This is a genomic window from Rathayibacter sp. PhB127, from assembly GCF_003751665.1.
GTDB lineage: Bacteria > Actinomycetota > Actinomycetes > Actinomycetales > Microbacteriaceae > Rathayibacter > Rathayibacter festucae.
In genome coordinates this window covers 1,850,254-1,962,730 of record NZ_RKHW01000001.1, presented here as the reverse complement: position 1 = coordinate 1,962,730, position 112,477 = coordinate 1,850,254, and the positions used below count along the sequence as shown (strand labels likewise).

Below are 112,477 nucleotides of genomic sequence, written 5' to 3'. Positions count from 1 at the left end.
TCCCTTTAGACTGGTCCGCATGCCCAGCGTTGTCTCGTTCGTCGATGTGTCCTTCGTCCGGAACGGCAAGCGGATCCTCGACCACGTCGACTGGACCGTGTCCGAGGAGGAGCGCTGGGTGATCCTCGGCTCCAACGGAGCCGGGAAGACCTCGATCCTGCAGATCGCCGCGGCGCAGAACTATCCGTCGACCGGCTCCGCGCACCTGCTCGAGGAGACGCTCGGCCGCGTCGACGTCTTCGAGCTGCGCCCCCGGATCGGCTACGCGTCGACCGCGATGGCGCGCCGCCTGCCCGCGGGCGAGACGGTGCTCGACGTCGTGATGACCGCCGCGTACGCGGTCACGGGGCGCTGGAACGAGGGCTACGACGAGATCGACGAGCGCCGCGCGCGCCGCGTCCTCGTGGAGTGGAAGCTCGACCACCTCGCCGACCGCACCTTCGGCACGCTCTCGGACGGCGAGCAGAAGCGCGTCCAGATCGCCCGCGCGATCATGACCGACCCGGAGCTGCTGCTGCTCGACGAGCCGGCCGGCAGCCTCGACCTCGGCGCCCGCGAGGAGCTCGTGCAGCTGCTCGGCGGCTTCGCGCAGGACCCGGCCTCGCCCGCGATCGTGATGGTGACCCACCACGTCGAGGAGATCCCGGCCGGGTTCACGCACGCGCTGCTGCTGCGCGACGGCGCCGTCGTCGCCGCCGGCCCGCTGGCCGAGGCGCTCACCGAGGCGACCCTCGCGGACGCGTTCGGGCTCGACATCGCGCTGACGCACGAGAACGGGCGCTACTCGGCCCGCGCCCGCTGAGCGCGGGCTCGCGCGACCGCGTGCCGCACCTCCCCGTGGCGGCGGCCGTCTGCTATTCTCGGTAGCTGGTTCGGGCCCGTTCGCGGTGCGCCCGCCACTCATCCACCCGCACCCGTCGACGACAGGCGCGGTTCAGGACCACAAGCGACAGGACACGATCATGCAGACCGACATCCACCCCAAGTACGAGGCCATCGTGTTCCGCGACCTCGCCTCCGGTGAGACCTTCCTCACCCGCTCGACGGCGACCAGCAGCAAGACGATCGAGCTCGACGGCGTCACCTACCCCGTCATCGACGTCGAGATCTCGTCCGCCTCGCACCCGTTCTACACGGGCAAGCAGCGCATCATGGACTCGGCCGGCCGCGTCGAGAAGTTCAACTCGCGCTACAAGAACTTCGGCAAGTAGGCTCCGGCCTCCCGCCTCCGAAGGGCCCTCGACCTCGCGGTCGGGGGCCCTTCGTCGTCGGCAACAGCGCAGGGCGGGGAAGAGGCCGACGTCCTCGGGGTGGGCGGGTCTCGATACGCCCCTGCGGGGCTACTCGACCAGCATGTGCGGCGCGCTCGTCTCGCTTGCACGGCCCCGCCCTTCCATGCTGATCGAGTAGGCCGCGGAGCGGGCGTATCGAGATCCACCACTGCCCGCGCGCTGGTCGCCGGGTCTCGATACGCCGCTGCGCGGCTACTCGACCAGCATGGAGCGCGAATCTCACCCGCTTGCTGAACCGCCCGCGAATGGTCGCCGCGCGGATCAGTAGCGGTAGAAGCCCTCGCCGGTGGCGGTGCCGAGCCTGCCCTGGTCGAGGTACTCGGTCTTGAGGTGGGCGGCGAAGGCCTGGGAGGCCTCGTCGGGGGCGGCGACGGCGACGTGGTAGGCGGTGTTGAGGCCGATGACGTCGAAGATCTGGAAGGGGCCGAGCGGGGCTCCGGTGCCGATCCGCCAGGTCTTGTCGATGGTCTCGGGGTCGGCGTAGCCGCCCATCAGGAGGCCGCTCGCGGCGTTCAGCAGCGGCACCAGCAGCGAGTTGAGCAGGTAGCCGGCCTTCTCCTTCTGCAGGCGGATCGGCTCGAGACCGCTCTCGACCGCGAAGGCGACGACCGCGTCGACGACGGCCGGGTCGGTGTCGGCGGTGCCCATGATCTCGGCGGTGTTCTGCACCCAGACGTGATTGGCGTAGTGCAGGGCGAGGAAGCGGTCGGGGCGGCCGGTCGACTCCTTCAGGTCGCTGGGGAGCAGCGTCGAGGAGTTGGTCGCGAAGATCGTCCGCTCCGGGGCGAGGGCGCCGAGGCGGCCGTAGAGCTCCTGCTTGAGCGCGAGGTCCTCGGGGACGGCCTCGATCACGAGGTCGGCGTCGGCGACGGCCTCGGCGAGGTCGGAGGTGAGGCGCAGCGACTCGAGGGCCGCGGCGGCGCCGCCGGGGATCCCCCCGGAGACCTGGGCCGACTCGTAGACGCCGGCGAGCCCGCGGAAGCGCTCGCGCGCGGCGTCGAGCACCTCGTCGGTGACGTCGTAGCTGGTGACGGCGAAGCCGTGGAAGGCGGCCTGGAACGCGATCTGGGAGCCGAGGACTCCGCTGCCGAGGACGGTGACCGTGCGGATGGTGGGCATGACTGCTCCTTGCCGGGGACTCGGGTGGTCCCGCTGTCCTCCGATCCCAGCGCAGCGCGGGGCGGCGGTCGAGCGGTTGCGCGCGGGGGCCGCGGCATGTCCTCGTGACGGCGGCGCGGGTCCGGCCCCGTGACGCGGCGGGCCGGGAGGCGGTAGCGTCCGGGGATGGTGTCCTTCGCCGACAAGCCGATCCTGCCGCTCACGACGCCCGAGGAGTGGGACGCCTACCTCCGCGGTGAGCCGGACCCGGGCGGCGTGCGGTTGAAGCTGCGGAAGAAGGCGGCCGTCGACCCGGGCATCACCTACGCGGAGGCGCTCGACGTCGCACTCTGCCACGGCTGGATCGACGGGCAGGCGGGTGCCTTCGACGAGCAGTTCAAGCTGCAGGCGTTCACCCCGCGGCGCCGGGCGAGCCCGTGGTCGAAGGTGAACCGCGACCACGTGGCGCGGCTGCTCGAGGAGGGCCGGATGCTGCCGGCCGGACTCGCCGAGGTGGAGCGGGCGCGGGCGGACGGACGCTGGGACGCCGCCTACCGGCAGCGCGACGCGGAGGTGCCGGACGACTTCACGGCGGCACTGGCCGCGGATCCGGCGGCCGCCGCCTTCTTCGCGACGGTCGGCGGGCAGAAGCGCTTCGCATTCCTGTTCCGGCTGTCGCAGCTCAAGCGGCCGGAGACGCGGGAGCGGCGGATCGCGGAGTACGTGGCGCTGCTCGCGGAGGGCCGCACGCTCACCTGAGCCGAAGCGTCAGTGCCGAGAGGTCGGTACCGGACGCTCAGTGCCGGACCGGCCAGGCGCCGTCGGCGACGAAGCTCTCGTCGCGGACGCGGCGCATGTACTCCTGGAACGACTCGGCCTGGGTGCGGCACCAGTCGATCTGCAGGGCGTGCAGCGCCTCGGCACCGCCGCCGAGCTCCTCGGCGAAGGCGCGGCCGAGGGCCTGTGCGACGCGGCCCGCGGCGATCGCGTCGGCACCGGCGTCGTGCGCCTCGGTCAGCGGGACGCCGTAGTGCAGCGCGGCCTGGACGAGGGTGCGCTTGCCCTTGCGGTAGCGGTCGACGGCCTTGTCGATGACGAGCGGGTCGATCACGGGACTCGGGTCGATCAGCACCGGGACGCCCCAGCGGCGCGCCTCGAAGGCGAGCAGCGAGAGGTCGTAGGGGGCGTTGTAGATGACGACGGGGATGCCGCGGGCCAGGAGCGAGCGGAGCGCCTCCGACACCTCGGCGACGACCTCGCCGGCGGGGCGGCCGTGCTCGCGGGCGTGCTCGGTGCTGATGCCGTGCACCGCGCTCGCGCCGGCCGGGATCTCGACGCCGGGATCGGCGAGCCAGGTGGTGCCCTCGACCGGGCTGCCGTCGGCGTCGATCACGCCGACGTGCGCGGTGACGATGCGGCTGGTGCGGACGTCGATGCCGGTGGTCTCGAGGTCGAAGACGGCGAGACGGTCGTACCAGCGGGCGCCGTCGGAGCCTTCCGACCTCTTCGACGAACCTGCGGACCCGCCGGTGGACCCGGCTTCGTCGAGGAGGCTCTCGTCGAAGAGCGTCGGTGCCTGGTTCGTCTCGGTGGTGCTCACGCCGACAGCCTAGGCGGGGCCTCCGACATCGTCGGGAGGCCCCGCGGCGTGCTGCGCGGTCGAGCGGGCGAAGGCCGGATCAGCGGGTGAGTCCCTCGCGAGCCTGGCCCGCCTTCGCGACGTGCAGCCAGAAGAAGCCCTGGGTGCCGAGCGTCATCGTCAGCGCGCCGTCCTCGGAGAAGCCGGGGAAGCGGCCGCCGCCGAAGAGGTCGGTGAGCGTCGAGCCGGGGTTCTCGGGGTCGGTGATCGTCACCGAGACCGGGTTGTGGTTGAAGCTGAAGACGCAGAGCACCTCCTCCGGCTGGTCGCCCATCGCGGTGCCGGAGCCGGCGTAGTCGCGGACGAAGGCGAGCACCGACTCGTGGTCGGTCTCGAGGACGCGCATCGAGCCGAGGCCGAAGGCGGGGTGGCCGCGGCGCACGTGCAGGACGTTCCGCATCCAGTGCAGCAGCGAGCGCGACTGGGCGAGCTGCGCCTCCACGTTGACCTGGTTGTAGTGGTAGACGAGCGACTGCACGATCGGCTGGACGAGCTTGCCCGGGTCGGCGGCCGAGAAGCCGGCGTTGCGGTCCGGGGTCCACTGCATCGGCGTGCGCGAGGCGTCGCGGTCGTTCAGCCAGATGTTGTCGCCCATGCCGATCTCGTCCCCGTAGTAGAGGAACGGGCTGCCGGCGAGCGAGAAGAGCAGGGCGTTGATCAGCTCGAGCTCGGCGCGCGAGTTGTCGAGCAGCGGCGCCAGCCGGCGGCGGATGCCGATGTTGGAGCGCATCCGCGGGTCGTAGGCGTACCAGCCGTACATCGCCTGGCGGTACTCCTCGGAGACCATCTCGAGGGTGAGCTCGTCGTGGTTGCGCAGGAAGACGCCCCAGGCGGCGCCCGAGGGGATGTCGAAGGTCTCGGAGAGCACCTTCTTCAGCTCGTTCGCGGTCTGCGCGCGGAGGGAGTAGAAGATGCGCGGCATGACCGGGAAGTCGAAGGCCATGTGGCACTCCGGCTCCTCCTCCGTGCCGAAGAACGCGGCGACCTCGCGCGGCCACTGGTTCGCCTCGGCGATCAGGATGCGGCCGGGGTAGTCGCGGTCGACCATCGTGCGCAGGTTCTTGATGAAGTCGTGCGTGGGCGGCTCGCCCTCGCCGTTGCCCTCGTCGGACTCGTAGAGGTAGGGGATCGCGTCGAGCCGGATGCCGTCGACGCCCAGGTCGAGCCAGAACTTGACGACGTCGTGGATCGCCTCGTGCACAGCCGGGTTCTCGAAGTTGAGGTCGGGCTGGTGCGAGAAGAAGCGGTGGAAGTAGAACTGGCGGCGCTCGGCGTCGAAGGCCCAGTTGGAGTCCTCGGTGTCGACGAAGATGATCCGGATGTCCGGGTACTTGTCGTCCGTGTCGTTCCAGACGTAGAAGTCGCCGTAGGGGCCCTCGGGGTCGGAGCGCGACTGCTGGAACCACTCGTGCTGGTCGCTGGTGTGGTTGAGCGGGAAGTCCATCACGATGCGCATGTTGCGCTCGTGGGCCTTGCGGACCAGCTCGCGGAAGTCCTCCATGGTGCCGAACTCGGGGAGGATCGCCTTGAAGTCGGAGACGTCGTAGCCGCCGTCGCGCAGCGGCGACATGTAGAAGGGCGGCAGCCAGAGCGCGTCGATGCCGAGCCACTGCAGGTAGTCGAGCTTGGACGCCAGGCCGTTGATGTCGCCGGCGCCGTCTCCGTTCGAGTCGTAGTACGACCGGATCATGACCTCGTAGAACACGGCCCTGCGGTACCACTGCGGATCGAGGGCGAGCCCGGGGAGTTGGATCGGGGACGTGAAGCTCACGGTGCTCCTTCTGCTGCTGCCTGAGCGGATGACCGGCGCCGCGCCGGGATCGGAGCGGAGGACGGGGGACGGGCGGTGCGTCGCGTGCGAACGCGCCTTCATGCTTGCGGCTCGGATCGAGGGCCCGCAAGGCGTTGCGGCGGGAAGTTCGACGGGCTTTCCCTACGATGGGGACCGTCATGACCATAGCCTCCCCCTACGCCGCCGACCTCGGGCGACTCGCCATCAGCGAGAGCGCCGTCGACGTCGCCGGGGCCACCACCGCCTACTGGAGCTACGGCGACCCCGATGCCGGGACCGTGCTGGTCCTGGTGCACGGATTCCGCGGCGAGCACCACGGGCTGGAGCCGGTGATCGCGCGGCTGCTGGCCGGCGGCGCGGACGCCCGCGTGATCGCGCCCGACCTGCCCGGCTTCGGCGCGTCGCCGCCGATGACGGCACACGCGCACGACGTCGAGGGCTACGCCGCCTGGCTCGGCGAGTTCCTGGACGCGCTCGGGCTGCGCGGGCGGGCGGTCGTGCTCGGGCACTCCTTCGGCTCGATCGTCTCCGCGGCGGCCGTCGCGGGCGGGCTGGAGACGCCGCTGCTCGTGCTCGTCAATCCGATCGCCGCGCCCGCCCTCGCGGGGCCCCGCGGCGTGCTGACCCGGCTCGCGGTGCTCTACTACCGCCTCGGCGCGGTGCTGCCCCGCCCGCTCGGGCTGCGCCTGCTCGGCGACCCGCTGATCGTGCGGGTGATGAGCCTCGCGATGGTGAAGACCAAGGACGGGCCGCTGCGCCGCTTCGTGCACGACCAGCACGACCGCTACTTCAGCGCGTTCGCGTCGCGCGACACGGTGCTGGAGGCGTTCCGCGCCTCGGTCTCCCACGACGTCAGCGAGTACGCCGCGCGGATCGCGGTGCCGACGCAGCTGATCGCCGCGGCGCAGGACGACATCACCCCGCTGGCCGCGCAGTACCGACTGCTCGAGGCGCTGCCGCACGCCCGCCTGCACGTGATCGACGGGGTCGGGCACCTCATCCACTACGAGACGCCGGACGAGGCGGCCGCCGTCCTCCGCGCGGCCCTGGACGAGGGGATCGACCGATGAGGATCGTCGTCGACTGCCGGTACACCCGGCTCGAGCGCCACGACGGCATCAGCCGCTACACCGCGGAGATCGTGGCCGAGCTGGCGAAGCTGCACGACGTGACGATGCTGATCAGCGACCGCCGGCAGCGGGCGATGCTGCCGGATCTGCCGTGGGAGAAGGTCACCTCGCCGACCGGGCCGTTCGAGCCGTTCGTGGCGCTGCTGGTGAACCGGCTGCGGCCCGACGTCGTGTTCTCGCCGATGCAGACGATGGGCTCGCTCGGCCGGCGCTACCGGCTCGTGCTCACCGTGCACGACCTGATCTACTACCGCCATCGCACGCCGCCGCGCGACCTGCCGCTGCCGGTCCGCGGGCTCTGGCGGCTCTACCACCTTGCCTGGTGGCCCCAGCGGCGCCTGCTGCAGCGCGCCGACGCGATCGTGACGGTGTCCGAGACGACTCGCGGGCTGCTCCGCACGCACCGGCTGACGACCCGGCCGGTCGTCGTGGTGCCGAACGCGGCCACGGCGCCGGACGAGGCGAGCGCGGCCCTCGCGGCGGCGCTGCCCGACCGCTCCGACGCGCGCTCGCTCGTCTACATGGGCTCGTTCATGCCCTACAAGAACGTGGAGTCGCTGGCGCGGGCGATGCGGCTGCTGCCCGACTACGAGCTGCACCTGATGAGCCGGGCGAGCGACGAGACGGTGGAGACCCTCCGCTCGCTCGCGCCGACGGCGAAGCTGGTCTTCCACCAGGGAGCGGACGACGCCTCCTACCGCGAGGCGCTCGCGCGTGCCACGGCACTGGTGACCGCGAGCCGGGACGAGGGCTTCGGGATCCCGCTGGTCGAGGCGATGGCGCTCGGCACCCCGGTCGTCGTCAGCGACATCCCGATCTTCCGCGAGATCGGCGGCGACGCCGCGGTCTACGTGGATCCGTCGAGCGCGAAGGGCATCGCCGAGGGCGTGCGCTCGCTCGAGGACCCGGCGCGCTGGCGGGAGCTGTCGGCGAAGGCGCGGAAGCGGGCGGCCGCGTACTCGTGGCGCGACTCCGCGACGGTGCTGCTGGAGCTGCTGACGAGCGTCGGGCGCTGAGCGGCGCCGGGCCGGGCGTCAGGCGGAGGCGCTCGGACTGAGCACGTCGTCCAGGTCGGACTGCAGATCGGCGTCGACCACGACGACGTCGCCGGAGTCGTCGACCGCGACGATCTGCAGGGCGCCGTCGACGATCGCGAAGTCGTGCCGCGAGCCGTTGCCCACCGTGGTGCCCTGGGCGGGCAGCTCGTCCTCGCTGAGGGCGCGGAGCAGGCTGCCGATGACGGCGCCGTGCGTCGCGACGATCACGCGCTGCTCCGGGAAGCGCTCGGCGATCTCGAGCAGCGCGGCGGTGGCGCGCTCGACGACCTGGGCGCGGGTCTCGCAGCCGGGGATGCGGGCGCCCTCGATGCCGCCGGGGAAGAGCTCGCGGAGCTCGTCGCCGGTCATGCCCTCCGCCTCGCCGTAGGCGCGCTCGGCGACGCCCTCGACGACCTCGGGCTCGGGCAGGCCGAGACCGCGGGCGATGATCGCCCCGGTCTCGTGCGCGCGCTGGAGCGGGCTGGCAACGACGACGTCCCAGTCGCGGTCGCGCAGCAGCCGGGCGGCGGCCCGGGCCTGGGAGCGGCCGGTGTCGTTGAGCGGGATGTCGCTCGCGCCCTGGATGCGGCGGGCGGCGTTCCAGTCGGTCTGGCCGTGCCGGACGAGGGTGAGCTGGGTCACGAGGGCCTCTCGGGTGGTGGGGGAGCGGTGGGTCAGCGCGACGGGAGGCGCTCGGCGAGGGCGCGGAGGACCTCGCTCGTGCCGCCGTCGATCTTGATGCCGGCCCGCGAGTCGCCCTTGGTGATGCCGCGGTTGACGATCACGATCGGCATCTTCGCGCGCCGGGCGATCTCGAGGAAGCGGATGCCGGAGTTGACGACGAGGGACGAGCCGGCCACGAGCAGCGCGTCGGCGCCCGCGACGATGGCGCGCGCCTCCTCGAACCGCTCGGTCGGGATGAACTCGCCGAAGAAGACGATGTCGGGCTTGAGGATCCCGCCGCAGACCGTGCACTCGGGGACGGTCATCGCCGAGACGTCGTGCACCTCGGCGTCGCCGTCGGGGTTCAGCGAGGAGATGTCGGGGTCGTCGAGCCAGGGGTTGAGCGCCTCGATGCGCTCGGCGATCGCGTCGCGGGCGAAGTACTGGCCGCAGGTCATGCAGCGGACGCGGTCGGCGGAGCCGTGCAGGTCGACCACGCGCTGCGAGCCGGCGCGCACGTGCAGGCCGTCCACGTTCTGCGTCACGACACCGGTGAGCAGGCCGCGCTCCTCGAGCCGGGCGAGGGCGCGGTGGCCGTCGTTCGGCAGTGTGGCGGTGAAGCGGCGCCAGCCGAGCTGGCTGCCGGCCCAGTAGCGGCGGCGGTAGTCGGGGTCGGCGACGAACTGGGAGTAGGTCATCGGGCTGCGGACGGGGGCTCCCGCGCCGCGGTAGTCGGGGATGCCGGAGTCGGTGCTCACGCCCGCGCCGGTGACGGCGGCGATGCGGCGGCCGGCCAGGAGCTCGACGGTGCGGTCGAGGGCGGCGGAGCGCTGCTCGTCGGCCCGCTGCAGGTCGGCCTGCTGCTCGTCGGCCTGATCGGCACTGCTGCCGTCGGCGATCGGTGTCGGACCCGACTCCATCCACGCCTCCCTCGGACACCCGCGCACGCGGGCACTCCATCGGCCAGTTTAGACCGCGCCGTGCCCTAGGGTTCCGGGATGCCGATCGTGCACATCGAGGACCTCGACCACCCGCTGCTGGCCGACTACCACCGCCTGACCGACGTGGCGCTGCGCCGGGTGCTCGAGCCCGAGGGCGGGCTCTACATCGCGGAGTCGTCGAAGGTGATCGTCCGCGCGCTCGACGCCGGGCACGTGCCGAAGTCGGTGCTGGTGCAGGAGAAGCGGCTGCCGGACGCGGCGGAGGTGCTCGAGCGCTTCCCGGACGTGCCGGTGTTCGTCGGGCCGGACGCGATGATCGAGGAGCTGACCGGGTTCCACCTGCACCGCGGGGCGCTCGCGTCGATGCGGCGGCCGGAGCTGCCGTCGATGGCGTCGCTGCTCGAGGACGCGCGGCTCGTCGTCATCCTCGAGGACCTCGTCGACCACACGAACGTCGGCGCCGTCTTCCGCGCGGCGGCGGGCATGGGCGCGGACGCGGTTCTGGTGAGCCCGCGCTGCGCGGACCCGCTCTACCGGCGGAGCGTGCGGGTGAGCATGGGGACGGTGCTGCAGGTGCCGTGGACGCGGATCCCGGAGTGGGGGCCGGCGCGGACCGAGCTGCTCGCCGCGGGGTTCTCGGTCGCGGCCCTGGCGCTCGCGCCGGACGCGGTGCCGCTGGACGAGTACGCGGCGGTCCGGCCCGAGCGCGTGGCCATCGTGCTGGGTGCGGAGGGCGACGGGCTGAGCCGGGCGGCGCTCGACGCGGCCGACACCGTGGTGACCATCCCGATGCTGCACGGGGTGGATTCGCTGAACGTGGCCTCGGCGAGCGCCGTCGCGCTCTGGGCGCTGACGCGGGGGCGCTGAGCCGAGAGCGGGCGTCCCGCGCAGCCTCCGCGGTGTCCGGCGGGGGTCCGCCTACGATGACCGGGTGACTTCTCCCTCCGGCCCCGACCGCTCGCCGATCGACGTCGTGGGCAGCGTCACCCCGGAGACGGCAGCTGTCGCTCCCCGGCGTCGGCGCCCGCGACCGCTCGCGGTGATCGGCGTCGTCCTCGCGGCGGCGGTCGTCAGCGCGGGCGGGGCCTATGCGGCGAACGCGGCCGGTGCCGAGCTGCCCGTCGCGACGGCCGTCGTGCAGGAGACGCCGCCCACGGTGATCGACGCGCCCGCGGTCGCGTGGCCGTCCTACGGTGCCGGGGCGATCTCGGCGGTGGGCGTGCAGGGGCCGGCGGCCGGCGGGATGCTCTCCAGCTACGGCTCGACCGGGCAGCTGCCGATCGGCAGCATCGCGAAGGTGGTGACGGCGCTGGTCGTGCTGTCGGCGAAGCCGATCGCGGAGGGGACCGACGGCGGGACGATCGCGTTCACGAGCACGGACGTCGGCTACTACAACGACTCGGTCGCCGAGAACGGCTCGGTCGCTCCGGTGTCGGCGGGGCTGGAGCTCACGGAGCGCGAGGCGCTGACCGTGCTGATGCTGCCCTCCGCCAACAACTACGCGAAGTCGCTCGCCGTCTGGGCCTTCGGCTCGGAGGAGGGCTACCTCGCCGCCGCGCGCACCTGGCTGGACGAGCGCGGGCTCACCGGCACCGTGGTCGCGGACACCAGCGGGCTGTCGCCGGCGACCGTCAGCACGACCCTCGAGATGGTGGTGCTCGGCGAGCTGCTGATCGGCGATCCGGTGCTCGCGCCGATCGTCGCCTTGCCCTCCGCGGTGATCCCGGGGGTGGGGACGGTCGAGAACACGAACAAGCTCCTCGGGCAGGCCGGAGTGGACGGGATCAAGACCGGCACGACCGACGAGGCAGGGGCGTGCCTGCTGTTCTCGCTCGACGCGACGGTCGAGGGCCGTCCGGTCACGATGGTCGGCGTCGTGGTCGGTGCGCGGACGCATCCGCAGCTCGCGGCGGACGTCCTGACGCTGATCCCGACCGTCGAGGCGGGCTTCCGGACGGTGACGCTGACCGAGGAGGGGCAGGACTTCGGCAGCTACACCAGCGCCTGGGGCGAGTCGGCGGTGGCGGAGAGCAGCGAGGCGCAGTCGCTCCTGGTCTGGGGCGCGACCACGGTCACCACGAGCGTGTCGCTCGATCCGGTGAAGGTCGTCGCGGACGGGCAGGAGGTCGGCACCGTGAACGTGGACGTGAACGGGCAGGCGTACCCGGTGCCGCTCGTCGCGGACGGGACGATCGCGGACCCGGGCTTCGGCTGGCGCGTGACGAATCCGGGCGAGCTGTTCGAGTAGGCGGGTCTCGAGACGCCGCTTTCCTGCTGGTCGAGTAGCCCTCGGAGAGGGCGTATCGAGATCCGGCGCGGGTCAGTCGTCGTCGACGACGATGCGGACGCCGGCCGTCGCGATGTCGGCGGCGACCTCCTCCGGGGTCGCGTTGCCGGGGACGGGGGTGCCCGGGATCGACTCGGGCGGGCGCTGCAGGTAGGGGCCGGCGTCCGGCCGCTTGGCGGTGATGAAGTCGCCGGAGGACTGGTGACGCACCCGGCGCAGCACCCAGGGGACGAGGTACTCGCGGGCCCACTTCGCGTCCTCGCGGCGGGCGGCCCGCCAGGTCGGCGTCGGCGCCGGCTCCGGAGCGAACGGGCGGAGGGTGTTCTCGACGTTGAGGGCCTTCAGCACCATCCGCGCCACCTCGTGGTGGCCGTGCGGGTTGAGGTGCAGGCGGTCCGGCGCCCACATCCGCACGTCCTGGATCTCCTGCAGCGACCACTGGTCGGCGACGATGCAGTCGTAGCGCTCGGCCAGCGCACGCAGGTTCTCGTTGAAGATGGCCACCTTGCCGCGGATCCGCGCGAAGACGGGGGAGAAGCTGACGTCGACGCCCGTGAAGAGCACCACCGTCGCGCCGTCCGAGCGCAGCCGCGCCAGTCCCTCCTCGAAGCGGCGGGCGATGTCGTCCGGATCGGTGCCGGGGCGGATCACGTCGTTGCCGCCCGCGGAGATGGTGATCAGGTCCGGGCGCAGCGCGAGAGCCGGCTCGATCTGCTCGTCGACGATCTGCTGCAGCAGCCGCCCGCGCACGGCCAGGTTCGCGTAGGCGAAGTCGTCGTTCTGACTGCCGAGCACCTCCGCGACGCGGTCGGCCCAGCCGCGGTGACCGCCGGGGCTGGAGGGCTCGGGATCGCCGATCCCCTCGGTGAAGGAGTCGCCCAGGGCGACGTAGCGGGACCACGGATGACGCTGCTCGACCATCCCTCCATTCTGCGCTCCGAGCGGGCGGAGGGGGTCCGTCGCCCGGACGATCCCGACACGCCGGGCCCTGCCCCGTGGGTGCGCGGTCCGGCGCCCGGCGTCGGAGGTGTCGGCTAGCCTCGGTCCACGTGAACAGTCCCTCGAACTTCGGTCATCAGGTCGGCACCTCCGCCGCGGAGCACCTGTCCCCGTCGTTCCCCGGCAGGGCGCCGTGGGGCACCGCGAACAAGCTGCGGGCCTGGCAGGCGGAGGCCCTCGAGGCCTACTTCCAGCACGAGCCGCGCGACTTCCTCGCGGCCGCGACGCCCGGCGCCGGCAAGACGACGTTCGCCCTCCGCCTGGCCGCCGAGCTGCTGCACAACCGCACCGTCGACCGCATCACCGTCGTCGCCCCGACCGAGCACCTCAAGCGCCAGTGGGCCGAGGCGGCGCACCGCGTCGGCATCCGGCTCGACCCCACCTTCACCAACCGGATGGGCCGGCACGCCAAGCACTACCACGGCGTCGCCGTCACCTACGCGCAGGTCGCCGTGCGGCCCGAGCTGCACCGCGAGCTGACCCTCTCCGGCCGCTCGCTGGTCATCCTGGACGAGGTGCACCACGGCGGCGACGCGCTGAGCTGGGGCGACGCGATCCGCGAGGCCTTCGAGCCGGCCGCCCGCCGGCTCTCGCTCACCGGGACCCCGTTCCGCTCCGACACCGCGCCGATCCCGTTCGTCAGCTACCTGCCCGATCAGGAGGGCATCCGCACCTCGCTGACCGACTACGCCTACGGCTACGGCCGCGCCCTCGCCGACGGCGTCGTCCGGCCGGTGCTCTTCATGGTCTACGCCGGCCAGATGCGCTGGAAGTCGAAGGCCGGTGACGAGATGGAGGCGCGGCTCGGCGAGGGCAACACCAAGGACATCACGTCGCAGGCCTGGCGGACGGCGCTCGACCCCAAGGGCGAGTGGATCCCCTCCGTCCTGCGCGCGGCGAACACCCGGCTGACCGAGGTGCGCCGCGGGATCCCCGACGCCGGCGGCCTCGTCATCGCGACCGACCACTACGCGGCCCGCGCCTACGCGGCGATGCTCCGCGAGATCAGCGGGCAGCCCGTCACCGTCGTCCTCTCCGACGAGAAGGAGGCGAGCGACCGGATCGAGGAGTTCTCCAAGGGCGACAGCCGGTGGATGGTCGCCGTGCGGATGGTGTCGGAGGGCGTGGACGTGCCGCGCCTGGCCGTCGGCGTCTACGCCACCTCCGCCTCGACCCCGCTGTTCTTCGCACAGGCGATCGGGCGCTTCGTCCGTGCCCGGCGCCGCGGCGAGACCGCCTCGATCTTCCTGCCCAACGTGCCGGGGCTGCTCGCGCTCGCGGGCTCGATGGAGCAGCAGCGCGACCACGCCCTCGACCGCCGCGTCTCGGACGACGAGGAGTACCCCGAGGCCGACCTGATGGCCGACGCGGAGCGCGAGGCCAAGGCGTCCTCCGACCTGCTCGAGGAGGGCCGCTTCGAGTCGCTCGGCTCGGCGGCCACCTTCGACCGCGTGATGTACGAGGGCGCGGAGTTCGGCATGGAGGTGGAGGTCGAGAGCGAGGAGGAGCTCGACTTCATCGGCCTGCCCGGACTGCTCGAGCCCGAGCAGGTGCGCGAGCTGCTGCAGCACCGCCAGCAGCGGCAGGCCAAGCGCGCGGGCGGGCGCGCCGGCGCTCACGGTGCGCAGGCTCCGGTGGAGGCGAAGGAGAGCGAGATTCCCGCGCCGCTCTACCGCACGCTGAAGGAGCAGCGCAGCCTGCTGAACTCGCTCGTCGGGCTCTGGGCGCGCAACACGGGGGAGACCCACGGCCAGGTGCACACCGAGCTGCGCCGGCTCTGCGGCGGGCCCGCGGTCGCTCAGGCGAGCGTGACGCAGCTGCAGGCGCGGATCGATCTGCTGCGCAAGAGGATCGGCTCGCACTGAGCCGCGAGAACGGCGGATCTCTACTGGATGCGCGGCGACCGGTCCAGCCCTCGCCGCGGATCGGCGGGGTCCGTACTGTCTGAGCGTGGCCTCCCCGGAAGCGCGGGAGACACCTCTCGCTAAGCTGGGCAGTCGGTCCGTCGCGAAGGTGACGGACCATCACCCCCGACGTCGGGCATCCGCAGACCGCCCGTCGGCCTCCCCCGGATCGCCCGAGACCAGAACTCAGAGGAGTCTCGTGGAGACCTGGCCCGGAACCGCCTACCCCTTGGGCGCCACCTTCGATGGAAGCGGCACGAACTTCGCCCTCTTCAGCGAGGCCGCCGAGCGCGTCGAGCTGTGCCTCTTCGAGGAGGACGGCACCGAGACGCGCGTCGAGGTGCTCGAGTCGGACGCCTACGTCTGGCACTGCTACCTCCCGCAGGTCCAGCCCGGCCAGCGCTACGGCTACCGCGTCCACGGCGCGTACGACCCGGCCACCGGGCACCGCTGCAACCCGAACAAGCTGCTGCTCGACCCCTACGCGAAGGCCGTCTCGGGCGAGATCGACTGGGACCAGTCGCTCTTCTCGTACACCTTCGGCGACCCGGACTCGACCAACGACGAGGACTCGGCGCCGCACATGATGATGGGCGTGGTCATCAACCCGTTCTTCGACTGGGCCGGCGACCGCCGCCCGCGCACCTCGTACGACAGCACCGTGATCTACGAGGCGCACGTGAAGGGGCTCACCAAGAGCCACCCCGACGTGCCGGAGGAGCTGCGCGGCACCTACGCCGGCGTCGCCCACCCCGCCGTGATCGCGCACCTCAAGCACCTCGGCATCACCGCGCTCGAGCTGATGCCGGTGCATCAGTTCGTCAACGACTCGACGCTGATCGAGAAGGGCCTCTCGAACTACTGGGGCTACAACACGATCGGCTTCTTCGCGCCGCAGAACACCTACACCGCCACCGGCGACCTGGGCCAGCAGGTCCAGGAGTTCAAGAGCATGGTGAAGGCGCTGCACGCCGCCGGCATCGAGGTCATCCTCGACGTGGTCTACAACCACACCGCGGAGGGCAACCACCTCGGCCCGACGCTGTCGTTCCGCGGCATCGACAACGAGGCGTACTACCGCCTGGTCGACGACGACAAGCGCTACTACATGGACTACACCGGCACCGGGAACACCCTCAACGTGCGCCACCCGCACTCGCTGCAGCTGATCATGGACTCGCTGCGCTACTGGGTGACCGAGATGCGCGTCGACGGCTTCCGCTTCGACCTCGCCTCGGCACTGGCTCGCGAGTTCTACGACGTCGACCGGCTCTCCACCTTCTTCGAGCTCGTCCAGCAGGACCCGGTGGTCTCGCAGGTCAAGCTGATCGCCGAGCCGTGGGACGTCGGCCCCGGCGGCTACCAGGTCGGCAACTTCCCGCCGCAGTGGACGGAGTGGAACGGCAAGTACCGCGACACCGTCCGCGACTTCTGGCGCGGCGAGCCCTCGACCCTCGGCGAGTTCGCCTCGCGGCTCACCGGCTCGGCCGACCTCTACGCGCGCTCCGGCCGCTACCCGGTCGCGTCGATCAACTTCGTCACCGCGCACGACGGCTTCACCCTGCGCGACCTCGTCTCCTACAACGAGAAGCACAACGACGCCAACGGCGAGGACGGCAACGACGGCGAGTCGCACAACCGCTCCTGGAACCACGGCGCCGAGGGCCCGACCGACGACCCGAAGGTCCTCGGTCTGCGCGCGCGCCAGCAGCGCAACTTCCTCGCGACGATGCTGATCTCGCAGGGCGTGCCGATGATCCTGCACGGCGACGAGCTCGGCCGCACGCAGAACGGCAACAACAACACCTACGCCCAGGACAGCGAGCTGACCTGGATCGACTGGGAGAAGGCGGACCGGCCGCTGGTGGAGTTCACCGCGGCGCTGATCCGCCTGCGCGCCGAGCACCCGACCTTCCGCCGCGGCCGCTTCTTCGACGGTCGCCCCGTCCTGCGCGGCACCGGCGAGCCGCTGCCGGACATCGTCTGGTTCAAGGCCGACGGCACCGAGATGACGCCGTCGGACTGGGACTCGGGCCTGGACCGCTCGGTCGGCATCTACCTCAACGGCAACGGCATCCGCGAGCGCGACGAGCGCGGCCAGCCGGTCGTCGACGACAGCTTCCTGCTCTACTTCAACGCCGACGACGTGGACGTGGAGTTCACCATCCCGAGCGACGAGTACGCGGTGGAGTGGGCCGTCCTGGTCGACACCGCCGGAGCCGAGGCCGACTCGGTCCCGCGTCCCGCCGGCGCGCTCCTCACCGTGCAGGCGAAGTCGCTCGTGATCCTCCAGGAGCACAGCGCCCCCGAGCCCGAGGTCGACCACTCGGTCGCGGCCTCGCTGGCCTCGCTCGCCGCCACCTCGGCCATCCCGATCATCACCACCACGGGCCACACCAGCCCTCACGAGGAGTCGACCGACTCCGCGACCGCACCCTCGACAGGAGCCTGACGTTGCGACTGCCCGCCTCCACCTACCGACTCCAGATCCGCTCCGGCTTCGATCTCGACGAGGCCGCGACGGTGGCCGACTACGTGCGCTCCCTCGGCGCCGACTGGCTGTACTTCTCCCCGCTGCTGACCGCCGAGCCCGGCTCGGACCACGGCTACGACGTCGTCGACCACTCGCAGGTCGACCCGGCGCGCGGCGGCGGCGAGGGCCTCGCCCACGCCGCCGCGGCGGCCAAGAAGGAGGGCCTCGGCGTCCTCATCGACATCGTGCCGAACCACATGGGCGTCGCGACGCCGGTGGAGAACGCGTGGTGGTGGGATCTGCTGAAGCACGGCCGCGACTCCCGCTACGCCGAGGCCTTCGACATCGACTGGGCGGCGGGCGCCGGCAAGCTGCGTGTGCCGATCCTCGGTGACGGAGCCTCCGAAGGCGACAGCGACAGCGAGCTGGACGCGCTCGAAGTCGTCGGCGACGAGCTGCACTACTACGAGAACCGCCTGCCGATCGCGCCCGGCACCGCCGAGTCCGGCGACTCCGGCCGCACCGTGCACGCCCGGCAGAGCTACGAGCTGGTCAACTGGCGCCGCGCCGACGCCGAGCTGAACTACCGCCGCTTCTTCGCGGTCAACACCCTCGCCGCGATCACGGTCGAGCGGCCCGAGGTCTTCGAGGCCTCGCACCGCGAGATCGTCCGCTGGTTCACCGAGGGCCTGGCCGACGGCCTGCGCGTCGACCACCCGGACGGCCTGGCCGACCCGGGCGGCTACCTGGACGACCTCGCCCGCGCCATCGACGGCGCGCCGGTCTGGGTCGAGAAGATCCTCGAGGGCGACGAGCAGCTGCCCGCGCACTGGGCGACCGTGGGCACCACCGGCTACGACGCGCTCGCCGACATCGACCGCATCCTCGTCGACCCCGACGCCCGTCCGGTGCTCGAGGGCCTGGACGCGGAGCTGGGCGACGGCGGCGAGCCGGTGGACTGGGCCGACCTGATCCACGACACCAAGCGCGGCATAGCCGACGGCATCCTCCGCTCCGAGGTGCTGCGCCTGGCCCGGCTCATCCCGCAGGTCGACGGCGCGGACGACGCGATCGCCGAGCTGCTCGCGACCTTCCCGGTCTACCGCAGCTACCTGCCCTACGGCGGCGAGCACCTCGAGCACGCTCGACTCGATGCGCGGCACCGCCGCCCCGAGATCGCCGCGACGATCGACGAGGTCGCCGCGCTGCTCGAGGAGACCGGCACCCCCGTGTCGGTCCGCTTCCAGCAGACCTCCGGCATGGTGATGGCGAAGGGCGTCGAGGACACGGCGTTCTACCGCTACAGCCGCCTCACCTCGCTCAACGAGGTCGGCGCCGACCCGGACGAGTTCGCGATCGACCTGGAGGAGTTCCACCGCCGCCAGGGCGTCCGCCAGGCGTCCTTCCCGGCCTCGCTCACCACGCTGTCGACGCACGACACCAAGCGCGGCGAGGACACCCGCGCCCGCATCACCGCCCTCGCGGAGGACGCCGAGGCCTGGGCCGAGACGCTCCGCTCGCTGCACGAGCACGCCGGCTTCGGCGACGGACCGGTCGAGCACCTGCTCTGGGAGGCGATCGTCGGCACCTGGCCCGCGTCCCGCGAGCGCCTGCACGCCTACGCCGAGAAGGCGTCGCGCGAGGCCGGCAGCTCGACGAAGTGGACGGCTCCGGACGAGGCGTTCGAGAAGCGGATGCACGCGGCGGTCGACGCCGCCTTCGACGACGCGGCCGTGCGCCGCCTGATCGAGGACACCGTGGCGCGCGTCTCGGCCGACGGCTGGTCGAACAGCCTCTCGGCCAAGCTCGTCCAGCTGACGGCGCCGGGCATCCCGGACGTCTACCAGGGCAGCGAGCTGTGGGAGACGTCGCTCGTCGACCCCGACAACCGCCGCCCGGTCGACTTCGCCGAGCGCCGGGCGCTCCTCGAGCGGATCGACGGCGGCTGGCTGCCGGAGATCGACGCGGAGGGCGCGGCCAAGCTGCTCGTCACCTCGCGGGCCCTGCGCCTGCGCCGCGATCGGCCGGAGCTGTTCACGCGCTACGCCGCCGTCCCCGCCATCGGGCCGGCCGCCGAGCACGCGATCGCCTTCGACCGCGGCGGTGCGCTGACGGTCGCCACCCGCCTGCCCGCGCGGCTCGCGGCCGAGGGCGGCTGGGGCGAGACCCTGATCGTCCTGCCCGGGCACCCGGTCGTGGACGTCCTCACCGGGCGCACCTTCGCCGGCGGGCCGACCGCCGTCGCGGAGATCCTCGGCGGCGGCTACCCGGTCGCCCTGCTCGCGCCGGTCGCCTGACCCGGCGAGTCCCCTCCTGCCGACCCCGTTCCAACGACCCTGGAGAAACCCGTGATCAGCACGACGCCCTACCGCTACGCCCTGCCCGTCTCCGGACCCGAGCGCTTCGACGTGTGGGCGCCCGAGGCGTCCTCCGTCGAGCTCGCCCTGGGTGCGGGCGGGACGGTCGCGATGGCCCGCTTCGGCGACGAGGGCTGGTGGCGGGTCTCCGGGTCGGTCGCCGCGACCGGCGAGGTCGACTACGGCTACCTGGTCGACGGCAAGGGGCCGTTCCCGGACCCGCGCTCGCGCCGCCAGCCCCGCGGAGTCCACGAGCTCTCCCGCAGCTACGACCCGAGCGCGTTCGAGTGGGCCGACCAGGCCTGGACGGGCCGCCAGCTGGCGGGGGCCGTGATCTACGAGCTGCACATCGGCACCTTCACCCCCGAGGGCACGCTCGATTCGGCCGTCGGCCGGCTGGAGCACCTGCGCTCGATCGGCGTCGACTTCATCGAGATCCTCCCGGTCAACGCGGTGAACGGCACGCACAACTGGGGCTACGACGGTGTCCTCTGGTACGCCGTCTCGGAGGCCTACGGCGGACCGGAGGCGTACCAGCGCTTCGTCGACGCGGCGCACCGCGCGGGACTGGGCATCGTGCAGGACGTGGTCTACAACCACCTCGGCCCGAGCGGCAACTACCTGCCCGAGTTCGGCCCGTACCTGAAGAACGAGAAGGCCAACACCTGGGGAAGCTCGATCAACCTCGACGGGGAGGGCTCGGACGTCGTCCGCGGCTACATCCTCGACAACGCGCTGATGTGGCTGCGCGACTACCACGTCGACGCCCTGCGCCTCGACGCGGTGCACGCCCTCTCGGACGAGCGCGCCGTGCACGTGCTCGAGGAGATGGCCGCCGAGGTCGCCGTGCTCTCGGCCGACGTCGGGCGCCCGCTGACCCTGATCGCGGAGTCGGACCTCAACGACCCGAAGCTGATCACCCCGCGCGAGGCGGGCGGCTACGGGCTCGACGCGCAGTGGAGCGACGACTTCCACCACGCCGTGCACGTCGCCCTCACCGGCGAGACGACCGGCTACTACGAGGACTTCGCGCCGCTCGGCGCGCTCGGCAAGGTCCTCACCCGCGGCTTCTTCCACGACGGCACCCTCTCCACGTTCCGCGGCCGGCACCACGGACGCCCGATCGACACCGAGCGGATGCCGACCTGGCGCCTCGTGGTCTGCAGCCAGAACCACGACCAGATCGGCAACCGGGCGATCGGCGACAGGCTGACCGCGACCCTCGACGAGGGTCGGCTGGCGATCGCCGCCGCGCTGACGCTGCTCGGCCCGTTCACCCCGATGCTCTTCATGGGCGAGGAGTGGGCGGCGTCCACGCCGTGGCAGTTCTTCACCTCGCACCCGGAGAAGGATCTGGGCGAGGCGACAGCGAAGGGCCGCATCGCGGAGTTCGCGAAGATGGGCTGGGACCCGGAGGTCGTACCCGACCCGCAGGACCCCGAGACGTTCGAGCGCTCCAAGCTCGACTGGTCCGAGGCGGAGGAGGGGCGTGGTGCGCGCACCCTCGCCGTCTACCGCGAGCTGGCGGCGCTGCGCCGCCGCTTCCCCGAGCTGACCGACCCGCGCTTCGGCTCCGTGCGTGTCGAGCTCGACGAGGACGAGCGCTGGCTCACCCTGGGCCGTGGCCGGGTGACGATCGCGATCAACGTCGGCGAGTCGTCGGCGCGGGTCCCGCTGCCCGAGGTGGCGGAGTCGCTCCTCGCCGTGGGCGAGTACGCGGTCCAGCCCGGCGACACCGAGGTCGACCTCGGCGCGTCCTCGCTGCTGATCACGCTCGGCGACGCCGAGTAGGCGCCGGTCGCGCGCCGGTCCGAGTCGATTCGGGCCGACGCGCGTTTCGTTCTTCCCGTTCACCGGGCCGCCGTCGCCCGTGCCCGTGCCCGAGCCCGTGCTCGCCGCCGCCCGCCGGAGACCTGTCAGCGGGCCGGCACGGAGTGCTCGGCGTCGGCGATGATCCGCACGCCGTCGTCGTGCACGAGCAGCAGGGCACGCAGCGGCATGGCCCGCCGGTGGCAGGCGGCGCTCAGCTGGCGGGCGAGCACCCGGTCGGTCTCGCCGAGGAACGCCCGGCCCGGGCGCTCGAGTGCGAACGCGAGCGAGCCGACGTCGTGATGCGCGACCGCTTTCGCGAGGGTCGCGACGATGCGCTCGGTCTTCTCCTCGTCGGGGTGCACGGGGAGTCCGTCCACCGGGTAGAGGATGGGCAGCTGGTAGCCGGCCCGGTCGAGCAGGATCGGCCAGAGCGCACGACGGTAGGCGGGCCCGATGAGGGACGAGACGCGCTCGCGCAGGTCCCGGTCGTCGCGCAGCGGCACGTCGAGCGCCGAGGGGTGGAGGGCGTGGTCCGTGTTCGTCATGGTGTCGCTTTCTCGCGGGTGATGCGGGCGCGGAAGCGCTCGCGGTGCTGGGGCGGTCGTGGTCCGACGGGCGGTCATCGGAAGTTGCGGGCGGTGGTCCGGGCGGTGACCGACAGCGCCTCGAAGCGATCGGCGAGGAGGTTGGTCACCCCCTCGTCGGAGCGCTCGAGGATCCCGCGGATGAGGAGGGCGGGAGCCTCGCGCGCGGTGCGCCGGTAGCGGTTCCATACTCCGACGGAGCAGATGACGTTGAGGATCCCGTGCTCGTCCTCGAGGTTCATGAAGGTCACTCCGGCGGCTGTGGAGGGACGTTGGCGGTGGATCACGACCCCGCCGACCTCGATCCGGGTGCCCGAGGGCGTGCCGGGCAGGTCGGCCGTGGACCGCGCTCCCCGGCGGGTGAGGCTCTCCCTCAGATGCCGGAGCGGGTGGTCGTCGGGCGAGATGCCGGTGGCCCAGAAGTCGAAGACGACCCGCTCCTGCGCCGAGAGCATCGGCAGCAGCGGCGGCTGGACGGCGACGATCGAGTCGGGGAGGAACTCCTGGCGGTCGGCGGCGGCGGAGCCCGCCTCCCAGAGCGCCTGGCGGCGCTGGAGCCCGAGCGAGTCGAACGATCCCGCGGCGCCGAGCGCTTCGAGCTGGGTCGCATTCAGTCCCACGCGGCGCGACAGGTCGGCCATGCTCGCGTAGGGCCCGCCGCGCTCCCGCTCGGCGACGATGTGCTCGGCCAGCGCGGTGCCGATGCCCTTCACCCCGGCGAGGCCGAGGCGGATGACGAAGCCGGCGTCGCGGCGGTGGTCGTCGGTGTCGAAGTGCTGCGACCGGTCGAAGAGGCCCGTCGGCGCCTGCTCGGCGGAGAGGCAGGAGTCCTGCCCGTGCGCCGCGCCGCCCCGCCGCGGTGCCGGCGGCCCGTCGAGCGCCTCGAGTCCGGGGTGCGACAGCGAGCGGTTGACATCGGGGGACTCGACGCGGACGCCGTGCCGACGGGCGTCGGCGACCAGGGTGTGCGGGGCGTAGAAGCCCATCGGCTGAGCCCGGAGCAGGGCCGCGGTGAAGGCGGCCGGGTAGTGCAGGCGCAGCCAGGCACTGGCGTACACCAGCAGCGCGAAGCTGATCGCGTGGCTCTCGGCGAAGCCGAAGTTGGCGAAGGCCTGGATCCGTCGGTAGATGTCGTCGGCGACCTCGTCGGTGATCCCGTTGCGGGCCATGCCCTCGTAGAGCCGCTCCCGGAGCGACTCGATCTTCTCGGTGCCGCGCTTGGAGCCCATCGCGCGGCGCAGCAGGTCCGCGTCCTCCGCGCTGCAGTCGCCGACCGCCACCGCGACCTGCATCAGCTGCTCCTGGAACAGCGGCACGCCGAGCGTGCGCTTGAGCGGCGTGACCAGCAGGGGGTGCTGGTAGGTGATCGGCTCCTCGCCGAGCTTCCGCCGGATGTAGGGGTGCACCGCGCCGCCCTGGATCGGACCGGGGCGGATCAGCGCCACCTCGATCACGAGGTCGTAGAAGCGCCGCGGCTGGAGCCGGGGGAGGGTGCCCATCTGCGCGCGGCTCTCGACCTGGAACACCCCGATGGAGTCGGCCCGGCAGAGCTGGTCGTAGACGCCCTTCTCCTCGCGCGGGATCGTCGAGAGGTCCCACTTCTCGCCGACGTGCTCGGCCACGAGGTCGAAGGTGTACTGCAGGGCGGCGAGCATCCCCAGCCCGAGCAGGTCGAACTTGACCAGGCCCATCCAGGCGCAGTCGTCCTTGTCCCACTGCAGGACGGTGCGCTTCTCCATCCGGGCGGGCTCGATCGGGCAGACCTCGCCGACCGGCCGGTCGGTGAGCACCATGCCGCCGGAGTGGATGCCCAAGTGCCGGGGCGTGCCGAGCACCTTCTTGGTCAGGGCGACGACGTCGTCCGGGATGTCGTGCTCGGGGCTCTCGGTGATCGAGCCCCAGTGCTCGATCTGCTTCGACCAGCCGTCCTGCTGCCCGGCGCTGTAGCCCAGCGCCTTCGCCATGTCCCGGACGGCGAACTTGGGGCGGTAGGTGATGACGTTGGCCACCTGCGCCGCGTTCAGCCGCCCGTACTTCTCGTAGACGTGCTGGATGACCTCCTCGCGCCGCTCGGAGTCGAAGTCGACGTCGATGTCGGGCTCCTCGTCGCGGATGCTGGAGAGGAACCGCTCGAAGGGCAGCCCGTAGAAGATCGAGTCCACCGCAGTGATCCCGAGGACGTAGCAGACCGCCGAGTTGGCGGCCGAGCCGCGGCCCTGGCAGAGGATCCCGCGGCCCTTCGCGAAGTGCACGATGTCGTGGACGATGAGGAAGTAGCCAGGGAAGTCCTTGGCCTCGATCACCGCGAGCTCCTTCTCGAGGCGCTCGTGCACGTCGGAGTCGGCGCCCGGGTACTTCGTCGGCACCGCGAGCTGCACCAGGTGGCGCAGCCAGCTCATCGGGGTGTGCCCCTCGGGAACGTCCTGCCGGGGCAGCCGGGGGCGGACCCGGCCGAGCTCGAAGGCGATCTCGTCGGCGATCAGCACGGTGTTCTCGACGGAGCCGGGGTAGCGGGAGAAGCGCTCGGCCATCTCGGCACCCGAGCGCAGGTGGGCGCCGCCGGCGGCGGGCAGCCAGCCGTCCATCTCGTCGAGGCTCCGCCGGGCGCGGACCGCGGCCAGCGCCGTCTGCAGGGGCCGGTCCTCGGGCCGGGCGTAGTGCACGTTGCCGGTGGCGACGAGGCGCAGCTGCAGCCGCTCGGCGATGCCGGCGAGCTGGTCGTTGTGCAGGGAGGCGAGCGGGTCGCCGTGGTCGAAGAGCTCGACGAGGACGTTGCGGGCGCCGAAGAGGGCCACGAGCTCGCGCACCTCCTCCTCCGCCGCCGCCACGCCGCTCGCGACCAGGGCCTGCCGGACGGCGCCCTTCCGGCAGCCGGTCAGCACGATCCAGTGGCCGTCGGCGGCCCGGGCGAGCTCCTCGAGGTCGTAGCTGGGCTTGCCCTTCTCGGCGCCGGCGAGCTGGGCGGTGGTGATCGCGCGGGCGAGCCGGTGATAGCCCTCCTCCCGGCGGGCCAGGACGAGCAGGTGCGTGCCCTCGGGATCGGCGACGCCGTTCTGCGGGGCGCGGAGCCCGAGCGAGAGCTCGGCGCCGAAGGCGGTGCGGACGCCGTGGTCCTGCGCGGCCTCCGCCATCCGGACGATCCCGTAGAGCCCGTCGTGGTCGGTGAGGGCGAGGGTGTCGATGCCGAGCCGGACGGCCTCCTCGATCAGCTCCTCCGGCTTGCTGGCGCCGTCGAGGAAGCTGAAGTGCGAGTGCGCGTGCAGCTCGGCGTAGGGCACCTTCTCGTCCGGCGGACGGACGTCGGCGCCGGGCGTGTAGGCGGGGCGCTTGTGCGACCAGGCGGGGCTGTCGCCGCCGTCGCCGCGGACGGTCGTGCCGTCGCTCCGGGTCGTGCTGGAGAGGCGGCGCTCGAACTCCGACCAGGGGATCGGGGGGTTGTTCCAGCCCATCGGGGGCTCCTTCGGTCGTCGTGCTCGGGAGGATCGGATCGCGGCCGTCAGCGGCCGGGGGAGTCAGTCGTAGCGGGCCTCGGCCGCCCACTCCCCGTCGAGGCAGAGCAGCAGCCAGGCGACCCCGTCGGAGTCGACGATCTGGAAGCGGTCGTAGCGGACTGCTGTTCGCGCGTCCCACCACCGCTCGTCGATCGGCCAGGGACCGGCCCACCCCGTCACCGGCTGCAGGCGGGCCTGCGAGGAGCCGGGCGCGAAGTAAGCGGGGACGGAGGTGAGGGAGCCGCGGTCGTCGACCGAGACCGGCTCGCCGCGGGGCCCGCGGACCAGGACTGCCGCCGGCTCGGCGAAGACCGTGGGCGGCAGGGGCGGCGGCAGCGCCCCCGGCCAGGGCAGCCCGCGCGGCCGGGCGTCGCCCGGCTCCCTGTCCCCCCAGGGGATCAGGTGCTGGCGGTCGCGCAGCGACCGGCCCCCGCCCACCGACGCGGTGACGACGGCCTCGTGGCCGAGCATGCTCTGCACGCGGCTGAGACCGTGGTGCACCCGCTCCTCGGGAGCCGTGCCCCAGAGCCCTTGCTCGTGGTTCCCGATCGCGTCGACCGCCTCCGGCTCGACCGACAGCCGGGCGATCGGCGAGCCGAGCCCGGCGTCGATCGCGCCGTTGCCCTGCAGCTGCCAGCGCACGCGGTCGACGACGTCGCCGGGGGTGAACCAGCGCGGGTGCAGCCAGCTGCGGGAGGACACCTCGCCGCGGTCGCTGACGACCTCGATCCTGATCGCGGTCGCCACCAGCTGCGCCCGGGTGAGCCCGTCGACGAACTCCTCCGCCGGGACGCGGAAGGCGAAGGCCGCCTGGTCGATCCGGTCCAGCGGCGGCTCGAACTCGAGCACCCGGTCGAGCCGCTCGGGCGGGAGCCGCGGGACGACCGTCTCGGTCTCGGCGCCCGAGGCCAGCACGTGCGCGCGCGCCCCCTCGGGGCCGAAGCGCGCGGAGACGTCGTCCCGCGGCAGCTGCGCGAAGGCGCCGAGCGTCCGGACTCCCAGCCGGCGCAGCAGGGCGATGAGGTCCTCGCCCTTGCCGGTCGTGCGGGTGCGCGCGCCGACGGCCTCGGTCTCGAGGGCGTCGAGCGGCAGGGGCGCGAGGAACGCGGCGCTCTCTCCCGCCGGCACGATCGCGACCGCAGTGCCGGAGTGCTTGGCCGCGAGCTCGGACGCGAAGAGTCCGTCGGCGATGCCGGCCCGCGCGAGCGGCACGCCCAGCTCGGCGAGCCGCTGGAGCACGGCCTCGGCCGCCGACTGCTCGCTGCCGTAGTAGCGGCGCGGCCCGCGGGCGCGGATCGCGCAGAGACCGGGCCGGATCAGCTGCACGCCCGGGGTGATCTCCTCCAGCGCCTGGACGAGCGGCTCGAAGGCGCGGTGATCGAGCACCGGGTCGTAGGGGAGCACGGCGAGCCCGGTGCAGCGCGACTGGGCCTCGCGGATCCGCATGCCGCGGCGCACGCCCTCCGCTCGCGCACCGGGGGAGCAGGCGAAGACGAGGCTCTTCTCGGTGAGCGCGAGCGGGGTCTCCGCGTCGATCCCGGCGTCCGCCGCGGCGGCGAGCAGGGGCCAGTCGGGGCACCAGACCAGGATCGTGCGGCGAAGCTCGAGAGCGCCTGCGGAACGGGTCATCTCAGACCGCCCGCTCGTGCAGGGTGCGCTCCTGCAGATGCGAGGGCCCGCCCAGCACGCCGAAGGGGCGCCCGGTGCCGGGCATGCTCATCCGCACGGTGCGCACCCGCGTCCCGGCGCGGCCGACGACGTCGACGAGCGCCTCGCGGGTGCGCAGGTAGCCGTGGCCGGCGCCGAGCCCCTCCCAGCGGCTGCTGCGGATGCTGAGCCGCGCCTCGGCCTGGGGCCACTCGCCGAGGACGACGAGCGCCGCCCCGCGCTGCCGCAGCCGTGCGCCCAGCCGGGAGACGTCGGCCGAGGAGACGGAGGCGGGCGGGCGGGTCAGCACGACGGTGAGGACGTCGACCAGGGCCGCGGTGACGGTGAGCCAGTGCTCGGCGGGGGAGGGCACGAGCACGAGCCGCTCGAGGTCGATCCCCAGGCCGGCCGCCGCCTCGGCGCCGAACTCGGGGACGCCGACGACGCCGCACCAGGCACCCTCGGACGACGGCCCGGCCAGCAGACCCATGGCCAGGCTCATCGAGCCCTCGACCGAGTAGGCGGCGCCCTGCTTGAGCGAGCCGCCCGGCAGCACCGAGGCGAAGGCCGGCAGCGTCGCCAGGCTCTTCGACTCGAGCGTCGTCGCCTGCATGTCGCGGATCCGCGACTGCAGCTCCTTCACCGACGCGAGCTGCCGCAGCAGCGGTTCCGCGGTGTCGGCGACCCCCTGCGAGGGGTGCTGTGAAGGGGGGCTCATCAACCCATGTTCGAACATGTGTTCGAGTATGTCAATCGCCACCGACATCCGCCGCGCCGGGTGCCGGAGCACGTGGAGAAGGCCCCGGATCGCCCCCTGTGGAGGAGCCCGGGGCTCGCCGCGCTACCCCTCCGCGGACCCCGTCACGCGCAGTCCGTGACCGAACCGGAACAGCGGATCCGCGGTGTCGAACGGCACGTCCGGCCGGCGGGCCGCCGCGGCGGCCATCGAGCGCGGAAGGTCCATCGGTAGTGTTCCACGGGCCTCCGACACTCCGAAGACGACGTCGAGCACCGCGGCCCCCGACGCGCCGAAGTCACCGAGCAGCGCCGCCGCGGAGTCGATCATCGGAGTGAGGATCGCCGGCCGGTCCAGGAACACGTCGACGACCGTCGGCACCTGTGACGCCACAGCCAGGACGTGCTCCACGACGTCGTCCGGGAAGTCGAGCGAGCCGGCGTGGAAGACGTTCTCGAACGCGGTCGCGCGCTGCTCGAAGGGCGCCTGCAGCCGGATCACCGCGAGCTCCGCCTCCTCCGGAGACCCGACGACGGTGCCGTACCCCGCGGCGACGACCGGATCGATCCCCTCGACGTACAGCCGCAGCCCCTGCCGCGCCGGCAGGACGCCGTCCTGCGCGAGGACCGTGATCGCCGCGCGCTGGGCGGCCTCGCCCGCCGCGCGGAACTCCGCCGAGCCGACGACCACCTCGGCGGCAGCCGGATCCACCGCGCGCGAGTCGAACAGCCCGAGCACGAACTTCTCCCGCAGCAGCCGACGCACGGACACGTCGAGCCGCTCCTCGGCGACCGTCCCGTCCCGGACCAGGGCGACCAGCGTCTCCGGGATCGACTCGCCGCCGAACTGGTCGACACCGGCCTCGAGTGCCTTCGCCATCCGCTCCGGCACCGACAGGTGCTCGACGCCCCAGGCGCGCGCCACGTGGTGGTCGCCCATGATGTCGGAGTCCGAGAGCAGTCCCCAGTCCGTGCAGACGATGCCGTCGAAGCCGAACCGCTCGCGCAGCAGCCCCGTGATCACCGAGCGGTTGAAGCCGAAGCCCACCTCCTCGTGCTCGGTCCCGACCGGCATCCCGTAGTACGGCATGATCTGGCTCGTGCCCGCCTCGAAGGCCTTCACGAAGGGCTGCAGGTGGTACTCGGCGTTGCCGCCCGGGTAGACCTGCTCCCGCCCGTACGGGAAGTGCGGGTCCTCGCCGTCCTTCTGCGGTCCGCCGCCGGGGAAGTGCTTGGTCATCGTCGCGACCGACTGCGCCCCGAGCGACTCGCCCTGGAAGCCGCGGATGTACGCGGCGCCGAGCCGCCCGGTGAGCTCGGCGTCCTCGCCGAACGTGCCGACCTGCCGCGCCCAGCGCGACTCGGTCGCCAGGTCGATCTGCGGGTGCAGCGCGACCCGCAGGCCCACGGCGAGGTACTCCCGGCGGGCGATGTCGCCGAAGCGCTCGACCAGGTCCTCGTCGCCGATCGCGGCGAGGCCGAGGGGCTCCGGCCACTGCGAGAACGCCTCCGCCTGCGCCCCGGTGCCGGGGTTGTCGGTGAAGGAGTGGCGCGGATCGGTGGAGAGGGTCACGGGGATCCCGAGCCGGCTCGACGACGCCAGCTCCTGGACCCGGTTGTGCCACTCGGCGAGCTCGCGCGCCGTGGCGGTCCCGCCGCCGAGCAGGTTGAAGTGCGACATCCGCTTCTGGAGCACCATCGTCGCGGTCGAGGGCAGTCCGAACGCGCCGTCCTCGGCGAGCGCTCCGCCCTCGCCCATCACGACCATGGTCTGGAAGAAGAGCCCGGCCTTCTCCTCGAGCGTCATCTGGCCGAGCAGGATGTCGACCCGCTCGGCCACGGGGCGCAGCGGGTCGAGGTAGCGGCGATCGACCTGCTCGTCGAGCGGCTCACCGGCGGGGGATGACGTCGATGTCATGGGGGCGTCCTTCCGAAGGGGAGCCCTCGTCGGCTCCGCGAGAAGGATACGCCGAAAACCGACCAGCACTAGGGAAATGCGGCGGGCCCGTCGCGAGTGCGCCCCTACCATGGGAGCCATGTCCGACGCCCTGCCCGAAGCCGCAGCCGAGAACCCCTCCTCCCTCCCGGCACGGCGGCGGACCCTCGTGGTCAAGATGGGCTCGAGCTCGGTGACCAAGCAGTCCGGACCGGACCCCGTGCTCCTGGCCAGCGCCCTCGAGAGCGCGTTCGGTGCGCGCGCACTCGGCTGGGACGTCGTCCTCGTCTCCTCCGGCGCCGTCTCCTCCGGCCGCGCGCTCTTCGCCCGCTCGCAGGACGCGCCGATCAGCCCGCGCCTCGCCGCCGCCGTCGGCCAGACCGTCCTGATGGGCTTCTACCGCTCGGTGGCCGAGCTCTCCGGCTCGCTCGTCGCGCAGATCCTGATCGGCGAGTCCGACCTCGCGTCGCCGCGGCAGATGGCGCACGTCGCGGAGGCCATCCGGCACGCGCTCGACGCGGGTGTCGTGCCGATCGTCAACGGCAACGACACCATCGACTCCGCCGGCTCCGACAACGACGGCGTCGCCGGCGGCCTCGCGATGCTCCTCGGCGCGGATCTGCTGCTGCTGCTCACCGACGTCCCCGGTGTCTTCGCCGGCAGCATCGCCGAGGGCGTGCACCTCGAGGAGCTGGGCATCACGGAGCTGCGCGGCATTGGGGTGCAGAAGGGCGGGACGGGCCGCGGCGGCATCCGCTCGAAGCTCAAGGCTGCCGAGCTCGCCGCGCACAACGGCGTCTCGACGCGCATCGCCGGCGCCCGCACTCCCGAGGTCATCCTCGGCGCCATCGACGGCCCCGGCCCCGGCACCCTCGTCCGCGCCGTCCACGCGCACCCCGCGGTGGAGCAGCGCTGGATCTCGGGCGTCGCGACCTCGCGCGGCCGGGTCGAGATCAACCTCGAGGCCGAGCGCAGCATCGCCTCCGGCTCGAGCCTGTTCGCGTCCGGCATCAAGCGGGTCTCCGGCGACTTCGTCGGCGGCGACGTGATCGAGGTCCGCGCCCTCAGCGGTGAACTGCTGGCGCGCGGGGTGTCGCGGGTGTCCTCGCGCCTGCTCACACTGGTCCGGGCTCTGCGGGTGGACGAGATCGCCCGGGTGTTCGTCGCCGTCCTCGCGCACGCCGCCGACGCCGATCCCGCCGCGATCACCTCCGACGGCGACCGCCCGCAGCTGACCCGTGCCCTGGAGTACGCGCGCGCCCTCTCCTTCGAGCACGGCAGGGCGGTCGCGATGGAGATCGTCTCGCTCTTCCCCGCCGAGAGCATCGCCGCGCTGGTCGGCCAGGGTGCCGCCGTCGAGGAGCTCGTCGAGCGGTACACCCGCCTCGTCCGGACCCTCGCGATCGTCGGCAACGAGCAGCTGGCCGTCTTCAGCGACTGACGGCGCCCCAGGGGCCGAGGTGGCCCGAATGGACGAATCGCGCCACGGAAAACGAATCGTGCCAGATAGCGGCACGATTCGTGCCAGCACTGTGCGCATCACGTCATCGATCGTGGCGAGCGTCGCCTCCCGTGCTGATCTATCTCCCACACGAACGGCGCCCACTAGGCGCCCCCGACGGATCGGATCAGCATGAGTGCAGCAGCAATCGCCACCGCGACCCTCACGACCCCCACCACCCGCCACCCCTTCGACGGCCCCATCTCACGGGAGCACTACCAGTCGGACCGGCTGGCCCGTCGCCTCGAGCTGATCGAGAAGACGATCGCCGACTGCGAGCGGGCCCTGCGCGGCGGCACCGACCCGCGCACCGGCACCGTCGTCCCGCCCGCGCGCGGCGCCCACCGCGACCAGCTCCTCAGCAACCTCGCGATCGAGCTCTCGCTCGCCGACCGCCTCCGCGGCGCCCTGGGCCTGCACCGCTGACCTCCCGGTCCGCAGCTCCGATCCCCGGGTCCGCACCCCCGACGCAGCCCGATGGGGCACGATGAGGCCATGGTCACCATCACCGTCGCCGGGATCGCCCAGCACTTCCACCCCGCTGAGCGCGGCACCGTCCGCCTCGAGATCCGCCGCGAGTCGCGCTCGCGCTCCCAGGCGCTGAACGAGGTGACCGCCCTCCACGCTCGCGTGCGCGAGGAGGCCCGCGCCGAGCAGGCCTCCGGCGCGGCGACCTGGTGGTCGGCCGACCAGGTCTCGGTCTCGACCATCCAGCGGTACCTCAAGGACTCCGACGTCACCGAGCAGTTCCACGTCGCCGCCGCGAGTGTCCGGGTGAAGTACCGCGACTTCGACGCCCTCGGGCGCTGGGTCGCCTCCGTCTCGGAGGCGCCCGGCATCACCGTCGCCGGGGTCGACTGGGACGTCACCGCCGCCCGGCGCGCGAGCGCCGAGCGCGAGGTGCGGGTGGCCGCGGTCCGCGACGCCCGCGAGCGCGCCGCCGCCTACGCCTCCGCCCTCGGCCTGGGGGAGCCCCGGGTGCTCACCCTCTTCGAGCCCGGGCTGCGCCCGCACACCCGGATCGAGGGCGGCTCGGCCGTGATGAGCCGCGCGATGGCCTTCAAGGGCCAGGAGGAGCTCGCGCTCAAGCCCGAGGACATCGAGGTCTCGGCCTCGGTCTCCGCCGACTTCGAGGCGAGCTGAGCGGAGCGGTGGGCGCACGGCGCTCGCCGCCGGGAATAGCCGGGACGCGTCCGACGCTGGAGCAGGCATGGTCTCGCGCATCGGCTTCCTCTCCTTCGGCCACTACCAGTCCGTCGAGGGGTCGCTGACGCACACCGCGCGCGACGTCCTCCTGCAGACCATCGAGCTCGCGGAGGCGGCCGAGGAGATCGGCATCGACGGCGCGTACGTCCGCGTCCACCACTTCGCGCCGCAGCTGGCGTCGCCGTTCCCGCTCCTGGCCGCGATCGCCGCCCGCACCAGGCGGATCGAGATCGGCACCGGCGTCATCGACATGCGCTACGAGAACCCGCTCTACATGGCGGAGGAGGCGGCCGCGACCGACCTCATCTCCGGCGGCAGGCTCGAGCTCGGCGTGAGCCGAGGATCGCCGGAGACGGCTCTCCGCGGCTCCGAGGCGTTCGGCTACGTCCCCTCGCAGGGCACTTCCGACGCCGACCTCGCCCGCCGCAAGGTGCAGCTCTTCCGCGAGGCGCTCTCGGGCGCCGCCGTCGCCGAGACCGACCCCGCGCGCACCGGGATGTCGAGCCCGCTCGCGATCGAGCCGCGCTCGCCGGGTCTCGAGGACCGCATCTGGTGGGGTGCGGGCAGCTTCGCGACCGCCCGCTGGGCGGCCGAACAGGGCATGAACCTGCAGTCCTCCACGCTCCTGCTCGAGGAGGAGGGCATCCCCTTCGACGAGCTGCAGGCGCGGCAGATCCGCGAGTACCGCTCGGCGTGGGCGGAGGCCGGCTGGGAGCGCACCCCGCGCGTCTCCGTGTCGCGCAGCGTCCTGCCGATCACGACCGACCTCGACCGCCTCTACTTCGGCGGCCGCGGCGAGCGCGATCAGGTCGCCTCCCTCGAGGGCGTCCGCGCCCGCTTCGGCCGCAGCTATACCGGCGAGCCCGACCGACTCGCCGAGGAGCTCGCCGCCGACGTCGCCGTCCAGGAGGCGGACACCCTCCTGCTCACCGTCCCCAACCAGCTCGGCGTCGAGTACAACGCGCGCCTGCTGCAGACCGTCGCCGAGTCGATCGCCCCGGCCCTCGGCTGGTCACCCGCCGGAGTCCTCGCCGCCTGACCCGCCCCTGCTGGTCGACCAGCCCGGGAGGGGCGTATCGAGCGGCGAAGCCGCTTCGCGTCTCGGTGGTGAGGGAGAGGGACGCGGCTGCGCCGCGTCATGCTGGTCGATGAGCCCCGCCAGGGGCGTATCGAGACCCGCCGTCACCAGCAGGGCGGGTCTGCAGACTCAGGTGCAGACGGTGGTAGATCTCGATACGCCCGCTCCGCGGGCTACTCGATCAGCATGGAGGTCTTCGGGTCGTCAAGTGCCGCCGTCACGATGAGCCGTCGGTGTCCTTCGTGCGGCCCAGGGTGGGAAGCGTCAGAAGATCCGGCGCCGGTACCCCGCCGCGGAGGATGTCCTCGAGCAGCAGAAGTGCTCGATCCGTCAGTTCGTCGCCCGGGTAGAAGGCGCGGTGCAGCTCCTCCGCCTCCTGCCAGCACGTCCTCGGCAGGAGTCAGACGCGCATCGACGTCATCGGTGAGTCGCCGGTCACCGAACCAGAACGCGATCGCGGCACCGCCGACGATCCGGATCCCGGCAGGCCGCTGTGACCGAGCGAGGATCTCGACCACATCGGACAGCCCCTCGACGATGTCCTCGCGGCTCAACTGGTCCATCAGGCGCTCACCAGCGTCTCGGCCTCGATGAGGACGTTGCGCCGGGCGAACTCCTCCGGTACCCGCGAGGCGTCCACCCGGGTCCGGATTCCGCCGGTCGGCGGCTGCCACGGCGCCGCCAGGAAGCGCGACGGGTCGTCGATCCACTCGGCGTGAGGGAGTCCCGCTTCGTCGAGGCGGTACGCGGCGACGGCGGCCAGCGCTGCTCCCCAGCCGGGCTCGGCGAAGGGAGGGGGCTCGGCGAGGGTCAGACCGACTCGGAGCGCGCCGTGCACCTCGGCGAGGTTGTCGGCGAGCTGGATGAGCTGCCGGTACGCGGTCCTGATGTTGTCTGCGTCCAGCGCCTCCGAGATGATCGCGCCGATCGTCGCTGCGTCCTTGCGCACGGTCGGCACGAGAACGATCGAGTGCTGGGTGCGGGAGAGCAGCCGCTCCAGCAGGTCGACCGACGGCTGCCGCCGATCGTTCTCGATCCGGGACAGCGTGGCCTCGGCGACATCGGAGGATGCGGAGAGCTCCCGCTGAGACAGGCGCGCACCCCAGCGGGCGGAGCGCAGGAGCCGGGCTGCGGTCATCTCGACCTCCAAGTTGACGGATACGTCAATCTTAGCGGGTACAGGTCCACACTGGCTTCTCGCTTCCATGCTGGTCGAGTAACCCCGCAGGGGCGTATCGAGACCCGCGCTTTGCAGGACGGTGGATCTCGAGACGCCTGCTGCGCGAGCTACTCGATCAGCATGCTTCGCCTCAGCGCTAGTTCCGTTCCCGGCACGAATCGGCGATGTTCAGCTCGCGGAGAGCTCGATGCGGACGTCGTCGAGTCCGTCGGAGGAGACGAGCAGCGTGATCGGCCCCGGGCCGGTCGGACGGACGACGGCGAGCGCGCGGCCGTCGAACGTCGTCCGCGAGGTGGCGTCGAAGCGCTCGGTGGTCGCCGGCGCCCCGCTGCCGAAGCCCGCGAGTACGCCCGCGCCCTCGACGCCGACGGAGACGACGCGGTCGGCCCCGGTGAACAGCACTCCCGCCGCGTCGCGCAGCTCGATCGCCATATACGCGAGGTCCGTGTCGTCCGCGCGCAGCGACGTCCGGTCCGCCGTCGCGGTCAGCACCGCAGGTCCGGACGCCGACACGAGCGAGCTGCGCCCCGTCTCGCTCCCGGACCGGTACGCGACTGCCGTCAGCGTGCCCGGCCGGTACACCGTCTCGATCGAGGCGAGCATCGGCCGAACCGCCCCGACGGCCGAGCGCCCCACCTCGACGCCGTCGAGCAGCAGCGCCACCTCGTCCGCGTCCGCCGCCACCTCGACGGTGACGGGGGAGCCCTCGAAGCCGGGCCAGGTCCACGAGTCGACCGAGTCGCTCCACGCCCACGGCGACTGCATCGTCACCGTCTGCCCGTGCCGCTCCGGCCGGACGACCGCGATCGCCGGCACCGAGCGCAGCCCGAAGACGATCTCGCGGTAGTAGGAGGCGGGCCGCCGCCACCCGGTGATGTCCAGGTCGCCGCACCACGCCGTCAGATACGGGTACTCGCGCTCCAGTGCGCCGTTCGCGGCCGGGTCCTCCGCGTAGGAGGTGGCGCCGATGCCGACCTCGCCGAGGTAGTCCCAGCCGGTCCAGGTGAAGTCGCCGATCACGTTCGGGTTCGCCAGCACCTTCGGCCACAGCTCGCCGATCTGCGACGGGAACGTCTCCGACCCGACGATCACGCGCTGCGGGAACAGCTCCGCGTCGCTCGCGTAGCGCCCGTCGGCGTAGTTCAGCCCGAGCACGTCGACCGCCGCGCTCGACTCCGCCGTACGACGGGTGACGGCGTCGGAGGAGCCGATCGCCGCCATCATCCCGGCGCCGGCCTCGCCCATCAGCTCGTTCAGCCCCTGCTCCGAGGCCAGGATGCTGTCGAGCTCGTCGAGCACCGCCAGCGTCGGGTTGACGCCGTTCGTGACGGGCCGCGTGGGGTCGAGCGAGCGCACGTGCTCCGCGAGATCGCGGGCCAGCACCGCGCCGTGCGGGGTGCCGACCTCGACGATCTCGTTGCCGATCGAGTAGAGGATCACGCTGGGGTGGTTGTAGTCCTTCGCGACCAGCGACTCCAGGTCGGCCCGCCACCACTGCGCGAAGTCGAGCGAGTGGTCGTGGTGGGTCTTGCCGCGGACCCACATGTCGAAGGCCTCGTCCATCACGAGCATGCCGAGGCGGTCGCAGGCGTCGAGCATCGACGGCGAGGCGGGGTTGTGCGCCATGCGGATCGCATTGAAGCCGGCCTCCTTGAGCAGCTGGATCCGGCGCTCCTCCGCCCGGGCGATCGAGGCGGCGCCCAGCACGCCGTTGTCGCTGTGGATGCAGGCGCCGCGCAGCAGCACGGTCTCGCCGTTGATCCGCAGACCCTTCCGCGGGTCGACGGTGACGGTCCGGATGCCGTGCACGGTGACGACGTCGTCACCGACGCCGATGCTCGTGCGGGCGCTGTGCAGGGCGGGGGAGTCCACGCTCCAGAGGGCCGGCTCCTGCACGTAGAGGCGCTGGCGCACGAGGGCGGTGCGGCCGGGGGCGACGGTGACCGGTGTCGTCGCGCTCTCCACCACGTCGCCGGCCGGCCCGGTGAGCTCGGTCGACACCGAGAGCGACGACGTCGTGAGCCCGCGGTTGACGATGCTCGTCGCGACCTCGACGACGGCCTGGTCGTCCTCCACTCGCACGGTCGTGATCCGCACGCCGTCCGGCTCGATGTGCACGGGCTCGTCGACGTGCAGCAGCACCGGCCGGTGCAGCCCGGCGCCGGCGTACCAGCGCGAGTCCTGCCCCGAGCGGACCTCGATCCGCAGCGTGTTCGTCTCGCCGAAGCGGAGGAACGGGGTCAGCTCCACGAAGAAGCGCGCGAAGCCGTCGGCGCGGTTCCCCGCGAACTCGTCGTTGAGGAACACCATCGCGTGCCGGTAGGCGCCCTGCACCTCGAGCCGCACTACCTTGCCCGCCCACTCCGCCGGCACCTCGAACGTCGTGACGTAGCTGTAGGCACCGCCCGGGTAGTAGGCGGTCCCGCCCTGGGAGACGGCCTCCGGCGAGCGCTCGGCATCGCGGAGCGCGTCGTGCGGCAGCGTCACCGCGACGGAGTCGTCGACCCCGCCCTGCACGGCGGCGAACGGCCCGCGCGGCGCCCGGACGATCCAGCCGGCGGTGAAGGAGGTGGTCGTCATGGTGCGTCCGTTCGATCGAGGTCGTCCGGCACGACGCCGGGCGAGAGGTGAGACCCGTGCTTCCGATCTAGGAAACTGTTTCATTCGGTTTCTCACCCGGCGAGAGCCTAGGAGCGAGGCTGGCGAAGGTCAAGGAATCTGACCTTCAATGCATCTCTTCGCACTGGTGGTCGTCGGGATTGTGCGGTGCACTTCCCTTGCGTTATCGATAGACTTCGTCTCATGACCGAGCAGGAGTTGAAGTCCGTCGCCGAGGTCGCGCGAGAGCGCGGCGTCAGTGCGGCGCGCATCCGGCAGCTCATCGCCGAGGGGCGCATCCGGGCGGAGAAGGTCGGAGGCGTGCATGTCATCAGGGGTGATCAGAATGTCCCGGCCCCGCGTGTGTCCCGCCCACTCGGCGACCGGATGGCGTGGGGACTCGTCGCCACGCTCTCGGGTGCTGTGGACCCGGCTCTGACGAGGTCCGAGCGGAGTCGCATCACCCGGATGATCCAGCGACTCGAGAGCGCGGAGGATCCCGTGGCGGTGACGCGCTCGTGGACCGCGAAGCTTCTGCCGCCGGAGTCCCTGGAGCTTCCCACAGGTCTCGTCGAGCAGCTGCGGGGGGAGCGGGAGGTCCTTCCCGTAGGTGCATCGGATCCTCGAGCGGGCCTGCGTGACGCCAGCCGCCTCGAGATCCTCGTCTCCACCCGATTGAAGGCTCGGCTCCGAGGAGAGGACGCCGCAGCCGGCCCGTCAGCGACGTCCGTGATCCTGCATCACGTCCCCGATGAGCGGTGGCCGTCCGTCAGCGAGGAGCCGGTGCCGATCGGGCTGAGCATCGCCGCGCTCGCGCGAAGGACCGACCGGACGACGGCGCTCGCCGCGCGCCGCCTCCTGAGGCGTGCCCTCCCCTCCCACGAGGCGGTCATGGCCGAGGTCGAGGCGGATCGTCGCGACCGTGATCGGTCACTGCGTCGTGAGACCACTCGCTCCGTCCAGCTCCACCGCGCCGCGCTGGAGCTCCTCGACCGCTCTCCGGACTTCCGTCCTCGGGCGTAAGCGCGGCTCGAGCAACTGCGAGGCAAGGTCCGCGGGGATGCGCACCAGTGGCTGGACGAGTGGGCAGAGCTGCTCCGCAGTCCGCTCTCCACGCAGATCGAGGCCCTGCTCGTGGAGACGGAGCACGCCCACGACCTGCGCTCCGTGTCACCGCTCGCCGGACTGATCCCCGACGAGGAGCGATCGGCGCTGCTCGAGGCGAGCGCGTGAACCACGCCGATCGCTCTCGTTTCGAGCGTGGGCAGGGCCTTCTCGACCTCTGACCGCATCTCTCGCGCTTACGGCTGATCGAACCGCCGCCACCAACGAGAAGAACCCCCCGATCTCCGTGAGATCGAGAGGTTCTGCCGGTGTCCGAGGGGGGACTTGAACCCCCACGCCCTATACGGGCACTAGCACCTCAAGCTAGCGCGTCTGCCATTTCCGCCACCCGGACGAGTGTTGTTTCCGGCCTGCGTTTCCGCGGCCGAAGAAGACATTAGCACGGTTCGAACGCCTCGGATGACACCGGGGGAGAGGGGTGCCGCGAGCCCGCCCGCTAGCGTGGGGGCATGACGTCCTCCGACAGCGCCGCCGCCCCCTCCGAGTCGGATCTCGACGAGACCGCGATCATCGCGCGGGACCTCATCCGCTTCGACACCAGCAACTACGGCGACGGGAAGGCCGAGCCCGAGCGCGAGGCCGCCGAGTACGTGGCCGCCCGTCTGCGCGATCTCGGCCTCGAGCCCGAGCTGATCGACTCGGATCCCGGCCGCACCAGCGTCGTCGCCCGGGTCGCGGGCGAGGACCGCGAGCGCGGCGCCCTCGTCGTGCACGGGCACCTCGACGTCGTCCCGGCCATCGCGGACAACTGGAGTGTCGACCCCTTCGGCGGCGTCATCAAGGACGGCATGCTCTGGGGCCGCGGCGCGGTCGACATGAAGAACATGGACGCGATGATCCTCGCCTCCCTCGGCGACATCCTCGGCAGCGGCCGGAAGCCCTCCCGCGACCTCGTCATCGCCTTCTTCGCCGACGAGGAGGCGGGCGGCGTCCGCGGCTCCGGCCACCTCGTCAAGACCCGGCCCGAGCTGTTCGCCGGCGCGACCGAGGCGATCAGCGAGGTCGGCGGCTACTCGATCGAGCTCGGCGGCAAGCGCGCCTATCTCGTGCAGACCGGCGAGAAGGCGCTGCTCTGGCTGACGCTGCGCGCCCGCGGCACGGCCGGCCACGGCTCGCAGATCAACGGCGAGAACGCCGTGACCCGCCTCGCCCAGGCGATCGCCCGCATCGGCAGCGAGGAGTGGCCCACCCGCCTCACCGACACCACCCGCGAGCTGCTCGGCGAGGTCGCCCGCATCCTCGGCCACGACCCGCAGCGCAGCACCCCGGAGGAGCTCGCGCTCGCCACCGGCACCGCCTCGCGCTTCATCGCGGCGACGCTGCGCACCACGGCGAACCCGTCGATGCTCTCCGCCGGCTACAAGGCCAACGTCATCCCGGACACCGCGGAGGCGACCATCGACGTCCGCGTGCTCCCCGGCGAGGAGGACGCCGTCCTCGAGCGCCTGAAGGTCCTCGCGGGCGAGCACGTTGAGATCCTGGTCCAGCACCGCGACATCGGACTCGAGGTGCCCTTCGCCGGTCCGCTCGTGGAGAGCATGGCGGCCTCGCTCCGCCGCTTCGACCCCGAGGCGGAGGTGCTGCCGTACCTCCTGTCCGGGGGCACCGACAACAAGGCTCTCTCGACGATCGGGATCACCGGCTACGGCTTCGCGCCCCTGCAGCTGCCGGGCGCGCTCGACTTCCCGGCACTGTTCCACGGGGTCGATGAGCGGGTTCCGCTCGACGCACTAGTGTTTGGCAGGAAGGTCCTGACCGATCTCCTCCTGCGATCCTGATGGTCAGATCGACGACCACCACCGACCGCCTGCTGGCCGACGACGCCCCAGCCCTCCTCGAAAGTGACGCATGGGCCTGCTCGAAGCGCTGATCCTGGGACTCGTCCAGGGTCTGACCGAATTCCTCCCCATCTCCTCCAGCGCCCACCTCCGGATCGTGAGCGAGCTGCTCCCCGGACTGGACGGCAAGGACACCGGAGCGGCGTTCACCGCCATCACGCAGCTGGGCACCGAGACCGCGGTCATCATCTACTTCTGGCGCGACATCGTGAAGATCGTGTCGAGCTGGTGCCGCTCGCTGGTCGGCAAGGTGCCGCGCAGCGACGCGAACGCCCGGATGGGCTGGCTGATCATCATCGGCAGCCTCCCGATCATCGTGCTCGGCCTGCTCTTCCAGGACCAGATCGAGACCACCCTCCGCTCGCTCTGGGTCGTCGCCACCACGCTCATCGTCTTCGGCATCCTGCTCGGCGTCGCCGACGCCGTGGGCGCGAAGAAGCGCCGGCTGCGCGACCTGAACGGCCGCGACGGCCTCATCTTCGGTGGCGCGCAGGCGCTCGCCCTCGTCCCCGGCGTCTCGCGCTCCGGCGGCACGATCACGGCCGGCCTCTTCATGGGCTACGAGCGCAAGGCCGCCGCGCGCTACTCCTTCCTGCTCGCGATCCCCGCGGTGTTCGGCAGCGGGCTCTACCAGCTGTACAAGAGCATCAGCGACCCCGAGATCCTGCCCAACCAGATCCAGGTCGGCGGGCTCGAGACCCTCGTCGCGACGATCGTGGCCTTCGTCGTCGGCTTCGTCGTGATCGCCTTCTTCATGAGCTACATCTCGCGCCGCAGCTTCCTGCCGTTCGTGATCTACCGCATCGTCCTCGGCGTCGTCCTCATGGTCGCGCTGAGCACGGGCCTCCTCGCCGCGTAGATGCGCACCTGGAACGCGCCGGTCGTCCCGGCCCTGCCCAGTCGCGGACCCGTGCCGGCCGTGCACGACACCGCCACGGGCGAGCCCGTCGAGCTCGTCGCCGCGGACGGCACCGCGCGCCTCTACGTCTGCGGCATCACGCCGTACGACGCGACGCACCTCGGCCACGCCTCGACCTACCTCGCCTTCGACACGGTGCAGCGGCTCTGGCGAGACGCGGGGTACTCGGTGCTCTATGCGCAGAACGTGACCGACGTCGACGACCCGCTGCTCGAGCGGGCGACGCGGGACGGAGTCGACTGGCGCGACCTCGCCGAGGAGCAGGTCGAGCTGTTCCGCGGCGACATGACCGCGCTGCGGATCCTGCCGCCGGACCACTACGACGGGGTCACCGAGACGATCGCGCCGATCGCGGAGGCGGTCGCCCGCCTCGAGAGCGCCGGGATCGCCTACCGCGTCGCCACTCCCGAGGCCGCCGTCGACGGTGGCGAGGACCTCTACTACGACATCGCCGCCGGTGAGAGCGACGTCTGGCGCCTCGGCAGCGAGAGCAACCTGGACGCCGCGACGATGGCGGACCTCTTCGCGCAGCGCGGCGGGGACCCCGACCGCGCCGGCAAGCGCGACCCGCTCGACCCGCTGCTCTGGCGCGCCGAGCGCGCGGGCGAGCCCGCCTGGGACGCGGCCGTCGGCCGGGGCCGGCCGGGCTGGCACATCGAGTGCTCGGTGATCGCGCTCGACCGCCTCGGCCCGGAGTTCACCCTGCAGGGCGGCGGGAGCGACCTCGTCTTCCCGCACCACGAGTTCAGCGCCGCGCACGCCGCCTCGCTGTCCGGCCGACCGCTCGCCCGCGCCTACGCGCACGCCGGCATGGTCGCGTACCAGGGCGAGAAGATGAGCAAGTCGCTCGGCAACCTCGTCCTCGTGTCACGGCTGCGGGCGCAGGGGACGGATCCGCGCGCGATCCGCCTGGCGCTGCTGGCGCACCACTACCGCTCCGACTGGGAGTGGCTGCCCGAGGACCTGCCCGCCGCCGAGGAGCGCCTCGCGCGGTGGGAGGCGTCGCTCGCCGCGACCGGGCCGGCGTCGGCCGCGGACGTGCTCGAGCGCCTGCGGGCCGTGCTCGCGGTGGACCTCGACACCCCGGGCGCCCTCGCTGTGCTCGACGCGGCGACGGCCGGCGGCGTCGACGACCCCGACCTCCTGCGCGACGCGATCGACGCGCTGCTCGGCGTCCGCCTGGGCTGAGCCTTCGGCCCGCCGGATCTCGATACGCCCGCTGCGCGGGCTACTCGATCAGCATGAAGCGGATCCGTGCCACCCATGCTGGTCGAGTAGCCGCCGCAGGCGGCGTATCGAGACCCGGCCTGCAGGAGATGGTGGATCTACTTGGAAGAGACGCCCGCAGACATGCTGGTCGAGTAGCCCCGCCAGGGGCGTATCGAGACCCACCCACCGCAAGCACGTCGGTCTCTTCCCCGCCCTGCGATGGCGCCGAAGGCGCCCCCTCCGCTCGATACGCCCGCTCCGCGGGCTACTCGATCAGCATGAAGGGGACGCGCTGCGCGGGTCGTCCGATCAGCGCGCGGGCTACGGACGCCAGGGCTCCTCGCCGGAGCGGCCGTCGCCGCGGCGGCGGAGGTAGCGCTCGAACTCCTGGGCGATGGCCTCGCCGCTCGCCTCGGGGGAGTCGACGGTGTCGCGCGCCTGCTCGAGCTGGGCGATGTAGGCCGCCATCTCCTCGTCGTCGAGGGCGAGGGCGTCGATGCCGCGCTCCCACTCGCCGGCCTCCTCGACCAGATCGCCGCGGGGGATCGCCAGTCCGACGACCTCCTCGAGCTTCTCGAGGAGCGCGAGCATGGCCTTGGGCGACGGCGCGTTGTGCACGTAGTGCGGCACGGAGGCCCAGAGCGAGACGGCCGGGATGCCGACCTTCTGCGCGGCCTCGCCGATGACGCTGAGGATGCCGACCGGCCCCTCGTAGGTGGAGCGCTCGAGCTCGAACTGGGCGCGCATCTCCGCGTTCTCGCTCGAGGCGAAGAGCGAGATCGGCCGGGTGTGCGGCACGTCGGCGAGCATCGCGCCGAGGAAGACGACGGCCGAGATGTCGATCGCGAGCATGGCGTCGACGACCTCCGACGCGAAGCTCTTCCAGCTGCGCGACGGCTCGGTGCCGATCATCACGTAGAGGGCGCTCTCCGCGTCCACGGAGGTGTCGGCCGGGCCGAAGATCTGGGTTCCCGGCCAGGAGAGGCTGCGGCGCCCGTCCTCGCCGATCGAGAGCATCGGGCGGGTGTACTGGAAGTCGTAGTACTGCTCGGCGTCGACCGAGAAGAGGGGCACGAACTCGCCCGCGTCCTTCACCAGGCGCACCGCGCCGCTGGCCGCGTCACCCGCGTCGTTCCAGCCCTCGAAGGCCACGACCAGGACGTTCCCCTTGATCACGTTCATAGGCGAGGTCTCCGTGTTCGGCTCGATGTCCGGGGAGCGCTGCGTGCGCTGAACCCGTTCGTCAAGGATAGGACCCGCCCCCGGACCCCTCCGTCCGGCCCGCGTCTTTCCGCTGTGCGCGTACGGTCGGCCCGATCGGGGCTGCCGGTACGATGGTCGCTCGTGACTTCCGACACCTCCCTCCCCGTGTCCCGGCCGCAGCCCCCGCTCCCGGAGGGCGCTCCCGCCGCGGTCCTCTGGGACATGGACGGCACGCTCGTCGACACGGAGCCCTACTGGATGGCGTCCGAGCACGCGCTGGTCGCCTCCTTCGGCGGCGTCTGGACGCACGAGGACGCGATGAGCCTGGTCGGCTCCGGCCTCCCCGCCTCCGCCCGCATCCTGCAGGGCAAGGGCGTCGACCTCTCCATCGAGGCGATCATCGACCGGATGACCGATGAGGTCGTCGCGCAGCTCGCCGAGAGCATCCCGTGGCGCCCCGGCGCGCTCGAGCTGCTCGCCGCCGTCCGCGACTCGGGGGTGCCCCAGGCGCTGGTCACGATGTCGATCGGCCGGATGGCGCACGCCGTCGTCGACCGCCTCCCGTTCCCCGCCTTCGCCACCGTCGTCAGCGGCGACATGGTCGAGCAGAGCAAGCCGCACCCCGAGGCCTACCTCCTCGCCGCGCGCACCCTGGGCGTCGAGGTGGAAGCCTGCGTCGCCATCGAGGACTCGCACGCCGGCCTCGCCTCCGCGGTCGCCTCGGGCGCCGCCGCGATCGGCGTGCCGCACCAGCTCGAGCTCGACGCCGACGCCCCCTATTCCCTCTGGCCCACCCTCGCGGGCCGAACCGTCGCGGACCTCGCGCTGGTGTCCTCCGAGCACCGCTCCCGCGCGCTCACGACCGAGACGGAGGCCCGCCGATGACCGGTGAGGCACTGCAGCATTCCGGACCCTTCCGCGCGGGCGACCGCGTGCAGCTGACCGGGCCGAAGGGGCGGATGAACACCATCACCCTCGTTCCGGGCAAGGTCTTCCACACCCACCGCGGCGGGATCGAGCACGACACGGTCATCGGGCTGCCCGACGGCTCCGTCGTCGTCAACACCGTCGGCGTCGAGCACCTCGCCCTGCGTCCGCTGCTCGCCGACTTCGTGATGTCGATGCCCCGCGGAGCGGCGATCGTCTACCCGAAGGACGCGGCGCAGATCCTCGCGCTCGCGGACGTCTTCCCCGGCGCCCGCGTCGTCGAGGCCGGTGTCGGCTCCGGCGCGCTCTCGCTCTGGCTGCTGCGCGCGATCGGCCCGGGCGGCCGGCTCTCCTCCTTCGAGCGCCGCGAGGAGTTCGCGGACGTCGCCCGCGCCAACATCGAGACCTTCCTCGGCTACACGCCCGACAACTGGAGCGTCACCGTCGGCGACCTCGTCGAGGAGCTGCCCGGCGCCGTCGCCCCCGGCGAGGCCGACCGCGTCGTCCTCGACATGCTCGCGCCCTGGGAGTGCCTCGACGTCGCCGCCGACGCGCTCACGCCCGGCGGCGTCCTGCTCTGCTACGTCGCGACCGTCACCCAGCTCTCGCGTGTCGCCGAGGCGATCCGCGCGTCGGGGCTGTTCACCAACCCGGCGTCGAACGAGACCATGGTCCGCGGCTGGCACGTCGAGGGTCTCGCCGTCCGCCCCGACCATCGGATGATCGGCCACACCGGCTTCCTGATCACCGCCCGCCGCCTGGCGCCGGGTGCGGTCCTGCCGGAGCTCAAGCGCCGCCCGTCCAAGACGGACTTCAGCGACGAGGACGTCGAGGCCTGGACTCCCGGTGCGCTGGGGGAGCGGGCCGTCAGCCCGAAGAGCCTGCGGAAGCGGGTGCGGGAGTCCGCCACCAGCGCCGAGCTCTCGAGGGCGCGGGGCTTCGGCGAGGCCGACGCGGACGGCGACGGCGGTGCCGCGCCCGGCTCCGGCGACGACGAGGGCATCGTCTAAGCTGATCCCGGCTTTCCGGTCCCCGGGCCGAGCCGCCGTCCCGATCGTCTCGCACTCGGGCCCCACCACTCCCACTTCGTGAAACGAGGACCCGTGCGCAGGACCACCGCGCTCATCGCCGGCATCGGCATCGTCGCCGCCCTGACCGGATGCTCCGCGTCCTCGTCGAAGGCCGACTGCGACGCCCCCTACTCGTCCGGCGCCTCGTCGTCGGCCGTGAAGGCGACCGGCGACTTCGGCGAGCAGCCCGACGTGACGGTGCCCTCGCCGCTGAAGGCGGACGGCACCCAGGTCAGCACGCTGATCGAGGGCTCCGGCGACCCGCTCGAGAAGGGCCAGCTCGTCACGATCGACTACACGCTGGTCAACGGCGCCGACGGCTCGGTCCTCGAGGCCTCGCCCTACGACGGAGCGAGCACCGCCACCTTCACGGTGGGCGGCGCCGGGCTCGTCGGCCTCAACCAGGGTCTGCTCTGCAGCCAGGTCGGCTCGCGCGTCGCGATCGCGATCGCCCCGGAGGACGGCTTCGGCGACTCCTCCGCCCAGCTCGGCATCTCGGCCGACGACACCCTCGTGCTCGTCGCGGACATCGAGAAGGCGTCGCTGGCCCGCGCGAACGGCGAGGCCCAGCCCGTCCCGAACGGCTTCCCCGCCGTGACGCTGGACCCCGACGGCGTCCCCGGTCTGGCCAAGCCCTCGGGCGACGCGCCCACGACGCTCGAGATAGCCCAGCTCAAGAAGGGCGACGGCGCGGTCGTCGAGGACGGCGACACCGTCGTCGTGCAGTACACCGGCTGGCTCTGGGCCGACGGCAAGATCTTCGACTCCAGCTGGCAGAAGGGCGCCCCAGCGACCTTCGTCGCGACCGAGGGCCAGGGCGGCGTCATCGCCGGCTTCGCCAAGGCCCTGATCGGCCAGCCGGTCGGCTCCCAGGTCATCGCGATCATCCCGCCCGACGAGGGCTACGGGGACAACCCGCCGAAGGAAAGCGGCATCAGCCCCGACTCGACCATCGTCTTCGTGGCGGACGTCCTCGCCATCAACTGAGCGCGCTGCTCCGTCCTCGCTGACCGAGCCGGGTCTCGATACGCCCCTGCGGGGCTACTCGACCAGCATGGAGGGGCGCGGTTTCGACTCCTCTCCCGGGCTGCGCATGCCGATCGGGCTGCGCGCGGAGCGGGCGAATTCCATGCTGATCGAGTAGCCCGCGGAGCGGGCGTATCGAGATCCACCACCGTCAGCACCTGAGTCTGCAGACCCGCCCTGCTGGTGACGGCGGGTCTCGATACGCCCCTGGCGGGGCTACTCGACCAGCATGACGCGGCGCAGCCGCGTCCCTTTCCCTCCCCACCGAGACGCGAAGCGGCTTCGCCGCTCGATGCGCCCCTGCGGGGCTGCTCGACCAGCATGGTCGGGCGTGGCCGCCGCGCAGGTCCGAGGGGTGTGCTGGGGCTCGTCGGGGGCGGCGGGGCCCGGCCCTAGACTGGAGGGCGTGCCCGCCGACGCTTCGACCTCGAGCCGCATCCCGGCCGAGGAGCGTCTGTTCAACCTGGTGCTGGCGCTCGTGGCCGCCGAGAACGGGCTGACGAAGGCCGACGTGCTCTCCACGGTGCAGGGCTATCGGCAGCGCTCCGATCCGGGCGACCGTGCCTCGCTCGAGCGGCAGTTCGAGCGCGACAAGGACGATCTGCGCGAGCTCGGGATCCCGATCGAGACCGTCGACGCCCCCGGCGACCCGGGGAACACCCAGACGGTCCGCTACCGGATCGCGAAGCGCAGCTACGACCTCCCCGCCGACCTCTCCTTCGACCAGGAGGAGATGGCGCTGCTGCGCCTCGCCGGCGCGGTCTGGCGTGAGGGAACGCTCTCCGCGGAGTCGCGCCGGGCCCTGATCAAGCTGCGCTCGCTCGGCGTCGACTCGGTCGACCCGGTGATCGGCATCAGCCCCTCGATCCGGGTGCGCGAGGCCTCCTTCGAGCCGCTCAACGCGGCGCTCGACCGCGGGCAGGTCGTCCGCTTCCCGTACCTCAAGCCCGGCGGCGACGAGCCGCGGACGCGCACCGTCCGTCCGCGCGCGCTCGTCAACCACCAGGGCCGCTGGCACCTGCACGGCTGGGACGAGACCGCCGAGGGCACCCGCACCTTCCTCCTCTCCCGCATCGTCGGACCCGTCGCGACCACCGGCCGCACCGCCCCCGCCGAGCCGGGCGACCACGCCGCCACCGCCCTCGCCCAGCTCGACGAGATCCTCGCCCGCAGCACTGCCCTCCTGCAGGTCGCGCCGGACTCCGACGCGGCACTCCGGCTCGGCGTGCGCGCCGAGGCGGCGGGGGAGGGCACAGACCTGCTGCGCCTGCACTTCACCGACGCCGACGTCCTCGCGGACGAGCTCGCCGGCTACGGCCCCGAGGTCGTCGTCCTCGAGCCGGAGGAGCTGCGTCGCAAGGTCGTCGACCGCCTGCGCCGCACCTTCAGCGACCACTCCTCCGGCGAGCACTCCTCCGGCGAGCACTCCTCCGGCGAGCACCCCGCCGGCGAGCACCGGGGAGCCGCCCGTGGCTAGGCCCCGCTCCCTTCAGGCGCGCGACCGCCTCGCCGTCCTGCTGTCGCTCGTCCCGTACCTGCTCGACCGCGGCCGGGTGAGCGTGGCCGAGGTCGCCGCGCACTTCGAGATCGCCGAGGACGAGGTCCGCCGCGCCGTCCGCTTGATCGCCGTCTCCGGCATCCCCGGCGAGACCTCGCAGTACCAGTCCAACGACCTCTTCGACATCAGCTGGGACGACTTCGAGGAGAACGACCACATCGTCCTCACTCAGCAGGTCGCCATCGACGACTCGCCGCGCTTCTCGGCGCGCGAGGCCGCGGCGCTCATCGCCGGGATGCAGTACCTGGCCGCCCTGCCCGAGAACCAGGGCAACGACCGCATCGCCTCGCTGATGGGCAAGCTCGCCCGCGGCGCCTCCTCGGCCCCGACCGCCGTCGCGGTCGCCCGGGGCGTCGGCGCGGACGCCTCGCTCGCCACGATCCGCACCTCGCTCGCGAGCGGGACGCAGCTCGCCTTCGACTACCGCAGCGCTCGCGGCGAGACGGAGTCGCGCCTCGTCGATCCGTTCCTGCTGGAGTCTGTCGACCGCGACTGGTACCTGCGCGGCTGGGACCACCTCCGCGAGGGCGTCCGCACCTTCCGCGTGGACCGGATGCGCTCGCTCACCGACACCGGGACGCCGATCGTCCGCCGCCGCAACGAGGTCACGCTGCCCGACCGGCTGTTCGAGGCGTCGGCCTCGGACCTCCTGATCGACCTCCGGGTCGCCCCGGGCTCGGTCGCGCTGCTGGGCGACTACGCCGCGGACGCCGAGTTCCCGTCGGTTCCCGCCGGAGACGAGGGCGCGGGGGTGCTCGTCCGGATCCGCGTCGCGCACCTCGCCGGTCTCACCCGCCTGGTCGCCTCGCTGCCCGGGCTCGTGACCGTAGTCGCCCCCGAGGCGGCGCGCACCGCCGTCGCCGAGTGGACCCGCGCCGCGCTGACGGCCAACGGAGAGGAGACCCCGTGACCTGGTGGTCCTGGATCCTGATCTGGCTCGCCCTCGCGATCGCCGCTCTGGCGGTGCTCGTGCTGTTCGGGCTGTCCTACTGGCGGAAGGGCCGGCTGCTGCTCGGCCAGCTGGAGGAGATCACCGCGAAGCTCGACGCCCTGCAGGTGCCGGAGCCCGCCCAGGCGTCGACCCGGCCGCCGTCCTCGCTCTTCGCCGATCGCGACGAGGTCCGCCGCGGTCACGAGTCCCGCCGGGACGCCCGCCGGGAGAGGACCGAGGATCGCCGGTCACTCCGGGTCGAACGGGGTAGGCTCCTGGTACACCGCAACCGACAAGTGAAGTGAGACTGCAATGTTCGCTGGCCTCCAGGGGTGGCACCTCCTCATCATCCTCGCCGTCATCCTCCTCCTCTTCGGTGCGCCCAAGCTTCCTCAGCTCGCGCGCAGCGTCGGGCAGTCGATGCGCATCTTCAAGAGCGAGGTCAAGACCATGAAGGACGAGGACGGGACCGAGCGCAAGGACGCGACGGACTCGACCACGGCTTCGGGCTCGACCACCGCCACGGGCACGACCACCGGCACCGGCACGACGCTGCCGCCCGAGTCCCCGCTCAAGTAATGACCTCCGTGGCAGCGAAGAAGCCACGGACGAAGCGAGCGGGGAAGAACCCCGAGGGACGCATGTCCCTCGGGTCCCACCTGATCGAGCTTCGCAACCGGCTCTTCATCGCGGCGATCGCGATCGCGGTCTGCTGCGTCGCCGGCTGGTTCCTCTCGGACTGGGTGCTCGAGGCCCTCAAGGCCCCGATCGCCGAGGTCGCCCGCGATCAGAACAAGACCGCGGTCCTCAACTTCGAGACGATCACCGGCGCGTTCGACCTCAAGCTCCAGATCGCGATGACCATCGGCATCGTGATCGCGAGCCCGGTCTGGCTGTTCCAGATCTGGGCGTTCCTCGTCCCCGGTCTGACCGGCAAGGAGGTCCGCTACGGCCTGGGCTTCATCCTCACCGCGATCCCGCTGTTCTTCGCGGGCTGCGCCTCGGGCTGGTTCGTCTTCCCGCACATCGTCGAGCTGCTGACGAGCTTTACCGGCTCGGACGCGGCGAGCGTGCTCAGCGCGAAGACGTACTACGACTTCGTGCTCAAGCTCGTGCTGGTCGTCGGCATCGCCTTCGTGCTGCCGGTCTTCCTGGTGCTGCTGAACTTCGTCGGCATCCTGCCCGGCTCGCTGATGATCAAGTCGTGGCGCGTCGCCATCATGGTGATCGTGCTCTTCACGGCCATCGCCACTCCGGCGGCGGACCCGATCTCGATGTTCCTGCTGGCGATCCCGATCACGATCCTGTTCTTCGCCGCCTGCGGCATCGCGATCCTGCACGACAGGCGCGTCGCCAAGCGGCAGATCGTCTTCGACGGCAGTCCCTCCGACCTGCCGGCGTGACCGGCGCCACTCCCGCCGAGCGCTTCGCGGCGTTCCGCACACGACAGGGCCACGCGAGGGTCGAGGCGTTCCGCTCGACCCTCGCGTTCGACCTCGACCCCTTCCAGTACGAGGCCTGCAGCGCGCTCGACGACGGGCGCAGCGTCCTCGTCGCCGCACCGACCGGCGCCGGCAAGACGGCGGTGGCCGAGTTCGCCATCCACCTGGCGATGCAGGACCCGAACGCCAAGGTCTTCTACACGACGCCGATGAAGGCGCTGAGCAACCAGAAGTTCCAGGAGTTCGTCGAGGACTACGGAGCGTCCGAGGTCGGCCTGCTCACCGGCGATTCGAACGTCAATGCGCGCGCCCGGATCGTCGTGATGACGACCGAGGTCCTCCGCAACATGCTCTACGCGGACTCCGACCTGCTCCGCGACCTCGCCTACGTCGTGATGGACGAGGTCCATTACCTCGCCGACCGCTTCCGCGGCGCGGTCTGGGAGGAGGTCATCATCCACCTCCCGCAGTCGGTCCGGCTGGTCTCGCTCAGCGCGACCGTGTCGAACGCCGAGGAGTTCGGCGACTGGCTGCAGACCGTCCGCGGCGAGACCGAGGTCATCGTCTCGGAGGAGCGGCCGGTGCCGCTCGATCAGCACGTCCTCGTCGGCGGCAAGCTGCTCGACCTCTTCGACTCGTCCGGGCGCGCGGCGACCAACCGGGTGAATCCCGAGCTCGCCCGTCTCGCGCAGGGCGGCACCCGCGTCGAGCGCGGCGGTCGCGGCTCCGGTCGCGGCCGGGGTGGCGGCGGCGGTCGCTTCCACGAGACCCGCACCGAGGACCTCGTCCCGCGCTCCGAGGTGGTCGAGATCCTGCGCGGCAAGAACCTGCTGCCGGCCATCTTCTTCGTCTTCAGCCGGAACGGCTGCGACCAGGCCGTCCGCCAGGTGCTGCGCTCGGGCGTCCGGCTCACCGAGCGGCACGAGCGCGACGAGATCCGCGCGATCGTCGAGGAGCGCTGCCGGACGATCCGCGACGAGGACCTCGCGGTCCTCGGCTACTGGGAGTGGCTCGACGGGCTGCAGCGCGGCGTCGCCGCGCACCACGCCGGCATGCTGCCCGCGTTCAAGGAGGTCGTCGAGGAGCTCTTCCTCCGCCGCCTGGTGCGCGTGGTCTTCGCCACCGAGACGCTCGCGCTCGGCATCAACATGCCCGCGCGCACCGTCGTGCTCGAGAAGCTCGAGAAGTTCAACGGCGAGGCCCGCGTGCCCATCACGCCGGGTGAGTACACCCAGCTGACCGGTCGCGCCGGCCGCCGCGGGATCGACGTCGAGGGCCACTCGGTGATCCAGTGGCGCGGCGGGATGAACCCCCAGGCCGTCGCCTCGCTCGCCTCGCGCCGCACCTACCCGCTCAACTCGTCCTTCCGTCCCAGCTACAACATGGCGGCCAACCTGATCGACCAGTTCGGCCGAGCTCGCACGCGCGAGATCCTCGAGTCCTCGTTCGCGCAGTTCCAGGCCGACCGATCCGTCGTCGACCTGGCACGCCGGGTCCGCCAGCAGGAGTCGTCACTCGAGGGCTACGTCACCGCGATGCAGTGCCACCTCGGCGACTTCGAGCAGTACGCCGCGATCCGCCGCGAGATCGGCGAGCTGGAGCGCCGCGGCGCCGTCCGCGGCGAGTCCGCGTCGCACAGCGAGCGCGAGAAGCGGCAGGGGCAGCTCAGCGATCTGCGCCGCCGGATGAAGGCGCACCCCTGCCACGCCTGCTCGGATCGCGAGCAGCACGCCCGCTGGGCGGAGCGCTGGTGGAAGCTGCGCAAGGAGACCGACGAGATCGAGCGGCAGATCCGCTCGCGGACCGGCGCGGTCGCCCGGATCTTCGACCGGATCACGGACGTGCTGAGGGAGCTCGGCTACTTCCGGCTCGACGAGGCCGGCGAGCTGTCCCTCACCCCGAACGGCCGGACGCTCAAGCGCATCTACGGCGACCGCGACCTGCTCGTGGCGGAGTGCCTGCGCAAGCAGGCCTGGACCGAGCTCGACCCGGCCGGTCTCGCCGCGATGGCGTGCTGCCTGGTCTTCGAGCCCCGCCGCGAGGAGGGCACCCTCGGCGAGAAGCACCTCCCGCGCGGCACCTTCCCCGAGGCGCTCGAGAAGACGCAGCTGCTGTGGGCGAAGCTCGACGACGTCGAGCGCGACCACCGGCTCCCGGGCAGCAACCCGATCTCCACCAGCCTGGCGCTGCCGATGAACATGTGGGCGCGCGGGATGCCGCTCGACGCGGTCCTCCGCGAGTCCGACATGGCCGCCGGCGACTTCGTCCGCTGGGCGAAGCAGACGATCGACCTGCTCGACCAGCTCTCGCTCGTGGCCGAGGGCAAGGTCGGGCGCGCCGCCCGTGCCGCGCTCGAGCTCGTCCGGCACGGCATCGTCGCCTACTCGACGGTCGCATGAGGCCGGTGATCTCGGCGCCCACCGGGCGCACGGCACCGCTGTGGCTGGCGATCCCGCTCGCGGCCCTCGGCGGGGCGACCCTCGACCGCGGCTTCCCCGACTCCGACGTCTGGCCGCTCGCGATCGTCGGCACCGCCGCGATCCTCTTCGCGCTGGCCGGCCGCGGCTTCTGGAGCGGCGCGCTGGTCGGCCTGGTCGGCGGCGCGGTCTTCTGGGGTGTGCACATCCAGTGGCTGACGCTCTACCTCGGCCTCGTTCCGTGGGCTGCGCTGGCCGGGCTGCAGGCGATCTTCTTCGCGCTCTCCTCCGGGCTGACGGCGATGCTGCTGACGCGAGGCCAGCGGGTCTGGACCGGTCCGCTCGGCCGGATGATCGGGCTGCCCGCGCTGGTCGCCGCGCTCTGGGTGGGCCGCGAGACGATCACGATCCAGTGGCCGTACGGCGGGTTCGCCTGGGGGCGGCTCGCGCTCTCGCAGTCGATGGGGCCGCTCGCGGACCTCGCCGCCTGGATCGGCTTCTCGGGCCTGAGCTTCGTGGTGGCGTTCCTCGCGGCGACGCTGGCGCAGGCGGTGCGGACGACGTCGGTTCCGGCCTCGGGCCGCGCGGCCGTCGTCGCCGGCTTCTCGATCGTCGCGCTCGTCTTCCCGGCCTGGCCCGCGCCGACCGAGGGGACGACGCGGATCGCTGCGGTGCAGGGCGACTCCGATGCGGGTCTGTTCTCGCAGAGCTACCGCGGGGAGATCCTCGAGGACCACACCTCCGCGACGCTGCCGATCATCGACGAGGACGTCGACATGGTGGTCTGGCCGGAGAACGGCGTCGACGTCGACCCGACGCGGAACGCGCAGTCGGCCGCCGTCCTCGACTACCTCAGCAGCCGGATGGACGCGCCCTTCATCGTCGGGACGATCACGAACCCCTCCGACGACGTCTTCTACAACAGCTCGCTGCTCTGGAAGGCGGGGGAGGGCGCGACGCAGATCTACGACAAGGTGCACCCGGTGCCGTTCGCCGAGTACATGCCGGACCGCGCCTTCTGGCGGATGTTCGCGCCCGACCTGGTCGACCTGGTCAGCCGCGACTACTCGATCGGAACCCGCTCGAACGTCTTCGACATCAACGGGATCCTGGCCGGCATCGCGATCTGCTTCGACATCTCGGACGATTCGCTGACGAACGCCATGGTCGACGGCGGGGCGCAGCTGGTGCTGGCGCAGACCAACAACGCCGACTTCGGGCGGACGGACGAGAGCGTCCAGCAGCTGGCCATCGCGCGGCTGCGGGCGATCGAGACGGGCCGCAGCGTGGTCAACATCTCGACGGTCGGCACGAGTGCGATCATCGCACCCGACGGCTCGACGATCGACTCGCTGGAGTGGTTCGAGCCGGGTGCGATGGTGGACGAGGTGCCGCTCGCCTCGGTCACGACCCCGGCTCTGGTCTGGGCGCGGAACCTCGGCTGGTACTTCCTCGCCGCGAGTCTCATCGGGCTCGTGTCGTTCGTGCTGCGGACGCGCACGCCGCGTCGTCGGCGCTAGCCCGCGGACCGCGTCCGGGTACGAAGAAGGGTCCGCCGGCCGGCGAGGACGCCGGCCGAGCAGGACCCTGGGGGCGCTATGCGCCGATCTTGTGCTCTCCGCGACGGGCGCGGAGGTAGGCGAGGCGCTCCTCGAGCAGCTCCTCGAGTTCCGCACGGGTGCGGCGCTCCAGCAGCATGTCCCAGTGGGTGCGCGGTGCCTTCTGCTCGCCCCGGTCGACGACGACGGGCTTCGAATCCACCAGCAGCACGGCCTCGTGACCGCAGTTGCGGCACTCCCAGGTCTCGGGCGCTTCGGCGTCGGCCGAGAACACCATGTCGGTGTCGTGGCCGCAATCCGAGCAGTGGTACGTGAACGTCGATCGCGGTGAGAAGACGACGCCTTCTTCGCTCTGCAGGCTCTGTGAGCCGAGCCTCATCCCGCGCAAGCTTCGATCTGCCATTGTGTGGTCTCCTCTCGCTGTGCTCCGACAAGTGTCGACCGCGGACCTGGGGGTGGTCCGGAGAGGCTCCCGTTTGCCAGAGGATCGTCAGGTGAGCGGGGCTTCTCCGACGCGCTCCCGGGTGTCGTCCTCGCGGCCCGGAGCCCCGTCCACGGCGAGGCGGGCGAGGTCGGTCCGGTCGGTCACGAGGCCGTCGACGCCGAGCTCGAGCAGGGCGCGCATCCGCCGGGGATCGTTGATCGTCCAGAGGTGGATCTCGGCGCCGGTGATCCGCAGCCGGGCGAGGATCCGGGGTTCGGTGACCCGCAGTCCGGCCGCGCGCTCGGGGACCTGGAGGGCGTCGACGCCGCGGAGCGCCCGCCGGACGAGGGCCGGCGACCCGAGGTGCGCGCCGACGAGAGCGGCGACGAAGCGGGGGGCGGAGGCGGAGGTCGCGACCCTCGGGAGCAGCCGCACGGCAGCGCGGCGCCGCGACTCCGAGAAGGAGGTGATCAGCACGCGGTCCCGGGCACCCGCGGCCCGGATCGCCTCGACCACCGGGACGACGGCCGTCCTCGCCTTGACGTCGATGTTGAAGCGGGCGTTCGGGAGCAGGCGGAGCGCCTCGGCGAGGGGGAGCAGCCTCTCCCCGGAGGGCAGGACGAGACCGGCCAGCTCCTCCCAGCGGGTGGTCTCGATCCGATGGCGGGTGCCGCGCTCGTCCGTGACCTCCTCGTCGTGCACGAGCACCGCGACACCGTCGAGCGAGGCGCGGACGTCGGTCTCGAGGAGGTCGGCGCCCGCGGCGAGGGCGCGCTCGAAAGACTCCAGGGTGTTGCCCTCGGCGCCGGGGGCGAAGCCGCGGTGGGCGATGACGCGCGGCCGCCGTCCCGAGAGGAACGGCGGCCGCGAGGTCGTCATGGGGCAGGCGTCCTAGAAGGACGGGGCCGGGGGAGTCATGCCCGAGCCGTCCTGCTCGCGCTCCGGACGGGTCGGGGAGTTCTTGCCGAACGCCTGGCCCATGCCCTTGAGTGCCTCGGTGAGCTCGCTCGGCACGATCCAGAGCTTGTTGGCGCTGCCCTCCGCGATCTTGGGCAGCATCTGCAGGTACTCGTAGGCGAGCAGCTCGTTGTCCGGGCGGCCCTCGTGGATGGCGGAGAAGACCGTGGTGATCGCCTTCGCCTCACCCTCGGCGCGGAGGACCGCGGCCTTCGCGTCACCCTCGGCCGCGAGGATCGCCGCCTGGCGGTGTCCCTCCGCATTGAGGATCTGCGACTGCTTCGTGCCCTCGGCGGTGAGGATCACCGCGCGGCGGTCGCGCTCGGCGCGCATCTGCTTCTCCATCGAGTCCTGGATGGAGATCGGCGGGTCGATCGCCTTGAGCTCGACGCGTCCGACGCGGATGCCCCATTTGCCGGTGGCCTCGTCGAGGACGATGCGCAGCTGGCCGTTGATGTTGTCGCGGGAGGTCAGCGCCTCCTCGAGGTTCAGCCCGCCGACCACGTTGCGGAGCGTGGTGGTGGTGAGCTGCTCGACGGCGCCGAGGTAGTTGGCGATCTCGTAGGTCGCGGCCCGGGCGTCGGTCACCTGGAAGTAGACGACCGTGTCGATCGAGACGACCAGGTTGTCCTCGGTGATGACGGGCTGCGGCGGGAAGGAGACGACCTGCTCGCGCAGGTCGACGGACGGGCGGACCCGGTCGATGAAGGGGATCACCAGGTTGAGGCCCGGGAGGAGGGTGCGGTGGTACTTGCCCAGGCGCTCGACGACCCCGGCCGTGGCCTGCGGGACGATGCGGATGGCCTTGAACAGCACCACCAGGGCGAAGAGCACGATGACCGCGATGATCACCGTGGTCACGACTGCTGCGGTGTTCACGAGGAGCTCCTTTCGGCGGGGACGACGACCGCGGTCGCGCCCTCGATGGCGGTGACGACGACACGTTCGCCGAGACCGAGCGGACGGGATTCGACGAGCGGGGACAGCTTGAGCGTCCACGTCTCGCCGTTGACGAGCTTCACCTGGCCGGGGCCGGGCCCGGCGATGACGACACTGCCGGCGAGGCCGAGCAGTGCGTCGGCTCCGGTCGGCGTCGGATCGCCGCCGCGCTTGAGCAGCCGCAGCAGCGGGGGCCTGACCAGGAAGAGCAGCAGCACGGCGAGGACCGCGGCGACCGGGACCTGCACCCAGAACGGGGCGCCGACCAGGCCGGTCGCGAGGCCGCCGATGCTGCCGACCGCGAGCATCAGGAAGGTGAACTCGAGAGTGATCATCTCGACGATCACGAAGATCAGGATGAGGGCGATCCAGAGGATCCAGGCGTACTGAGTCACTGCGTCCATGCGGTGCTCCTTCCCCTTACGAGCACGGGAGTCAACGGTAGCAAGGGGGGCTGGGAGGGGAGTGGGCGGCGCGGGACCGGCGCCGGCGGCGGCGGCTTGGTAGGCTCCTGCGTCGGGCCGTGGGCCCGTCACCCGTGCCCGATCCGGCTCCTGCGCCGGCGTCCTGGAGGATCTCCTCGTGTCCAACCCCCTCGCTCCCGGCTCGCTCGACGGCAAGCGCGTCCTCGTCACCGGCTCCTCGCGCGGCATCGGCGCCGACACCGTCCGCTACTTCGCCGAGGCCGGCGCGAGCGTCGTCGTCAACTACCGCTCGAAGGCGCCGCGCGCGACGAAGCTCGTCGACCAGATCACCGCCGCGGGCGGCTCGGCCTTCGCGGTGGGCGCCGACCTCACCGACGCGGAGTCGCGGACCGCGCTGTTCGCGGAGATCGAGCAGAAGCTCGGCGGGCTCGACGTCCTCGTGCTGAACGCCTCCGGCGGCATGGAGAGCAACATGGGCGAGGACTACGCGATGGTCCTCAACCGCGACTCGCAGGTCGCCACGCTCGAGGCGGCGCTGCCGCTGCTGGGCGAGGGCTCGCGCATCGTCTTCGTCACCAGCCACCAGGCGCACTTCATCCGGACCACGCCGACCATGCCGGAGTACGAGCCGGTCGCGCTGTCCAAGCGCGCGGGCGAGGACGCCCTGCGCGAGCGGATCCCGGCGCTGACCGAGCGCGGCGTCGAGTTCGTCGTCGTCTCCGGCGACATGATCGAGGGCACCATCACCGCGACGCTGCTCGAGCGCTCGAACCCCGGTGCGATCAGCTCGCGTCGCGAATCGGCGGGCAAGCTCTACAACGTCGGCGAGTTCGCGGCCGAGGTCGCCCTCGCGGCGGTGGAGCCGATCCCCGCCGAGAACACCCGCCTCGTCGGCGACACGGCCGACTTCGCCTGACTCCGGGGCCGGAGGGGCGCGTCCGGCGTTGCAGGGCGGAGCCTCATCGGGTTCGGCACCGCCCTGCGGGACCAGGACGTCCTGATGCTGTTCGCAGCGGCGGCCGCGGCGGATTGGTCGGGATCCCCGGGTGGTCAGCGGGTCGCGGCCGTCCTCGGGTCGGTCACGAACCTGATCGCGGGGAGGCCGGCCAGCTCCGGCGACACGCAGGCGAGGACCTCGGCGAAGTGGTCGACGGACCGTCGGCGCAGGAACGACCAGCACTTCAGCGAGGCGGGGCGGCGCTCCAGCGGCAGGTGCGCGGCCTCGACGAGGATCGCGTTGGGCGAGCGGTACAGGATCCGGACCGGGACGTGGAGGCTGTGGCCGTCGAGCATCCACTCCGACACGGCCCGCAGCCGGCCGCGCTGCTGGTCCACGCCGATGGTCAGGACGCTCCGGAAGTCCTCCGAGGCGGCTCCCATGCCGATCTGGAAGTCGCCGTCGGTGCCGTCGAGGAGGAAGGCGACGTCGAGCCCGCTCCGGTGACGGACGGCGAAGGTGGTGAGCGGGCGCGCGCTCTCGGGGGTCGACGCCGGGGCGCCGGTCTCGCGGGAGCGCTGCTGCGCGACGTCCAGGTCCAATGGGGGCACTCGTTCCGTCGGTGCGCGTCATCCTCGACACGCCCTGCTGCGAGTTTAGAGGCGGGCGCCCAGCCGTGTCCTCCTCCGCACACTCCGGCCGAGGGGACCGCCGCTGCGGACGCCGGTCACTGCTTCCCGGTCAGGGTGGTCAGCAGCTCCTGGATGCTCGTCTTCTCGGCGGCCGGGTCCGGGGTGCCGGCGCGGACGGAGGAGAGGACGGGGTCGATCTGCTGGTCGACATAGGTCCAGGTCTGGCAGTTCGCGCCGCTCAGGGCGGGTTCGGCGTCGTCCCAGGCGGTCTCGAGGTCGGTGGCGCGGGCTCTCGCGCCGGCCCGGTCGCCGCTGGTGACGAGGGTGAGCGTGTCGGAGGTGATGGTCTGGAAGTTCTGCACGTCGGCAGGCGGGAAGTCCGCCTGCACCGACGCCGCCGCGTCGGCTGCGGACAGTGTTCCCGACGTGTCGCAGGCCGGGGCTGCGCCTTCGGGTGCCGGGGTGGTGTGCGGCTGGCTGTTGGTGAAGGCGAGCAATCCGACGACGGCGACGGCGAGGACCGCGAGGGCGACGAGGGAGCGGCGTTCGCGGGCGACGGGCGGGGTGTGGTGCTCGGCTGCGCCCTTGTCGACGTCGGCCTTGCTGAGGGAGAGGTACACGACCGTCGCGAGGATCGCGAGCAGGAAGACGATGCTGGTGACGAAGGTGCCGAGCCCCAGGCCCTGCTCGTCGGGGGAGAGGCCGAGCCAGTCGCCGATGTTGGCGCCGAGGGGGCGGGTGAGGATGTAGGCGATCCAGAACGCGAGGACGGGGTTCGCGCCGTAGCGCCAGAGGCCGGTGACGATGGCGATCAGGGCGAGGGGCAGGAGGATCGAGACGCCGGGGCCCCAGCCGGTGAGTTCGAGGGTCCAGTCGCCGAGGGCGGTGCCGAGCGCGAAGGTGACGAGGACGGTGAGCCAGTAGAACGCCTCGCGCGGGGTGGTGTCGATGCTGTGGATGGAGAGGGTGCGCTCCTTCGAGTACCAGACGCCGAACACGATCGCGAGCAGCACGGAGAAGACGAGGGAGCTGGCCCAGAGGGGGACGCCGAGCTGGTCGGTGAGGATGTCGGTGAGCAGGGTGCCGGTGACGCTCATGACGACGACGGTCAGCCAGTACGCGGCGGGCAGGTAGCGGCGCAGCCGCATCTGGATCGCGAGCACGACTGCGGTGACGACGATGAAGATCACGGCGGTCGTGATGAGGCCGACGCCGAGGACCATGTTGATCCAGTCGGCGAAGCTCTCACCGACCGTGGTGCAGAGGATCTTGATGATCCAGAACCAGATGGTGACCTCGGGGACCTTGCTGAGCAGCCGGTGCACCGGGAAGCGGGTCGTCGTCGTTGAAGTGTCCATGCCCGCAGAGTCGCAGCCGGGACGGGGGCGGCGGCTCGGGATGCGCCGTGCTGTGTTGTGTTTGCTCACAACGACCCGGAGCTCCCGAACGCGTTCAGGTCGATGCCCGGCGGAGGGGCTGAGTTTCTGTGCTTTCACAACGGATGCAGGGGAATCCGCCGCCGCCACAGGCCGTGCGTTCGTAGCGTGGACTCCTTCGGCGCGCTCCGCGTCGAGAGACGAGGACGACACTGATGCCGAACCGGGAACCCGCGACAGACGGTGCGATCGCCTACCGGGCGGCGCGACGCTGGCCGCTGATCTCGGCGGGCCTCGCGGTGCTGCTCACGGGACTTCTGGCCGCGCTGATCTTCTACCGGGAGCACGACAAGCCGTTCGGGTTCGACACCGCGTGGATGAACGAGGTCATCGAGCACCGGTCGACGTTCTGGCTGGTGCCGTCGCTGGTGATGAACAGCCTCGGCGGTGGGATCGTCGGCACGATCGTGATCCCGCTCGTCGTGTTCGCGGCGCTGCTGATCTGGCGGGGTCGGTGGGCGGCGACGTACTTCGCGATCGCCGTGCCGCTGAGTGGGCTGCTGGTGCAGATCCTCAAGAACGCGGTCGGTCGTCCGCGGCCGCTGGAGATCCTCGTGAACGCGGACTTCGGCTCGTTCCCCTCCGGCCACAGCGCGAACGCCGCGACGACCGCGATGGTCCTCGCGATCGTGTTCCCGCGGTGGTGGGTCCGCATCGCCGGCGCCGTGTACACGGTCGCGATGATGCTCAGCCGCACCTACCTCGGAGCGCACTGGATCTCCGACACCGTCGGCGGACTGCTCCTGGGCGCCGGAGTGGCGCTGATCGTCTGGGCGCCGCTCGCGGTCCGGCTGCACACCGAGCGCGTGTCGTCACCGCCGCCACTCCGGCGCCGCATCGCCCGACGGCGGGCCCTCAGCTGACGGCTCGTCAGGGTCGAGGCCTCACGACGTCGCCGCGGAGGATCGTCAGGAGCACGACGGCGACGATCGACCCGGATGCGATCAGGCCCGCGAGCACGACGATCTGGAAGACGCCCGCCGCCACAGGCGAGAGTCCGCCGAAGACGGCGCCGATGAACGCGCCGGGAAGGACGACGAGACCGGTGGTCCTGGTCTGGTCGGTCAGCGGGACGAGCCCGGTCCAGGCCGCCTCTCGCGCCAGGCCGATCGTCGCCTGCCGCGGCCGGGCGCCGAGAGCCAGCCAGCCCTCGACCTGATCCCAGCGGTCGGCGAGCGTCGCGGCCAGCGCTCGGCCGGTGACGGTGGCGACGGTCATCGCGCCGCCGAGGAGGATCCCGCCGACCGCGAGGACGTAGCGGCCGGTGAACGGGACGGCCCCGAGCCCGAAGACGATCCCGGCGCTCACCGCGACCCCGGCCGCCATCGCCGCGGTGACGGCGAGGACCGTGCGCCGGGTGCGTCCGAGGCGACCGGACGCCGTGAGCACCGCGGCGCCGAACATGAGTGCGAGGAACAGGAGGACCCAGCGGACGTCCGCGATGACGCCGGAGAGGATCACGGCGAGGACGGCCAGCTGGGCCGCACCGCGCAGGATCGCCAGCGAAGGCCGTGCGAACGAGGCCACTCCGAACACGAGGAGCGCGACCGTGGAGACCGCCGCGCAGATCGCGACGGCCGCGATCACGGCGAGCGGGGTCAGCTGGTCGATGGGCGTTCCTGAACGACCCAGGTGTTGCCGTCGAGGTCGGTGAAGTAGACGAACGAGTTCCACTCCCCGCCGCGCCCTTCGAGGCGGACTCCGTCCTCGAAGTGCGTCACCGGGCTGACGTCCACCCCGCGCTCGGCGAGCTCGGCACGGGCGACGTCGATGTCGTCGACGACGAGCTGCAGCCCTTCGAGGCGGTGGGAGCCGGCCTTGAGCTGGATGCTGCTGTGCGAGCCGGGCGGGGTGAGCTGCACGATGCGCATCTCGTCGCTGATCCGCACGTCGAGGTCGAGGTGGAACCCGACCTGGTCGGCGTAGAACGCTTTCGCCCGGGGGACGTCCTCGACGCTGACGGGGACGACTTCGAGATTCCACTGCACGGGACAGCCTTTCGCGAGGGTGGCGGACGAGGTGGCGGGCGTCGCTGTCCAGTGTGTCCGGCAGGACCCCCGCCGGGCAATCGGGTCAGCTGGCCGCGATCGTGCCGGTGACCAGCAGCCCGGACAGGACGAGGGCGAGGGCGACGCGGTAAGCCACGAAGACACCGAAGCCGTGACCCGCGACGTAGCGCAGCAGCCACGCGATCGACGCGTACGCGACGGCGAAGGAGACGACGGTGGCGACGAGGGTCGGGATCCAGCCGACGCTCGCGCTGACCTCGGACGCGGCGGTCGCCGCTTCGTAGGCGCCGGCGGCGGTGAGTGCGGGGATGGAGAGGTAGAACGCGAACTTCGTGGCGGTCACTCGATCGAGGCCGCGGAACAGGCCTCCGCTGATGGTCGCTCCGGACCTCGAGACGCCGGGGATCAGCGCGATGCACTGCACGAGGCCGATGACGACCGCGTCCTTCCGGGTGATCGCGCGACGGTCCTTGGTCTGGGCGCCGACGCGTTCGGCGACGAGCATCACGATGCTCCAGCCGAGCAGTGCGGCGACGACCACCCACAGATTGCGCAGGCCTCCGCTGATGAGGTCCTTCCCGAGGAACCCGATGATCCCGATCGGGATCGATCCGAGGATCACGTACCAGGCGATCCGGTAGTTCGTCCGCTTGCGCTGCGTCGGGTGCCGCAGCCCGACGAACCACGCGGTGGCGAGTTCGGCGATGTCCTTCCGGAAGTAGAGGAGCACGGCGGCGATCGCGCCGACCTGGATGATCGCGGTGAACGCGGTCGCCCCGAGGTCGTCGACCTTCAGGCCCATCAGCTTCTCGGCGATGGTGAGGTGCCCGGTGCTGGAGACCGGGAGGAACTCGGTCAGCCCCTCGATGATGCCGAGGATGATCGCCTGGAGGATGTCCATCGGGTCCGTTCCGGTCGGAGAGGAGTCGCGAGGGATCCCGCGAGCGCTTCCGAGAGTAGGGATCGTGACGGCCGTGCTCGGCCGGAATCCGGGTCGCTGTGTGCATCTTCAACGACCCCGGCGAACACCCCAGCATCCGATGCCGCACGCTCCTCGAGCATGACGGGATGACGCATCTCGCCGCCCCGCGCCGAACACCGCCCCTTCGACCTCGCGGCAGTGTTCTCGCCGGCCGCTACGTCGCCTCCACGGTGCCTGAGGCGACGGCGCTGTTCTGGATCCTGAAGGTGCTGACGACCGGGATGGGCGAGACGGCGTCGGACTTCCTCGCGACCGCGTTCGATCCGGTGATCGTGGTCGGCGTGACCGGGCTCGCGTTCCTCGCGGCCCTCGCGCTCCAGTTCGCGGTCCGCCGGTACCTCCCCTGGGTGTACTGGCTGGCGGTGCTGATGGTGAGCGTCTTCGGCACGATGGCCGCCGATGTCCTGCACGTCATCGTCGGCGTCTCGTACCTCGTCTCCACGCTCGTGTTCGCGGCGGCTCTCGCGGGGGTCTTCGTCGTGTGGTGGCGGGTGGAGCGGACGCTGTCGATCCACTCGGTCACGACGCCGCGCCGCGCCCTGTTCTACTGGCTCGCCGTCTCGGGGACGTTCGCGCTCGGTACCGCAGCGGGTGACCTGACCGCCTCGACCCTGGGATTCGGTTATCTGCCCTCGGCCGTCCTGTTCGCGGTGATCATCACAGTGCCGGCGCTCGCGCACCGGTTCGCGGGGAGGAACGCGGTCCTCGCGTTCTGGTCCGCCTACGTCGTCACCCGGCCGCTGGGTGCGTCAGTGTGCGACTGGCTCGCGGACCCCGCGAACCGCAGCGGACTAGGGCTGGGCACCGGCCCGGTCACGCTCGCAGCCCTGGCGGTGTTCCTCCTCCTGGTCGCTGTGATCGCTCTCGGCCGGAGACCGCGCGCCGGCACGTCGGCGCTCTGACGTGCGGACCGGCCGCCTCAGCCGGCAACCGGGCCGAGGTGGCGGGCGAAGAACCGGGCCGCGTCCTCGGCCGCGAAGTGCGGGACGCCGGTGTGGCCGCCGGTGTTCGCGCAGAGGGTCTTCTCGGGGGAGGCGAAGGCGTCGAAGAGAGCCAGGGCTGCTGCTCGGTCGTTTCCCTCGTCGTCCCACTGCAGGAGGACGTGGAGCGGGACGGTGACCCGCCGCGCCTCCTCCATCGTGATGCGGGGCACGTAGCTCCCGGCGAAGAGCCCGGCCGCAGCGATGCGCGGATCGAGGGCAGCGAGGCGGGTGCCGACGGCGATCACGCCGCCCGAGAATCCGACCTTCCCCGCGATCTCGGGACGACCGAGAACCTCGTCGAGTGTCGTCTGCCACTCCGGTACCGCCCGATCGACGAGGGGGAGGATCAGCCGGTCGACGACGTCCGTCCCCGGCAGGCGGCCGCTGGAGAGTGCCCGGCGGAGGTCTGCTCGAGCCTGTTCGGCGCCGGGCAGCGGGGTGCGGTCGCCGGCCCCGGGCATCTCGATCGCGACCGTGGCGAAGCCGTGGCCAGCGGCGTCGAGTGCTCGCGCGAGGAGTCGGGGACGCATGCGCCGCATCCCGAGCCCGCCGGGCTGGCCGAGGAGGATCAGCGGGACGGGCGCGGTGGCGGAGGCGGCGGGTGGCGTCCAGAGGATGCCGGAGAAGTCGGGGAGGGTGAACTCGCGCTCGAGGACACCCTCGTCGAGGGTGCGGGCGGTGAGGATGTGCATGGTCGTGCCTTTCGGGAGTGCTGCTCGGAGGCGGCGCTCCCGGACGATCTATCGCCCGACCGTGACTCCTCGGAGGAGCACCCACGTCGATCCGTTCACGGGTACCACCTCCTGCGTTCCTGCACGGAAGGCAGACGATATCAGCGCCGGGTCGAACGCGGCGAGCGGAGACCCGACGCGCGGCATCGAGGGTCTTCTTCTCGCGTCGCGGTCCCGCAGTGCTCACGCGTCGCGGCGGGCGCGGTTCTTCTGCCGCCAGTAGGTGAGCGCGATGCCGACGAGGCTGATCACGACGATGCCGACGAGGACGATGTCGATGTACTTCCCGACGAAGTCCGCGACGCCGGGGATCTGCCCGAGGAAGAAGCCGAGCAGGATGACGCCGGTGGACCAGACGGCCGCGCCGAGGGCGTTGAAGCCGACGAAGTGGGCGTAGTGCATCTTCCCGACGCCGGCCGCGACGGGCGCGAAGGTGCGCACGACCGGGACGAAGCGGGCGATGGTGACCGCCCAGCCGCCGAAGCGGTCGAAGAACGACTGGGTGCGGGCGACGCTCGAGCGGCTGAACAGACCGCTGTCCTTGCGCTCGAAGATCCGCGGTCCGGTCTCGCGGCCGATGACGAAGCCGAGCTGATCGCCCAGGAACGCGGACGCCGCGACCATCAGGATCACCAGCGCCACCGGGAGGGAGATCACCCCGGTCGCGACGAAGACACCGGTGAAGAAGAGCAGGGTGTCGCCGGGGAGGAAGAACCCGATCAGCAGGCCCGTCTCGACGAACGCGATCAGGCAGACCAGGGCGATCGCCCAGGGGCCGGCACTGTCGAGGAGGGATTGCGGGTCGATCATCGGTTCTCCTTGCGAGAGGTCGGGTGGGGCTGCGTCGCGGGGATGCGGACGTCGACACCGAGGCCGTGGGGGACGAGGTTGCGGATCGTGAGCTGTCCGCCGGCGGCCCGGCTGAGGCCGGCGACGATCGCGAGCCCGAGGCCGGCACCGCCCTCGCGGGAGCGGGCGGCGTCGGGGCGGGTGAAGCGGTCGGTCGCGACGGCGAGGAACGCATCGGGGACGCCCGGGCCGTCGTCGTCGACGGAGAGGACGATCTCCTCGGCGCGCTCGACGAGGGTCGCGGTGACGCTGCCGCCGTCGGGCGTCGCGGTGACGGCGTTCGCGAGCAGGTTGTCCAGGATCCGGCCGAAGTCGGTCGGGGAGACCGGGTAGCGGGCTGCAGCGACCGAGGCGGGGGCGACGAAGTCGATCGCGAGATCCCGGTCGCGGGCGAGCATCCGGGCGCGGTCGACGCTGTCGGCGACCTCCTCGCGCAGGGCCGCCGAGGAGGCGTCCCCGGCGACGGTGCCGGCGTCGATCCTCGACAGGATCAGCAGCCCGTCGGTCAGCGACTGGAGGCGGTCGATCGAGCGGCGCGCGTCGACGACGTCGGCGTAGAGCGCCGCCGGATCGTCGCGGACGCGCTCGGCGAGCTCGAGGCGGGTGCGCAGGGCGGCGAGCGGGGTGCGCAGCTCGTGGCTCGCATCGGCGACGAGCCGCCGCTCCCGGTCCGCGGACTCCCGCAGATCCTCGATCAGCGCGTTCAGCGTCGAGGCGAGGTCGGAGAGCTCGTCGCGGGCCGGCCCGACAGGGAGGAGCTCGGTGGAGCGGCCGTGGCGCAGCCGGTCGGCGATCGCGCGCATCCGGCCGACGGGGCGCAGCGCGAGGCCGACCAGGACCCAGGAGGTGGCGGTGAACGCGACGAACAGGATCGCCAGGGCGATCAGCAGGGTGGTGCTGACACCGCCCACCACCGCCTCGGCGGTGTCGCGGCTCTCCTCGATCAGCGCCTGCGACGCTCCCGAGCGGACGAGCTCGATCGTGGAGGCGTCGAGGATGTGATCGAGCTGCTCGCGCACGACGATCGCGACGATCCCGAAGAACAGCATCGCGACCAGCAGGCTCGACACCGTGATCCGCACGCGGATCGACAGCGACCGCCAGCTCACGGCTTCACTTCGAGGCGGTAGCCCGCACCGCGCCGGGTGACGATCTCGACCGACGCCCCGGCGGCAGCGAGCTTGCGGCGGAGGTAGCTGATGTACTGCTCCGCGATGTTGTGGTCGACGAACTCCGCGGAGCCCCAGACCTCGAGCAGGATCTCCTCCCGCGGCACGAACTCGCCGGCCCGCGCCGCGAGCGCGCGGAGCACCCCGAACTCCTTCGGGCTCAACGGCAGCACGGACCCGTCGACGGAGGCAGTGTGCGCGTAGGGGTCCACCCGGAGATCGCCGAGCACGACCGGGGCGCGGTTCGTCAGGCGCTCGCGGCGGATCATCGCCCGGAGGCGGGCGGAGAGCTCCTCGAAGTGGAACGGCTTCGCGAGGTAGTCGTCGGCGCCGGCATCGAGGCCGAAGACCCGGTCCTGCAGCGCGTCGCGGGCGGTGAGCATGATCACCGGGAGCGTGGCGCCGGTCGCGCGCAGGTGCCGGCAGATCTCGAAGCCGCTCATGCCGGGGAGCATCACGTCCAGGACGGCCGCCGCGTACTCGGTGCCGCGCGCCGCGTTCAGCGCACCGATGCCGTCGGGGAACAGGTCGACGTCGTAGCCGTCGCCGGTGATACCTCGCACGAGGAGCTCCCCCATCTCGACGTCGTCTTCCACGACCAGCACCGCGTCACGCATCAGGGCCTCCCACGGTCATCGTCGCACCGACGACGGGCGGGAATCGGCCGGATCCACGGAGATATGGACGTTCTCAGCGGCGTCCGCCGGATGTGGAGGAAGCCACGGGGCGGACCTGCGCGGGTGGTGCGGCGGGTGTGCTGCGTCCCAGGTCCTTGCCGGGGTGGATCTCGATACGCCCGCTGCGCGGGCTACTCGATCAGCATGGGAATGCGCGCGCCGGCCGGTCCGGTCAGCAGCAGGTGCAGGAGGGGCTGTTCTCGGCGGTGAGGGCGGCGACCGGCTGCTTGCAGGCGTCGCCGCGCCAGGCCTCGAGGCCCTCGCGGACGGCGAAGGCGGCGATGACGAGACCGGCGACCGGGTCGGCCCAGGTCCAGCCGAGGGTGCTGTTGAGCAGCAGGCCGACGAGGACGGCGGCGGAGAGGTAGGAGCAGAGCAGGGTCTGCTTCGAGTCGGCCACGGCGGAGGCGGAGCCGAGCTCCTGGCCGGTGCGCCGCTCGAACAGCGAGAAGGCCGGCATCACGAGCAGGCTCACTGCCGCGAGCACGATGCCGACGGGGGAGTGCTGCGCCTCGGAGAGGCCGAGCAGGGCGCGGGCGGAGTCGACGGCGACGAAGGCGGCCAGGCCGAAGAAGGACAGGGCGATCACCCGCAGCGCCGTGCGCTCGCGGGCGTGCGGATCGCGGCCGGAGAACTGCCAGGCCACGGCGGCCGCCGAGAGCACCTCGACGACGGAGTCGAGGCCGAAGCCGACGAGCGCGGCGGAGGACGCGACCGTCCCGGCGGCGAGGGCGACGATCGCCTCGACGACGTTGTAGCCGATGGTCGCCGCGACGATCCAGCGGATGCGCCGCTGCAGGACGAGGCGGCGGGCCGGGGCGAGCAGCGCGCGGAGCGGGAGGGCGCTCATGCGCAGTGGCAGCTCTCGCCGGAGCAGCAGTCCGGATCGACCACGAGGACCAGGCGCAGCAGGTCGTCGAGCGCGCCGGCCAGCCGGGTCTCCGCCAGGCGGTACCAGGTGTAGCGGCCGTCCTTGACGGCCTCGACGAGTCCGCAGCCGCGCAGGCAGGCGAGCTGGTTCGACATCACCTGCCGGGACACGCCGAGCGCGTCCGCCAGATCGGAGGGGACGGCCGGTGCCTCGCGCAGTGCGAGCAGGATCCGCGCCCGGGTCTCGTCCGCCAGAGCGGAGCCCAGGCGCGCGAGGGCGGCGGAGTGGGTCATGGTCACGGTCGCGGTGTCGGTCACGCGGCCACAGTACACGGAGCGCTGTATCGATCGCGAGGGCCGACGCGTGGCTCCCGCGCCCACGCTCGGCCGACCGCGGTGGGCGCAGGCGCGTGATGCCTGCGCCCACCGGGTCTCACTCGAAGAGGGAGAGGGTCAGCGAGCCGGAGTAGTCGCCGGCGGCGACGTCGGGCTCGGTCCTCAGGACCAGGTCCGCGGAGGCGGTCCACGCGCCCTCCTCCGCGACCGCGCCGGAGTCGAGGGCCAGGGCGAGCAGCTCCTGATCGACGAGGCCGACCGCGTCGTCCCCCTCGTCCAGCACCGTGTCGACCGGATCGCCCTCGGTGACGAGACCGGAGTCGCCGCCGTCCAGGAGGCGGGGAGTCCAGCCGAGGTGGTCGGCGCCGATCGGCTCCTGCCCGTCGGACGCGGTGAAGGCGGACGCGGAGCCGAGCACGTACCAGCCAGCTCCGGCGAGGATCTCCTCCGGGCTCCGCGTGTCGGTGACGGTCACCGTCGGCAGGGCGCCGGTGAACCGGCGGACGAGCTCGGTCGAGCCGTCCTCGGTCAGGGCGGTCGAGCCGGCGGCGACGGTCATCGCGAGCACCCCGGGCGCGGTGGGCTCGGCGATCGAGACGCCGATGTCGACGCTCCGGTCGTCGAGGACGTCGTCGGCGGTGGCCGCGGAGGCGACGGCGGTCAGCAGCAGGGCGCCTGCGGCGACGGCCGCGCAGCGGGCGGCGAGGGCGGGTCTTCTCATGGCGGGGTCTCCTCGGGTCGGGCGAGTCACTTGCAGGTGGTGGCGGAGTACGGGGCGCGCACGGTCGTGGTCGCGGGGGCGCCGTCGACCGTGGCGGTCGCGACGACCTCGACCGCTCCGGCGGGGACCGAGACCGCACGGGTGCTGAACGCGTGCGAGGTGGTCCGGCCCGGGGCGAGCGGAGCGAAGGTCCTCGTCCCAAAGGCCGAGGCGGCGGTCAGCGCGACGGGCACCGCGTCGTCGTTGCGCGCCTGGACGGTGACGACGGCCCTGCCGGCGAGGCAGCGGGTCGACGCGGTGGCCGTGACGGCGACCGCGGGAACGGCGGCCTGGGTGAGGGCGACCTGGTCGAGCGTCCAGAAGGCGCTGTTCTGGCCGGTGTAGCGGAACCGGAACTCGGCGGTGCGGGCGCCGGCCGGGACGTCGATCCGGAGCGTCTCGTTCGCGTTCGTGGTCGCGGTGTAGTTCTTCACCACGACGGGGGCGGCGCCGTCGAAGGAGACCGAGACGACGGCGCTCTGCGGTCCGTCGATGACGTAGTCGGTGGCGTAGGAGAGGGTCGCGGTGGCGCTGCCGTTCACGGGGTACGCCGGGCTGATCAGGGTGGAGTCGAACTGCCCCGCGGCGTGCGTCCTGTCGTCCCACTCGTCGGAGTCCGCGACGGCGAAGACGTCGCGGGCGCGGACGTTGGTCTCGCGCTTCTGGCCGGGCTCGACGCTCGTGAAGAACGAGTCGGTCGCGAAGGACCAGCCCGACCACTCCCGCACGCCTCCGGCGGGCATCGCCGAGTCGTCGATCCGCCAGCCCTGGGGGGCGGTGCGGGTCCAGCCGAGCAGCCCGGCCGCCGGTCGCGTCTCGTCGAGGCGCGGCTGCAGGGCGGGCCGCAGGGTGTCGAAGGCGTCGGTCGACGGCGTGCCGAGGGCGATGCCGTCGAGGGTCCAGGCGGGGTCGTTCGCGAGGCCGTTGACGGCGAGGACGGTGGGGGCGATGTCGACGATCTTCACGTCGTTCCGCGTGGAGCCCGCGGCGATGCCGGGGCCGGACGCGATGACGAAGACCTTCCGCTCGGCGAGGCTGTTCCCGCCGTGCCCGCCGGTGGGGGTGTGGCCGTGGTCCGCGGTGACCAGGATCGTCCACTGCTCGCTCGCGTAGCTCGGGCGGGCGCGGACGGCGGCGATCATCTCGCCCAGCTGGGCGTCGGCGCGGGCGAGGGCCGTGGCGTAGGCGGCCCCGTTCGTGCCGACCGAGTGGCCGGCGCCGTCGACCTCGTCGAGGTGGACGAAGGTGTTGTCGGGGTTGCCGTTCGCCAGGTAGTCGACGGCGGTGGCGGTGGTCTGCGCGTCGCCGCCGCCGGTGCGGCGGACGTCGACGGCCGAGCCGAAGATCGTCTCGGCGACGGGGGACCAGGTGGCGACGACCAGGCTCGAGCGGGAGGGGTCGGCGGCCTCGATGCGGCTGAGGTAGTCCGGGTACTGCCCGAAGCGCGGGGCGGTGAAGGCGTTGTCGACGACGCCGTGCTTGTCGGGCCAGGCGCCGGTGGCGATGGACGACCAGCCGGGCCCGGACACGGTGCCGGACATCGGCGCGGCGTAGAGGTTCGAGCTCGAGGTGAGTCCCTCGGCGCGGAGGGAGTCGAGCGCGGGCATGTCGGCCGCGTCGAGCTGGTCGAAGGAGGCGCCGTCGATGCCGACGACGAGGGTCTTCGCGGTGCGGGTGCCGGAGGGCAGGCCGTTGTAGGTGGTGCCGGCGGCGGAGGCGGACGGCGCGGCGAGCAGCAGGCCGCCGATCACCGCCGAGACGCAGACGGCGCCGAGGGCGCGGAGGGGCAGGGACATCGACGACTCCAGGAGGGGTGAGGTGGAGCGCGGAGGCGACCGCGCGCCGCCAGACTGCCCACGTCTGTACCTATCTGGAAGCCGACGGCGAGGATATGCAGACACGTTCAGCGGCTGTTCACCCCGGGCGCGGCGGGCGGGACGGGCGCGGACGAGGCCGGGTGAACGATTCCGCGACGGCGACGAGGAGCCGCCACGCGTGCGGTACCGTCGTCCCGATAGCGCCTAGGGTTCCGGGACGACACGTCGTCCGGCTGGTTCGAGCGGCGCCACGGATCTCCGCCATCGGAGTCCGTCATCTCAAGGGACAGAAGCCTGGAGGACCGCTGCGGCGCGCGTCGGCGCGCGCGGAAAGGTCCGAACATGTCTGCCTTCGTCCTCGCGCTCGTGCTGACCGCGGCGCTCTGCCACGCGGCGTGGAACGTCGTCGCGCACCGGGTCAGCGGCATCGGGCTGCCCTTCCTCTGGTGGGGGGCGGTCGCGAGCACGCTGGTCTGGGGGCCGCTCGTCCCCTTCACGGGAGGGCTCGGCACGGGCGACGACCTGCCGCGCGGGCTGCTGCTCGGCGCGGGCGTCTCGGGACTCCTGCACGTCGGCTACATGGTCGTGCTGCAGGCGGGCTACGCCCGGGGCCGGCTGTCGACGGTCTACGCGACCGCCCGGGGGACGGGCCCCGCGCTCAGCGCCGGGCTGGCGGTGCTGCTGCTCGGGGAGCGGATCTCGCCGGTGGCGGTGCTCGGCGTCGCCGTCGTGGTGACCGGGGTGATCGCCACCGGGCTGATCGACCGGCCGACCACGCAGGCCCCCTCGGGGCGCCGCCTCGTCGATCCGGGCATCCTCTTCGGTGTCCTCACCGGCGTCGCGATCGCGGTGTACACGATCTGGGACGCGCACGCCCTCCGGACCTGGGGGCTGTCGCCGGTGGCGTTCATGGTCGGCTGCACGATGGTCGAGATCGTGGTCTACCTCGTGCCCCTGCGCCGGCGGCGGGCGGAGCTGCTGCCCGTCCTCCGGCAGCACTGGCCGCGGGTGCTGGCGTTCGGGGTGCTCTCGCCGCTCTCCTACATCCTGGTGCTGCAGGCGGTGACGCTCGCGCCGGTCGCCCTGGTCGCGCCGATGCGCGAGATGAGCGTGGTCCTGGTGTCGCTCTTCGGCGCGCTGGTGCTCCGCGAGGGCTCGGCGGTGCGGCGGATCGCGGCCTCGCTGGTGGTGGCCGGCGGGATCGTGCTGCTCTCGGTCTGAGGGCGCGGAGCGGAGGCCGGGGCGCGGACCAGGGTCCGACGGCGCGGATCAGAGCCCGACGGGGCGGATGAAGTGGGCGCCGTCGCGGCGCCGTCCGGTCGCCGAGACCGTGAAGCGGACGATGTCGCTGCGGTAGCGGTCGTCCGAGGCCTCGAAGGTCCGGCCGTCGGCGTCGCGGGTGATGCGGTGCAGGCGGAGCACGGGGGAGCCGGGTGCGAGCTCGAGCAGCTGCGCGTCGGTCTCGTCCGCGGCCACGGCGTCGATCTCGTGGTCGACCTCGGACGACTTCCAGCCGCGCGAGTCGAGGAACTCGGTGATCGAGACCGTGTCGAGGTCGACGTCGAAGAGGTTGCGGCCGGCCGGCTCGATGAACGTCAGCCGCTCGAGCATCGTCGGCCGGTCGTCCAGCGAGCGCAGCCGGAGGACGTCGACGACGAGCTCGCCCGGCTCGATGCCGAGCAGGGCGGCCTGGTCGGCGTCCGAGCGCCGGAGCGAGACCTGCTGGGTGAGCGCCCCGGGGCGCGCGCCCATCGTCCGCGCCCAGCGGGTGAAGGGGATCGAGACGTCGACGGCCTGCTGGGCCTTGCGCTCGATGACCCGGCTCGGGCGCCCGCGGGTGGTCTCGATCAGTCCCTCGCTGCGCAGTGCCGCCAGGGCGTTGCGGATCGGGCCGCGCGACGTCTTCCACTTCGCGGCGAGCTCGCCCTCGGTCGGGACCTCGTCGCCCGGAGCCAGCAGGCCGCTCGCGATCGACTGACGCAGGTCGTCGGCGATCGCCTTGTACATCACATCAGCCACGTAGGCACCTTACTGGGCGGAGGGTTCCTTTCTGAGCGGCGCGGCACCGGGCTCGCCGGTGAATCGCGTCCCGCGCGCGGCAGTCGCAGGAGATGGGTGAACACGTCGTGAACAGTGGCGAGATAGGTACATACGTAGGCACCCGGTGCGGCAGAGTTCCAGTCGTCCCCCTCGACGCCCTCCGCCCGAAAGGCCATCATGCAGACCCGTGCCCGCCTGACCCCCTTCTCCCGATCGGCCCTCACCGCGCTGGCCGCCGCCGGCGCCCTCGCGCTCCTGGCCGGCTGCTCCGGCACCGCGTCGGCCGGCTCGACCGCCGCCGGCGACGCCGAGGGCGGCTTCGCCGTCGACTCGAGCACCCTCGTCTTCGGCGTCGTCCCCGACTCCGTCGACACCGAGACCAACTACCAGCCGCTGATGGACTACATCGCGCAGGAGACCGGCAAGACCGTCGAGTACCACGAGTCGACCGACTACGCGGCGCTGATCGAGGCGGCCATCGCCGGGCAGATCGACGTCGCCAGCTTCTCCGGCTTCACCTACGTCACCGCCACGAACAACGGCGCCGAGCTCACCCCGATCTCCTCGATCGTGACCTCCGAGGGGCAGGAGCCCGGCTACTACTCCGAGGCCATCGTGCCCAACGGCAGCGACATCGCCTCGATCGCCGACATGAAGGGCAAGAAGGTCTGCTTCGTCGACCCGTCCTCCACCTCCGGCTACCTCTTCCCGAGCTACAACCTGATCGAGGCGGGCCTGGACCCCGAGACCGACATCACGCCGGTGTTCGCCGGCAAGCACGACGTGTCGGTGCAGAAGGTCGGCGAGAACGTCGAGTGCGAGGCCGGCTTCGCGGAGGACAGCGAGGTCGAGAAGTCCGACGCCGTCACCGTGATCGAGCGGACCATGGTCCCCGGCGCGCCGATCGTCGAGTCGGACGCCCTCCCGGACGACCTGAAGCAGCAGCTGAAGGACATCCTCTCCGACGTCACCATCGACGACATCATCGCCGCGGGCGTCGAGTCGGCCGACAGCGACGGCTTCCGCAGCGTCTTCTACGAGACGAAGCCGGTCGACGACGCGTACTACGACCAGATCCGCGAGATCTGCGAGGCGACCGACGCCACGCAGTGCCAGGCCTGACCCGGCGCCCCGCCGTCGAGCGCTGAACCGACCGACCCGACCTGGAGACTCCGATGACGACTTCCTCCCCTCCCGCGGCCGACGCCGTGGTCGAGATCACCGACCTCACCAAGCGCTTCGGCGCGACGACCGCGCTCGACGCGGTGTCGCTCACCGTGCGCCGCGGGGAGATCGTCGTCCTGCTCGGGCTCTCCGGGTCGGGCAAGTCCACCCTGCTGCGCCACGTCGACGCCCTCGAGGCGCCGACGAGCGGCGCGGTCCGCGTGCTCGGCGAGGACGTGCCGGCGCTGCGGGGCGGTCGGCTGCGCACGCTCCGCGGGAAGGTGGGCTTCATCTTCCAGCAGTTCGAGCTCGTGCCGTCGCTGACGGTGCTCGAGAACGTGCTGACCGGGGCGCTCGCGGAGCTGCGTGGCCCCAGGCTGGGCCTCTGGAGCTACCCGAAGGCGAAGAAGCTGCGCGCGCTGCAGCACCTCGAGCGGGTCGGCCTGCTCGAGCGCGCCTACCAGCGCGCGGACACCCTCTCGGGCGGGCAGCAGCAGCGCGTCGCGATCGCACGCGCCCTGATGCAGAACCCCTCGATCCTGCTGGCGGACGAGCCCGTCGCCTCCCTCGACCCCGAGTCGAGCGACCAGGTCATGGGCCTGATCCGCGAGATCGCCGCGGAGGAGGGGCTCACCGTGCTCTGCAGCCTGCACCAGGTGGACCTCGCCATCTCCTGGGCCGACCGCATCGTCGGCCTCCGGCACGGCGCGGTCGTCCTCGACACTCCCGCGGCGGGGCTGTCCAAGGCCGAGGTCATGGAGATCTACGGCCGCGTGGCCACCACGACCTCGGAGCTCGAGGCCGTGCAGAACGAGCTGCTCACGCCGGAGCGCACCCGATGACGGCCGTCCTGCCGCCGCGCACCGCACGCCGCCCGGACCCGGCCGTCGCCGCGCGGGCTCCGCGACCGCGGCGCTCCCCGGAGCGGATCGCCGCGGTCCTGACGCTGGTCGCCCTCGCGGGGCTCGCCGTCGCCGCCCTGGTCGAGGTCGACATCTCGGTGCCGCGGATGCTGCAGTCGCTCTCGAACGCCGAGCGCTTCCTCGGCCGGGTCGGCGCGATCAGCTTCCCCGAGCCGGCCGAGCTGCTCGCCCTCACCGCGCAGACCCTCGGGCTGGTGCTCACGGGCACGCTGCTCGCCGCGGTGCTGTCGGTGCCGCTGGCGTACCTCGCGGCGGCCAACACCACGCCCGGCCACGCGGCCCGGGCGGTCGCGCGCTTCCTCGGCGTGCTGGCCCGCGCGATCCCGGACGTCGTCCTCGCGATGGTCTTCGTGCTGATGTTCTCGCTCGGCTCGCTGCCCGGCATCCTCGCGATCGGCCTGCACTCCGTCGGCATGATCTCGAAGCTGTTCGCCGACGCGATCGAGCAGATCGACGAGGGACCGCGCCTCGCGATCCGCGCCGCCGGCGGCACGAGGCTGCAGGAGTTCACCTCGGGCGTGCTGCCCCAGGTGCTGCCGTCCTGGGTCGCGACGGTGCTGCACCGCAACGACATCAACCTGCGCGGCTCGGTGATCCTCGGCTACGTCGGCGTCGCGGGCCTCGGGCTCGAGATGTCCTACGCCTTCAAGTCGCTGCAGTACGGGCGGGGCATCGGCATCGCGCTGGTGATCTTCGCGCTCTGCGTGGCGATGGAGATCGTCTCGAGCTCGGTGCGCGCGGCGATGCTCGGCCGCGGCGCGTCCGGGGCCGGCGCGCCGGGCTCCGGGCCGGTCGGCGCGCTTGCGCGCCGGTTCCGCGGCGACCGCGCGAGCGGCACCGCGGGGCGACCGGTCACCACGATGCCGCGGTCGACCCCGGAGTCGGCCCTGCGCCGGCCGTGGACGCCGACGCGCCTGCGCAACGCCCTCGCCGGCGTCGTCACGGCCCTCGTGATCGTCGCGGGCGTCGTCGTCAGCGACATCACCTGGAGCGACGCGCTCACCTTCTGGGGCCGCGTCCCCGCCGTCGCGGCGCAGTTCTGGCCGCCGTCGTTCGGCAGCTACGACGCCGGCACGATGGTCGAGGCCATGCGCGAGACCATCGCCATCGCTCTCGCGGCGGCGCTGCTCACCGTCGTCGCGTCGGTGCTGATCGGCTCGCTCGCCGCCCGCAACGTCGCCCCGACCCGCGGCGCCCGCAGCGGCTTCCGGCTGCTGCTGGTCGCGGTCCGCGGCGTGCCCGAGCTGATCCTCGCCATCCTGCTGATCGTCGTCTCGGGGCTCGGCACCCAGGCCGGCACGATCGCCCTCGCGGTCGGCGGGGTCGGGCTGCTCGGCAAGCTGATCGCCGACTCGCTGGAGGAGGTCGACTCCGGACCGGAGCGCGCCCTCGTCGCGACCGGCGCCACCCGGCTGCAGGTCTACGCCGGCGCGACGCTGCCCCAGGGGGCGCGCGCGATGCTCGGCCACACCTTCTACCTGCTCGACACCAACATCCGCGCGGCGACCCTGCTGGGCATCGTCGGCGGCGGCGGGATCGGCTACTACCTGCTGAACGCCGCGCAGGGCTCGAACTACGCGACGGTGACCGCGATCGTGCTGATGATCCTGGTGACCGTGCTCGTCGTCGAGGGACTCGCGATGTGGCTGCGGAAGGTGCTCCGATGAGCGCCCGGTACGACGTCGCCGTCATCGGCTCCGGGATCGTCGGTCTCGGCGCCGCCTATGCCGCCGTCCGCCGGGGGCTTCGCGTCGTGGTGCTCGACCGGACCGCCGCGCCGATGGGCTCGACCGTCCGTAACTTCGGCCACCTCTGCTTCACCCCGCAGGCGGGCGAGGCGCTGCGCTACGGCCTCGCGGCCCGGGAGGCGTGGCTGCGGCTCTCGCGGGACGCCGGCTTCGCGCTCGGCCGCCGCGGCACGCACATCGTCGCGCGCCACGCCGACGAGCTCGCCCTGCTCGAGTCGGCGGCCGCGCAGGCGCCGTTCGGCTTCGGCGACGGCCCCGAGATCGAGCTGCTCGACGCGCCGCAGACCGCGGCGGTGACCCCGGTCGACCCCGCGGTCGTCGTTGGGGGAGCGGTGCTGCCCTACGACCTGCAGGCCGATCCGCGCACGGCCGCGGCCGCGATCGTCCGGCACCTCGCCGAGCTCGGCGTCGAGTTCCGGATGCGCACGGCCGTCGGGCGGGTCGCCGAGGGCGTCGTGGAGACCAGCAGGGGCGCGATCCTCGCCGACACGGTCGTCGTCGCGGTCAACCACGACCTCGATCAGCTCCTCCCCGAGCTCGCCGAGGCGCACGACGTCGTCCGCTGCTCGCTCGACATGCTCCGCGTGGAGCTGCCGCTGCGCGCTCCGCTGGCCGCGCCGCTGCTGACGGGCTGGTCGCTCGTGCGCTACAGCGGCTTCGCGCGGCTGCCTGAGGCCGCCGCGGTGCGGGCCCGCCTGCACGCCGAGCGGCCGGACCTCGCGGCGATCGACCTCAACCAGATGTACACGCAGCTGCCCGACGGGAGCGTCGTCGTCGGCGACTCCCACCACCGCTCGATCACGCCGGAGCCGTTCCAGTCCGAGGCGACCGCGGAGCTCCTCCTCGAGGAGACCGCCCGCCTGTTCGGGGCGGCGCCGCGGGTGCTGGAGCGCTGGCAGGGCGTCTACGCCAGCGGGCGCGACGAGTTCCTCGTCGCCGAGCCGATCCCGGGCGTCCTCGTGCGCACCGTCACCACGGGCATCGGCATGACCACCGGGCTCGGTCTCGCCGAGACCACCCTCGCGGACCGCTTCGACAGCACCGCATCCCTCCTCGTCTCCTCGGAAGGCCGCTGATGACCAGCACGATCCCCGCTCCCGCTCCCCTCGGCACCGCCGGTCCCGGCCCGGCCCTCGCCGGCATCGAGCTCGTCGTGCTCGACATGGCGGGCACCACCGTCACCGACGACGGGGTCGTCGAGCAGGCGTTCCAGCGCGCGGCCGAGCGCACCGGCGTCGCCGACCGCCTGCCGTGGGCCGAGGCGCTCGACTACGTGCGCGAGACGATGGGGCAGTCGAAGATCGACGTGTTCACGCACCTCGCCGGGGGCGACGTCGCCGCCGCGGAGCGGGCGACCGCCGCGTTCGAGGACGCCTACGCCGAGCTGATCCTCGAGGGCGCCGCCGCGCCGATCCCCGGTGCCGAGGAGCTGCTGCGCGAGCTGCGCGCCGCGGGGGTCGGCGTGGCGCTGACCACCGGCTTCGCTCCCGTCACCCGCGACGCGATCCTCGACGCGCTCGGCTGGCGCGACCTCGTCGGGATCGCCCTCTCGCCGGCCGACGCCGGCCGGGGCCGCCCCGCGCCCGACCTCGTCCTGACCGCCGCTCTGCGCGCGCGGGTCAGTGCGATGAGCGCCGTCGCGGTGGTCGGCGACACGGCCAGCGACGTCCTCTCGGGACTGCGCGCGGGTGCCGGACTCGTGGTGGGCGTGCTGAGCGGAGCCCACGACCGCGACCGTCTGAGCGCGGCCGGCGCGCACGCCGTGATCGAGGACGTCACCGCGCTGCGCACGCTCTCGCTGCGATGAGGACGGCGAGCGCTCCGCCGCGCATCGATCCGGAGTCGCGGCGCGTCGAGCTGCGGCCCTCTGCCACCGCGATGGTCTGGCTGGCGCCCGACCGCCCGCACGAGGCCGTCGCGTTCGTCACGGTCCGGCTCGCGCCCGGCGACGTGCTGGTCGAGATCGAGCTGGCGACGATCTGCGGCTCGGACGTGCACACCGTGCACGGCGACCGGAGCGCTCCCGCACCGCTCGTCCTCGGGCACGAGCAGCTCGGTCGCGTCGTCGAGCTCGGCACCGGCGGGCCCCGCGCGCTCGATGGCTCGCTCCTCGCCGTCGGCGACCGCGTGCTGTGGTCGATCGCCGCGAGCTGCGGCTCCTGCGACCGCTGCGCGGGCGGGCTGCCGCAGAAGTGCCGGTCGCTGCGCAAGTACGGCCACGAGCGGATGAGCGACGCCTGGGCGCTGTCCGGCGGCTTCGCGACCCATGCGCACGTCGTCGCGGGCACGCCGATCATCCGGCTGCCCGAGGACGTGCCGGCCGCCGTCCTGGCGCCCGCGTCCTGCGGGACCGCCACCGCCTGGGCCGCGCTCTCCGCCGCCGAGGCCGTCCGTCCGCTCGCCGGGGCCGACGTGCTGATCAGCGGCGCGGGCCTGATCGGGCTCACCGCGGCGGCGATGGCGACGGACCGCGGGGCGGTCGTCACCCTCGTCGAGCCGGATCCCGCTCGCCGGGCGCTCGCCGAGCGCTTCGGCGCCCGAGCGCGGCGACCGGAGGAGGAGGGCGGCGAGTTCGACGTGGTCCTCGAGGCGTCCGGCGCGCGGGCGGCCGTCGGCTCGGCGCTCGCCCGTGCCGCGGTCGGCGGCGTGGTCGTCCTGGTCGGCAGCGTCTTCCCGACCGAGCCGGTGCCGCTGGATCCGGAGCGCGTGGTGCGCGGGCTGCTGACCGTGCGGGGCGTGCACAACTACACGCCCGAGCACCTCGCCGAGGCCTCGGCGTACCTCGTCGACCGCTGGCAGGCGTGGCCGTTCGCCGGCCTGGTCGGCGAGACGGTGGCGCTGGCGGATCTCGACGAGGGGATCCGGCGCGCCTCGGGCGGCGCGGTCCGCGTGGGCGTCTCGCCGCTCGCGCAGTACTGACGCCGCCCGCCCCCGACGCCGCCGTCCGCTGAAGCCGCCGAGTGCGCTCAGCCGGCCACCGGTGTCTCTCCGGGGACGAACCGGCAGCCCTTCATCGGGCTCCCTCCCGGGGCGTCGTTGCGGGCGGGGGCGCGGTCGGTGGCGGTGCGAGCGGGAGGGTGACGACCATGGTCAGCCCGCCGCCGGGGGTGTCCTCGGTGTCGAGCGTGCCGCCCATCCCCTCGGTGAAGCCCTTGGACAGGGCGAGGCCGAGGCCGAGGCCGGTGGTGTTGTCGGTGTCGCCGAGCCGCTGGAACGGGACGAAGACGTCGGCCCGGCGCTCGGGGGCGATGCCCGGTCCGTGGTCGGCGACGCGGATCTGGAGCGTGCCGGCGAAGCCGCTGGTCGAGATCCGCACGCGCCGGTCGGCCGGGGAGTGCCGGACGGCGTTGGCGAGCAGGTTCACCACCACGCGCTGGAGCAGCCCCGCGTCGGCGAGCGCCGGCGGCAGGTCGAGGTCGAGATCGAGGTCGAGCTCCGCCGGTCCGAGGCCGAGCTCGTCGATCGCGGGGAGGACGACGTCGGAGGGGTCGACGGGTGCGAGGGAGACCGCGAGCACCCCGGCCTGCAGCCGGGTGACGTCGAGGAGGTTCGTGACGAGGTCCGCGAGGGTGCCGAGGCTCTCGTCGGCGGTGGCGAGCAGCTCCGCGCGGTCCGCGGCGCTCCAGGCGATGTCGGTGGAGCGCAGTCCGCTGATCGCGGCGGTCGCGGCGGCCAGCGGCCGGCGCAGATCGTGGCTGACGGCCGAGAGCAGGGCGCTGCGCACCCGGTCGGTCTCGGCGAGGGGGGCGAGGCCGCTCGCCGTCTCGCTGAGGTCCGCGTGCTCCAGGGCGGCGCCGAGCTGCGCGACGACGACGGAGAGCAGGCGCCGCTCGCCCGCGCCGACGGGGCGGCCGTGCAGCTCGAGGACGGCGGTGCGGCCGACGGGGACGGTCTCGTGCTCGCCGCCGGGCTCGCCGTCGGCGCCGAGGAGCTCGGAGCCGCGGAGCAGGCGGACGCCGGTCAGCCCGAAGGCCTCGCGGGCGCGCTCGAGGATCGCCTGCAGGGCGTCCTGGCCGCGGATGACGCCGCCGGCGATGGTGGCGAGCAGCTCGGCCTCGGCGCCGGCCCGGCGGGCGGTGCGGGCACGGCGGGCGGCGCGGTCGACGACGGCGCTGACCAGGATCGCGTTGGCGATGTAGAGCAGGAGGGCGAGGGCGTGCAGCGGCTCGTCGACCGTGACGGTGTAGAGCGGGTCGACGAAGAAGAAGTCCAGGGTGAGCCCGGAGAGCACGGCGGCGAACAGTGCCGGACCGAGGCCGCCGGCGAGGGCGACCAGGACGACGAGGACCTGGTAGGCGAGGACGTCGCTGGTGATCGACTCGTCGCTCCGGAACGCGGAGAGCAGCCAGGTGAGCAGCGGCCCGCCGACGAGGGCGAGCAGCAGGCCGAGGACGCGCCGCTTCAGCGTCAGCGCTCCGCCGAGCCGGGGCAGCGCCGGGGAGCGGCCCGCGGACGCGTGAGTGACGATGTGGACGTCGATCGTCCCGGACTCGCGGATGACCGTCGCGCCGATGCCGGGGCCTGTCAGCGCGGCGGCGAGCCGGCTCCTGCGGCTGACGCCGAGGACGAGCTGGGTGGCGTTGACGGAGCGGGCGAACACGACGAGGGCGCGGGGCACGTCCTCGCCGACGATCTGGTGGTAGCTGCCGCCGAGGGTGTCGACGAGGGCGCGCTGCTCGGCGAGCACCTCCGGGCGGGCGGCGCGCAGGCCGTCCTGGCTGGTGACGTGCACGGCGAGCAGCTCGCCGCCGGAGGAGCGGGCGGCGATGCGGGCGCCGCGGCGCAGCAGGGTCTCGCCCTCGGGTCCGCCGGTGAGGGTGACGACGACGCGCTCGCGCGCCTCCCAGGTGCTGTCGATGCCGTGCTCGACGCGGTAGCCGTTCAGCGCCGAGTCGACCTCGTCGGCCAGCCAGAGGAGCGCGAGCTCGCGCAGCGCCGTGAGGTTGCCGAGCCGGAAGTAGTTGGACAGGGCGGCGTCGATCCGCTCGGACGGGTAGACGCGGCCGGCCGCGAGCCGGTCGCGGAGCGCCTGCGGGGCGAGGTCGACGACCTCGATCTGGTCGGCGCCGCGCAGGATCGCGTCGGGGATCGTCTCGCGCTGCGGGACTCCGGTGATCTGCTGGACGACGTCGTTGAGCGACTCGATGTGCTGGATGTTGACGGTGGAGACGACGTCGATCCCGGCGTCCAGGAGGGTCCGGACGTCCTGCCAGCGCTTCTCGTGGGCCGAGCCGGGCGCGTTGGTGTGCGCGAGCTCGTCGACGAGGGCGATCCCGGGGCGCCGGGCGAGGACGGCGTCGAGGTCCAGCTCGTCGAGCCGCACGCCGCGGTGCTCGAGGGTGGTCCGCGGGACGACCTCGAGCCCGGTGACCATCGCGGCGGTCGCGGCGCGGCCGTGGGTCTCGACGAAGGCGACGACGACGTCGCGGCCCTCGCTGCGCAGGCGCCGGCCCTCCTCGAGCATCTCGTAGGTCTTGCCGACGCCCGGGGCGGCGCCCAGCAGCACCCGGAGCCGCCCCGTCCTCATCGCCGCCTCAGCTCGCCTGCGCCGCGAGGGCGAGGTTGAGCTCGAGGACGTTCACGGTCTCGTCGCCGAGGAACCCGAGGTCGCGGCCCTGGGTGTGCTCGGCGACGACGGCGCGGACGTCCTCCTCGGCGAGCCCGCGGGCGGCGGCGACGCGGGCCACCTGGATCGCGGCGTAGGCGGGGCTGATCTGCGGGTCCAGACCCGAGGCGGAGGCGGTGAGGGCGTCGGCGGGGACGGCGGCCGGGTCGACGCCGTCGAACGCGGCGATCGCGGCGCGGCGCTCCTGGATCGCGGCGATGAGCTCCTCGTTCTCGGGGCCGAGGTTGGAGCCGCTGGAGGCGCTCGCGTCGTAGCCGTCGCCCGCGGCGGAGGGCCGGGACTGGAACCACTCGGGCAGCGGGTTCCCGTCGGCGTCGGTGAAGGACTGGCCGATGAGGCTGGAGCCGACGGTCTCGCCGTTCTCGGTGAGCAGCGAGCCGTTCGCCTGGCGGGCGAAGGCGACCTGGCCGAGGCCGGTGATCGCGAGGGGGTAGAGGACGCCGAGGGCGACGGTGAGCACGAGGAGGGCGCGGAGGGCGACTCCGTACTGCCGGAGCCCGGTGCGGGGGGTGGTCATGGCGTGGTCTGCTTCCTGCTGGGAGTTCTGGGAGTGCTGGGAGTGCTGGGAGTGCTGAGGACTGCGGGGTCCGGCTAGAAGCCGGGGAGGAGGGAGACGACGAGGTCGATCAGCTTGATGCCGACGAACGGCGCGATCACTCCGCCGAGCCCGTAGACGAGGAGGTTGCGGCTGAGGACCTTCGAGGCGCTGAGCGCGCGGTAGGCCACGCCGCGGAGGGCGAGCGGGATGAGGGCGATGATGACGAGCGCGTTGAAGACGATCGCCGAGAGGATCGCCGAGGACGGCGAGTGCAGCTGCATCACGTTCAGCACGGCGAGGCCCGGGAAGACCCCGGTGAACATCGCGGGGATGATCGCGAAGTACTTCGCGATGTCGTTGGCGATCGAGAAGGTGGTCAGCGCTCCGCGGGTGATCAGCAGCTGCTTGCCGATCCGGACGATGTCGATCAGCTTGGTCGGGTCGGAGTCGAGGTCGACCATGTTGCCGGCCTCCTTCGCCGCCGACGTGCCGGTGTTCATCGCGACCCCGACGTCGGCCTGCGCGAGCGCCGGGGCGTCGTTGGTGCCGTCGCCGGTCATCGCGACCAGGTTGCCGCCCTCCTGCTCCCGGCGGATGTACGCGAGCTTCTGCTCGGGGGTGGCCTCGGCGAGGTAGTCGTCGACGCCGGCCTCCGCGGCGATCGCCTTCGCGGTGAGCGGGTTGTCGCCGGTGATCATCACGGTGCGGATGCCCATCGCGCGCAGGTCGGCGAAGCGCTCCTTGAGCCCCTCCTTGACGACGTCCTTGAGGTGGACGACGCCGAGGATCCGGCCGGTGCCGCTCGCGTCCTTCACGGCGACGACCAGCGGGGTGCCGCCGCTCTCCGAGATGCGGTGCACCTGCGCCTCGAGCTCGGCGGCGGCGGCGAGCGGGCCGCCGTCCGCGAGCCAGGCGGTGACGGCCGAGCCGGCGCCCTTGCGGATCATCGCGCCGTCGGGGAGGTCGAGGCCGCTCATCCGGGTCTGCGCGGTGAAGGGCACGATCTCGGCGGAGAGGACCTCGCTCGCGAGCGCCTCCTCGCGGATCCCGCGGGCGGCGGCGAGGTCGACGATCGACTTCCCCTCGGGCGTCGGGTCGCTGAGGGAGGAGGAGGCGGCGGCGCGGATCAGCTCGTCCTCGCCGGTCCCGCCGACGGGGACGAACTCGGTGGCGCGGCGGTTGCCGTAGGTGATGGTGCCGGTCTTGTCGAGCAGCAGCGTGGTGACGTCGCCGGCGGCCTCGACGGCGCGGCCGGACATCGCGAGCACGTTGCGCTGCACGAGCCGGTCCATCCCGGCGATGCCGATCGCGGAGAGCAGGGCGCCGATGGTGGTCGGGATCAGGCAGACCAGCAGGGCGACCAGCACCGGGACGCTGACGGGGGCGGCGGCGTAGGAGGCGATCGGGTTCAGGGTGAGGGTGACGACGAGGAAGACGATCGAGAGGCTCGCGAGGAGGATGTTCAGCGCGATCTCGTTCGGCGTCTTCTGGCGCGAGGCGCCCTCGACCAGGCCGATCATCCGGTCGACGAAGGTCTCGCCCGGCTTCGAGGTGATCCGCACCACGATGCGGTCGGAGAGCACCCGGGTGCCGCCGGTGACGGCGCTGCGGTCGCCGCCGGACTCGCGGACCACGGGGGCCGACTCGCCGGTGATCGCGGACTCGTCGACCGAGGCGATGCCCCAGACGATGTCGCCGTCGCCGGGGACCAGGTCGCCCGCCTCGACGACGACGTGGTCGCCGAGCTGCAGGTCCGCCGAGGAGACCTCGCGCACCTGGCCGTGGGCCGCGGCGCCGTCGCCGGCGCGGTACTCCAGCAGGCGGCGGGCCATCGTGCTGGTGCGGGTCTGCCGGAGGCTGTCGGCCTGCGCCTTGCCGCGACCCTCGGCGACCGACTCGGCGAGGTTCGCGAAGACGACGGTCGCCCAGAGCCAGAGCGCGATGCCCCAGGTGAAGGAGCCGGGGACCGGGGAGCCGCCGGACTCCTGAGCGCCGCCGAGGAACGGCTCGGCGATCGCGAGGACGGTGGTCAGCGCGGCGCCGACCTCGACCAGGAACATCACCGGGTTCCGCACCATCAGGCGCGGGTCGAGCTTGCGGAACGCGCCGGGCACCGCGGCGAGGACCTGCTCGGGGCTGAACGCGGAGGCGCCGCGCCGCGGGGTCTTCTCGGGGATGGGGGAGGCGGCGGGTCGGTCGAGAGTGGCGGTCATGACTGCAGTCCTTCTGCGAGGGGTCCGAGTGCGAGCACGGGGAAGTAGGTGAGGGCGGTCACGATGGCGGTGACGCCCACGAGGAGGCCGACGAACTGCGGCCGGTGGGTGGGGAGCGTGCCCGCGGTCGCCGGTGCGGCGCCCTGCCGGGCCAGCGAGCCGGCGAGGGCGAGCACCATCACGATCGGCAGGAACCGGCCGAGCAGCATCGCGACTCCGAGAGCCGCGTTGAACCACGGCGTGTTCGCGGTGAGCCCGGCGAAGGCCGAGCCGTTGTTGTTGGCCGCGGAGGTGAAGGCGTAGAGCACCTCGGAGAGGCCGTGCAGGCCGGGGTTCCCGATCGACGTGCTCTCGACGTCGGCCCGCACCGCGGGGATCGCGAAGCTGAGCGCGGTGCCCGCGAGCACGAGGGTCGGCGTGATCAGGATGGAGATGCTCGCGAGCTTGATCTCGAGCGGGCCGAGCTTCTTGCCCAGGTACTCCGGCGTCCGGCCGATGAGCAGCCCGCCGATGAAGACCGCGAGGACCGCGAGCACGAGCATCCCGTAGAGGCCGGAGCCGACGCCGCCGGGGGCGACCTCGCCGAGCATCATGTTCAGCATCGGCAGCATCCCGCCGAGGGCGGTGTAGGAGTCGTGCATCGAGTTGACCGCGCCGGTGGAGGTGAGGGTGCTGGTGGCGCCGAAGAGCGTCGAGCCGGCGATCCCGAACCGGGTCTCCTTGCCCTCCATCGCGCCGCCGGCGGCCTGCGGGGCGCCGCCGCTCCCGCCGAGCTCCAGGAGCGTCAGCGCGGTGAGGGAGACGAGGAAGATCGTCGCCATCGCCGCGAGGATCGCGGAGCCCTGCTTCGCGTCGCCGACCATCCGCCCGAAGGTGCGGGGGAGGGAGAACGGGATCGCGAGCATGAGGACCACCTGCAGCACGCTGGTCCAGGCGGTGGGGTTCTCGAACGGGTGCGCCGAGTTGGCGTTGAAGAAGCCGCCGCCGTTGGTGCCGAGCATCTTGATCGCCTCCTGCGAGGCGACCGGGCCGCCGGGGATGCTCTGCGTGGCGCCGGTGACCGTGGTGACGTCGGTGAATCCAGTGACGTTCTGGATCACGCCGCCGGCCAGGAGCAGGACCGCGCTCAGCACGGCCAGGGGCAGGAGCAGCCGGAGGAGGCCGCGGGTGAGGTCGACCCAGAAGTTGCCGATCGTGCCGCTGCCGCGCCGGGCGAAGCCGCGGACGAGCGCGATGGCGACGGCGATGCCGACCGCGGCCGAGACGAAGTTCTGCACGGCGAGGCCGATCAGCTGAACGGAGTAGCCCATCGTCACGTCGGGGGAGTACGACTGCCAGTTCGTGTTGGTCACGAACGAGATCGCCGTGTTGAAGGACAGCCCCTCCGGGATCGCCGGGAAGCCGAGCGAGTACGGCAGCACGGCCTGCGCCCGCTGGATCGCGTAGAGCAGCAGCACGCTGATGAGCGAGAACGCGAGGACGCCGCGCAGGTAGGCCTGCCAGCTCTGCTCGGCGCGGGCGTCCACGCCGATGAGCCGGTAGAAGCCGCGCTCGACGGCGAGGTCCTTCGGCGAGGAGTAGAGGTGCGCCATGTAGTCGCCCAGCGGGCGGTGCAGCAGCACGAGGATCAGGGCGGCGGAGGCGACCTGCAGGATCGCGAGGACGGCGGCCATCAGAAGCGCTCCGGCTTCACGAGGGCCACGACGAGGTAGCCGATCGCGGCGATCGCGAGGACCGCGGCGAGGGTGTCGAGGACGATCACGCCCGGTCCCCTCCCTTCCGCGCGTCGCGGGGGTCGGCGACGCCGGCCCGGGGGCTCAGCTTCTCGACCCCCTTGGCGAGGACGCCGAGGAGGGTGAAGACGGCGAGGACGCCGATCACGGAGACGAGGTCGAGCACGGGAGGACTCCATCCGGAGGCGGATCGTGACCGCGGATCCGCGGGCACGTGCCAGAGCTGGCACGAGCACTCACTAGACACCTCCGCGGCCCGCCGTCCGGCGGTGCTCACGGTTCCCATACGGCTTGACGGCGGAACCTCACGGGTTCCCTACGACAGCGGCCGAGCGCCTGCCGTCGGGAGCCCCGGATGCCGCGTCACTCCGGGACGGCCGCGGCCCTCCTCGCCTTCCGCTCGCGACGGCCGCTGCGGGCGACGCTGACCACCAGCGCGATCGAGAGGCCGATCAGGATGTACTCGACGAGCGCGGTGAACGCGTCGCCGCTGACCTCGGGGGCGGCCGACTGGTCGTCGCCGCCCTGCTGCAGGAAGCGGGCGAAGTCGCCGAGGCCGTGCAGCAGGATCGGCACCCACAGCGTCCCCGTCGCGCGCAGGGCGCCGTAGAAGATCGCGCCATCCATGGCGAGGAAGGCCACGGCGACCGCGGTCGCGGGCAGAGGGACGCCGTTGAGGAGGTAGCCGGCGACGTGCCCGAGGCCGAACGCGACCGAGGTGATCAGCAGCGCGGCCAGCTCGCCGTGGTGCCCGCGGACGGCGACCCGGAAGAGACCGCGGAAGTAGAGCTCCTCGCCGAAGCCGATCAGCAGGCAGCCGACCAGGTAGACCAGCACCATCGGCAGCGCCCGCTCCGCCCACGGCACGGCGAGCAGGAGCTGCACGGTCTGGACGGCGAGCACGACGGGGATCGCGAGCAGCCACCAGCGCCGCCGCTCGGTGAACGGCGACGGCGCCGTCCACGCCTCCCGCAGCCAGCCCGCGCGCCGCGCGAACAGCAGCCCGATCACGATCAGGACGCCGACGGGCAGCCAGGTCCCGATCACGAAGTCGAGAGTGTCGTCGGCGCCGGCGAGCGGATCGAGCAGGGTGCCGACGCCGGCCGCGATCAGCACGTAGAGGACGGCGGCCGCGATCCCGACCGGGATCGTGCGCGGGACCGGGCGCTGATCGGTGCTCGCGGTCATGCGAGTGCTCCCTCCGAGACGGCGCTCCGGGTCCGACGGCGCTCGCCGAGGACGAGGACGAGCAGCAGGACCAGCCCCGTCGCGATGACGAGGAAGGTGCTGAGGGCGGGCAGGAGACCGGCGATCGTGCCGGCCGGGTGCGCGCCGTAGAGGAAGAGAGTGGGATCGGTGGAGGCGTGCAGCAGGATCGGCCCGAGCAGCGTGCCGGTCACCCGGAGCGCCAGGTACATCACGATGCCGAAGCCGAAGGTGTAGGCGACCTGGAGTGCGGTGACGGCGACGCCCTGGTCGCTGGTGAAGACGTTGCCGATGTGCAGGGCCGCGAAGATCCCGGCCGAGACCAGCGCGACCCGGATCTCGCCGTGGCCGCGCTTGCGCATCAGGTTCACGACGAAGCCGCGGGTGAGCGTCTCCTCGGCGAAGCCGACGAACAGGCCGGTCAGCAGCCAGGAGGCGATGAGCGCGCCGCCCGCGCCGGCGTAGTCGAGATCGAGCAGGGCGGACACGTTGATCGCGAGGACGACGGCGACCCCGGTCCACATCCAGCCGCGACCGCGGATCCGCTGCGGGGCGAACAGCTCGCGCAGCCAGCCGAGGGAGAGCGCGAAGAGCACCAGCAGCACGCACGCGAGCAGGATCGGCAGCCCGATCGAGAAGAAGACATCGGTCGCCGATCCCTCCTCGCCGCGGAGGGGACTGCCGGTGTCGCCGACCACGAAGCCGAGGAGGTAGCCGATCAGCTCGTAGAGGCCGTAGTAGACGGCCGCCAGCAGCAGCGCCCGCCAGCCCCCGCCGCGCTCCCAGAACCGCCGCCAGGCCGATGCCGTCCGCTGATCGTCCACGAGTACCCCCCTCGAGCCGGCCCGGTGCGGCGCCGACAGCCCCAGGCTAGCGGCGGGGGAGGCGCCGGCGTCGGTCGTGATCCCCCTCGGGGGTCAGGCGGGGCCGGTCGCCCGGGAGCGCTCTCAGCTCCTCCGCTCCCCCCGCAGGAGGCGGCTCAGCTCGTCGTCGATCGTGGCCAGCGGGGAGCAGCGGGCGATGGCCGCCGCCATCTCGACGGCTCGCGCGCGGTAGGACGGGTCGCGGAGGACGGCGCGGATCGCCGTGCGGAGCGCCTCGGCGGTGGGACGCCCGGTCCGCAGGTCGACGCCGACGCCGAAGTGCGCGACGCGGGCGGCGACCTCGGGCTTGTCCTCGGCGGCGCCGGCGACGACCAGCGGGACGCCGTGACGGAGGGCGAGCAGGGTGCCGCCGAAGCCGCCGTTGGTGACCATCACGGAGGTCAGCGGCAGCAGCTGCTCGTAGGGCAGGAACTCCGCGGCTCGGGCGTTGGCCGGCAGCGGGCCGAGTGAGGCGAGCGGCGCGCGGCCGGTGCTGACGACGACGAGCACGTCCTCGTGCGCGAGCGCCTCGAGGGTGGGGCGGACGACCTTCCCGAAGTCGTGGTTGTCGAGGGTGCCCTGGGTGACGTGCACCACCGGGCGGCCGTCGTGCAGGTCGGCCCACCAGTCGGGCAGGGCGGCCGGAGAGGGGGCGCTCGGCATCGGTCCGGCGAAGACCACGTTCGGGCTGAGGTCCGAGCGGGGGTACTCGAACTCCGCCGGGCCCAGCTGCACGAAGCGATCGAACGCCGCGGTGAAGTCCAGGACGAAGGTGCGGAGCGGCACGCCTGCCGCCTCCTGCACCAGCCGCTCCGCGAGCCGCTGGGTCTTCGCGAAGAGCAGGCGGGCCACGAGCAGGTTCAGCGTGCGGTTCCGCAGCCGCCCGAGCGGCGTGGCGGAGGGCGGCAGCGCGGTGTTGAACGGGGCGACGTCGCGACTGACCTGGACCAGCGGGCCGATGCCGACGCCGAGGATCGGCGGGCGCGAGGCCGGGTCCGCCTCGAGCAGCGGCAGGATCCCGGCGAAGAAGGAGTCGGTCACGACGGCGTCGATCCGCTCCCGGTCGAGGATCGCCCGGACGGCGCGATGCTGCTCGGCGAGGGTCACCACGAAGGTCTGCTCGACCTGGTACCGCGAGAGCGCGAGGCCGCGGTGCCGGTGCAGGTCGGGTAGGAAGCCCGCCTCGTCGCGCTCGTCGAAGTCGGCTCGACCGGTGAGGGCCTCGTGGTGCAGGCCGGCGTCGTGCACGCGCTCCTCGAAGGCGGAGCCGGTCAGCACGATGACGTGGTGCCCGCGCTCGGCGAGATGCCTGCCGAGGGCGAGCAGCGGTGCGAGGTGGCCGTAGAGGGGAGTGCTGCAGAGCAGGATGGTGGCCACGACGGCTCCTCGGTCAGGTCGATCAGGGGTGGTGCGCGGGGTCTTCGGGGTGGTGCACGGGGCTCTCGGCGTGCGGCGGGAGGAGCAGGCGGGTGAGCGCGTCCCCGAGGAACCGCTCGAGCTGCTCGGCGCTCCAGCCGCGGTCGAGGGCGAGCAGGTTCCAGAGCTGCGGGCTGGCGAGGGCGTAGAGGATGTCGCCCGCCTGCTCCGGGGTCATGTCGTCGCGCAGCGGAGCGCGCACGAGCCGGGCGAACGCCTGCTGGTCGGCGAGTCGGCCGGCGCTCTGCCGGGCGAGATCCTCGGCGAGGGCGGGGTCGTCCTGCGCGGCGGCGGCCATCACGTTCCAGAGCGGCGCGGCCCGCTGCGCCAGGGCGACGGAGTGGTGCGCGAGCTGCCGCAGCTGCCGCTCGGGATCGGACTCGACCGCGACCGCCGCGACCCAGTCCTGGTCGGTGACGTCCGCCTCGGAGTCCGCCCCGGTCGTCATCGCCGCCGTGAGCGCGCGGAGCACGTCGGCCTTGCCGCCGATCGCGAGGTAGATGGTCTGCACGGAGGTCCCTGCCGCGCGGGCCAGCTGCGAGATCGTCGTCCCCGCGTAGCCCTGGCTGAGGAACAGGCCCGCGGCGGCGTCGAGGATCCGCGTCCGGGTCTGCGCGCGATCGGTGTCCCCGCGCTCGCGCCGCCGCCGGGCGTCGTAGGGCCGGGAGGCCGCCTTCTGCTCGTCGCCGCCACTCATCCCGACGAGCTTACGGAGGCGGGTGCCCGGGCGCGCCCGGTGGAGGCCGTCATCTGCGGGACCGTCGGCGGTGACGGAGGAAGACGACCCCGGTGACGATCTGCGCGACCGTGGACAGGAGCAGCAGGGCGGTCAGCGCGTCGAGATCCTGGGCGCTCCGCGTCGAGACGCCGAGGACGATCGAGAGGATCGCCAGCACGAGGAGAGCCCAGCGGGCGGCTCCGGTCGCGACGCCCCGGCGGGCGATGACGATGCCGCCGATCAGCAGCGCCGCGGACTGCACGACTCCGGCCGCGAGCTGGAAGTCGCCGAGCGCCGCGTAGTCGACCTGCGAGGGCGGTGCGTAGGCGGCGGCGAGATAGCTGAGCTGATTCGCGAGGAATGCCGCCCCGAAGACGAGGAGAGCCGCCTTGCCCACGACGGACCCCGCCACGGCGCCGTCGCCACCGCGGCGGCCGAACGCGAGCGGGAGCATCGCCGCCGCGTGCGCCGCCGTCGAGACCAGGAGGAGGGCGGTAATGGCGGGCAGCAGTGCGGCGGTGCCCTCACGGGCCTGCCGCCACTCCAGGACGGTCGCGAGCAGCAGGAGGGTGCCGCCCAGCGTGATGCCGGCGCCGGCGGCTCTGCTCCAGAACGGGCGCGAGGTCGCGGTGCGGACGGCGGTGGCTGTGATCACGGGGCATCCAAGGGGAGTCGGGAGGCGGGAGCGGGGGGAGGCAGACCGCTCGGGGTGGCCCCGCCTCACCCCGCAATTCTCACTATAACGGCACTCCAGTTAAATGTGCAGATCTTCGTGGTCAGGGTGCGTCGGTGCCGCTCGCCGGTCCCTCCGTGGCCGCCGCCCGGTCGTCGACGACGCCGAGCTTCGCGACCGCGCTCGCGAACCCGCGTCGATCCCGGGTGGCGAGCACTCCGACGAGCGCCGCCAGGACGAGCAGCGTCGCGCCGGTGCCGGAACCGGGCAGCGGGGAGGCGAGCGCGGCCGCCCATCCGCCGGATCCCAGCGCCCAGCGGACCAGCCGCTGCCACAGCGCCGGCGGCGTCGAGGGCGTCAGGCGAACGACGGCCTCGCCGATCGTGCGCCCGGTGCGCAGCACGAGCACGAGCTGGAGCACCGGCGCTGCGAACGCGAGGACGCCCAGCACCAGCGGGCTGAGCCCCGCCGGCACGCCCGGCTCGAGGAGCGCGAGGCCGAGCGCGGTCACCGACGCCAGCGCTCCCGACACCAGGGTCAGCACGAGGGCGTCGCAGAGCATCCCGAACAGCCGGCGCCGCAGGGTGACCGGCCGCGGCTGCCCGGCGTCGCGCTCGCCGCGCCGCCCGGTGAGCAGGACGAGCACGGGAGCGAGCACCGTGCCGAGCAAAGCGCCGGCGGTGTTCGCGAGCAGGTCGTCGACGTCGAAAAGGCGGTAGGCGCAGGGGAAGAGGAACCAGTCGCCCGTGAGCTGGGTGAACTCGATCAGCAGCGACACCGCCAGCCCGGCGAGACCGCCCGCGACGACGCCCGACGCGAGCCGGCCCCGCAGGACCACCTGGCGCACGAGCATCCCGAGCGGCACGAAGAGGATCACGTTGAAGACGACCTGCGCCGACGCCCGGTTCGTCACGATCGAGAGCGGTCCGCTCAGCCCGCCCTCCTTCGCGATGTCGGCGAGGAAGGTGAAGGGCCGCAGCTGCGGCGACGACGGGGTGCGGCACAGCGCCTCCACCGTGCTCGCGTCCGGCAGCGGCAGCAGCGTGTAGGTGACGAGCGCCAGCGCGTACACGACGGTGAGGAAGGCGAGGACCGCCGGCCCGAGCCCCAGCTCGCCGCGCCGCCGGTACTGCAGCGCCGCCCACGGCACCAGGCCGACGATCGCGAGCACGGATCCCCCGAGCAGGGCGACGACGGCGGGCCAGACGGAGTCCATGACTCGACCCTAGACAGCGGGCTTCGGGGGATGAGCCTGCTGCGGGCGGCAGGTCTCGGTCGAGCCTGCGACCGGCGTCGTCAGAGGGAGTGTCGCTGACGGCGTCCGGCAGTAGACGACATCCTCGGCTTCGCCCGTCCACCTGGAACGTCGGGAATATAGAATTGCCTATAGGAGGTGGTTCCCTTGTCCAGCATTCAGACGCCCGACGCCAACACCGTCCGTCATCTTCGAGGTCGTGGACCCCGTGTGATCGGGGCGATCAACGCGATGAAGAAGCGACGCCTCGAGAGAGCACTGCAGCCCTCGCCGGTCTTCCGTCGACCTGAGGTCGGCGTCGAGCCCCGCCAGGCGTCGCAGGCGAACGGCGGTCCAGCGAGGGGAGAACCGCGCGAGCCCGGCGTTCTCGATGAGACACAGGGGGGCGTCGCCGGGACCGATCTCCTCCGCCGTCTGCGAAGCCGACAGGTCGTGACGAGAGTGTCGTACCTGCGGGAGCTGCGCCGGGTGGCGGAGGACACGACGCAGACGCAGCTCGCCCGGCTCATCGGCATCTCCCAGCCCTCGGTCAACAGCGCCTTGAAGTCCGCGGCCGCCGTACCGGACGTGCGCCCCGGATTCTCCGGCGCCACCACCTACGAGATCGCCCAGCGCTACGACGCGGGCGAGCTGACGCGCGAGCAGACCATCGACGAGCTCGGCCGCTGGTCCTACCGGCCCGGCTCGCCCAGCGACGGCTACGACTGGATCACCGGAGACGAGGGCGAGTTCGCGGACGTCGCGCGCGCCCACACCGAGCACCTGATCGACGGGGCGATGTACGAGGAGATCCTGCTCCGCTACAGCGAGCAGGGTCGGTGACGGGGGAGGATTCGTCAGCGATCGTCGCGCATCGCGAGACGGTCCGTGAGTGGAGCCGGGCGGGCGGACCGCTGAGCCCTGCCGGCGCGTGCGCCACGGTCAACAACCCCGACTGGTTCATCCGTACCCCTGACGGCAGGCGTCGGCCGTTGCTGAAGCGCAAAGCCCTGCACGACCGTCTCGTCTCCGCTTATCGGGGGGAGTTCCCTGAGGCGCGCGCGGAGCGCAGGGCGGTCATCCTCGCCGGCCCTCCGGGAGCGGGGAAGTCGACCGTGCTCGCGGACGTCCTCGGCGCCGACCGCGGCGCCTGCATCACCGTCGACCCGGACGAGTTCACGTGCGCCCTTCTCAGCGAAGCGATGAAGGACGGCAGCTACCACCGTTCGATCGTCCCGCCGGAGGTCATCGCTGCGGAGGCGGCGGGGGAGCGATTCTTCCCGCTCGAGCTGGCCTCGCTCGTGCACGAGGAGTCCTCCCAGCTCGCGATCCGCGTCCGCAACGACGCGGTGCGGGAGGGGCTGAACGTCGTGATCGACACCGTGCTCTCCTCTCCGGAGAAGGCCGTCGAGCTGGGACAGCGCCTCGGATCCGTGGGCTACAGCGTCGAGGTCATCGACGTGGAGGTGCCCTTCGAGCTGTCGAAGTCGCGGATCGCCGACCGCTGGCAGCAGTCCTATGAACGCGCCCTCGCCGGCGGTGATCAGCTCGGCGGCCGCTGGGTGCCCAGCGAGTACGCCCGCAGCGTCTACGCCGGACCGGACGGCCGCTCCCTACCCGAAGTCGCCGCCGAGCAGCTGGCCCACACCGGACCGACCGTCATGCGATACCGCCGATACAGCACACCCGCCGAAGGGGAACCGCGCACGCTCGACGTCGACAAGTCCCGCACCGCCTTCGGAGGGCCGCTGATCGACACGGCCCTTCTTCAGGAGTGACCGATCGTCACCCGCAGTCTCGCCATCACGGCGGTGGCCGAGGCCCCGGAGCGCGCTGACCGAGCAGTTGCGGCCAGATCTCCGACGCATGCGCAGGATCGCGGCGACCGAGGCCCCTGCGCTGACGGCCGATGCGTCGGCCGTTCGGTATGGGGTTCCTGCTCGGGCGTCATCAGGCGGAACGCTCGACCGTGCCTCCCGAGCACGGCGGCCTCCTCAGGCGGCTGTTTCACAGGACTCGTCCGTCGCCCACGGACTTGGAGCCTTCAACGATGGTGAAGTCCGCTCCGGCGCTGAGGGAGCTGTAGTCGATGTCGTACAGAAGTTGAAGGGTCACTTCGCTCGTCTCGCCGGGTTCGACTTTCGCAGCCTCGCTGCTGCGCACGATCACGCCGAGAGGCGTTCCGTCGCCGCCGACGACGACCGCATGAGGTCGATACCTTCCGTCGAGACCGATGGGCGCCTGCCGGCCGCCGTCGCTGGTCGGACGCAGACGGATCCTCGCGCGGACCGTTCTCGCGTCTGATCGCGGTCGTGTCACTGGATAATCCCTTCGCCTGCATTGCAATGACATCCGAAGCCGCGCTCCGTCTCGGCGTCGACGAGTGCGCGATGGGCTACCTCTCCAGGGAGACGGACCCGAAGGACGGGTAATCGGGGCCCTCGTAGTTCATGGCGGTGAGGGTTCTGATCGCCGGCATGGTGTGTGCTCCCGGTATTGCGATCTCCTGGTCCGGCTGTTCCGGGTCCAGGGGACCGATGTCGAAGGAGTAGCCGGCAGTGTCGACCCAGGCGCCCGAGCCGTCCTGCTCGAGCGCGCCCTCCTTGAGCTCCAGCCTCAGATCAGAGGCGTCACCCGTCGAGAATCCGGTGACGGTCGCCCAGGTCGAACCGTCCGCGCGGCGCTCGATCAGGACCGATCCTGTCGTCTCGGTCTGCTGACTGACGAACTCGCCCCTCAGGGGGAGCTGCTGCTCGAATGCACTGAGCTGAGGGTCTTCCGACGCGGCCGGACCCGGCGAGCCTGCCGAATCCGCGCCTGACGATTCGACAGCAACTGTCGACGATTCGGCGCCGGCGGTCTCGTCCGCGGTGCAGCCGGACAGCACGAGTACGCCGGCTAGAGCCGTGATCGAGAGCGTGATTCCGATTCTGCTGATCCCCATAGCCCGATCCTGGCATGAGGGCGCCCGCGCGACGAGCCGACGTGAGGTGGTGTCCCGCAAGGGCATCGCCTGGCGGGCACTGACGGCCGCTAGTCGCGGACGAGGACGAGGGCCCCGCCTCCGCCGAAGGCGAGGACGCTCACGAGGAGGCCGATGGTCGCAGGGAAGTCGTAGTGATGAGTCGTCTGCGGGCCGATGTCATCACCGTCGGCGTCGTAGGTGCAGTCCACCCCCAGGGGCAGGAGCGTAGGGTCACCGGTGATGCGGACGGACTCGTCGGACGAATCGCCCACCTCGGGAAACGGCCCTCGCGAGCACTGCACGCTCATCGGATCCCTCCCGTCGAAGGTCCATCCCAGGGCGGTCGACGCGAGACCGAGCGGGACCGACAGGAGCACGAGCGCCCAGCCGGGCAGTCGTCTCCTCAGTGGCCGCATGCCCTCAGGCTATGGGCGGCGGGTATCCCGTAGCGGGATCGTTCAGCGCCGCACTCCCGGTGACGTCGGCCGGGGTGCCGTCGAGGCGGTCGACCAGCCTTGCCGAGCGGTCGGACATCACTCACCCGGCGTGAAGACCATCTCTCCCCAGGAGTTGCGGAAGGTCAGGCCTGTTCCTGATTGCGCTGCGGCTGGTCGTGAGGGTGGCGGCCACGTCCTACTCTCGGAGGACTCGTGGTCGCGACAGAAGGGCATCGCCATGCGGATTCTCATCGTCGGAGCGGGCGCGACCGGTGGTGCGTTCGGGAGCCGCCTGCAGGAAGCCGGCCGCGACGTCACCTACCTGGTGCGTGCCGGCAGGGCCGAGTCGCTTCGGAGAGACGGACTCCGCTTCGTCTCGCCTTCGGAGGACCGCACCCTCGACGTGACGACACTGGTCGTGGGGGAGGAGGCGTCCGCCTTCGATCTGGTGCTCGTGACGGTCAAGGCGTCGGCGCTGCAGGGCGCCGTAGCCGATGTTCGCGCCTGGGTCACCGAGAAGACGCTCGTGCTGCCGATCCTCAACGGCATGGCGCACATCGACCTGCTGGAGACCGAGTTCCCCGGGCGAGTGCTCGGCGGCTCGGCCAAGATCGTCGCGACTCTCGACGGCGGCGCGGTCCGCCAGATGACCGGGCTCTCGGTGCTCACGATCGGCTCGCTGACGGACGCACCGGTGCCGGCTCACGTGGTCGAAGCGCTCGACGTCCCCGGCATCGACCTGCGGGTGTCGGATGACGTGCTCTCCGCGCTGTGGGAGAAGTGGGTCTTCATCGCCGCGGCGGGCGTCGTCACCTGCCTCTTCCGCAGCGCGATCGGCCCGGCCCTCGAGGCGGGGGCCCTCCCGTGGATCCTCGACGCGATCGAGGAGGCGGAGACCGTCGCCGACGCGGCCGGCCTGCCGGTGTCCGCCGCGGCGCACGAGCAGTCCCTCGCGATCCTCACCGAGGAGGGGTCCGCCTTCACGACCTCGCTCTACCGCGATCTCGTCGTCGGCCTGCCCACCGAGGCCGAGCACCTGCTCGGCGACCTCGCTCGCCGAGCGCGGGAGCTGAGCGTCCCGACGCCGCTCCTCGACCTCACCCTCGTGCAGATCCGAGCAGGAGCTCCGACTCAGGCGCCCGCCATCGCTGCTGAAGCGTCCCGTGACGTTCGAGCGGGGTCGTGATCAGCTGTACCGGCGTCAGTCCTGTCCGCGGCTGACGGGGAGTTCGCCGCCACGGCGTGGGAGAACTCCGTCCTGAAGACAGGACCTGCCATCGTCCGGACGAGGAGCGGGGGCGAGAAAGAGCATGCGCGAGTGTTTCCGGTGTCCGCCGGAGAGGGCACTCCCCGAGAGCGGGTGGGTCATTCGTCGTCGCCGGGCGCGGGTGCCTGGTCGGTGCCGGTGCTCGAGGTGGAGTCGGACCAGACGGCTTGCGCGCCGGAGTCGCCGATGCGGACGACGTCGATGGTCGCTCCGACGGAGACGGCGATCGCTGCGACGGCGAGCACGATCCCGACGAGGGGGCGGCGGGTGGCGGGTCGGTCCTCGGTTCGTCGCGTACGGCGGAACCAGAGCCACTGCACCAGGGCGACGAGGAACAGGCCGGCGGCCCAGGGGAGCAGGTGGTCGCCGAGTTCGGTGTGCTGCTCGAGGATCGCGGACGGCTCCGTCCGGCGTTCGAGGGCTTCGCCGGCCTGCGTGGTGAGCGGGACGGCGATCAGCGCGGCGAGGGCGATGATCGGGGTGAGGATCCCTAACTTGCGGCGGGCGGCGGGCCAGACGCTGCCGAGGATGAGCATCAGTGCGGCGAGGGGGAGCAGGACCACGACGGCGTGCACGAGGAGCGGATGGAGGGGGAGGCCGTTGATCTGCCAGTCGTTCATCGGGGCGCCTTCGGTCGAGGAGTGGTGTCCTCGTGACGCTAACCCGCTGGATCCGGTGCGCCGTTCCGACAGAGGGGTTCGTGTGAGCCCTCGAACGATCGCTCGCTCGTCCTCGGAGCCGACTCCCCGCTTCACCGCCGAGATGCGAGTTGCCGACGGGGCGGAGTCAGTGCGTGTGCTCGCTCGCCGGTGCGATCAGGCGGCGGAGCCGGTCGGTCACGAGAAGGGCGCCGGTGGCGTCGACGGTGAGGACGTCGACGTCGAAGCGGTCGGTGACGGTGTCGAGCGTCGGAGTGCCGCCGGCGAGGATCGCGGTCGCGAGGACGTCGGCGGTGACGATGTCCTCGGCGATCACGGACACCTGCACGAAGGGGACGTCGCCGGGCTCCACAGGTCGGCGCCAGACGTGCTCTCCGCGTTCGGCGATCCCGGAGGTGGCGATCGCGCGGCGTCCGTCGCCGAGCGGGACGACGCAGAGCAGCGCCCGCCGGTCGCCGGGATCCACGATCCCGACCCTCCAGCTGCCGGAGGGCGAGGTGAGGACGTCGCCACCGACGCCGAGGAGCCATTCGCCGTCTCCGAGCAGCCGGGCCGCGTGCGCCATGGTGGTCGCCTTGACGGTTCCGGCGAGGTCGATGACCCCGTCGGGCCGGTGCGGGGTGAAGGCGCCGTCCGTCGCGGTGCGCCACTGGAGCGATTCGGTGTACGCGGTCCGCATCTGCTCGGACGCGGCGGTCAGCGCGAGCTCACCGCGGGCGATCCGGGACGCCTCCGACTCCGGCCGGTACAGGCTGAAGCGGGCGTCGGCGTCGGCGAAGACGGCCTCGACGTCGCCCACCGGGGTGTCGTCGGCGGTGCGCAGGCTGACCACGGTGCCCATCGTCGTGAACGTGTGCACGGTCAGAGTCCGGCCTGGTCGATCGCCGATTGCAGGGACGTGAGGTATCCGTCGCTGGTGTAGGTCGCTCCGCTGACCGCCTGCACGTTCGCGGACTGGGCGGCGAGGACTTCCTGACGCAGGATCGGCGCGGCCCGGTCGGAGATCGACACCGACCGGCCGTCCTTGTCCGTGAGGTGCACGGCGGTGACGTCGGTGATCTGCCCGCCGGCGACGGTGATCGCGACCTGCACCGCGCCGAAGCGCGTCGCCACGGACGAGCCGGTCCAGGTGCCGTCGGTCGAGGTGCCGTCGGTCGAGGTGGACGGGCTCGCGGTGGCCGTCGAGCTCGCACCGCCCGTCGAGCTCGCACCGGCCGACGGGTCGGTGGTCGCGCCGGTGGAGGGCGCTGCGGGTGTCGTCGAGGCCGGGATGCCGGCCGAGGTCGGCGTCGTCGCCGCGGGGGCTGTCGGGTCCGTGGCCGTGGTGGCGCTCGTCCCGGTGGCGAGCGGGGACCCGGTGGCGCCGGCGGATCCCATCTGCCAGCCGCCGACGAGGACGGCGAGGGAGGCGAGGACGCTGGCGACTGCTGCTCGTGTTCTCACCAGTCGAACCTCTCCACGTGGACCTGCCGGTCGGGCAGGCCTGCCGCTCGCGCGTCGCGGACGACGAGGTCGGCCCAGGCGGTGGGACCGCAGACGAACAGGTCGGATTCGAGCAGGCCCGGCAGCGCCGAGGTGATCGTCACACCGCGGGCGACGGACTCGGCGGACATCCACGTCGCGAGCCCTGCGGGCCGCCGGCCGATCATCCCGAACAGCGCGCCGCGGCTGCTGCGGACCAGTGTCTGCGTCTCTTCCCAGAGGTAGGTCTCGGAGTCGTCGGTGGCGCGCAGCAGGACGGTGGCCTCGCCGGGTCGGAGGCCGCCGTGCTCGAGGAGCGCTCGGGCGGGGGTGATGCCGATGCCGGCGGCGATGATCGCGAGGCGCGGGGCGGTGCGGGCGACGTCGGTGAAGATCCCGTAAGGGCCCTCGATCGAGACCGTGGTCCCGGGGCGCAGTCGTGCGAGACGGTCGGTCCCGGCTCCGAGTGCGCGGACGGTGATCCGCGCACGGGTGCCGGTCGGGACGGCGGAGAAGGAGATCGGGTGCGCGTGCCACCAGGTGCCGCGGCTCCAGAACCGCCAGATCGCGTACTGCCCGCCGATCACACCGAGGCGGGAGAGGTCGCGGCCGGAGAGGTGGATCGAGAAGACGCCGGGGGCGATCGCCTCGACGGCCTCGACCCGGATCCGGTGCCGCAGCGTCGCGAGGACCGGTACCGCGAACCGGAACCAGGCGATCGCGCCGAACGCCAGGACGTAAAGGGCGATCCAGTAGACGCGCTGCGGGGTGCTCTCGGCGAGGACCTGGCCGGCGGAGAGCTGGTGCGGGACGGCGACGAGGACGGCGGCGTAGCTGAGCAGGTGGATCGCGTGCCACGCCTCGTACGCGAAGCGGCGGCGCACGGCGACGAGGGAGGTGACGACGACGAGCACCAGCAGGGTGCTGCCGAGCAGCGCCAGGAGCATGTCGGCGCCGGAGTACAGGGCGAGCGTCTCGTTCCACAGCGTCAGCCCGTCGGTGAGGGCGTAGCCGACGGTGAGCAGGGCGCCGTGCCCGAGGATCAGATACAACGCGGGCTTGCCGAGGCGACGGTGCAGCGCCATCGCGGTGTCCTGGCCGAAGGTGCGATCGATCCAGGGGATCCGGGCGGCCAGGACGAGCATGACCAGGATCAGGTCGGTGCCGACGAGACCGGCGACGATCCCCGCGGCCGTGAGGGCTCCGGAGAGGTCGGTGACCTGCGCGGGTCCGCCGGCTGCGAGGTAGAGCGCGATGGCGAGGGCGACCGACACCCAGCCGGCGGTGACGAGCGCGTCCGCGGAACGCAGGCGCCGGCGCAGGGATCGCTCGCGGTCGGCCTGGGACCGCCGCAGCGTGGTCGGGGCGTGGGGCGCAGGTGCCCTGGTCGGTCGGATCGTGGTGCTCACGGCGGCGCCCTCCGGTCGGTGTCGAGTGCGCCGACCCGGGGTTTTCGGGGGCGCGCTCTCACCGTCGCGGGGAAGTCTTGGTGCCGGCTATGAGGGATGCGTGCCGATTCCCCGCCGGAGTCCGATTCGTGTTCGAGGTCTCACATGTCACCGCTCGGGCAGCACGACCGTCACCCTCACTCCGCTGGGGCGGCGGTTCTCAAGGGTGACCGATCCGTCGGCGGTGTCGACGAGGGCTGCGACGAGGGCGAGCCCGAGCCCGCTGCCGCCGTCGCGGCTGGTGCGCGCCTCGTCGGGCCGGGAGAAGCGCTCGAACGCGTGCGGCACGAACTCCTCCGGCATGCCGTGCCCGGTGTCCTCCACGCGCAGCTCGAGGGTGGAGTCGTGCTGCTCGAGGAGGAGGGTGATGCGTCCGGCAGGGGGCGTCGCGGCGATCGCGTTCGCGCCGAGATTGTCGAGGATCCGCGAGAACGCGCTCACCGAGAGCGGGTAGGGCGCATCGGCCCGCTCGATCGCGGTGTCGAGCTCGATCTCGGGGCCGCCGCCGCCCGTGATCGTCCTCAGCCGGTCGACGGAGTCCATCAGCTCGGTCTCCAGCTCGCTCGCCGTCGCGCGGACGGCGACGGGCGGGGCGGCGTCCAGGCGGGAGAGCTCGAGGAGGTTCGTCGCCAGGCGGGACAGGCGGGCGAGCGATCCCTCGGCGGCGCGGATCTCCTTCTCGAGGGCGTCCGCGTCGCCGAAGTGCCGGTGCGCGAGTTCGAGCTGGGTGATGACGACGGCCAGCGGGGTGCGGATCTCGTGGCTGGCCGCGGACACCATCTGCCGCTCCCGATCCGCGGTGTCCCGCATCCGGGCGATGAACGCGTTCAACGTCTCCGCCAGGTCCGACAGCTCGTCAGCCGCCGGCCCGACAGGGAGCTCGCCGCCGCCTCGGTCGCCGAGGGACGCGGCGGTGCGGCGCATCCGCTCGACCGGACGAAGCGCAGCCCCGGTGAGCAGCCATGCGGCGAGAGCGGACAGGATCACGAGGGCCGCGGCGCTGATGAGCAGCGTCCGGTCCAGGGCCGCGACGGTGAGGTCGCTGCCGGCGCCGCTGCGCGCCGCCCACAGCTCCCACGTGCCCGCACTCGTGTCCAGGGTCCGGGAGACGATCGTGAACCGGACGTCCTCGTCGGTGATCACCGTCGAGGTGCCGTCGCTGCCGGTGCTGCGCTCCAGAACCTCGTGGACGTCGTGCGGCATCGTGTCGACGGGGACCGCCCCGCCAGGAGCGCGCGCGAAGACCAGGATCCCCTCGGCCGGCGGGTCCGGGGTCTCGGTCGGATCCGATCCCAGATCGGCGAGATACGGGGCGAGGTCGCCCTCGGCGAGGGTCACCTCGGACGCGACGACGATGCTGCGGAACTGCCCGTGCAGCACGAGGGTGATCACGCCGACGCCGACCAGCGCGACGAGGAGGCTGCCGAGGGTGATCCGGGAGCGGATCGACAGGGAGCGCAGCAGCCTCACTCGGTGCGCTCCAGCCGGTATCCCGCGCCGCGGACGGTCGTGATCCGCAGGCCCGCGTCGGCCAGGGCGAGCTTCTTGCGGAGATAGCTGACGTACTGGTCCACGAGGGTCGGCTCGAACGTCTCCGGTGATCCCCACACCTCGGTGAGGATCTCCGTCCGGGTCAGCACCTCATCGAGATGCTCCGCGAAGAAGCGCAGCAGCGTGAACTCCTTCACGCTCAACGCGAACGGGTGATCGCGGACCGTGGCTCGCACGGACAGGGCGTCGAGGCGCAGCGCCCCGATCTGCACCACGGGCTGCGGGCCGCTGGCCCGGCGGCGGATCTGCGCGCGGATCCGGGCGCTCAGCTCGCCGAAGTGGAACGGCTTCGTGACGTAGTCGTCCGCGCCCGAGTCCAGCCCGAAGATCCGGTCCTCGACGGCGTCCCGCGCCGTGATCAGCACCACCGGGACGGTGCTGCCCGACTCCCGCATCCGCCGGCAGACCTCGAACCCGGTCATCCCCGGCAGCATCACATCGACGACGGCGACGTCGACGTCTCCCGCCGTGAAGGCGATCAGCGCGTCGACGCCGTTGTCGACGAGCTGCACGTCGTAGCCGTCCTCCCGCAGCCCGCGCTCGACGAGGGCGCCCATCTGCGGGTCGTCCTCGACGACGAGGATCCGGGACATCAGACCGCGCCGGACGTACCGAGCAGCGAGCCGATCAGGAAGGTCGCGGCGAGGGGCGGAGGAGTGGGCGGGGACGACATGAGGGCCATGCAAGCACCCACCCCTCGGGAGCGCCAGCCAGGAGAGCCTGCCCACTCCCGTCGGTGTTGCACCGCCTTTGCCCGGACGTGCTGATGCTGCTCTTCGTCGCCGTGTTCGTCGCGTCCGTCAGCATCGCGGGACTCCTCACCCGCTGACGTTCTCGCAACGAGGCGGCTCACCGCCGTGTTCACTGCGGTCGAGAACGGCGGCGACTGTCGAGACGTCGTCACGCAGCTCTCCGCCGTCTCCAGCGCTCTGGATCGGGCCGGCTTCGCGATGATCTCCACCGCAATGCGTCAGTGCCTCATCACCGATGACGCGGACTCCGCCGACGACGACACGGCTGACGCCCCTCCGCGCGAGCTCGGCATCCTCCCGCCGCTGCGGGTCGTGTCAGACGGCGGCGATGAGCCCGGCCAGGGACTCGAGGGCACCAGGGACGAGGCGGTAGTAGGCCCAGGTCCCCCGCTTGTCGCGGGTCAGGATCCCGGCGTCGACGAGGACCTTCAGGTGGTGCGAGACGGTGGACTGGCCGAGCCCGAGCGGCTCGGTGAGGTCGCACACGCACGCCTCCTGGCCGTCGTGAGCGGCGATCATCGAGATCAGTCGCAGCCGCGCGGGGTCCGCGATCGCGCGCAGCGAGCGGGCAAGCTTCTCGGCGTTCTCCGTGCTCATCGCCTCGCGGGTCAGCGGTGCGCAGCAGGCGGCGACGTCCGTCAGGGGGAGCATCTCGAGAACGGCCATCCCCCATCTTCCCATGGATCGACGCGTGTCGATATAGTCGGCCGTGCTTGCATCGACGGAGATCGATGCAGCAGCCCTGTTCCGTCGACGCCCAGGAGTTCCGATGACCGCCCCCACCGTCCTCTTCGTCTGCATCCACAACGCGGGGCGCTCGCAGATGGCCGCCGGCTACATGCGCGCCCTCTCGAACGGCGCCGTCGAGGTGCTCTCCGGCGGGTCCGAGCCGGGCGACCAGATCAACCCGATGGCGATCGCCGCGATGGCGGAGGAGGGCATCGACATCTCGCAGGCCGTGCCCACGCTGATGACCACCGAGCAGGTGCGCGAGTCGGACGCCGTGATCACCATGGGCTGCGGCGACGTCTGCCCGATCTTCCCCGGCAAGCGCTACGAGGACTGGTCGCTCACGGACCCCAAGGGCAAGTCGCTCGACGAGGTCCGTCCGATCCGCGACGACATCAAGGCGCGCGTCGAGTCGCTGCTGGCCGAGCTGCTGCCCGCCGGCCGCTGACCCGACGAGCCGAGGATCCCGCCATGACCATGCTGCTGACCGTCCCGCCCCGCACCGACGAGCGCCGCCTCACCGGCCTGCCCGTCGCGGTGATCGGCGCCGGCCCCGTCGGCCTGGCCGCTGCCGCGCAGCTGCTCGAGCGGGGCATCGACGTCCTCGTCTACGAGGCCGGGGACAGCGCCGGGGCTGCCGTTCAGCAGTGGGGTCACACCCGGCTGTTCTCGCCGTGGGAGTACCTGGTCGACGCCGCCGCCGCACGTCTGCTCGACGCGGCCGGCTGGGAGGTGCCCGCGGCGAAGAAGCTGCCCACCGGATACGAGTTCGTCCGCGACTACCTCGCGCCCCTCGCCGCGACGCCGCAGCTCGCCCCGGTCATCCGGTACCGCTCGCGTGTGACCGCCGTGACCCGCGAGGGCATGGACCGCACCCGCTCGGTCGGCCGCGCGGGCACCCCGTTCCTGCTGCGCCTGGACACCCCGGAGGGCGCCGTCGACGTCACCGCTCGCGCCGTCATCGACACCTCGGGCACGTACTCGACGCCCAACGCCCTCGCCTCGGCCGGCCTCGATCCGATCGGCGCCGCCGACGTCGCCGAGCACCTCAGCCACGCGCTGCCCGACGTGCTCGGCGCCGACCGCGCCCGCTTCGCCGGAAAACGCGTCCTCGTCGTCGGCGCCGGCCACTCCGCCGCGAACACTCTGATCAAGCTCGCCCGCCTCGCCCGCGAAGAACCGGGCACGCGGATCACCTGGGCGATCCGTGGGACCAGCCCGCTGCGCGTCTTCGGCTCCGGCGCCGACGAGCTCGAGGAGCGAGGCAGGCTCGGCGGAACCGTCCACCAGCTCGTCCGCGCCGGCGCGATCACCCTCCTCGACCGCTTCGAGATCGACCGCCTCGAGAAGACCGCCACCGGCCGGGTCGCCGTCCTCGGACGCCGCCGGAAGGAGCGCGAGAGCGTGGAGGCCGACGTCGTCGTGCAGGCCACGGGGTTCCGGCCCGACCTCGGCATGCTGCGCGAGATCCGCGTCTCCCTGGATGAGATCGTGGAGGCGCCGCGCGCGCTCGCGACGCTGATCGACCCGAACCTGCACTCCTGCGGCACCGTCGACCCCCACGGCGTCGCGGAACTCGCCCACCCCGAGCCGAACTTCTACATCGCCGGCATGAAGTCCTACGGCCGCGCGCCGACGTTCCTCCTCGTCACGGGCTACGAGCAGGTCCGCTCGATCGCGGACGAGCTCGCGGGCGATCACGCCGCGGCCCGGCGGGTGCAGCTCGTGCTCCCCGAGACCGGCGTGTGCCCCACCGACATCGGGTCCGCCGGAGGAAGCTGATGCTCATGACCGCGATCCGGGCGATGCTTCCCGAGGACTGGACGGCGGTCGAAGCGATCTACCGCGAAGGGATCGCCACCGGGCATGCCACCTTCGAGGCGGAGCCGCCGTCCTGGGAGGCGTTCGATGCGGGGAAGCTCGACGTCGGGCGCCTGGTCGCCGCGGACGGCGACGAGATCCTCGGCTGGGCGGCGTTCTCGCCCGTCTCGAACCGTCCCGTGTACCGGGGAGTCGTCGAGCATTCCGTCTACATCGCCGCTGCCGCTCGTGGCCTGGGCATCGGCGCGATGCTCGTGCAGGCGCTCATCGAGGCCGCCGACGACGCCGGACTCTGGACCATCCAGTCGAGCGTCTTCCCGGAGAACTCCGCCAGCCTCGCCCTGCACGACCGCGCCGGTTTCCGCCGCGTCGGTACCCGCGAACGCATCGCCCTGATGACCTACGGACCAGCCGTCGGCACCTGGCGCGACACGGTCCTCATCGAACGACGTCGGCCCGACTGATCCACGTTCGATGCCCGCTCGCCAGTCGTGCTTGAGATCGGCTGCTGCGCGGTGGACACGAGCGGGCGCGGCAGGTGTCAGCGGGCGAGAAGAGCGATCGCAGTTCTCTCGAGCTCGTCAGCGGCTTCTCGAGCGCCGGTGACGTGTGCTGCTGCTTTCGCTCGATCGTCAGCAGCCGGGTTCGCCGAATGCCTTCAGTGAACAGGATCGCTCACCGGTCGCGCTCCATGACTCAGTGCACGTGCGCGCCGAGCAGGGCCCGGTCGGTGTGCCGCTGCATCCACTCCTGGTCGAAGTCGCCGCTTCGGAGCAGCCACCGGTGGACGACGGGGCCGAGCAGGAGCTCCGCCGCCGCGGCCGGTTCGGCGGCGCCCGCCAGCTCGAAGCGCCGAGCGACGGCGGCCATCTGGGGTTCGAGCAGCCGTTCGCGGTACTGGCGAGCGAGCTCGAGGTCGGTCTGGATCGCGGCGGTGACTGCCCGCAGCAGAGGTTCGGTCGCGGGTGAGGTGAGCTCCTGGACCGTCTCCTCGATCAGGAGGAGCAGGTCGGCCTTCAGATCGCCGGTGTCCGGTAGGGAGACCGTGCCCTCCGGAGTCTCGCTCCGGGCGAGAAGAGCGTCGAACACGATCGCTGCCGTCGACGGCCAGGTCCGGTAGAGCGTCTGCTTTCCGGTCCCCGCGCGGCCGGCGATGCCCTCCATCGTCAATCGCATGTCGCAGTGAGGCGGGCGAGGTGCTGGGGCAGCACGCCGACCGCCGCCGAGCGGCTGATCGAGCCCGACGTGGGCGCGAGCTCGCCCGCGAGGAGCCGCAGCAGCGTGGTCCTGCCGGCGCCGTTCGCGCCGGTCAGACCCGTCCGGCCTGAGCCGTGTGCAGCCGAGGCGTGATCGAGCACCACCGACATCACTTGCCTGACAGGAAAACGATGTGTAGTTTTCCCTTATGGAAAACGATCGAGCATCCGACGCGTCCTCCGCCCTCGACGGCCTCCGGTCCGACCGGGAGGCCCTCGTCGCCCGAATCTCCGCACCGCGCCGGCACCTCGCCGGGTTCGGCGTCCTCGCACTGCTCTGGGTGGCGCAGGCCGCCGCGCTCTCACCGGGCGCCGACTACGAGCCGCCCACCACGTCGTGGCTCGTGATCGCTGCGGCCGTCGTGCTCGTGGTGCTCCTGCGACGCGCCACGGGTATCCGGCTCCGGCGGGTCGGTGTCGAGGCGATGCTGCTCGTCGGCGCGGCCCTCGCTTCGTGCCTCCTCCTGTTCTCGGTCTCGCTCGGGCTCGTCGCCCAGGGACTCGGCTGGGCCGTGGCGATCACCGCGATCGCCGCGTTTTTCCTCGTCACCTGGCTGTCGACGCTCGCGTTCCGCGCGGCGGTCCGGCAGATCGCCCGCCGTGGCTGACGCCGCCTTCGACGAGCTGATCCACGCTCCCGCCCGCCTGCGCATCTGCGGGATCCTGCGCCGCGTCGATCAGATCGACTTCACCGTGCTCCGCGACACCCTCGGCATCGCGGACGCGAGCCTCTCCAAGCACCTCCGCGCCCTCGCCGACAACGGCTACGTGTCCTCCCGCAAAGCCTCGTCGGCCGGACGGAGCGACCGCCGTCAGCTGACCTGGCTGACGCTCACCCCGAGCGGACAGCGCGCGTTCGACGGGCATGTGGCGGCCCTCGCCGAGATCGCCGGCGAAGCGACCCCTCAGCCCTAGCTGCTCCACCGCGACCACATCAGACAGGAGGTACCTGCGGTGCTTCAGGAGAAGTCGGCCGGGGCCGAGCCGCTGAGAGTCCGGATACGCAGGGCGACCGGCGCCGACTCCCGCTCCATCGACACCGTCGAGTCGACGGCGTTCGCGCTGCAGGCGGACCGTGTGGTTTCGCTGGTACACGGGTTGCGGCTCACGAGCGCGGCGGTCGTCGAGCTCGTCGCTGAAGACGCGGAACACCTCGTCGGTCACGTGGTGCTCTCGCGGGGATGGCTGGACGCGCCAGCAGAGCTCGTCGAGGTCCTCGTGCTGAGCCCGCTCGCGGTCGTTCCCTCGCAGCAGCGCCGAGGGATCGGCCGCCGCCTGATCGAGCAGGCAGTCTCGGAGGGCGAACGGTCGAACGCGCCCGCAGTGTTCCTGGAAGGGGACCCCGGGTACTACTCCTCCTCCGGATTCGTTCCCGCCGCTCCTCTGGGGTTTCGCTCGCCCTCGTCGCGGATCCCGGATGGGGCGTTCCAGGTGCGTCGACTCTCCGCCTTCGAACCGTGGATGACAGGTGCACTGGTGTATCCCGAGGCGTTCTGGATCCACGACGCGGTGGGTCTTCGCTGAGGATCCACGTCGAACCGTCCGGCGACCGGAGGCGCCGCTCCTCCCGGCATGATCATGAGCGATCGGCACTGGCGTGAAGCAACGCACACGGTCTCCACGGTGGCGCGGAAGGCGGCGGCCTCAGGACGGCGGCTGGAGCCCGGCCACTGAGAGCGCACGCACGGGGAATGAACACCGCTTTCAACCCGTTGTCAGATACCCCCGGGGGGTATACGGTTCGGTGAGGTCGGTTCAGGCCGGAAGGAGTCACGATGGTCAAGCACGAGGGGCATTCCAGCGGGCACGGTGAACATCACGGTGCGGCGTCGGTGCCGGCGCAGTCCGAGCACAGCGGCCACGCGATGCCGGAGGATCACGGGTCCCCGCACGGTCAGGCCGTGAGCACAGCTCCCGATGGTCACGCCGGTCACACCGTCGACAGTGAGCACGGGGACCCCGCCGGTCACCCGGGTCACGGCGAGCACGACAGTGACGCCGGCCACCACGATCACAGCGGTCACGCAGGGCACAGCGGCCATGGGGGGCACAGCGGCCATGGGGGTCATGGTGATCACGTGGGCCAGTTCCGGCGTCTGTTCTGGATCATGGTGGTCTTCGCCGTGCCGGTGGTGGCGTTCAGCAGCATGTTCGCGATGATCCTGGGCTATCCGCTGCCCGAGGCTTCGGGGGTCGCGTGGATCTCGCCGGTACTGGGCACGGTCATGTACGTGTGGGGCGGCCGGCCGTTCCTGGAAGGGGCGGTGTCGGAGCTGCGCTCCCGGACGCCGGGGATGATGCTGCTGATCGCGTTGGCGATCACGGTCGCTTTCCTCGCGTCGTGGGGTGCGAGCGCCGGGCTGCTGGATCACGAGCTCGATTTCTGGTGGGAGCTCGCGCTGCTGATCGTGATCATGCTGCTCGGGCACTGGATCGAGATGCGCTCCCTCGCGCAGACGTCCTCGGCCCTGGACTCTCTCGCGGCGCTGCTGCCGGATGAGGCGGAACGGGTGCGCGACGACGAGGTGGAGAAGGTGTCTCCCGCGGATCTGGTGCAGGGCGACGTCGTGATCGTGCGTCCCGGCGGCCGGGTGCCGGCGGACGGCCGGGTGATCGAGGGCACCGCTGATGTGGACGAGTCGATGATCACGGGGGAGTCGCGCGCCGTCAGCCGCGGTCCGGGATCGATGGTCGTGGCGGGCACGGTCGCCACGGACACCGCGCTACGGGTCGAGGTGACAGCGGTCGGCGACGACACTGCTCTCGCCGGCATCCAGCGCCTGGTCACCGAGGCGCAGAACTCGTCCTCCCGCGCGCAGCGGATCGCGGACGTCGCGGCGGGGTGGCTGTTCTGGTTCGCGTTGGGCGCCGGGGTGATCACCGCGATCGTGTGGTCGCTGCTGGGCAGCCCGGACGATGCGGTGATCCGCACGATCACCGTTCTGGTGATCGCGTGCCCGCACGCGCTGGGCCTGGCGATCCCGCTGGTGGTGTCCATCGCGACCGAGCGCGCCGCGAAGGGCGGCGTGCTGGTCAAGGACCGTCTCGCGTTGGAGAGCATGCGCACCGTCGACACGGTCCTGTTCGATAAGACGGGCACCCTCACCAAGGGCGAGCCGACCCTCTCGGCGGTGCACGTCTCCGGGGATCTGTCGGAGGAGCAGCTGCTCGCGATCGCCGCGGCGGTCGAGGCGGACAGCGAGCATCCCCTCGCTCGCGCGATCGGCACCGCCGCTGCGTCGCGGGGTGTCACGGTGGCGAAGGCGACCGGCGTCGAGGCGTCGACAGCGGTCGGTGTCACAGCGAGCGTCGAGGGCGTGAAGGTGAGCGTGGGCGGTCCGTCGATGCTCCGCGCGCACGACGCGGCGCCGCTCGAGCAGACGCGGGCGTGGGAGGCGGACGGGATGATCATCCTGCACGTGCTCCGCGACGGCCGGGTCATCGGGGCTCTGGGGCTCGCGGATGAGGTGCGGGAGGAGTCCCGGCAGGCGGTCGACGCGCTGCACGCGATCGGCGTGCAGGTGGTCATGATCACCGGTGACGCCGAAGCCGTCGCCCGCACCGTCGGGGACGAGCTCGGCATCGACCGGGTGTTCGCCGGCGTGAAGCCCGAGGACAAGGCCGCGAAGGTCATCGAGCTGCAGAAGGAGGGTCGCCGCGTCGCGATGGTCGGGGACGGCGTGAACGACGCTCCCGCTCTCGCGCAGGCCGATGTCGGGATCGCGATCGGTGCCGGCACGGACGTCGCGATCGCGTCCGCCGGGGTGATCCTCGCATCGGATGATCCCCGGTCGGTGCTGTCGGTGATCGAGCTGTCCCGGGCGAGCTTCCGGAAGATGAAGCAGAACCTGTGGTGGGCGGCCGGCTACAACCTGCTCTCCGTCCCGCTGGCCGCGGGCGTGCTCGCCCCGATCGGGTTCGTGTTGCCTGTGTCGGTCGGTGCGCTGCTGATGTCCGCGTCCACGGTCGTCGTCGCCGTGAACGCGCAACTGCTGCGGCGCCTGGACCTGTCCCCGCAGGCCAGCACCCGCGCCGCGCGCGAGCGTGGCAGCAGCCCGGTCCCTCACGAGAAGGGCCGCAGCCCCGTCCAGGTGCGTCCGTAGTCGCCGCTGGCGACCGGGTCAGCGGGACGCGAGGAGGTCCTGCATGGTCGCGATCTCCTCCGTCTGCGTCTGCACGATGGTGTTCGCCATCTCGATCGCGTCCGTGTTCCGGCCTTCGTCGACCTCGGTCTGCGCCATCTCCACAGCACCCTCGTGGTGCATCGTCATCTGCTCGAGGAAGAGCTTCTCCGCCTCAGGGCCGGTCGCGCTCTCCAATGCCGACATGTCCTCGTCGGACATCATCCCGTCCATGCTGTGATCCATGCCCGACATCGCGTCCTCAGCACCCCAGGCGGTGATCCACTCCTCGAGCTGAGAGATCTCCGGGCCCTGCGCTTCCTTGATCTGCGTCGCGAGGCCGGTCACGTCCGTGCTGATGCCGTCCTTCGCGAGGAT

106 protein-coding genes, 1 tRNA gene and 1 pseudogene (1 of these 108 cut by a window edge) are annotated in these 112,477 nt (G+C 72.2%); 50 read left to right on the top strand and 58 right to left on the bottom strand.

What is annotated here, in order from left to right:
* Window positions 1-19: 19 nt before the first annotated feature.
* A complete protein-coding gene (locus tag EDF22_RS09410) occupies window positions 20-802 on the top strand; it encodes an ABC transporter ATP-binding protein (protein WP_123446295.1) in 783 nt (260 codons plus the stop codon).
* A 160-nt stretch (window positions 803-962) separates the two neighbouring features.
* Window positions 963-1,211: a type B 50S ribosomal protein L31 gene (locus tag EDF22_RS09405; RefSeq protein WP_123446296.1), complete on the top strand. Its 249-nt coding sequence runs from the start codon at window positions 963-965 to the stop codon at window positions 1,209-1,211.
* 342 nt (window positions 1,212-1,553) lie between these two features.
* Here EDF22_RS09405 and EDF22_RS09400 read toward each other — a convergent pair whose 3' ends face one another.
* Window positions 1,554-2,411 (bottom strand): 3-hydroxyacyl-CoA dehydrogenase, encoded by an 858-nt coding sequence (locus tag EDF22_RS09400; protein WP_123446297.1) that lies wholly within the window; start codon window positions 2,409-2,411, stop codon window positions 1,554-1,556.
* A gap of 165 nt (window positions 2,412-2,576) precedes the next feature.
* Between EDF22_RS09400 and EDF22_RS09395 the strand changes: the two genes are divergently transcribed.
* On the top strand, window positions 2,577-3,149 hold the full coding sequence (locus EDF22_RS09395; RefSeq protein ID WP_123704275.1) for a YdeI family protein: 573 nt from the start codon (window positions 2,577-2,579) through the stop codon (window positions 3,147-3,149).
* A 37-nt stretch (window positions 3,150-3,186) separates the two neighbouring features.
* On the opposite strand, the gene EDF22_RS09390 is transcribed toward EDF22_RS09395, so the two are convergent.
* Window positions 3,187-3,990, bottom strand: a complete 804-nt coding sequence (locus tag EDF22_RS09390; RefSeq protein WP_123704273.1) for a 3'-5' exonuclease — start codon at window positions 3,988-3,990, stop codon at window positions 3,187-3,189.
* A gap of 79 nt (window positions 3,991-4,069) precedes the next feature.
* Window positions 4,070-5,800 (bottom strand): maltose alpha-D-glucosyltransferase, encoded by a 1,731-nt coding sequence (treS, locus tag EDF22_RS09385; protein WP_123704271.1) that lies wholly within the window; start codon window positions 5,798-5,800, stop codon window positions 4,070-4,072.
* 179 nt (window positions 5,801-5,979) lie between these two features.
* Here treS and EDF22_RS09380 point away from each other — a divergent pair, with 179 nt between their 5' ends.
* Both EDF22_RS09380 and EDF22_RS09375 read left to right on the top strand, forming a co-directional pair.
* Window positions 5,980-6,891, top strand: a complete 912-nt coding sequence (locus EDF22_RS09380; RefSeq protein ID WP_123704269.1) for an alpha/beta fold hydrolase — start codon at window positions 5,980-5,982, stop codon at window positions 6,889-6,891.
* Window positions 6,888-7,967: a glycosyltransferase family 1 protein gene (locus EDF22_RS09375; protein ID WP_123704267.1), complete on the top strand. Its 1,080-nt coding sequence runs from the start codon at window positions 6,888-6,890 to the stop codon at window positions 7,965-7,967. Before EDF22_RS09380 ends, EDF22_RS09375 begins: the two co-directional genes overlap by 4 nt.
* Before the next feature lie 18 nt (window positions 7,968-7,985).
* On the opposite strand, the gene EDF22_RS09370 is transcribed toward EDF22_RS09375, so the two are convergent.
* Both EDF22_RS09370 and EDF22_RS09365 read right to left on the bottom strand, forming a co-directional pair.
* Window positions 7,986-8,630 carry a histidine phosphatase family protein gene (locus tag EDF22_RS09370; RefSeq protein ID WP_159422587.1) on the bottom strand — a complete coding sequence of 215 codons (645 nt, stop codon included), beginning with the start codon at window positions 8,628-8,630 and terminating at the stop codon, window positions 7,986-7,988.
* Window positions 8,631-8,662: 32 nt separating this feature from the next.
* Window positions 8,663-9,571, bottom strand: coding sequence for a Sir2 family NAD-dependent protein deacetylase (locus EDF22_RS09365; protein ID WP_123704263.1), 909 nt, complete (start codon window positions 9,569-9,571; stop codon window positions 8,663-8,665).
* 78 nt (window positions 9,572-9,649) lie between these two features.
* Between EDF22_RS09365 and EDF22_RS09360 the strand changes: the two genes are divergently transcribed.
* Together EDF22_RS09360 and EDF22_RS09355 are read left to right on the top strand one after the other, a co-directional pair.
* Window positions 9,650-10,459, top strand: coding sequence for an RNA methyltransferase (locus tag EDF22_RS09360; RefSeq protein ID WP_123704261.1), 810 nt, complete (start codon window positions 9,650-9,652; stop codon window positions 10,457-10,459).
* Window positions 10,460-10,523: 64 nt separating this feature from the next.
* Entirely contained in the window at window positions 10,524-11,840 is a 1,317-nt protein-coding gene (locus EDF22_RS09355; RefSeq protein WP_123704259.1) for a D-alanyl-D-alanine carboxypeptidase family protein, read from the top strand.
* A gap of 72 nt (window positions 11,841-11,912) precedes the next feature.
* Here the strand turns inward: EDF22_RS09355 and EDF22_RS09350 are convergent, their stop codons facing one another.
* Window positions 11,913-12,800 carry an SGNH/GDSL hydrolase family protein gene (locus EDF22_RS09350; protein WP_123704257.1) on the bottom strand — a complete coding sequence of 296 codons (888 nt, stop codon included), beginning with the start codon at window positions 12,798-12,800 and terminating at the stop codon, window positions 11,913-11,915.
* 128 nt (window positions 12,801-12,928) lie between these two features.
* On the opposite strand from EDF22_RS09350, the gene EDF22_RS09345 reads away from it, so the two are divergent.
* The 4 genes from EDF22_RS09345 (at window position 12,929) to treZ (ending at window position 21,403) form a co-directional block, all read left to right on the top strand.
* Window positions 12,929-14,743: a DEAD/DEAH box helicase gene (locus EDF22_RS09345; RefSeq protein ID WP_123704255.1), complete on the top strand. Its 1,815-nt coding sequence runs from the start codon at window positions 12,929-12,931 to the stop codon at window positions 14,741-14,743.
* A 238-nt stretch (window positions 14,744-14,981) separates the two neighbouring features.
* Entirely contained in the window at window positions 14,982-17,234 is a 2,253-nt protein-coding gene (gene glgX / locus EDF22_RS09340; protein ID WP_123704253.1) for a glycogen debranching protein GlgX, read from the top strand.
* Between the two features lie 2 nt (window positions 17,235-17,236).
* Window positions 17,237-19,552 carry a malto-oligosyltrehalose synthase gene (gene treY / locus EDF22_RS09335; RefSeq protein WP_123704250.1) on the top strand — a complete coding sequence of 772 codons (2,316 nt, stop codon included), beginning with the start codon at window positions 17,237-17,239 and terminating at the stop codon, window positions 19,550-19,552.
* Between the two features lie 51 nt (window positions 19,553-19,603).
* The gene (treZ, locus tag EDF22_RS09330; RefSeq protein WP_260303370.1) at window positions 19,604-21,403 is read left to right on the top strand and encodes a malto-oligosyltrehalose trehalohydrolase; all 1,800 of its coding nucleotides are present in this window, start codon (window positions 19,604-19,606) and stop codon (window positions 21,401-21,403) included.
* A gap of 125 nt (window positions 21,404-21,528) precedes the next feature.
* On the opposite strand, the gene EDF22_RS09325 is transcribed toward treZ, so the two are convergent.
* The 5 genes from EDF22_RS09325 to EDF22_RS09305 all read right to left on the bottom strand — a co-directional run bounded on the left by EDF22_RS09325 (window position 21,529) and on the right by EDF22_RS09305 (window position 29,799).
* A complete protein-coding gene (locus EDF22_RS09325; protein WP_123704248.1) occupies window positions 21,529-21,969 on the bottom strand; it encodes a hypothetical protein in 441 nt (146 codons plus the stop codon).
* Between the two features lie 74 nt (window positions 21,970-22,043).
* Window positions 22,044-25,457 (bottom strand): error-prone DNA polymerase, encoded by a 3,414-nt coding sequence (locus tag EDF22_RS09320; RefSeq protein ID WP_123704246.1) that lies wholly within the window; start codon window positions 25,455-25,457, stop codon window positions 22,044-22,046.
* A gap of 63 nt (window positions 25,458-25,520) precedes the next feature.
* Entirely contained in the window at window positions 25,521-27,128 is a 1,608-nt protein-coding gene (locus EDF22_RS09315; protein ID WP_123704244.1) for a DNA polymerase Y family protein, read from the bottom strand.
* 1 nt (window position 27,129) lies between these two features.
* Window positions 27,130-27,864 (bottom strand): hypothetical protein, encoded by a 735-nt coding sequence (locus tag EDF22_RS09310; RefSeq protein WP_123704242.1) that lies wholly within the window; start codon window positions 27,862-27,864, stop codon window positions 27,130-27,132.
* Window positions 27,865-27,987: 123 nt separating this feature from the next.
* Complete coding sequence (locus tag EDF22_RS09305) at window positions 27,988-29,799, bottom strand: glycoside hydrolase family 3 protein (protein WP_123704240.1); 1,812 nt, start codon at window positions 29,797-29,799, stop codon at window positions 27,988-27,990.
* Between the two features lie 118 nt (window positions 29,800-29,917).
* On the opposite strand from EDF22_RS09305, the gene proB reads away from it, so the two are divergent.
* From proB to EDF22_RS09285, 4 genes are all read left to right on the top strand, one after another.
* Window positions 29,918-31,258, top strand: coding sequence for a glutamate 5-kinase (proB, locus tag EDF22_RS09300; RefSeq protein ID WP_166674093.1), 1,341 nt, complete (start codon window positions 29,918-29,920; stop codon window positions 31,256-31,258).
* Window positions 31,259-31,450: 192 nt separating this feature from the next.
* Window positions 31,451-31,744 carry a hypothetical protein gene (locus EDF22_RS09295; protein ID WP_123704236.1) on the top strand — a complete coding sequence of 98 codons (294 nt, stop codon included), beginning with the start codon at window positions 31,451-31,453 and terminating at the stop codon, window positions 31,742-31,744.
* A 69-nt stretch (window positions 31,745-31,813) separates the two neighbouring features.
* Window positions 31,814-32,461, top strand: a complete 648-nt coding sequence (locus tag EDF22_RS09290) for an SIMPL domain-containing protein (RefSeq protein ID WP_166674092.1) — start codon at window positions 31,814-31,816, stop codon at window positions 32,459-32,461.
* Window positions 32,462-32,528: 67 nt separating this feature from the next.
* Window positions 32,529-33,563 (top strand): LLM class flavin-dependent oxidoreductase, encoded by a 1,035-nt coding sequence (locus tag EDF22_RS09285; protein ID WP_123704233.1) that lies wholly within the window; start codon window positions 32,529-32,531, stop codon window positions 33,561-33,563.
* A gap of 601 nt (window positions 33,564-34,164) precedes the next feature.
* On the opposite strand, the gene EDF22_RS09280 is transcribed toward EDF22_RS09285, so the two are convergent.
* Together EDF22_RS09280 and EDF22_RS09275 are read right to left on the bottom strand one after the other, a co-directional pair.
* Entirely contained in the window at window positions 34,165-34,740 is a 576-nt protein-coding gene (locus EDF22_RS09280; protein WP_185038840.1) for a helix-turn-helix domain-containing protein, read from the bottom strand.
* A gap of 210 nt (window positions 34,741-34,950) precedes the next feature.
* Window positions 34,951-37,362 (bottom strand): glycoside hydrolase family 2 TIM barrel-domain containing protein, encoded by a 2,412-nt coding sequence (locus EDF22_RS09275; RefSeq protein ID WP_123704229.1) that lies wholly within the window; start codon window positions 37,360-37,362, stop codon window positions 34,951-34,953.
* A 222-nt stretch (window positions 37,363-37,584) separates the two neighbouring features.
* Between EDF22_RS09275 and EDF22_RS09270 the strand changes: the two genes are divergently transcribed.
* Window positions 37,585-38,403 (top strand): helix-turn-helix domain-containing protein, encoded by an 819-nt coding sequence (locus EDF22_RS09270; protein ID WP_123704227.1) that lies wholly within the window; start codon window positions 37,585-37,587, stop codon window positions 38,401-38,403.
* A gap of 351 nt (window positions 38,404-38,754) precedes the next feature.
* On the opposite strand, the gene EDF22_RS09265 is transcribed toward EDF22_RS09270, so the two are convergent.
* Window positions 38,755-38,839: transfer RNA gene (locus EDF22_RS09265), tRNA-Leu, on the bottom strand.
* A 115-nt stretch (window positions 38,840-38,954) separates the two neighbouring features.
* On the opposite strand from EDF22_RS09265, the gene EDF22_RS09260 reads away from it, so the two are divergent.
* From EDF22_RS09260 to mshC, 3 genes are all read left to right on the top strand, one after another.
* Window positions 38,955-40,283 carry a M20/M25/M40 family metallo-hydrolase gene (locus tag EDF22_RS09260; protein WP_123704225.1) on the top strand — a complete coding sequence of 443 codons (1,329 nt, stop codon included), beginning with the start codon at window positions 38,955-38,957 and terminating at the stop codon, window positions 40,281-40,283.
* Window positions 40,284-40,353: 70 nt separating this feature from the next.
* Entirely contained in the window at window positions 40,354-41,202 is an 849-nt protein-coding gene (locus tag EDF22_RS09255) for an undecaprenyl-diphosphate phosphatase (RefSeq protein WP_123704223.1), read from the top strand.
* The gene (mshC, locus tag EDF22_RS09250) at window positions 41,203-42,450 is read left to right on the top strand and encodes a cysteine--1-D-myo-inosityl 2-amino-2-deoxy-alpha-D-glucopyranoside ligase (protein ID WP_123704221.1); all 1,248 of its coding nucleotides are present in this window, start codon (window positions 41,203-41,205) and stop codon (window positions 42,448-42,450) included.
* Window positions 42,451-42,792: 342 nt separating this feature from the next.
* Here mshC and EDF22_RS09245 read toward each other — a convergent pair whose 3' ends face one another.
* Window positions 42,793-43,653: a proteasome assembly chaperone family protein gene (locus tag EDF22_RS09245; protein WP_123704219.1), complete on the bottom strand. Its 861-nt coding sequence runs from the start codon at window positions 43,651-43,653 to the stop codon at window positions 42,793-42,795.
* A 162-nt stretch (window positions 43,654-43,815) separates the two neighbouring features.
* On the opposite strand from EDF22_RS09245, the gene EDF22_RS09240 reads away from it, so the two are divergent.
* The 10 genes from EDF22_RS09240 (at window position 43,816) to lnt (ending at window position 54,565) form a co-directional block, all read left to right on the top strand.
* On the top strand, window positions 43,816-44,559 hold the full coding sequence (locus tag EDF22_RS09240) for an HAD family phosphatase (RefSeq protein WP_260303369.1): 744 nt from the start codon (window positions 43,816-43,818) through the stop codon (window positions 44,557-44,559).
* On the top strand, window positions 44,556-45,611 hold the full coding sequence (locus tag EDF22_RS09235) for a tRNA (adenine-N1)-methyltransferase (protein WP_123704217.1): 1,056 nt from the start codon (window positions 44,556-44,558) through the stop codon (window positions 45,609-45,611). The genes EDF22_RS09240 and EDF22_RS09235 overlap by 4 nt, the downstream gene beginning before the upstream one ends.
* Window positions 45,612-45,704: 93 nt before the next feature.
* Entirely contained in the window at window positions 45,705-46,658 is a 954-nt protein-coding gene (locus EDF22_RS09230) for an FKBP-type peptidyl-prolyl cis-trans isomerase (protein ID WP_185038838.1), read from the top strand.
* A 445-nt stretch (window positions 46,659-47,103) separates the two neighbouring features.
* Window positions 47,104-48,174, top strand: coding sequence for a YafY family protein (locus EDF22_RS09225; protein WP_260303368.1), 1,071 nt, complete (start codon window positions 47,104-47,106; stop codon window positions 48,172-48,174).
* Window positions 48,167-49,165 carry a YafY family protein gene (locus EDF22_RS09220; RefSeq protein WP_123704211.1) on the top strand — a complete coding sequence of 333 codons (999 nt, stop codon included), beginning with the start codon at window positions 48,167-48,169 and terminating at the stop codon, window positions 49,163-49,165. The genes EDF22_RS09225 and EDF22_RS09220 overlap by 8 nt, the downstream gene beginning before the upstream one ends.
* Entirely contained in the window at window positions 49,162-49,491 is a 330-nt protein-coding gene (locus EDF22_RS09215) for a hypothetical protein (RefSeq protein ID WP_123704209.1), read from the top strand. The genes EDF22_RS09220 and EDF22_RS09215 overlap by 4 nt, the downstream gene beginning before the upstream one ends.
* 7 nt (window positions 49,492-49,498) lie before the next feature.
* Window positions 49,499-49,765: a Sec-independent protein translocase subunit TatA gene (tatA, locus tag EDF22_RS09210; RefSeq protein WP_123446332.1), complete on the top strand. Its 267-nt coding sequence runs from the start codon at window positions 49,499-49,501 to the stop codon at window positions 49,763-49,765.
* 62 nt (window positions 49,766-49,827) lie between these two features.
* Complete coding sequence (tatC, locus tag EDF22_RS09205) at window positions 49,828-50,589, top strand: twin-arginine translocase subunit TatC (RefSeq protein WP_123704207.1); 762 nt, start codon at window positions 49,828-49,830, stop codon at window positions 50,587-50,589.
* Window positions 50,586-53,027 carry an RNA helicase gene (locus tag EDF22_RS09200; RefSeq protein ID WP_123704205.1) on the top strand — a complete coding sequence of 814 codons (2,442 nt, stop codon included), beginning with the start codon at window positions 50,586-50,588 and terminating at the stop codon, window positions 53,025-53,027. Before tatC ends, EDF22_RS09200 begins: the two co-directional genes overlap by 4 nt.
* On the top strand, window positions 53,024-54,565 hold the full coding sequence (gene lnt / locus EDF22_RS09195; RefSeq protein ID WP_123704203.1) for an apolipoprotein N-acyltransferase: 1,542 nt from the start codon (window positions 53,024-53,026) through the stop codon (window positions 54,563-54,565). Before EDF22_RS09200 ends, lnt begins: the two co-directional genes overlap by 4 nt.
* Before the next feature lie 76 nt (window positions 54,566-54,641).
* Here lnt and EDF22_RS09190 read toward each other — a convergent pair whose 3' ends face one another.
* From EDF22_RS09190 to EDF22_RS09175, 4 genes are all read right to left on the bottom strand, one after another.
* Window positions 54,642-55,007, bottom strand: coding sequence for an RNA polymerase-binding protein RbpA (locus EDF22_RS09190; RefSeq protein ID WP_123446336.1), 366 nt, complete (start codon window positions 55,005-55,007; stop codon window positions 54,642-54,644).
* An 87-nt stretch (window positions 55,008-55,094) separates the two neighbouring features.
* Window positions 55,095-55,907 carry a glycerophosphodiester phosphodiesterase family protein gene (locus EDF22_RS09185; protein WP_123704201.1) on the bottom strand — a complete coding sequence of 271 codons (813 nt, stop codon included), beginning with the start codon at window positions 55,905-55,907 and terminating at the stop codon, window positions 55,095-55,097.
* 12 nt (window positions 55,908-55,919) lie between these two features.
* Window positions 55,920-56,837, bottom strand: a complete 918-nt coding sequence (locus EDF22_RS09180; protein WP_372487865.1) for an SPFH domain-containing protein — start codon at window positions 56,835-56,837, stop codon at window positions 55,920-55,922.
* A 23-nt stretch (window positions 56,838-56,860) separates the two neighbouring features.
* A complete protein-coding gene (locus EDF22_RS09175) occupies window positions 56,861-57,328 on the bottom strand; it encodes an NfeD family protein (RefSeq protein ID WP_123704197.1) in 468 nt (155 codons plus the stop codon).
* A 178-nt stretch (window positions 57,329-57,506) separates the two neighbouring features.
* Between EDF22_RS09175 and EDF22_RS09170 the strand changes: the two genes are divergently transcribed.
* Window positions 57,507-58,265 (top strand): SDR family oxidoreductase, encoded by a 759-nt coding sequence (locus tag EDF22_RS09170; protein WP_123704195.1) that lies wholly within the window; start codon window positions 57,507-57,509, stop codon window positions 58,263-58,265.
* A gap of 134 nt (window positions 58,266-58,399) precedes the next feature.
* Here the strand turns inward: EDF22_RS09170 and EDF22_RS09165 are convergent, their stop codons facing one another.
* Window positions 58,400-58,888: a hypothetical protein gene (locus tag EDF22_RS09165; RefSeq protein WP_123704193.1), complete on the bottom strand. Its 489-nt coding sequence runs from the start codon at window positions 58,886-58,888 to the stop codon at window positions 58,400-58,402.
* Between the two features lie 125 nt (window positions 58,889-59,013).
* Complete coding sequence (locus EDF22_RS09160) at window positions 59,014-60,276, bottom strand: hypothetical protein (RefSeq protein WP_123704191.1); 1,263 nt, start codon at window positions 60,274-60,276, stop codon at window positions 59,014-59,016.
* Window positions 60,277-60,509: 233 nt separating this feature from the next.
* Between EDF22_RS09160 and EDF22_RS09155 the strand changes: the two genes are divergently transcribed.
* Window positions 60,510-61,217, top strand: coding sequence for a phosphatase PAP2 family protein (locus EDF22_RS09155; protein ID WP_123704189.1), 708 nt, complete (start codon window positions 60,510-60,512; stop codon window positions 61,215-61,217).
* A gap of 7 nt (window positions 61,218-61,224) precedes the next feature.
* Here the strand turns inward: EDF22_RS09155 and EDF22_RS09150 are convergent, their stop codons facing one another.
* The 3 genes from EDF22_RS09150 to EDF22_RS09140 all read right to left on the bottom strand — a co-directional run bounded on the left by EDF22_RS09150 (window position 61,225) and on the right by EDF22_RS09140 (window position 63,264).
* Window positions 61,225-61,941, bottom strand: coding sequence for an ABC transporter permease (locus EDF22_RS09150; protein ID WP_260303367.1), 717 nt, complete (start codon window positions 61,939-61,941; stop codon window positions 61,225-61,227).
* 11 nt (window positions 61,942-61,952) lie between these two features.
* On the bottom strand, window positions 61,953-62,342 hold the full coding sequence (locus EDF22_RS09145) for a VOC family protein (protein ID WP_123704187.1): 390 nt from the start codon (window positions 62,340-62,342) through the stop codon (window positions 61,953-61,955).
* Between the two features lie 85 nt (window positions 62,343-62,427).
* A complete protein-coding gene (locus EDF22_RS09140; protein ID WP_123704184.1) occupies window positions 62,428-63,264 on the bottom strand; it encodes an undecaprenyl-diphosphate phosphatase in 837 nt (278 codons plus the stop codon).
* A 167-nt stretch (window positions 63,265-63,431) separates the two neighbouring features.
* Here EDF22_RS09140 and EDF22_RS09135 point away from each other — a divergent pair, with 167 nt between their 5' ends.
* Window positions 63,432-64,247, top strand: a complete 816-nt coding sequence (locus EDF22_RS09135; protein WP_123704182.1) for a hypothetical protein — start codon at window positions 63,432-63,434, stop codon at window positions 64,245-64,247.
* A 17-nt stretch (window positions 64,248-64,264) separates the two neighbouring features.
* On the opposite strand, the gene EDF22_RS09130 is transcribed toward EDF22_RS09135, so the two are convergent.
* From EDF22_RS09130 to EDF22_RS09090, 8 genes are all read right to left on the bottom strand, one after another.
* Window positions 64,265-65,020, bottom strand: a complete 756-nt coding sequence (locus EDF22_RS09130; RefSeq protein WP_123704180.1) for an alpha/beta hydrolase — start codon at window positions 65,018-65,020, stop codon at window positions 64,265-64,267.
* Between the two features lie 222 nt (window positions 65,021-65,242).
* The gene (locus tag EDF22_RS09120; RefSeq protein WP_123704176.1) at window positions 65,243-65,869 is read right to left on the bottom strand and encodes a DedA family protein; all 627 of its coding nucleotides are present in this window, start codon (window positions 65,867-65,869) and stop codon (window positions 65,243-65,245) included.
* On the bottom strand, window positions 65,866-67,017 hold the full coding sequence (locus tag EDF22_RS09115; RefSeq protein WP_123704174.1) for a cell wall metabolism sensor histidine kinase WalK: 1,152 nt from the start codon (window positions 67,015-67,017) through the stop codon (window positions 65,866-65,868). The genes EDF22_RS09120 and EDF22_RS09115 overlap by 4 nt, the downstream gene beginning before the upstream one ends.
* Window positions 67,014-67,694 carry a response regulator transcription factor gene (locus EDF22_RS09110; protein WP_123704172.1) on the bottom strand — a complete coding sequence of 227 codons (681 nt, stop codon included), beginning with the start codon at window positions 67,692-67,694 and terminating at the stop codon, window positions 67,014-67,016. Before EDF22_RS09110 ends, EDF22_RS09115 begins: the two co-directional genes overlap by 4 nt.
* Window positions 67,695-67,926: 232 nt before the next feature.
* A complete protein-coding gene (locus EDF22_RS09105) occupies window positions 67,927-68,604 on the bottom strand; it encodes a cation diffusion facilitator family transporter (protein ID WP_123704170.1) in 678 nt (225 codons plus the stop codon).
* Window positions 68,601-68,918: a helix-turn-helix transcriptional regulator gene (locus EDF22_RS09100; RefSeq protein WP_123704857.1), complete on the bottom strand. Its 318-nt coding sequence runs from the start codon at window positions 68,916-68,918 to the stop codon at window positions 68,601-68,603. The genes EDF22_RS09105 and EDF22_RS09100 overlap by 4 nt, the downstream gene beginning before the upstream one ends.
* A gap of 139 nt (window positions 68,919-69,057) precedes the next feature.
* Entirely contained in the window at window positions 69,058-69,681 is a 624-nt protein-coding gene (locus tag EDF22_RS09095; RefSeq protein WP_123704168.1) for a hypothetical protein, read from the bottom strand.
* A gap of 26 nt (window positions 69,682-69,707) precedes the next feature.
* Window positions 69,708-71,516 carry an alkaline phosphatase family protein gene (locus tag EDF22_RS09090; RefSeq protein WP_123704166.1) on the bottom strand — a complete coding sequence of 603 codons (1,809 nt, stop codon included), beginning with the start codon at window positions 71,514-71,516 and terminating at the stop codon, window positions 69,708-69,710.
* A gap of 363 nt (window positions 71,517-71,879) precedes the next feature.
* Between EDF22_RS09090 and EDF22_RS09085 the strand changes: the two genes are divergently transcribed.
* A complete protein-coding gene (locus EDF22_RS09085) occupies window positions 71,880-72,758 on the top strand; it encodes an EamA family transporter (protein WP_123704164.1) in 879 nt (292 codons plus the stop codon).
* Window positions 72,759-72,806: 48 nt separating this feature from the next.
* Here EDF22_RS09085 and EDF22_RS09080 read toward each other — a convergent pair whose 3' ends face one another.
* A complete protein-coding gene (locus EDF22_RS09080) occupies window positions 72,807-73,556 on the bottom strand; it encodes a GntR family transcriptional regulator (protein WP_260303365.1) in 750 nt (249 codons plus the stop codon).
* 198 nt (window positions 73,557-73,754) lie between these two features.
* Here EDF22_RS09080 and EDF22_RS09075 point away from each other — a divergent pair, with 198 nt between their 5' ends.
* The 6 genes from EDF22_RS09075 to EDF22_RS09050 are packed head-to-tail and all read left to right on the top strand — an operon-like array spanning window position 73,755 to window position 80,331.
* Window positions 73,755-74,699, top strand: coding sequence for a phosphate/phosphite/phosphonate ABC transporter substrate-binding protein (locus EDF22_RS09075; protein ID WP_123704162.1), 945 nt, complete (start codon window positions 73,755-73,757; stop codon window positions 74,697-74,699).
* A gap of 53 nt (window positions 74,700-74,752) precedes the next feature.
* A complete protein-coding gene (gene phnC / locus EDF22_RS09070) occupies window positions 74,753-75,583 on the top strand; it encodes a phosphonate ABC transporter ATP-binding protein (RefSeq protein WP_123704160.1) in 831 nt (276 codons plus the stop codon).
* The gene (locus EDF22_RS09065; protein WP_123704158.1) at window positions 75,580-77,331 is read left to right on the top strand and encodes an ABC transporter permease; all 1,752 of its coding nucleotides are present in this window, start codon (window positions 75,580-75,582) and stop codon (window positions 77,329-77,331) included. The genes phnC and EDF22_RS09065 overlap by 4 nt, the downstream gene beginning before the upstream one ends.
* A complete protein-coding gene (locus EDF22_RS09060; protein WP_123704156.1) occupies window positions 77,328-78,488 on the top strand; it encodes a TIGR03364 family FAD-dependent oxidoreductase in 1,161 nt (386 codons plus the stop codon). The genes EDF22_RS09065 and EDF22_RS09060 overlap by 4 nt, the downstream gene beginning before the upstream one ends.
* On the top strand, window positions 78,488-79,219 hold the full coding sequence (locus EDF22_RS09055) for an HAD-IA family hydrolase (protein WP_123704154.1): 732 nt from the start codon (window positions 78,488-78,490) through the stop codon (window positions 79,217-79,219). The genes EDF22_RS09060 and EDF22_RS09055 overlap by 1 nt, the downstream gene beginning before the upstream one ends.
* Window positions 79,216-80,331 (top strand): zinc-binding dehydrogenase, encoded by a 1,116-nt coding sequence (locus tag EDF22_RS09050; protein WP_123704152.1) that lies wholly within the window; start codon window positions 79,216-79,218, stop codon window positions 80,329-80,331. The genes EDF22_RS09055 and EDF22_RS09050 overlap by 4 nt, the downstream gene beginning before the upstream one ends.
* 91 nt (window positions 80,332-80,422) lie before the next feature.
* On the opposite strand, the gene EDF22_RS09045 is transcribed toward EDF22_RS09050, so the two are convergent.
* The 12 genes from EDF22_RS09045 to EDF22_RS08995 all read right to left on the bottom strand — a co-directional run bounded on the left by EDF22_RS09045 (window position 80,423) and on the right by EDF22_RS08995 (window position 93,614).
* Window positions 80,423-82,939, bottom strand: a complete 2,517-nt coding sequence (locus tag EDF22_RS09045) for an ATP-binding protein (protein WP_123704150.1) — start codon at window positions 82,937-82,939, stop codon at window positions 80,423-80,425.
* Between the two features lie 7 nt (window positions 82,940-82,946).
* Entirely contained in the window at window positions 82,947-83,555 is a 609-nt protein-coding gene (kdpC, locus tag EDF22_RS09040) for a potassium-transporting ATPase subunit KdpC (RefSeq protein WP_123704148.1), read from the bottom strand.
* Between the two features lie 74 nt (window positions 83,556-83,629).
* The gene (gene kdpB, locus EDF22_RS09035; protein WP_123704146.1) at window positions 83,630-85,789 is read right to left on the bottom strand and encodes a potassium-transporting ATPase subunit KdpB; all 2,160 of its coding nucleotides are present in this window, start codon (window positions 85,787-85,789) and stop codon (window positions 83,630-83,632) included.
* Window positions 85,786-87,462, bottom strand: a complete 1,677-nt coding sequence (kdpA, locus tag EDF22_RS09030; protein WP_123704144.1) for a potassium-transporting ATPase subunit KdpA — start codon at window positions 87,460-87,462, stop codon at window positions 85,786-85,788. Before kdpA ends, kdpB begins: the two co-directional genes overlap by 4 nt.
* Window positions 87,462-87,551, bottom strand: coding sequence for a potassium-transporting ATPase subunit F (locus EDF22_RS09025; protein ID WP_123446358.1), 90 nt, complete (start codon window positions 87,549-87,551; stop codon window positions 87,462-87,464). The genes kdpA and EDF22_RS09025 overlap by 1 nt, the downstream gene beginning before the upstream one ends.
* Complete coding sequence (locus EDF22_RS20790; RefSeq protein ID WP_159422630.1) at window positions 87,548-87,688, bottom strand: hypothetical protein; 141 nt, start codon at window positions 87,686-87,688, stop codon at window positions 87,548-87,550. Before EDF22_RS20790 ends, EDF22_RS09025 begins: the two co-directional genes overlap by 4 nt.
* Window positions 87,689-87,885: 197 nt before the next feature.
* On the bottom strand, window positions 87,886-88,710 hold the full coding sequence (locus EDF22_RS09020; protein WP_123704142.1) for a CPBP family intramembrane glutamic endopeptidase: 825 nt from the start codon (window positions 88,708-88,710) through the stop codon (window positions 87,886-87,888).
* Window positions 88,707-89,552, bottom strand: a complete 846-nt coding sequence (locus EDF22_RS09015) for a CPBP family intramembrane glutamic endopeptidase (protein ID WP_123704141.1) — start codon at window positions 89,550-89,552, stop codon at window positions 88,707-88,709. The genes EDF22_RS09020 and EDF22_RS09015 overlap by 4 nt, the downstream gene beginning before the upstream one ends.
* Before the next feature lie 123 nt (window positions 89,553-89,675).
* Window positions 89,676-90,968, bottom strand: a complete 1,293-nt coding sequence (locus tag EDF22_RS09010) for a glycosyltransferase (protein ID WP_123704139.1) — start codon at window positions 90,966-90,968, stop codon at window positions 89,676-89,678.
* 22 nt (window positions 90,969-90,990) lie between these two features.
* On the bottom strand, window positions 90,991-91,704 hold the full coding sequence (locus EDF22_RS09005) for a TetR/AcrR family transcriptional regulator (protein WP_123704137.1): 714 nt from the start codon (window positions 91,702-91,704) through the stop codon (window positions 90,991-90,993).
* Window positions 91,705-91,753: 49 nt separating this feature from the next.
* Window positions 91,754-92,380 (bottom strand): hypothetical protein, encoded by a 627-nt coding sequence (locus EDF22_RS09000; RefSeq protein ID WP_123704135.1) that lies wholly within the window; start codon window positions 92,378-92,380, stop codon window positions 91,754-91,756.
* A gap of 121 nt (window positions 92,381-92,501) precedes the next feature.
* Window positions 92,502-93,614: a VanZ family protein gene (locus EDF22_RS08995; protein ID WP_123704133.1), complete on the bottom strand. Its 1,113-nt coding sequence runs from the start codon at window positions 93,612-93,614 to the stop codon at window positions 92,502-92,504.
* 471 nt (window positions 93,615-94,085) lie between these two features.
* Here EDF22_RS08995 and EDF22_RS08990 point away from each other — a divergent pair, with 471 nt between their 5' ends.
* Both EDF22_RS08990 and EDF22_RS08985 read left to right on the top strand, forming a co-directional pair.
* On the top strand, window positions 94,086-94,475 hold the full coding sequence (locus tag EDF22_RS08990; protein ID WP_148059168.1) for a hypothetical protein: 390 nt from the start codon (window positions 94,086-94,088) through the stop codon (window positions 94,473-94,475).
* 149 nt (window positions 94,476-94,624) lie between these two features.
* On the top strand, window positions 94,625-95,410 hold the full coding sequence (locus EDF22_RS08985) for a zeta toxin family protein (RefSeq protein ID WP_260303364.1): 786 nt from the start codon (window positions 94,625-94,627) through the stop codon (window positions 95,408-95,410).
* A gap of 229 nt (window positions 95,411-95,639) precedes the next feature.
* Here EDF22_RS08985 and EDF22_RS20785 read toward each other — a convergent pair whose 3' ends face one another.
* From EDF22_RS20785 to EDF22_RS20780, 3 genes are all read right to left on the bottom strand, one after another.
* Window positions 95,640-95,801: a hypothetical protein gene (locus tag EDF22_RS20785; protein ID WP_185038835.1), complete on the bottom strand. Its 162-nt coding sequence runs from the start codon at window positions 95,799-95,801 to the stop codon at window positions 95,640-95,642.
* A gap of 226 nt (window positions 95,802-96,027) precedes the next feature.
* Window positions 96,028-96,576 (bottom strand): hypothetical protein, encoded by a 549-nt coding sequence (locus tag EDF22_RS08980; protein ID WP_123704129.1) that lies wholly within the window; start codon window positions 96,574-96,576, stop codon window positions 96,028-96,030.
* Between the two features lie 89 nt (window positions 96,577-96,665).
* Window positions 96,666-96,806, bottom strand: a complete 141-nt coding sequence (locus EDF22_RS20780) for a hypothetical protein (RefSeq protein ID WP_185038833.1) — start codon at window positions 96,804-96,806, stop codon at window positions 96,666-96,668.
* A gap of 466 nt (window positions 96,807-97,272) precedes the next feature.
* Between EDF22_RS20780 and EDF22_RS08970 the strand changes: the two genes are divergently transcribed.
* The gene (locus tag EDF22_RS08970; protein WP_123704125.1) at window positions 97,273-98,220 is read left to right on the top strand and encodes a 2-dehydropantoate 2-reductase; all 948 of its coding nucleotides are present in this window, start codon (window positions 97,273-97,275) and stop codon (window positions 98,218-98,220) included.
* A 179-nt stretch (window positions 98,221-98,399) separates the two neighbouring features.
* Here EDF22_RS08970 and EDF22_RS08965 read toward each other — a convergent pair whose 3' ends face one another.
* The 6 genes from EDF22_RS08965 to EDF22_RS08940 form a co-directional block, all read right to left on the bottom strand.
* Window positions 98,400-98,921, bottom strand: coding sequence for a DUF2231 domain-containing protein (locus EDF22_RS08965; RefSeq protein WP_123704123.1), 522 nt, complete (start codon window positions 98,919-98,921; stop codon window positions 98,400-98,402).
* A 166-nt stretch (window positions 98,922-99,087) separates the two neighbouring features.
* Entirely contained in the window at window positions 99,088-99,819 is a 732-nt protein-coding gene (locus EDF22_RS08960; RefSeq protein ID WP_260303363.1) for an FAD:protein FMN transferase, read from the bottom strand.
* 2 nt (window positions 99,820-99,821) lie between these two features.
* Complete coding sequence (locus tag EDF22_RS08955; RefSeq protein WP_260303362.1) at window positions 99,822-100,403, bottom strand: FMN-binding protein; 582 nt, start codon at window positions 100,401-100,403, stop codon at window positions 99,822-99,824.
* Window positions 100,400-101,830, bottom strand: a complete 1,431-nt coding sequence (locus EDF22_RS08950; protein ID WP_260303361.1) for a ferredoxin reductase family protein — start codon at window positions 101,828-101,830, stop codon at window positions 100,400-100,402. Before EDF22_RS08950 ends, EDF22_RS08955 begins: the two co-directional genes overlap by 4 nt.
* Window positions 101,831-101,977: 147 nt before the next feature.
* Window positions 101,978-103,339 (bottom strand): HAMP domain-containing sensor histidine kinase, encoded by a 1,362-nt coding sequence (locus EDF22_RS08945; protein ID WP_123704121.1) that lies wholly within the window; start codon window positions 103,337-103,339, stop codon window positions 101,978-101,980.
* Complete coding sequence (locus EDF22_RS08940; protein ID WP_123704118.1) at window positions 103,336-104,013, bottom strand: response regulator transcription factor; 678 nt, start codon at window positions 104,011-104,013, stop codon at window positions 103,336-103,338. The genes EDF22_RS08945 and EDF22_RS08940 overlap by 4 nt, the downstream gene beginning before the upstream one ends.
* A gap of 264 nt (window positions 104,014-104,277) precedes the next feature.
* Between EDF22_RS08940 and EDF22_RS08935 the strand changes: the two are divergent.
* A pseudogene (locus EDF22_RS08935) lies at window positions 104,278-104,403 on the top strand (metal-sensitive transcriptional regulator); the annotation flags it as partial.
* Window positions 104,404-104,487: 84 nt separating this feature from the next.
* Here the strand turns inward: EDF22_RS08935 and EDF22_RS08930 are convergent.
* A complete protein-coding gene (locus EDF22_RS08930; protein WP_123704116.1) occupies window positions 104,488-104,838 on the bottom strand; it encodes a metalloregulator ArsR/SmtB family transcription factor in 351 nt (116 codons plus the stop codon).
* Between the two features lie 103 nt (window positions 104,839-104,941).
* On the opposite strand from EDF22_RS08930, the gene EDF22_RS08925 reads away from it, so the two are divergent.
* Genes EDF22_RS08925 through EDF22_RS08915 form a run of 3 tightly spaced genes read left to right on the top strand, consistent with a single transcriptional unit; the run spans window position 104,942 to window position 107,186 of the window.
* A complete protein-coding gene (locus EDF22_RS08925; RefSeq protein WP_123704114.1) occupies window positions 104,942-105,349 on the top strand; it encodes an arsenate reductase ArsC in 408 nt (135 codons plus the stop codon).
* A 23-nt stretch (window positions 105,350-105,372) separates the two neighbouring features.
* Complete coding sequence (locus EDF22_RS08920) at window positions 105,373-106,683, top strand: FAD-dependent oxidoreductase (RefSeq protein WP_123704845.1); 1,311 nt, start codon at window positions 105,373-105,375, stop codon at window positions 106,681-106,683.
* Window positions 106,683-107,186 carry a GNAT family N-acetyltransferase gene (locus EDF22_RS08915; RefSeq protein WP_397460140.1) on the top strand — a complete coding sequence of 168 codons (504 nt, stop codon included), beginning with the start codon at window positions 106,683-106,685 and terminating at the stop codon, window positions 107,184-107,186. The genes EDF22_RS08920 and EDF22_RS08915 overlap by 1 nt, the downstream gene beginning before the upstream one ends.
* Before the next feature lie 232 nt (window positions 107,187-107,418).
* Here the strand turns inward: EDF22_RS08915 and EDF22_RS08910 are convergent, their stop codons facing one another.
* Complete coding sequence (locus EDF22_RS08910) at window positions 107,419-107,898, bottom strand: TetR-like C-terminal domain-containing protein (RefSeq protein WP_123704842.1); 480 nt, start codon at window positions 107,896-107,898, stop codon at window positions 107,419-107,421.
* Window positions 107,889-108,089 carry an ATP-binding cassette domain-containing protein gene (locus EDF22_RS21435; RefSeq protein ID WP_123704112.1) on the bottom strand — a complete coding sequence of 67 codons (201 nt, stop codon included), beginning with the start codon at window positions 108,087-108,089 and terminating at the stop codon, window positions 107,889-107,891. The genes EDF22_RS08910 and EDF22_RS21435 overlap by 10 nt, the downstream gene beginning before the upstream one ends.
* A gap of 38 nt (window positions 108,090-108,127) precedes the next feature.
* Here EDF22_RS21435 and EDF22_RS08900 point away from each other — a divergent pair, with 38 nt between their 5' ends.
* The 4 genes from EDF22_RS08900 to EDF22_RS08885 all read left to right on the top strand — a co-directional run bounded on the left by EDF22_RS08900 (window position 108,128) and on the right by EDF22_RS08885 (window position 112,081).
* Complete coding sequence (locus EDF22_RS08900; protein WP_123704110.1) at window positions 108,128-108,586, top strand: hypothetical protein; 459 nt, start codon at window positions 108,128-108,130, stop codon at window positions 108,584-108,586.
* Complete coding sequence (locus EDF22_RS08895; protein ID WP_123704108.1) at window positions 108,579-108,893, top strand: transcriptional regulator; 315 nt, start codon at window positions 108,579-108,581, stop codon at window positions 108,891-108,893. Before EDF22_RS08900 ends, EDF22_RS08895 begins: the two co-directional genes overlap by 8 nt.
* Before the next feature lie 39 nt (window positions 108,894-108,932).
* Entirely contained in the window at window positions 108,933-109,502 is a 570-nt protein-coding gene (locus tag EDF22_RS08890) for a GNAT family N-acetyltransferase (protein ID WP_221180899.1), read from the top strand.
* A 251-nt stretch (window positions 109,503-109,753) separates the two neighbouring features.
* Window positions 109,754-112,081, top strand: coding sequence for a heavy metal translocating P-type ATPase (locus EDF22_RS08885; RefSeq protein ID WP_123704106.1), 2,328 nt, complete (start codon window positions 109,754-109,756; stop codon window positions 112,079-112,081).
* 18 nt (window positions 112,082-112,099) lie between these two features.
* Here the strand turns inward: EDF22_RS08885 and EDF22_RS08880 are convergent, their stop codons facing one another.
* A protein-coding gene (locus EDF22_RS08880; RefSeq protein ID WP_123704104.1) for a DUF305 domain-containing protein crosses the window boundary here: on the bottom strand, window positions 112,100-112,477 show its 3' portion. The gene runs 243 nt beyond the window's last position; only the last 378 of its 621 coding nucleotides appear in the window; its start codon lies beyond the right edge, outside the window; it ends in the stop codon at window positions 112,100-112,102.

Bases quoted from the DNA above. Each gene is read 5' to 3' on its own strand.
- EDF22_RS09375 (WP_123704267.1), top strand. From the start codon at position 6,888: ATGAGGATCGTCGTCGACTGCCGGTACACCCGGCTCGAGCGCCACGAC.
- EDF22_RS09075 (WP_123704162.1), top strand. From the start codon at position 73,755: ATGCAGACCCGTGCCCGCCTGACCCCCTTCTCCCGATCGGCCCTCACC.
- EDF22_RS09260 (WP_123704225.1), top strand. From the start codon at position 38,955: ATGACGTCCTCCGACAGCGCCGCCGCCCCCTCCGAGTCGGATCTCGAC.
- EDF22_RS09135 (WP_123704182.1), top strand. From the start codon at position 63,432: ATGACGCATCTCGCCGCCCCGCGCCGAACACCGCCCCTTCGACCTCGC.
- EDF22_RS09190 (WP_123446336.1), bottom strand. From the start codon at position 55,007: ATGGCAGATCGAAGCTTGCGCGGGATGAGGCTCGGCTCACAGAGCCTG.
- EDF22_RS08915 (WP_397460140.1), top strand. From the start codon at position 106,683: ATGCTCATGACCGCGATCCGGGCGATGCTTCCCGAGGACTGGACGGCG.
- EDF22_RS09065 (WP_123704158.1), top strand. From the start codon at position 75,580: ATGACGGCCGTCCTGCCGCCGCGCACCGCACGCCGCCCGGACCCGGCC.
- mshC (WP_123704221.1), top strand. From the start codon at position 41,203: ATGCGCACCTGGAACGCGCCGGTCGTCCCGGCCCTGCCCAGTCGCGGA.
- EDF22_RS08885 (WP_123704106.1), top strand. From the start codon at position 109,754: ATGGTCAAGCACGAGGGGCATTCCAGCGGGCACGGTGAACATCACGGT.
- EDF22_RS08925 (WP_123704114.1), top strand. From the start codon at position 104,942: ATGACCGCCCCCACCGTCCTCTTCGTCTGCATCCACAACGCGGGGCGC.
- EDF22_RS09400 (WP_123446297.1), bottom strand. From the start codon at position 2,411: ATGCCCACCATCCGCACGGTCACCGTCCTCGGCAGCGGAGTCCTCGGC.
- EDF22_RS09090 (WP_123704166.1), bottom strand. From the start codon at position 71,516: ATGTCCCTGCCCCTCCGCGCCCTCGGCGCCGTCTGCGTCTCGGCGGTG.
- EDF22_RS08965 (WP_123704123.1), bottom strand. From the start codon at position 98,921: ATGAACGACTGGCAGATCAACGGCCTCCCCCTCCATCCGCTCCTCGTG.
- EDF22_RS09270 (WP_123704227.1), top strand. From the start codon at position 37,585: ATGACCGAGCAGGAGTTGAAGTCCGTCGCCGAGGTCGCGCGAGAGCGC.
- EDF22_RS09045 (WP_123704150.1), bottom strand. From the start codon at position 82,939: ATGAGGACGGGGCGGCTCCGGGTGCTGCTGGGCGCCGCCCCGGGCGTC.
- EDF22_RS09160 (WP_123704191.1), bottom strand. From the start codon at position 60,276: ATGGACACTTCAACGACGACGACCCGCTTCCCGGTGCACCGGCTGCTC.
- EDF22_RS09050 (WP_123704152.1), top strand. From the start codon at position 79,216: ATGAGGACGGCGAGCGCTCCGCCGCGCATCGATCCGGAGTCGCGGCGC.
- EDF22_RS09140 (WP_123704184.1), bottom strand. From the start codon at position 63,264: ATGGACATCCTCCAGGCGATCATCCTCGGCATCATCGAGGGGCTGACC.
- EDF22_RS09095 (WP_123704168.1), bottom strand. From the start codon at position 69,681: ATGAGAAGACCCGCCCTCGCCGCCCGCTGCGCGGCCGTCGCCGCAGGC.
- EDF22_RS08940 (WP_123704118.1), bottom strand. From the start codon at position 104,013: ATGTCCCGGATCCTCGTCGTCGAGGACGACCCGCAGATGGGCGCCCTC.
- EDF22_RS08995 (WP_123704133.1), bottom strand. From the start codon at position 93,614: ATGGACTCCGTCTGGCCCGCCGTCGTCGCCCTGCTCGGGGGATCCGTG.
- kdpA (WP_123704144.1), bottom strand. From the start codon at position 87,462: ATGGCCGCCGTCCTCGCGATCCTGCAGGTCGCCTCCGCCGCCCTGATC.
- kdpC (WP_123704148.1), bottom strand. From the start codon at position 83,555: ATGACCACCCCCCGCACCGGGCTCCGGCAGTACGGAGTCGCCCTCCGC.
- EDF22_RS09360 (WP_123704261.1), top strand. From the start codon at position 9,650: ATGCCGATCGTGCACATCGAGGACCTCGACCACCCGCTGCTGGCCGAC.
- EDF22_RS09085 (WP_123704164.1), top strand. From the start codon at position 71,880: ATGTCTGCCTTCGTCCTCGCGCTCGTGCTGACCGCGGCGCTCTGCCAC.
- EDF22_RS08980 (WP_123704129.1), bottom strand. From the start codon at position 96,576: ATGGGGATCAGCAGAATCGGAATCACGCTCTCGATCACGGCTCTAGCC.
- EDF22_RS09365 (WP_123704263.1), bottom strand. From the start codon at position 9,571: ATGGAGTCGGGTCCGACACCGATCGCCGACGGCAGCAGTGCCGATCAG.
- EDF22_RS08910 (WP_123704842.1), bottom strand. From the start codon at position 107,898: ATGCGATTGACGATGGAGGGCATCGCCGGCCGCGCGGGGACCGGAAAG.
- EDF22_RS09295 (WP_123704236.1), top strand. From the start codon at position 31,451: ATGAGTGCAGCAGCAATCGCCACCGCGACCCTCACGACCCCCACCACC.
- EDF22_RS09105 (WP_123704170.1), bottom strand. From the start codon at position 68,604: ATGAGCGCCCTCCCGCTCCGCGCGCTGCTCGCCCCGGCCCGCCGCCTC.
- EDF22_RS09005 (WP_123704137.1), bottom strand. From the start codon at position 91,704: ATGAGTGGCGGCGACGAGCAGAAGGCGGCCTCCCGGCCCTACGACGCC.
- EDF22_RS09310 (WP_123704242.1), bottom strand. From the start codon at position 27,864: ATGAGCCCCCCTTCACAGCACCCCTCGCAGGGGGTCGCCGACACCGCG.
- EDF22_RS08930 (WP_123704116.1), bottom strand. From the start codon at position 104,838: ATGGCCGTTCTCGAGATGCTCCCCCTGACGGACGTCGCCGCCTGCTGC.
- kdpB (WP_123704146.1), bottom strand. From the start codon at position 85,789: ATGACCGCCACTCTCGACCGACCCGCCGCCTCCCCCATCCCCGAGAAG.
- EDF22_RS09060 (WP_123704156.1), top strand. From the start codon at position 77,328: ATGAGCGCCCGGTACGACGTCGCCGTCATCGGCTCCGGGATCGTCGGT.
- tatC (WP_123704207.1), top strand. From the start codon at position 49,828: ATGTCCCTCGGGTCCCACCTGATCGAGCTTCGCAACCGGCTCTTCATC.
- EDF22_RS09280 (WP_185038840.1), bottom strand. From the start codon at position 34,740: ATGACCGCAGCCCGGCTCCTGCGCTCCGCCCGCTGGGGTGCGCGCCTG.
- EDF22_RS09325 (WP_123704248.1), bottom strand. From the start codon at position 21,969: ATGACGAACACGGACCACGCCCTCCACCCCTCGGCGCTCGACGTGCCG.
- EDF22_RS09185 (WP_123704201.1), bottom strand. From the start codon at position 55,907: ATGACGACCTCGCGGCCGCCGTTCCTCTCGGGACGGCGGCCGCGCGTC.
- EDF22_RS08970 (WP_123704125.1), top strand. From the start codon at position 97,273: ATGCGGATTCTCATCGTCGGAGCGGGCGCGACCGGTGGTGCGTTCGGG.
- EDF22_RS09380 (WP_123704269.1), top strand. From the start codon at position 5,980: ATGACCATAGCCTCCCCCTACGCCGCCGACCTCGGGCGACTCGCCATC.
- EDF22_RS08900 (WP_123704110.1), top strand. From the start codon at position 108,128: ATGGAAAACGATCGAGCATCCGACGCGTCCTCCGCCCTCGACGGCCTC.
- EDF22_RS09350 (WP_123704257.1), bottom strand. From the start codon at position 12,800: ATGGTCGAGCAGCGTCATCCGTGGTCCCGCTACGTCGCCCTGGGCGAC.
- EDF22_RS09235 (WP_123704217.1), top strand. From the start codon at position 44,556: ATGACCGGTGAGGCACTGCAGCATTCCGGACCCTTCCGCGCGGGCGAC.
- EDF22_RS09245 (WP_123704219.1), bottom strand. From the start codon at position 43,653: ATGAACGTGATCAAGGGGAACGTCCTGGTCGTGGCCTTCGAGGGCTGG.
- EDF22_RS09290 (WP_166674092.1), top strand. From the start codon at position 31,814: ATGGTCACCATCACCGTCGCCGGGATCGCCCAGCACTTCCACCCCGCT.
- EDF22_RS09100 (WP_123704857.1), bottom strand. From the start codon at position 68,918: ATGACCCACTCCGCCGCCCTCGCGCGCCTGGGCTCCGCTCTGGCGGAC.
- EDF22_RS09255 (WP_123704223.1), top strand. From the start codon at position 40,354: ATGGGCCTGCTCGAAGCGCTGATCCTGGGACTCGTCCAGGGTCTGACC.
- EDF22_RS09120 (WP_123704176.1), bottom strand. From the start codon at position 65,869: ATGATCGACCCGCAATCCCTCCTCGACAGTGCCGGCCCCTGGGCGATC.
- tatA (WP_123446332.1), top strand. From the start codon at position 49,499: ATGTTCGCTGGCCTCCAGGGGTGGCACCTCCTCATCATCCTCGCCGTC.
- proB (WP_166674093.1), top strand. From the start codon at position 29,918: ATGTCCGACGCCCTGCCCGAAGCCGCAGCCGAGAACCCCTCCTCCCTC.
- lnt (WP_123704203.1), top strand. From the start codon at position 53,024: ATGAGGCCGGTGATCTCGGCGCCCACCGGGCGCACGGCACCGCTGTGG.
- EDF22_RS21435 (WP_123704112.1), bottom strand. From the start codon at position 108,089: ATGTCGGTGGTGCTCGATCACGCCTCGGCTGCACACGGCTCAGGCCGG.
- EDF22_RS09410 (WP_123446295.1), top strand. From the start codon at position 20: ATGCCCAGCGTTGTCTCGTTCGTCGATGTGTCCTTCGTCCGGAACGGC.
- EDF22_RS09155 (WP_123704189.1), top strand. From the start codon at position 60,510: ATGCCGAACCGGGAACCCGCGACAGACGGTGCGATCGCCTACCGGGCG.
- EDF22_RS09320 (WP_123704246.1), bottom strand. From the start codon at position 25,457: ATGGGCTGGAACAACCCCCCGATCCCCTGGTCGGAGTTCGAGCGCCGC.
- EDF22_RS09175 (WP_123704197.1), bottom strand. From the start codon at position 57,328: ATGGACGCAGTGACTCAGTACGCCTGGATCCTCTGGATCGCCCTCATC.
- EDF22_RS09055 (WP_123704154.1), top strand. From the start codon at position 78,488: ATGACCAGCACGATCCCCGCTCCCGCTCCCCTCGGCACCGCCGGTCCC.
- EDF22_RS08920 (WP_123704845.1), top strand. From the start codon at position 105,373: ATGACCATGCTGCTGACCGTCCCGCCCCGCACCGACGAGCGCCGCCTC.
- EDF22_RS09315 (WP_123704244.1), bottom strand. From the start codon at position 27,128: ATGACCCGTTCCGCAGGCGCTCTCGAGCTTCGCCGCACGATCCTGGTC.
- EDF22_RS09285 (WP_123704233.1), top strand. From the start codon at position 32,529: ATGGTCTCGCGCATCGGCTTCCTCTCCTTCGGCCACTACCAGTCCGTC.
- EDF22_RS09110 (WP_123704172.1), bottom strand. From the start codon at position 67,694: ATGCGTGACGCGGTGCTGGTCGTGGAAGACGACGTCGAGATGGGGGAG.
- EDF22_RS09130 (WP_123704180.1), bottom strand. From the start codon at position 65,020: ATGCACATCCTCACCGCCCGCACCCTCGACGAGGGTGTCCTCGAGCGC.
- EDF22_RS09020 (WP_123704142.1), bottom strand. From the start codon at position 88,710: ATGACCGCGAGCACCGATCAGCGCCCGGTCCCGCGCACGATCCCGGTC.
- EDF22_RS09395 (WP_123704275.1), top strand. From the start codon at position 2,577: ATGGTGTCCTTCGCCGACAAGCCGATCCTGCCGCTCACGACGCCCGAG.
- phnC (WP_123704160.1), top strand. From the start codon at position 74,753: ATGACGACTTCCTCCCCTCCCGCGGCCGACGCCGTGGTCGAGATCACC.
- EDF22_RS09305 (WP_123704240.1), bottom strand. From the start codon at position 29,799: ATGACATCGACGTCATCCCCCGCCGGTGAGCCGCTCGACGAGCAGGTC.
- EDF22_RS09405 (WP_123446296.1), top strand. From the start codon at position 963: ATGCAGACCGACATCCACCCCAAGTACGAGGCCATCGTGTTCCGCGAC.
- EDF22_RS09275 (WP_123704229.1), bottom strand. From the start codon at position 37,362: ATGACGACCACCTCCTTCACCGCCGGCTGGATCGTCCGGGCGCCGCGC.